The sequence below is a fragment of the Pantoea sp. Cy-640 genome, assembly GCF_011752635.1.
GTDB classification, from domain to species: domain Bacteria; phylum Pseudomonadota; class Gammaproteobacteria; order Enterobacterales; family Enterobacteriaceae; genus Pantoea; species Pantoea dispersa.
On sequence record NZ_VWXB01000001.1, the window covers coordinates 911,779 to 1,026,263 of the forward strand.

A 114,485-nucleotide genomic window follows, 5' to 3' on the forward strand; every position below is an offset into this window, starting at 1 on the left:
GATCTTACGGTGTGGGCAACGCGCCACAAAACGCCGAGTTCCTTGCCGAACTGCAGCAGGCCAGCGAGCGCGGCATTGTGGTGGTGAATCTGACGCAGTGCATGTCCGGCAAGGTCAATATGGGCGGTTACGCCACCGGCAACGCACTGGAACACGCCGGCGTGATCAGTGGTTTTGATCTGACCGTCGAGGCCACCCTGACTAAACTGCACTTTTTGTTAAGCCAGAACCTCACCAGCGCTGAAATTCGTGCCAAAATGCAGCAGAATTTACGTGGCGAACTGACCGAAGACTGATACGGAGCAAAATCCCATGAAGCGGGCATTGATAATCATCGATATTCAGAACGATTTTTGCCCCGGCGGCCCGATGGCCGTGCGTGAAGGTGACCAGACGGTTGCCGTTGCTAACCGCTATGCACGCGAATTCCGCGCGCGCGGTGAATGCGTGGTGGCGTTGCAGGACTGGCATCCGGCCAATCACGGCAGCTTTGCCTCGGTCTCTGGCGAGCCGGTGTATACCCTCGGTGAACTGAATGGCCTGGCGCAGATCTGGTGGCCGGATCACGGCGTGCAGCACTCACACGGCGCGGATTTCCATCCGGATCTCGATCGCAGTCTGATTGATGCAGTGTTCCATAAAGGCGGCGATGTGGATGTGGATAGCTACAGCGCCTTTTTCGATAACGGGCACCGCCGCAAAACCGAGCTCGACAGCTGGCTGCGCGAGCGCGGCATTACTCACCTGGTGATGCTGGGCCTGGCGACCGATTATTGCGTCAAGTACAGCGTGCTGGATGCGCTGGAACTGGGATATCACGTTGAGGTGGTGCAGGAAGGCTGCCGGGGCGTCAATCTCAATCCGGACGACAGCGAGATCGCGATCGCGCAGATGCAGGCGCAGGGTGCGGTCATTATCTGAAAATCAGGGCTGGAACTCTCCAGCCCTGCAGCCAATTAATGCAGGTTGATGCGCGTCACGTCGGACGCGATTCCCCACTCTTCCTTCAGCTGTTTTTTCGACTTCATCACCATCTCGCCGCCTTTACCGATGGTCATGTGCTGCGGTTCGTCGTTGTGCCGCGCCTGCCACAGCATCACCAGCTGCAGGCAGTTATCTTTCTGATCCTGCGTCAGCGCCACGCCGTCTGGCCACTTGCCGGTTTCCACCGCGCTGGCGAGGCGCTCGTAAACTTCCGGCGTCATCGCCGCCAGCATTGCTTCCAGTTCCTGCTTCATGCTCAGCCCTCGTGCTGATTGCCCTGCTCGTCGGTAAAGTTCAGCGACGCTGAGTTGACACAATAGCGCTCACCGGTTGGCTGCGGGCCATCCGGGAAGACGTGGCCCAGATGGGCGTCGCAGTTACCGCAGCGGATTTCGACGCGGTGCATACCGTGCGAGTCATCTTCCAGATAGCGGATAGCTTCATCGTTATACGGCTGGTAAAAGCTCGGCCAGCCGCAGCCGGAGTCATACTTGGTTTCGGAGAGAAACAGCGGTGCGTTGCAGACCAGGCAGTGATAGATACCCTCCTGCTTGTTGTGCAACAGCGCGCCGGTGAAAGGCGGTTCGGTTCCACGATGCTGAGTGACGTAGCGCTGCATTTCCGACAGCTGGGCAATTTTTGCCTCGGGTGCGGTGTCTTTAGCCATTTTGAGTTCCGGAGTGTCATTCTGTAAAAATCGTCTAGTATTCTAACAAACGAACAACATCTTCCGGGTCTTTTTTCGTGCGGATGCTTTTGTCCCGACCAGCACTGCGCAATTTTGTGATGACGATCACTCTTTGCAACAGTCATCCCTTTTTAGTCTGCATTCGGCGTAAGATAGGTGCGCAATAAGGGCGCTGCGCAAGCGTTTGCGCACCCAATTATTCCTGGCGCTGGAATTGACCTGTCGCAACAATTGACACGATTCCGCTTGACGCCTGGTAAGGTTTTTGTAATTTTACAGCCAACCTTTTATTCACTAACAAATAGCTGGTGGAATATATGACTATCAAAGTAGGTATCAACGGTTTTGGCCGTATTGGTCGCATCGTTTTCCGTGCTGCTCAGCAGCGTTCTGACATCGAAATCGTCGCGATCAACGACCTGCTCGACGCCGATTACATGGCTTACATGCTGAAGTATGACTCTACACACGGTCGTTTCGACGGCACCGTAGAAGTGAAAGATGGCGCGCTGATCGTTAACGGCAAAAAAATCCGTGTTACCGCTGAGAAAGACCCGGCTAACCTGAAATGGGACGAAGTGGGCGTTGACGTTGTTGCTGAAGCAACCGGTATCTTCCTGACCGACGAAACCGCACGTAAACACATCACTGCCGGCGCGAAGAAAGTGGTTCTGACTGGCCCGTCTAAAGATGACACCCCGATGTTCGTTCGTGGTGCCAACTTCGACAAATATGCCGGCCAGGACATCGTGTCTAACGCTTCCTGCACCACCAACTGCCTGGCGCCACTGGCTAAAGTGATCAACGACAAGTTCGGTATCGTTGAAGGTCTGATGACCACTGTTCACGCCACCACCGCCACCCAGAAAACCGTTGATGGCCCGTCTCACAAAGACTGGCGCGGCGGCCGCGGTGCAGCACAGAACATCATCCCATCTTCAACTGGCGCAGCAAAAGCAGTAGGCAAAGTTCTGCCAGAGCTGAACGGTAAACTGACCGGTATGGCGTTCCGCGTACCGACGCCAAACGTGTCTGTGGTTGACCTGACTGTTCGTCTGGAAAAACCAGCGTCTTACAAAGACATCTGTGCAGCCATCAAAGCTGCTGCTGAAGGTGACATGAAAGACGTGCTGGGCTACATCGAAGACGACGTGGTTTCTACCGACTTCAACGGCGAAACCCTGACTTCCGTGTTTGACGCGAAAGCCGGTATCGCTCTGAACGACAACTTTGTGAAACTGGTTTCCTGGTACGATAACGAAACCGGTTACTCCAACAAGGTTCTGGATCTGATTGCACTGGTTGCTGCTAAGTAAGCTAACCGGCTAAACAGACAAGGGGTGACTTCGGTCGCCCCTTTTTTTTCGATTGGATGAGAGAAGGTCTGACAATGCACAATTCGCTCTTTAACTTGCCCGTGGTGACGCAGATCACCCCTTACCTGTCGCAGCGTCAGATGGGTGAATTGCCGATTCTGGTGATCAGCCATCCGAAAGTGCGCGCCGCCATTGCCCTGCAGGGTGCGCACCTGCTGGCATGGCAGCCGGCCGGTCAGCAGCCCGCCATCTGGCTCAGCGACAAGACGCCGTTCGTCAGCGGAAAAGCCATTCGCGGCGGCGTGCCGGTCTGCTGGCCGTGGTTTGGTCCGGCAGGTGAGCCTGCGCATGGCTTTGCCCGTAATCAGCCATGGACGCTGACGGCGCATGATGAGAACGAAGATGCGGTCATGCTGACGTTCACGCTGGAAAGTAATGCACAAACGAAAAAACTGTGGCCGCACGACTTCACGCTGCTGGCGCGCTTCCGCATTGCTGAACACTGTGAGATTGAGCTGGAAGCCTGGGGCGATTATGAAGCCACTGCCGCGCTACACAGCTATTTTCAGGTGGCGGACATTGCGCAGGTTGAAGTCAGCGGGCTTGGCAACAGCTATATCGACAAGGTGCAGGACAATGCCATTAGTAGCGCAGCGGACGGTAAACAAACCTATCCCGATCGGGTTGATCGCATTCATACCGCAGCGGAAGACTGCAGCGTGATTCACGATCGCGCCGGTAAGCGCCAGATTGAAGTCTACCATCATTATCAAAGTGACGTTGTCACCTGGAATCCTGGCCCGGCACTGTCCTGCAGCATGGCCGATATGCCTAATGATGGTTATAAAACGATGGTGTGCGTGGAGACGGCGCGGATTAACAAGCCGATGAAAAGTGCCGGAGAAACCCCTGCCCGCCTCGGCGTCACGCTGAGAATCCGCAATAAGTAATGCTGAACGGCGCACTCGCGCCGTTTACACCACATCCAGCGCCAGTTTGTGCTGCGGCGGCGGAAAAGCGCTATCCAGCAGCGCCAGCTCATCGCTGGTCAGGGTGATATTCAGGGCCGCCGCATTCTCCTGCACGTGCGCCACGCTGCCCGCCTTGGGGATGGCCATTACGCCCGGCTGGCGAATCACCCAGCTCAGCAGCAATTGAGCGATGCTGATGCCCTTCTGTTGTGCAATCTGCTGCAGAGTCGCATCGTCAAACAGCGCCTGACGCAGCCGTCCGGCCTGTGCCAGCGGACAGTAAGCCATGACGGGCGTATGGTGCTGCTGACAGAGCGGCAGTAAATCGAATTCAATACCGCGCGAAGCCAGATGGTACAGCACCTGATTAGTCGCGCAGCCCATACCACCGGCTTCACTCCACAGTTCCTGCAGATCGTCGCTATCAAAATTGGAGACGCCCCAGTGGCGGATTTTGCCCTGCTGCTGCAGCGTTTGCATGGCGCGCACGGTCTCTTCCAGCGGAACATTACCGCGCCAGTGCAACAGATAAAGATCGAGATAGTCCGTCTGCAGACGGCGCAGACTGCGCTCACAGGCGTCAATCGCATCGACCTCACCGGCGTTCCACGGGTAAACTTTTGATACCAGCCAGGCTTGATCGCGCCGGCCGCGCAGCGCTGCGCCGACCACCTCTTCCGCGCCGCCTTCGGCATACATCTCAGCGGTATCGATCAGTTTCAGTCCGGCGTCCAGTCCAGCCTGCAGCGCAGCGATTTCCTGCGCCCGCTGTGCCGGATTTTCGCCCATATACCAGGTGCCCTGGCCGATAGCCGGTAACGGCGTATCGTCGTTAAACTGAATTGTCTTCATCTCACCTCCCGTTGCGCCATCACGGGGCGCAATAATGGTGCAAGGTAACAAAAACGCCTCATTATGAGGCGTTCGTGCGGTCATCAGAAGCTATAGCTGACGCCGGTCCACAGCGTAAACTGACCGTCTTTATCCACCATCGGACTGTCTTTGATTTCACTGGCGAAGCGGGTGTAACGGCCTGACAGGCTGGCGTTCCAGCTCTCGCTGATCTGATAGCTGGCGTTCATCTCGACGTAAGGCGACCAGCTGTCGTCCGGGTGATAGCGATCGATGCCGGTACGCACGCTTTCGTGACCGGAAACGCCGTAGTAATAGCGGTTTTGGTTGGCACTGTTCCACATTGCGCCAATGCCCGGTGTCAGGCTGAACGCGCCGAAATCAAAGCGGTACAGGTAGGTCAGGTCCCAAATCATGCCGTTGCTGTTATTCAGCACATCGCCCAGCAGCGCGGTACGCACAATCCCCCAGTCAGCAACGTGACGATAAGTCGCGCCGGCCATCAGCGTCATACGACGCTTGTCCAGCCCTTTCATGTCGCCCAGATCGTTATCTTTTGGGTCATACTGCTGCGGCGAGCCCAGCAGCGTTAACGACAGCTGATTCTGCGGGTCTTTCCACAGGTAATATCCGCCCTGTAGGCTGCGGAACCAAAAGTTTTCCCCCTCATAATTGATGACCGGGATCGGCAGATAACGGTCCTGGCCGCCGCGGTACGGCGACTGGGCATAAATAACCGAAGCCCCAAGTGACACGGGTTCAGCGTAAGTGCTGAACGCCGCAAAATAGCAAGGACACATCAGAGCAAGCGCTTTAAGTTTGAAATGGTTCACAATTTATTCATTCCATTAATATAACAATCACACGCAGAGTCTAACCAAATTTTGCCACTGGTTTAACTTTTAATGTTGATTTCCTTTTTATCCTGTCAGAAGCGTCTGAGACGCAGCGCACCTGTTGACGCAAGGGCGTGACGGCCTTAGCGCTTATGAGACTTTGTTATTGATATATCGCTAAATAAGGAGAAAAGACGGAGCAATTTTTCTGATTGCCTTCTACAGTAAAAGTAAGACGAGAATTTTTTGTACGAGCAGAGTAACCATAAGAATTGTGAATCCCGATAAAAAATCGTCAGGTTGGCATAAGGGTTGCTGTACTCAATAAAGAATATCTTCCGGGAGCTGCAAGAGCATCTTATTACGCTCCTTTACCTGTGCTAAAAACGAAAGGACGGGCATCGCTATGAATATATTCGATCACTATCGTCAGCGTTATGAAGCTGCCAAGGACGAAGAGTTCACACTGCAGGAATTCCTCACCATTTGTAAGCAGGATCGCAGTGCATACGCCAACGCGGCAGAACGACTATTGATGGCCATCGGTGAGCCTGTGATGGTCGATACTGCCCAGGAGCCTCGCCTTTCCCGCATCTTCTCTAACCGCGTCATCGGACGCTACCCTGCCTTTGAAGAGTTTTACGGTATGGAGGAAGCGATTGAGCAGATCGTCTCCTACCTGAAACACGCCGCGCAGGGGCTGGAGGAGAAGAAACAGATTCTGTACCTGCTCGGCCCGGTGGGCGGCGGTAAATCCTCGCTGGCCGAACGGCTTAAAGCGCTGATGCAGCGCGTGCCGATCTATGTGCTGAGTGCCGACGGTGAACGCAGCCCGGTCAATGACCATCCACTGTGCCTGTTTAATCCGCAGGAAGACGCCAATATTCTGGAAAAAGAGTACGGCGTACCGCGGCGTTACCTTGGCACCATTATGTCGCCGTGGGCGGCAAAACGGTTGCATGACTTTGGCGGCGACATCACCCGCTTCAAAGTGGTGAAAGTGTGGCCGTCGATTCTGGAACAGCTGGCTATCGCCAAAACCGAACCGGGTGATGAGAACAACCAGGATATTTCAGCGCTGGTGGGTAAAGTGGATATCCGTAAGCTGGAAAACCACGCGCAGAACGATCCGGACGCCTATGGCTATTCGGGTGCGCTGTGCCGCGCCAACCAGGGCATCATGGAATTCGTGGAGATGTTCAAAGCACCGATTAAAGTGCTGCACCCGCTGCTGACCGCCACTCAGGAAGGTAACTATAACGGGACCGAAGGGATTTCCGCCCTGCCGTTTAACGGCATCATTCTGGCGCACTCCAACGAATCAGAGTGGGTGACATTCCGTAACAACAAGAACAACGAAGCTTTCCTTGACCGTGTGTACATCGTGAAAGTGCCTTACTGCCTGCGCGTGTCCGAGGAGATCAAGATTTATGAAAAACTGCTCAACCACAGTGAGCTGACCACCGCGCCCTGCGCGCCCGGCACGCTGGAAACGCTGGCACGTTTCTCGATTCTGTCGCGCCTGAAAGAGCCGGAAAACTCCAGCATCTACTCGAAGATGCGCGTCTATGACGGTGAAAGCCTGAAAGACACCGATCCAAAAGCGAAATCGTGGCAGGAGTATCACGATTACGCCGGGGTGGATGAAGGCATGAACGGCCTGTCGACCCGCTTCGCGTTTAAGATTCTGTCACGCGTGTTTAACTTCGACCATGCCGAAGTAGCGGCTAACCCGGTGCACCTGTTTTACGTGCTGGAACAGCAGATTGAGCGCGAGCAGTTCCCGCAGGATCAGGCGGAGAAGTATCTGGAACACCTGAAAGGCTATCTGATTCCAAAATATGCGGAGTTCATTGGCAAAGAGATTCAGACCGCTTACCTCGAATCCTATTCGGAGTATGGTCAGAATATTTTTGACCGCTACGTCACTTACGCAGATTTCTGGATTCAGGATCAGGAGTACCGCGATCCGGATACCGGCCAGCTGTTCGATCGTGAATCACTCAATGCCGAGCTGGAAAAGATCGAGAAACCTGCCGGGATCAGTAACCCGAAAGATTTCCGTAACGAGATTGTCAACTTTGTGCTGCGCGCACGGGCGCAGAATAACGGACGCAATCCAAACTGGACCAGCTACGAAAAACTGCGCACGGTGATCGAGAAGAAAATGTTCTCCAACACCGAGGAGTTGCTGCCGGTGATTTCGTTCAACACCAAAACATCCACGGACGAACAGAAAAAACACGACGATTTTGTCGATCGCATGATGGAAAAAGGTTATACCCGCAAGCAGGTGCGTCTGCTGTGTGAATGGTATCTGCGCGTGCGCAAATCGTCATAATCGACAGCGGTAAGCTACGCGGCATCCACATGCCGCCTGAGGAGGCCGGACCCGTTCCGGCCTGGCTTACAGCGTAGTTTGGGGGAATTTATGGCCTATTTCATCGATCGGCGTCTTAACGGCAAGAATAAAAGTGCGGTCAACCGGCAGCGCTTTTTGCGCCGTTATAAGTCGCAAATCAAACAGTCGATCTCCGAGGCCATCAACAAGCGTTCGGTCACCGACGTGGAGAGTGGCGAATCGGTGTCGATTCCTATCGACGACATCAACGAGCCGATTTTCCATCAGGGGCGCGGCGGCAGTCGCCATCGCGTGCATCCGGGGAACGATCACTTTGTGCAAAACGACCGCATTGAGCGGCCGCAGGGGGGCGGTGGTGGCGGCAGCGGTCAGGGCAATGCCAGCCAGGACGGAGAAGGTCAGGACGAGTTCGTGTTTCAGATTTCGAAGGATGAGTACCTCGATCTGCTGTTTGAAGATTTAGCGCTGCCTAACCTGCGCAAAAATCAGCATCGCCAGCTCAATGAGTACAAAACTCACCGCGCGGGCTTCACCTCGAATGGCGTGCCGGCCAATATCAGCGTGGTGCGCTCGCTGCAAAACTCGCTGGCGCGACGAACCGCCATGACCGCAGGCAAGCGTCGCATGCTGCACGAACTGGAAACCACACTGAGCGAAGTTGAGAACAGCGAGCCGGCGCAACTGCTGGAAGAGGAGCGGCTGCGCAAGGAGATTGCGGAACTGCGGGCGCGCATTGAACGCGTGCCGTTTATCGACACCTTTGACCTGCGTTACAAGAATTTCGAGAAGCGGCCTGAACCGTCCAGTCAGGCGGTGATGTTCTGTCTGATGGACGTTTCCGGTTCAATGGACCAGGCGACCAAGGATATGGCGAAACGCTTTTATATTCTGCTTTATCTGTTCCTCAGCCGGACTTACAAAAACGTCGATGTGGTGTATATCCGTCACCATACTCAGGCGAAAGAAGTCGATGAACAGGAGTTCTTCTACTCACAGGAGACCGGCGGCACTATCGTCTCCAGCGCGCTTAAGCTGATGGATGAAGTGGTAAAAGAGCGTTATGACCCGTCGCAGTGGAATATCTATGCGGCGCAGGCCTCGGACGGCGATAACTGGGCGGATGACTCACCGTTGTGTCATGAAATTCTGGCGAAGCATATTCTGCCGGTGGTGCGCTACTACAGCTACATTGAGATTACCCGACGGGCGCACCAAACCCTGTGGCGTGAGTATGAGCATCTGCAGGCAATGTTTGATAACTTTGCCATTCAGCACATCCGCGAGCCGGAAGACATCTACCCGGTATTTCGTGAGCTTTTCCATAAACAGGTCGCTGAAGCCTGAGTTTACCAGCCGGTCACCGACCGGCTTTTTCTTTACCCCGCCCGGCTTAACCCCTCTGAAAACCCTGCTGTTTTTCTGTGCGGATTTAACCTTCTATGGGATAGCGCGCCACAGAATGAAAAAATGTGCAATTAACCGCTGACAAGCTATTGATAAGGCATTATCTTTTCACCTTGTCTGTGTGAATTGCCCGCAATTTGCTTTTTTATGCCCCGCCGCAGGAGAACGCCGTTGAATGCCAGCATGATTTACAGTTTGTTCATTATTGGTTCCGTGCTGGTCGCAGCAAGTATTCTGCTGAGCTCCTTCTCGTCGCGTCTCGGTATCCCGATTCTGGTGATCTTCCTGGCGCTGGGGATGCTGACCGGCGTGGACGGCATCGGCGGTATTGCCTTTGATAACTACCCGGTGGCCTATCTGGTGTCCAACCTGGCGCTGGCCATCATTCTGCTCGACGGCGGCATGCGCACCAAGGCCAGCTCGTTCAAGGTGGCGCTTGGTCCGGCGCTGTCGCTGGCCACCGTTGGCGTGATGATTACCGCCGGCCTCACCGGTCTGGCTGCCGCCTGGCTGTTTAAGCTCGATCTGATGCAGGGCTTCCTGATTGGCGCCATTATCGGCTCGACCGACGCCGCAGCGGTGTTTTCACTGCTGGGCGACAAAGGGCTTAACGAGCGCGTCAGTTCCACGCTGGAGATTGAATCAGGCAGCAACGATCCAATGGCGGTGTTTCTTACCATTACGCTGATCGACATGATCCAGCAGGGGCAGAGCGGCCTGAGCTGGATGTTTGTGGTGCATCTGGTGCAGCAGTTCGGCCTGGGCATTGTGCTCGGACTGGGCGGCGGCTGGGCGCTGCAGCAACTGATCAACCGCATCAGCCTGGCGCAAGGGCTCTATCCGCTGCTGGCGCTGAGCGGCGGCATCATTGTGTTTGCCCTGACCACAGTGATGGAAGGCAGCGGCATTCTGGCGGTCTATCTGTGTGGTTTCCTGCTGGGCAACAGCCCGATTCGTAACCGACACGGCATTCTGCAAACTTTCGACGGCATGGCCTGGCTGAGCCAGATTGGTATGTTTATCGTGCTCGGCCTGCTGGTGACGCCTTCTGACCTGTGGCATATCGCGCTGCCGGCGATGATTCTCTCGCTGTGGCTGATTCTGGTGGCGCGTCCGCTGTCGATTCTGGTCGGGCTGCTGCCGTTTAAAGGCTTTACCGGGCGTGAACGCATCTTTATCAGCTGGGTAGGCCTGCGCGGTGCGGTGCCGATCATCCTCGCGGTGTTCCCGATGATGGCCGGGCTGGAGAATTCCAAACTCTACTTCAACATCGCCTTCTTCGTGGTACTGGTATCTCTGATGCTGCAGGGCACGTCGCTGGGCTATGCCGCTAAACGGGCTAAGGTGGTGGTACCGCCGACCGCATCGCCCATCAGCCGCGTCGGGCTGGATATCCATCCGGAAAATCCGTGGGAGCAGTTCGTTTATCAGCTCAGCGCCGACAAATGGTGCGTCGGTGCGGCGCTGCGCGATTTGCAAATGCCGCGCGAAACGCGCATTGCCGCCCTGTTCCGCGATAATGCGCTGATGCACCCCAACGGCAATACGCGTCTGAAAGAGGGTGACGTGCTGTGCGTTATTGGCCGTGAGCGCGATTTGCCGGCGCTGGGCAAAATGTTCAGCCAGACGCCGCCGGTGGCGCTGGATCAGCGCTTCTTTGGTGACTTTATCCTTGATGCCGAGGCGCGCCTGCGCGATGTCGCGCAGATCTATGGCCTCGAGCTCGATGAAGAGACCAACGATCAGCAGTCGCTCGGCCAGTTGATTATGGGTCTGCTCGGCAGCACGCCAGTGGTGGGAGATCAGGTCGAGTGGAACCAGCTGACGTGGACGGTGGCGGAAAAAGAGGATAACCAAATCGTCAAAATCGGGGTGCGCGTGCGGGAAGAGAAGGAATAATCTGAGGCCGTATCGCTCGTAAACTGCGTGTCAGCGTCTATGATCACTATTCCACCCAGCAAACGGGAGAAGATGATGGGACACGTGGTGAAGATTGGTCGTTACGAGATCGTCGATGCAGTAATGGATGTGGAGAAGCTGGATACCGTCGGCATCCCCTGCCATACCAACCCCGGCCTGAGTTATCAGCTCGACGGCTGGGATCATGAAACCAGCGTACCGGCGTGGATTGATGGCGAACCGGTCGATCTGCAGATCGGCCACTATGACAAGCAGCAAGACCGCTGGATATTGAAAAAACCGGCCTGACATTTTCCTCACCGCCATTCACTTTGACTGGCGGTCATTCCGAAAAGTAGTCTTAAAATAGTCTGTTATTTCACGGCACCTTTTAATTTAATAATATTTTTCAAGAGATTAGGCAGTTTATACTTTAATCAAATATTGTTTTTTCAGACTCTTTCCATATTAACTCTGTCAAATAACTCCTGCATACTCTTAAACGTTGCTGCAGCTTTTCGTGACGTAAATCACGTCTCAAACGGCCCTTTCCATGCAGCGCTTATGGCAGCACTGACTCATATCTCGCTGAATATTATTTTATTTCTGCTTTCAGCGGACGACTCCTGAGCGCGTACTTGATTCTGGTCAGGCCATCTTTTACTTAAGAAAAGAGAGCAGGTTTTATGGCAAGTACATTGGTAATGAACGATGCAACCCGCTCGTGGAGCGGACTGCGTAAAAATCTCATCGCGAAAGTGGCACTCAGCTTTTCGGATTTAATTGCACTGAACCTGGCATTATTTTTATCCGCGGCCACCGTCCAGGGTATTTGGGGAGAACTGGACAGTTTTATTCCGCCGCAGCAAATTGAATACCGCTTTGTCGCACAGTTAGGCCTGTCAGTGCTGTGCACAGCCTGGTTTTGGGTGCGTATGCGCCACTACACCTACCGCAAACCGTTCTGGTTCGAGCTGAAAGAAATCGTCAAAACGCTGTTTGTGTTTTCGTTGCTGGATCTGGCGCTAATTGCCTTTTCCAAATGGGACTTCTCGCGCATGGTGTGGGTATTTAGCTGGACCTATGCCCTGCTGCTGCTGCCGCTAATGCGCGCCGGCGTGAAGCGTGCCATCAACCGCGCGGGCCAGTGGCAAAAAGAGACCATTATCATCGGCTCCGGTAAAAACGCCATGGAAGCCTACGCAGCGCTGCAGAGCGAGGAGATTCTGGGCTACAACGTGCAGGCGTTTATCTCGCTGGATGATGAGCCTCACCAGGAAAGTGTTAACGGCGTGCCGGTTATTACCTGGAAAGACATCAACTGGCAAACCATGGACCGTGACAACACGCAATTTATCGTCGCCACCGAATTTGAACAGCAGGTGGTGCGCGATAAATGGCTGAAGTTTCTGTCCAAGATGAAATGCCGCTCAATTTCGGTTATCCCTACGCTGCGCGGTGTGCCGCTGTATGGCACCGATATGTCGTTTATCTTCAGCCATGAAGTGATGATCCTGCGCGTCAGTAACAACCTGGCGAAACGCTCATCGCGTTTCCTCAAGCGCACCTTCGACGTAGTGGTTGCCTCGCTGCTGCTGCTGTTTCTTGCCCCGGTATTCGGTCTGCTGTGCTGGATGGTAAAACGCGATGGCGGGAATGCCATTTACGGCCACGAACGCGTCGGGCAGGATGGCGTGAAGTTTAAGTGCCTGAAGTTCCGTTCAATGGTGACCAACTCGCAGGAAGTGCTGCAGAATCTGCTGGCCACCAGTGCCGAAGCGCGCGCTGAGTGGGATCGTGATTTTAAACTGAAGAACGATCCGCGCATCACCAAAATCGGTGGCTTCCTGCGCAAAACCAGCCTGGATGAACTGCCCCAGCTGTGGAACGTGATTCGCGGCGAAATGAGTCTGGTGGGACCGCGTCCGGTGATTGAAGCCGAACTGGAACGCTACGCGGGCGATGTTGACTACTATCTGATGGCCAAACCGGGCATGACCGGTCTGTGGCAGGTCAGCGGGCGTAACGATATTGACTACGACACACGCGTCTATTTTGACTCCTGGTACGTGAAGAACTGGGCGTTGTGGACCGACATCGCCATTCTGTTCAAAACCGCTGGCGTGGTGCTGCGCCGCGACGGTGCTTACTGATACCCTCGACGCGATGTCTGCGCCGTGCCGGCAGACATCGCCTTTTCGTTTTAGCCCTTTCTTTTTGGTCGCAGACTCATTACCCTTCTCGCCTGTTTAACAGGACGTTACTGGTTCGTAATGCAAAAGTTTACCCTACTCCTTTTGAGCCTGGTGCTGCTGGCACCGCTGGGCATTGATCTCTACCTCCCCACGCTGCCGCAGATTGCCGACGGTCTTAACAGCCCGGTCAGTCTGATCCAGACCACCATTCCGCTGTTTTTGCTGGTGATGGGTATCGGTCAGCTGGTTACTGGTCCGCTGGTGGATAATTTTGGCCGTAAGCCGATCGCGCTGATCGGCCTCGCGCTCTACATCATCGGCAGCGCAGTGGCCGCAACCGCCACCGTCTGGCCGGTGTTCTTCCTGGCGCGCCTGATTCAGGGCTGCGCGGTATGCTGTAGCGCAGTGGTGGCATTCAGCGGCGTGCGCGATCGGCTGAGCGGCGATGCCGCGGCGCGGGCTTATGGTTTCCTCAATGGCGCGCTGAACATCGTGCCGGCGCTGGCACCGCTGCTCGGCGGTATTCTGGCGGAAGCCTATGGCTGGCGTGCGCCCTTCTGGTTCCTGTGCGGTTATGCGCTGGTAATTGGCATTATTGTAGTGGTCGCACTGCCGGAAACGCGTCCGGCGGACACGCTGCGTGTTAACGGGCTGCCACTGGCGCAGTATGCTGCCATCGCCCGGCAGCCGCGCTTTCTCGCTTTCGCCTTTGCCAACGCGGGCGCGCTCGGCATGGTGCTGACCTACGTTTCGCTGGCGCCGCACGTGTTGATGACCGAAGGTGGCCTGACGCCGCTGCAGTTCTCGTTTGCCTTTGGCGCCAACGGTTTCTGGATCATGCTGGTCAGCGCCTTTGTTAATAAAACCATTCGTAAGGCGGGCCGCCCGTTTTGTCTCGCCATGGGGTTTGTCACCATGCTGCTTGGTGCGCTGCTGCTGGTGGCGGGGATGACGCTGTTACCTGCGGACTGGCAAACCCACTGGTCGCTGTACATGATTCCGGTGGCGATCTCGGTGGCCGGCCTGGCCTTCACCGTCGGTCCGGCCACCAGTTATGCGCTGGAGCCCTATCAGCAGCAGGCGGGTGTGGCGGCAGCGCTGCAGGGATTTATTCAGATGGCGGGTGGTGCGGGCGGCAGCCTGGCGATGGTGGCGCTGCCGGTGGCAGAGAAATCAGCGTTAGCGCTGATGATGCTGGTGGGTGCAGCGCTGGCGCTGATCGCCTGGCGCTGCAGTAAGAACATGCATGGTACAGTGACGGCGCTTAACTAAGCGTGACCGGGACGCGCGGCGCGAGTGCACACATCAGCTCGTAGCCTACCGTTCCGGCGGCTTTCGCTACCTCATCAATTTTCACCTCGTTGCCCCACAGCTCCACGCGCGAACCGATACCCGCCTGCGGGCAGGGTTCGAGGTCAATCATCATCATATCCATCGAGATTGCCCCGAGCGTTTGCGTGCGGATACCGTCAACGCTGACCGGCGTACCGGTCGGCGCATGGCGCGGATAGCCGTCAGCATAGCCACAGGCCACAATACCAATACGCTGTGGCGCGGCCGCGTGGTAGCGGTAACCGTAGCCAACGCCCTCGCCGGCACCGATCTGCTGTATGCCAATAATTTCACTGCTGAGCGTCATTACCGGCTGCAGACCGGTACTGGCGATATCCTGCCAGTCGCCGCTCGGTGACGCGCCGTAGAGAATAATCCCGGGCCGCACCCAGTCAAAATGCGCCTGCGGATGCCACAGCGTGGTCGCTGAGTTAGCAAGCGAACGCGGACAGTTCAGCCCTTCCGCCGCCTGTTCGACGCGCTGCATGGGTTCCACCAGCCCCTGCGGGTTTTCCGCATCGGCAAAGTGCGCCATCAGCGTCATTTCCCCCACGTTGGGCAACGCACGCAGCTTGTGCCAGGCCGCCTGTGCCTGTTCCGGACGAAAACCGAGACGGTTCATGCCGCTGTTAATCTTCAGATAAACATCGACTGGCGCCGACAGCTGCGCCTTCGCCAGCGCCTGAATCTGCCAGTTACTGTGTACGCTGGTGGTCAGGCGATAGCGATCGATCAGCGTCAGGTCATCGGCGTGAAAGAAGCCTTCCAGCAGCAGAATCGGCTTTTTCCAGCCCTGCTCGCGCAGCAGGATCGCCTCTTCCATATTCAGCAGCGCGAAACCGTCGGTCTCCGCCAGACTCTGCCATACGCGGGCAAGGCCGTGGCCGTAGGCATTGGCCTTCACCACCGACCAGACGCGCGCGTGCGGTGCCGCCTGACGCACAATCGCCAGATTGTGGCGCAGCGCCTGTTGATTAATGGTGGCACCCGTAGGACGTGACATGTTTTTACTCTCCCTGAAGTATCAGCGCGTCGCGCTGGCATTACGCAGCGGCGATGCCGGGGCCGCAAAGCCCGGCAGATAACGCAGCACCGACAAGTCGTCGGCGGCGATGGCCGGTTTACGTCCCGAAATCAGATCGGCCAGCAACTGGCCGGAACCACAGGCCATCGTCCAGCCCAGCGTACCGTGGCCGGTGTTCAGCCAGAGATTGGTCAGCGGCGTGCGCCCAACAATTGGCGTGCCATCCGGCGTCATCGGGCGCAGTCCGGTCCAGAACGTAGCCTGTTCAACATACCCGCCTTCAGGATAGAGATCGCGGACCACCATCTCCAGCGTTTCACGTCGTGCCGGCAACAGTTTGGTGTTAAAACCAACGATTTCGGCCATGCCACCGACGCGAATGCGGTCATCGAAGCGTGTCACCGCCACTTTATAGGTCTCATCCAGAATGGTGGAGACCGGCGCGCCCTGCGGATCTTTGATCGGAATAGTCAGGGAATAGCCTTTCAGCGGATAGACCGGAATCGACACGATGTCTTTCAGCAGCGCCGTGGAGTAGGAGCCAAACGCCACGACGTAAGCATCGGCTTTGATGACCTCATCGCCGCACTTCACACCATAGATGCGATTGCCTTCGCGCAACAGCTGATCCACCGACGTGTCATATCGGAAAGTGACGCCGGCTGCGGCGGCCATCGCCGCCAGACGCTGGGTAAACAGCTGGCAGTCACCGGTTTCGTCATTCGGCAGGCGCAGGCCGCCGGTCAGCTTGTGCGCGGTACCCGCCAGCGCCGGCTCCACACTGTGCAGCTGATGCGCTTCCAGCAGCTCATAAGGCACACCCGCTTCACGCAGTACCGCGATGTCTTTGCTGGCGCTGTCAAACTGTTGCTGCGTACGGAATAGCTGCAAAGTGCCGCCCTGGCGCCCTTCATAGGCGATGCCGGTGCTACTGCGCAGTGCCTTCAGGCAGTCTCGGCTGTATTCGGCGATGCGCACCATACGGCCTTTGTTTTCCTGGTAGTGACGCATGTCGCAGTTGCGCAGCATATTCCACATCCACTCCAGCTGGAACCTGCTGCCGTCAAGTCGCACCGCCAGCGGTGCGTGTTTCTGAAACATCCACTTTACCGCCTTGAGCGGTACACCGGGCGCCGCCCAGGGTGCCGCATAGCCGGGCGAAATCTGCCCGGCATTGCCGGCACTGGTTTCCAGCGCCGCGCCGGGCTGGCGATCGATTACGGTGACGTCATGCCCCGCCTGCGCCAGATACCACGCACTGGCTACCCCTACGACACCACTACCCAGAATGACTACACGCATAAGCCCCTCATCGCGAAAAGCATAATTAACTGGTATCACCATCGGGTTTAGCATAACCCGATGGCTGAACTGATATTACATTCGACCCTTTCATTTCACATGTTTTTCACTTAACTGCACACTGAAATCATGCGCTCGCGCCAAAATCAGAGTTTTTTGTGCCTTAAAAGCGTTAACCAGCGAATTATTATGCGAAAGGCAGAGCATCTCACTTTTTTCAGGAGAAAGCGCCGCAGTCATATCGCGCGCTTATAAACAGGATTTAATGCTGCAATTTATCAACCAGATAACACATAACCTTATTAGCTACCAAAGCACGCCTATTATGATGATTTTGTACCAAAAGAATTCGATTGAGTTCCCGCATCGGATAAGCGACAGTGGACTATCATTGAAGTGTTCGCTCAGTTTTTTTGGGCTGTCTTTCTCAGGATGAAGCCTTAAACGATCGTGACAGGTGACACTCTGTTGCCTGCCGCTTGCAAAACAGAGGTGCGCTATGACGACAATGTTTGACGAGCCAACCCGCAACAGCAAACGACTCAGTGACGGTCCCGACTGGACCTTTGAACTGCTTGATGTCTACCTGGCGGAGATCGACCGCGTAGCCAAAAGCTATGGGCTCGATACCTACCCGCACCAAATCGAAGTGATCACCTCCGAGCAGATGATGGATGCCTACTCCAGCGTGGGAATGCCCATCAATTATGCCCACTGGTCGTTCGGCAAGAAGTTCATCGAAACCGAGCAGCGCTATAAACATGGCCAGCAGGGACTGGCGTATGAAATCGTCATTAACTCGAATCCCTGTATCGCTTATCTGATGGAAGAGAACACCATGACCATGCAGGCGCTGGTGATGGCGCATGCCTGCTACGGTCACAACTCTTTCTTCAAAAATAACTACCTGTTTCGCAGCTGGACCGATGCCAGCTCAATTGTCGATTACCTGCTGTTCGCGCGTAACTACATCTCTGATTGCGAAGAGCGTTATGGCGTGGAAGAGGTCGAGCGGCTGCTGGACTCCTGTCATGCGCTGATGAACTATGGCGTCGATCGCTATAAACGCCCGCAAAAGATTTCGCTGCAGGAAGAGAAAGCGCGGCAGAAAAGCCGGGAAGAGTATCTGCAGAGTCAGGTCAATACGCTATGGCGTACCCTGCCACGCAAAGAAAAAGAGTTTACTCAGGTCGAGGCGGCGCGCTATCCCTCTGAGCCGCAGGAAAACCTGCTGTACTTTATGGAAAAGAACGCGCCACTGCTGGAGTCGTGGCAGCGTGAAGTGCTGCGCATTGTGCGTAAAGTCAGCCAGTATTTTTACCCGCAGAAACAGACCCAGGTGATGAATGAAGGCTGGGCGACCTTCTGGCACTACACCATCCTGAATCACCTGTACGATGAGGGCAAAGTGTCGGAACGCTTCATGATGGAATTCCTGCACAGCCATACCAACGTGGTGTATCAGCCGCCGTATAACAGCCAGTGGTATAACGGTATCAACCCGTATGCGCTGGGCTTTGCCATGTTCCAGGACATCAAGCGCATCTGTCAGTCGCCAACTGAGGAAGATCGCTACTGGTTCCCGGACATCGCTGGCTCCGACTGGCTGAAGACGCTGCATTTCGCCATGCGCGAGTTTAAAGACGAGAGTTTTATCAGCCAGTTTCTGTCGCCGAAAGTGATGCGGGATTTCCGTCTGTTTACAGTGATGGACGACGATCGCAATAACTATCTTGAGATTGCCGCCATTCATGATGAGGCGGGATATCGTGCGATTCGTCAGCAGCTCTCAGCGCAGTACAATCTGAGCAATCTGGAGCCGAATATTCAGGTGTACAACGTTGACCTGCGCGGTGACCGTTCTCTGACGCTACGCTATGTGCCGCAGCAGCGCGCCCCGCTCGATAAGAGCCGTCGCGATGTGCTGAAGCATGTGCATCGGCTGTGGGGTTTTGATGTCAATCTGGAACAGCAGAACGAAGATGGCAGCGTGGAGCTGCTGGATCGCTGCCCGGCGCGCGGACCAGCGCTTTGAGAGGAAGATAAAACGCGCAGGGTTGCGCTGGACCTGCCGCATCGGCTGCTGCCGGGCCAGGTCCTCGCGCCGCTACGCGGTACCTGCGGCGTTTACGTTACGCCTTACGGACCGGCCGGTATCGGTCATCCTGACCGGCCCGGCCTGATTCCCGCTTCCCACGGGAATCTCCTGGCGCAACGTAAAAGCCTCAGCGCTGCGGATTGCCCTTGCATCAGCCGACGCGTCAGGTCAGTCAAAATTGTGCCCGGCTAAAACCATACCTGGCAGGGCAAACTTAGCGCTTACTGCTCAAATCATCCGGCATGCTTTTCTGCATACTGTGCCAGATTTCACCGCTGCGGCGGCCGTAGTTCCGCACGCTGTCGACGATCTGATCCTGCGTAGGTTGTTTGCCACACAGATCCGCCAGCTGACGATAAAAGTTACGCGCCAGTTCACGCGCTTCCGGATTTGAGAAGTAATGGCGGCCAACGCGGGTGTACAGCCCTTTCAGACCGTTGAGAATCAGGCCGTAAATTGGGTTGCCGGAAGCAAAGGCCAGGCCACGAAACACGCGGTAATCCAGCTCGGTATAGGCTTCAGCCTGATCTTCCTCGCTCAGCGCACTCTCCAGCACTTCACGCGCCTTATCCGGATGATGGCGCAGCGCGCGACTGATAAAGATCGACGCGATATTGGTGCGCACTGACAGCAGGTTATCAATTAACTGCGGCACACTGTCGTGGTCAAGACGGGCGAGCGTTTCGAGGATATTAAGACCAGACGTTTCCCAGAAATCATTGACGCGGGTGGGTTTACCATGCTGAATGGTCAGCCAGCCATCACGAGCCAGCCGCTGCAGCACTTCACGCAGAGTGGTGCGGGTCACGCCGATCAGTTCAGAAAGCTCACGTTCGGCAGGAAGAATCGAGCCCGGCGGAAAACGGCTGTTCCAGATGCTTTCAATTATGTACTCTTCAGCGAATCCTGCAGGGCTCTGTGCCTTAATCACCATAGCATTTATTTCTCGTTGCTTTCTTTGTCGTAATGGCACTCATCATACCAGAGGGGTCATAGCGGAAATAGCCTGCCAGCGGATTAAAAGCGCGCGCTGGCGCAAAATTCAGCCGCTGCGCAGCGAAAAAAGCTGTGGGTTACGCTGCGCTTGCATGGGCGCTTTTGATGCCGTGTGCTAAAAGCCACGATTTTTTGGCGTGAATCAGGGATAAGTCATTTTTATACATGATTTTTTCCCGCTGCCTGGCTGGCACGGGTACGCTTTTGGTTTACACTGCGATGCATTAACGGCTACGGGAAAAGCAATATGTTGCGATACTTGAATCAATGCTCACGCGGACGCGGTGCCTGGTTATTAATGGCCCTGACCGCCCTGGTTTTTGAACTGGTTGCGCTGTTCTTTCAGCACATAATGGGACTGCAACCCTGCGTAATGTGTATCTATGAGCGTTGTGCGTTGTTTGGCGTCATGGGCGCCGGCCTGGTGGGTGCAATTGCGCCTAAAACGCCGCTGCGCTGGGCGGCCATCGCCATCTGGCTCTACAGCGCTTATGAAGGGGTTCGCCTCTCTTATGAGCACACCATGATTCAGCTGCATCCCAACCCGTTTGTGACCTGCGATTTTGCTGCTCGCTTCCCGAGCTGGCTGCCGCTGGATAAATGGCTGCCGGCGGTATTTGTCGCCAGCGGTGACTGCGCCGAACGCGGATGGACTTTCCTGACCTGGAGCATGCCGCAGTGGATGATCGTGATTTTTGCCGCTTATCTGCTGGTGGGCATTCTGGTATTGATTGCGCAACCATTCAAAGCAAAACGTCGCGATCTGTTTGGTCGCTGAGTCCCAGTCAAACTAAGTCTCAGACAAAACAGGCAGCCGCGGCTGCCTGTTGCGTTATCAGCCGTTTCGATCCGGCCGGTCAATAATGTGTTCTTCCCAGTCGCGCACTTCACTCTCGCGCACCGCGATGTAGCGCACCGAAATACGCTGAGCATGCATCGCTTTCTTCGATCCGGCAATCAGCGGGTGCCACGCCGGCAGCGTTTTGCCCTCCCCTAACAGCCGGTAAGCGCAGGTGCGCGGTAGCCAGTTAAAGGTGGTGAGATTCTCGCGCGTCAGCTTGATGCAATCTTCTTCGTACTCGAAGCGACGCTCATAATTGCGGCACTGACAGGTCTTAATGTTGAGCTGATTGCAGGCGACATTGGTGAAGTAAATCTCATCGGTATCCGCATCCTGCAACTTATTCAGACAGCACTGTCCACAGCCGTCGCACAGCGATTCCCACTCTGCGTCGTTCATTTGGTCCAGGCGTTTGGTCTGCCAGAAAGGTTGGTCGGTCATGATAGCGGTCCGGGTTGAGCAACAAGACCGCACCTTATAAAGCTTCAGGTGCGGTGATGCAAGTATTACAGTACGCGGGTGCTGATACCGTGACCGGCCAGCGACACTTCCAGCTTATCGCCGGAGCGTAGCGGGCCCACGCCTTCAGGCGTGCCGGTCAGCACCACGTCACCGGCGCGCAGCGTGAAGTACTGGCTCATGTAAGCAATCAGCGGCAGAATTTTGTGGATCATATCTGCCGTAGTGCCGTGCTGGCGCACCTCGCCGTTAATGACCAGCTTCAGTTCGGCATCCTGCGGATCGACGCTGAATTCAGCCGCCGGGATAAACCCGGACAGCGGACAGGAGTTATCGAAACTCTTGGCGCGCTCCCATGGCTGACCGGCTTTCTTAAACCCGGCCTGCAGATCGCGCAGCGTTAAATCCAGCGCGACGCCATAACCGGCAATCGCTTTCGCCACGTGCTCTTCACTGGCCTGCTTCAGGGTAGCGCCAATCAGCACCGCCAGCTCCACTTCATGATGCACCTCACCAAAGCTGGCCGGGATCGACAATGGCTGCCGCAAATCGCACACCGCGGTTTCCGGTTTGATAAACACCACCGGCTCACTCGGGGTGGCGCTGCCCATCTCTTTAATATGCTTTGCATAGTTGCTGCCGACGCACACCACTTTGCTGACCGGATAATCCAACAGCGCGCCCTGCCAGTTACGATGCTGATACATGCTAATCCCCTGCTTGAGTTGTGTTAGGTGCCAGCCGCGCTGGCGAAGATGTCTCATCAGCCGCCGGAACGTGGCAGGCTGCTGAGCACTATATTAGCGGGTTTATCGCGGCGCACGTGACGGAAAGCGGCAAAAGCCGTTTCCCTGTTCATCAGGTCCGCCGCTTAAGACAACGATTATTGCCCACAATAATGGGTTAAGGTGAGCAATTAAATTAATGCCGAAGCACTGATTATATTTACAGGATATATTTTTACAGATGAATCTGAATTAAACTTTTTTACCCTGTTCAAGATGAATGTTGAGCAGACTTTCAACCGGTGGTGGGATCTGCAAATAATAACCTTGTTCGCTTAAACCCTGCTTCACTTTATTGATGTCAGCGTTGGCCAGCCTGTCGCGCTGGTCGAGGGACAGCACCATCGCCAGTTGCGGTTTACCAAAGCCACGCAGCAGTTCTTCCGGGACGCGCGAAAAATCGTCTTTTTTTTCTACATACAGATAAGTCTGGTCGCGTTGCGGGCTTCTATAGATCACACAAAACATATTTTTTACTCGAATTAACTAAGGGCGTCACTTGCCTGAATATAGCAGTAACTATAACATGCTTGCAGAACTTCGAATATTGACCCGCGGGTGTTAATGACGATTTTATCGGCGTTTACTTCAGGGTCGTAAAACAGGACTGAGTCAGGACAGATGTCGCAATCGCCAATCGAATTCAAGGGCAGCAGTTTTACCCTGTCAGTTGTTCATCTGCACCATTCGCAACCCGAGGTGATTCGTCAGGCGCTGCAGGACAAAATCGACCAGGCCCCGGCTTTTCTGCACAACGCGCCGGTGGTGCTGAACGTGTCAGCCCTGAACGGTGACATCAACTGGAAGCAGATGCAGCAGGCCGTCAGCGCCACCGGCTTACGCATTGTGGGCGTGAGCGGCTGTAAAGATGAAGCCCTGAAAAAGATGATTGCCCGCGCTGGCCTGCCGGTGCTGTCAGAGGGTAAAGAGAACCGCAAACGCGCTGATGCGCCCGCGCCGGAGCCGGAAGCGGTCGCGCCGCCGGTCAGCGAACCGGCCAGCAAAACGCGTATCATCAATACGCCAGTGCGTTCCGGTCAGCAGATTTACGCGCGCAACGCCGATTTGATCGTCACCAGCAGCGTCAGCGCCGGTGCCGAACTGGTGGCTGACGGCAACATTCATATTTACGGCATGATGCGCGGCCGCGCGCTGGCCGGTGCCAGCGGCGATCGCGACTGCCAGATTTTTTGCACCAACCTGTCAGCAGAGTTGGTCTCCATTGCCGGCGAATACTGGATCATGGACCAGATCCCGGCAGAATTCTTTGGTAAAGCTGCGCGCCTGTGCCTTAAAGAGGGCGCGCTCACCATCCAGACACTTAATTAGGCCCCTTTTCTTTCGTTAAGGAAATCAACATTTATGGCACGCATCATTGTAGTTACATCGGGTAAAGGGGGCGTTGGCAAGACCACGTCAAGCGCGGCCATCGCCACAGGGTTAGCGCAGAAAGGCAAAAAAACCGTGGTGATCGATTTCGATATCGGTCTGCGTAACCTCGATCTGATCATGGGCTGTGAGCGCCGCGTGGTGTATGACTTTGTCAACGTTATTCAGGGCGATGCGACGCTGAATCAGGCACTGATTCGCGACAAGCGCACCGAGCAGCTTTATATTCTGCCCGCCTCACAAACCCGTGATAAAGATGCCCTGACCCGCGAAGGCGTGGAAAAAGTGCTGAACGACCTGGCGGCAATGGACTTCGATTTTATCGTCTGCGACTCGCCGGCCGGTATCGAAACCGGTGCGCTGATGGCGCTGTATTTCGCGGATGAAGCAATCATTACCACCAACCCGGAAGTCTCTTCCGTGCGTGACTCAGACCGTATTCTCGGCATCATCTCGTCGAAATCGCGTCGCGCTGAAAACAGCGAAGAGCCGGTAAAAGAGCACCTGTTACTGACCCGCTATAACCCGGGACGCGTAACGCGTGGCGACATGCTGAGCATGGAAGACGTGCTGGAAATCCTGCGCATCCCTCTGGTCGGCGTGATTCCGGAAGATCAGTCGGTGCTGCGCGCGTCTAACCAGGGTGAGCCCGTGATCCTCGATGCAAACTCTGACGCCGGTAAAGCTTACGCTGATACCGTAGATCGCCTGCTTGGCGAAGAACGCCCCTTCCGCTTTATCGAAGAAGAGAAGAAGGGTTTCCTGAAACGCCTGTTCGGGGGATAACCAATGGCATTACTTGATTTCTTTTTATCCCGTAAGAAGAACACAGCCAACATAGCCAAGGAAAGGCTGCAGATTATCGTGGCCGAACGCAGAAGGGGCGACAGTGAGCCCCACTATCTGCCGCAGCTGAAGCGCGATATCCTGGAAGTGATCTGTAAATACGTGAAAATTGACCCGGACATGGTCACGGTGCAGCTGGATCAGAAAGGAGATGATATCTCCATCCTCGAGCTCAACGTGACGCTGCCGGAGACGGAAGACGTTCCTAAATGATTGTAGCGGGTTCCTGATTTTCCCCTGCGTGGTTGCGCAGGGGAAAACGTTCCGCTTACAGCGTGTGTAAAATCTCGTCGATACCGGCTTTCAACACCTCACCCCGCCAGCCTGCCAGCAGTTCCGGCGGACGCGTGGCGCTTTTCAGTCCCCAGTGCACGCTCAACACCTGGTTAATCTGGCGCCGTGATGCTAACAGCTCCTGACTGTAACCGGTCTGCTCACTCACCTGCTGCACCAGCGCTTTAATCGCTTTGAACGCCTGCTTGTAATGCGCGTGGTCAATCAGATTAGGCAACGGCGGCGGTAACGCGGACTCATCCAGCGCCTGCGCCTCTGCCACCATCGCCACCAGCGCCTTGCCGTGGAAGCGGATTTCATGACCGTTCAGGCCGAGATGATCCAGCTCGCCAAGGCTGCCGGGCATAAAGCGCGCGACTTTCCACAGGTTCTCTTCGCGCACCACAAAATTCACCGCCATGTCTTTCTGCCGGGCGAGGTTGAGACGCCACGCGGCCAGACGCTGCAGCACCGCCAGCTGGCGCGGACGCAGCTGCCACGCATTGGTGATATCGCGCCACGCCTCTTCCGGCTGCAGCACGTCAAGACGGCGCTGACACAGCGTAGCGCATTCACTCAGCGCCGCCGCCATGTTGCCTGCCGCTTCGGTTTGCGCCACCAGCTGATGGGCGATCGGCAGCAGATAAGCCACATCGGCCGCAGCGTATTGGCACTGCCGCTCGGTGAGCGGACGCGCCAGCCAGTCGGTGCGCGCTTCGCTCTTATCCAGCTCAATCTGGTTGAAATGATTGACCATCGCGGCAAAGCCCCACGACAGCGGCTGCCCGGCAAAAGCGGCCAGAATCTGCGTATCGATCATCGGCTCCGGCAGACAGCCGAAACGATGCAGGAAGACTTCGAGGTCTTCCCCGCCGGCGTGCAGGAACTTGGTCAGCTGACGATCCTGCAGCAGCGCAATAAACGGTGCCCAGTCACTGATGGTTAACGGATCGATCAGAACCAGTTGCTCGCCATCGAAGAGCTGGATCAGGCCAAGCTGCGGATAGTACGTGCGGGTGCGCACGAATTCGGTATCCAGCGCCACGGCGCGATGCTGACGGGCCTGCTGGCATACGGCGGCCAGCTGGTCATTGTGGTCGATCAGGGTGTAATTCACGTTGTCTTTCTCGCTGCGACAAACCTCGCACAGCGCTCCATGTTAAAAGCAATAAAAACGCCGGACGGTGCCGGCGTTAACCTGAGCATTCAGCGGAAGCCAGTACTACGCTTCGCGCTTCGCCTCGTCGCGCAATTCGCGACGTAAAATTTTACCGACGTTGGTCTTCGGCAGCTCATCACGAAACTCGATAATTTTCGGCACTTTATAGCCGGTGAGCTGACGGCGACAATGATCCAGAACTTCCTCTTTCGTCAGCGACGGATCTTTTTTCACGATGCACACTTTCACCGCTTCGCCGGAGAGATCGCTCGGCACGCCAATGGCCGCCGCTTCGCGCACCTTGGCGTGCTGCATCAGCACATCTTCGATTTCGTTAGGATACACGTTAAAGCCGGACACCAGAATCATGTCTTTTTTACGATCGACGATGCGGATAAACCCTTCAGCGTCCACGGTAACAATATCACCGGTGTGCAGCCAGCCATTTTTCAGCACTTCCTCGCTGGCATCCGGCCGCTGCCAGTAGCCAACCATGACCTGCGGCCCGCGAATACACAGTTCACCCGGTTCGCCCGGCGGTACGTCGTGATCTTCATCATCGACTATACGCACGTCGGTGGACGGAACCGGCAAACCGATGCTGCCGGTGTGGCAGGTAATATCATACGGATTAACCGACACCAGCGGTGAGCATTCGGTGAGTCCGTAGCCCTCCAGCAGATAGTGCCCGGTGAGTTTCTCCCAGCGCTCAGCCACCGCTTTCTGCACCGCCATGCCGCCGCCGGCAGACAGACGCAGCGTGGAGAAATCCAGCTGGTTAAAATTGGCATCGTTCAGCAGGGCGTTGAACAACGTATTAACACCGGTGATGGCGGTAAAGGGAAATTTGCTCAGCTCTTTAACGAAGCCGGGAATATCACGCGGATTGGTAATCAGCAGGTTGGTGCCGCCCAGGTCGAGGAACAGCAGACAGTTCACCGTCAGGGCAAAGATGTGATAAAGCGGCAGCGCGGTCACCACCTGCTCCTGACCGGCGCGCAGCAGTTTACCGTAGGTGGCTTTGGTCTGTTCCAGATTAGCCTGCATGTTGCCGTGGGTCAGCATGGCGCCTTTCGCCACGCCGGTGGTGCCACCAGTGTACTGCAGAAATGCCAGATCCTGATTACTGATCACAGGACGATGATAGCTCATCTGCTCGCCCTGCTGCAGCGCATGACGGAACGGTACCGCCCCTGGCAGATGGTATTTCGGTACCAGCTTTTTCACATATTTTACGACAAAGTTCACCAGCGTGGCTTTTACCGGCGCCAGCTGATCGCCCATGCGCGTCAGCATCACGTGCTTAACCGGGGTTTCCGCGACCACTTTTTCCAGCGTATGGGCGAAGTTGGAGACAATGACAATCGCACTGGCACCGCTGTCGTTAAGCTGGTGCTTCAGCTCGCGCGGCGTGTACAACGGGTTAACATTCACCACCACCATACCGGCACGCAGGACGCCAAACAGCGCCACCGGATACTGCAGCAGATTCGGCATCATCAGCGCGACGCGATCGCCCTGCTGCAAGCCTAATCCCTGTTGCAGCCAGGCCGCAAAAGCACGGCTCTGCTGCTCCAGCTGGCGGTAAGTCATTGGCTGGCCCATGTTAATGAAAGCCACCTGATCGGCATAACGTTGCGCTGCGTGTTCGAAAAGATCGACCAAAGAGGGATAACGGTCTGCGTTAATTTCCGCTGGGACATCTGGCGGATAGCGTTTCAGCCAAACCTTGTTCAAAGATTCACCCCGATATTCTTGTTGCGTAGCCATCGCCGCCTCTGCAATCAGTGTTGTTAACAATATTTTAACTGATTGTACCAGTTTGCCTGTTCCGGCATTTTCAGGTTGCGAGGCGCATCACTAAATTTCGCGCATCGGTTGCGCGCCCAATAAAAAGGCCCGTTCGCGAGCACCGCGACCGGGCCGTAAATAAAACTGTTTAGCGCTATTCGGTAAGAATGGTCTCGACCTGCGCCGGACCGCCGGTGTTCATGCCCCAGTAGGGGTTAGGGCCCCAATAGCCGGGATGGCGACGCGTCGGCCCGTACCAAATCCATGGATCGATCGGCTGCGGCGGCGTCATCACCTGCTGAGTCAGATGCCAGCGCTGATAACCGCGCACATCAATCACCACAAAGGTGTAACTGGCTTTGCCAATTTCCCCTTTCTCGGTGCCTTTGATGTTGCCCAGCACCGTGACGTACTGATTATTGACGTCGATCGGATCAACAAAGCCATGAATGTCCGCATAAATGCGGCCAATTGAGGCAGCGCCGAGGCGCGGTCGCGCGCTGTCATCCAGCGGCTGAGTAGCAATTTCCAGCCGGGTCAGGCCGTTGAGGTTGGTCACCTTCACGACTTTGCCGCCGAAGCGCGACTCCTGGCCGACATACAGCTGCGGCGCATTCATCACGCGTAATAAATCCTGCTGTGGAAGTTGAGAACTCCCTTTAATGGCATCCGGCACTGACACGCAGCCGCTGAGCAACAGCGCACAGGCTAACAGAGCGCCAGACATCCCTTTACGACTAATTGGCATAGCACTTCTCCTGTTATTTCTCCGTTAGACTGAAGGCGCAAAAATAAGTTGCGTAGGCGCCTAGCGCCCCGGCAATTTTTTCCATGCCACGTCATTGCGCAGATAAACCGGCTCAGCATTTTCCACCGCCACGCTATCGCCGCGCTGCCAGGCGCTGAGCGCCAGCGGCAGCATATCTTCTGCGGCAGGCAGCGTGACCGTGGTGGTCAGCAGTTGTGCCCCGGTCGTGCCAGCCAGCAGCTGCGGATAAGCCTGCCAGCCGGTGCCGACGGTGGCCCACTCGCCGCTCAGCTGCGCGATGCGCGCCTGTGCCGCTTCCGGCTTGAGTACGGCTTCGCTCTCAGCGCCCTGCCACTCGCCCTGCTCATCACGCTGATACTCTGCCCAATAGACTTCACCCATGCGCGCATCAATCGCCGCCAGCACGCGCGTTACCCCGGTCACACGCCAGGCGCCCTGCGCCATGGTTGCCAGCGAGGATACGCCAATCATCGGCAGATTTGCGCCCAGCGCCAGGCCCTGCGCAATGCCAATGCCGATGCGCACGCCGGTAAAACTGCCGGGCCCGCGGCCAAACGCCAGTGCGTCCAGCGCGCTCAGCGCCAGCGACTGCGCCTGCAGCAATTCCTGCACCAGCGGCAGAATACGTTGAGTATGATCGCGGGGCGCGATTTCGAAGCGGGCATCGATCTGCTGCTGATTCAGCAGCGCGGCAGAACAGGCTTCTGTCGCGGTGTCCAGGGCTAAAATTCGGGCGGACATAACAACCTCAGAGAATCAAAATGGCGCGCATCTTACCACAGCCTGGCACAAATTAGTGCTGCTCTGGCGGACGCACAAAGTCAATCGCACGCTGTAAATCGCGGGTGCGCGGTGTCGGCGGCAGGCTATTAAGGAACAGACCGCCATACGGACGCGACACCAGCCGCTGGTCACAAATCACCAGCACGCCGCGATCGTCGGTATCGCGAATCAGACGGCCCACGCCCTGCTTGAGGGTGATCACCGCGTCCGGCAGCTGCACATCGTTAAACGGATCGCCGCCGCGCAGACGGCAATCCTCCATGCGCGCCTTCAGCAGCGGATCTTCCGGCGAGGTAAACGGTAGCTTGTCGATGATCACCAGCGACAGCGCATCACCGCGCACGTCAACGCCTTCCCAGAAGCTGCTGGTGGCCACCAGCAGTGCATTGCCGGCATCAAGAAACTGTTTGAGCAGCTGGCCTTTGCTGGTTTCGCCCTGCAACAGCACCGGCAGGGTCATGGAGGCGCGGAACTCCGCCGCCAGCTCGCGCATCATTTTGTGCGAGGTGCACAGGAAGAAACAGCGCCCTTTGTTGGCTTCAATCAGCGGTTTCATCATGCGTGCCAGCTGACGCGCACCGCCAGGATAGTTGGGTTCCGGCATGTTGCGCGGCACGCACAGCAAGGCCTGCTGCGCATAATCAAACGGACTTTCAAGGATTAGGGTGCGGGCATTATCCACGCCGAGCCGGCTGGCGAAGTGGCTCATCTGTTCGTTGACCGCCAGCGTCGCTGAGGTAAACACCCACGCCGCTTTGCGTCCGTCCATCACTTCGCGGAAGCGCTCCGCGACCGACAGCGGCGTCAGCGCCAGCGTAAAGTGCCGGCTGCTGCATTCGTACCAGTAGCTGAAGCCCGGTTCATCAATCGCACGTAAACGCTTGAGCCGGGTGCGATACAGCGCGGCACGCTCGAAGGCAGCATCCAGCAGCGCGGAACGGCCCAGCGACAGTTTAATCACGTCGTAACACAGCTCGAGCGCATCATCCAGCAGCGTAAACATACGCATAATATTGATGTCGCTCAGCAGGTCACGCAGATTGCCGCGAAAACCGGGCTCGCCCAGCGTCAGGCGGAAATCCTGTGCGCACTGCGCCAGCCGGTCGGCGGATTTCTGCAGCTGCTGCACATCGCGCACCTCGGTGCGGTAGGCAAGGATAATGTCTTTGGCGAGATCCTGCAGTTGCCGGCTCGACAGCTGCTGACCAAAATACTGGCTGGCAATATCCGGCAGCTGGTGCGCTTCATCGAAGATCATCACGTCGGCTTCCGGGATCAGCTCGCCAAATCCCCCCTCTTTGACCACCAGGTCGGCGAGGAACAGGTGATGGTTCACCACCACCACATCCGCATCCATCGCTTTTTTGCGCGCCTTCACCACGAAGCAATCTTTATACAGCGGGCAATCGCTGCCGAGGCAGTTATCGTTGGTGCTGGTAACGTAAGGCCAGATCGGGCTGTCTTCCGCAACGCCGGCGCAGCTGCTGACGTCGCCATCAACGGTCTCCGAAGACCAGCTGCGCACGTTAATCAGATCGCCGAGCGCCTGCACGCTGAGATCGCCGCCAGTCTGATTTTGCTGCTCCAGCCGTTCCAGGCACAGATAGTTTGAGCGCCCTTTGAGCAGCGCGGTTTTGCCGCTGAACGCCAGGGCGCGGGCAATGGTCGGCAGATCGCGGTTGTAGAGCTGATCCTGCAACGCTTTGGAACCGGTCGATACAATGACTTTTTTCTTCGCCCGCAACGCCGGTGCCAGATACGCATAGGTTTTACCGGTGCCGGTGCCGGCCTCGACCACCAGCTCGCCTGCCTGCTGCACCGCTTCGCTCACTGCCTGCGCCATTTCGCGCTGTGCCGCGCGCGGCTTAAAGCCGGGAATCGCCTGCGCTAACGCGCCATCCGCTGCAAAATCGTCTGCCACACATCCTCACCGATTGCTCTTAAAACACCTGTAATTATGTCAGGATTCACCGCAGGCGACCACAACAGATGACAGCCGGCCATGGGATATGGCAGGCTAACGCAGCAAAAATAAAGGAGAACAGCATGACCATTACGCGTATTGATGCCGAGCACCGCATGTCCGAAGCGGTTGTACATGACCAGACCGTGTATTACACCAGCGTGCCGGAGAATCTGGATGACGATGCGGAAGCGCAAACCGCCAACGCGCTGGCGGTGATTGACCGCATCCTGACGCGCGTGGGTTCGGATAAAAGCAAAATTCTCGACGCAACCCTTTTCCTGGTAGACAAAGAGGACTTTGCCGCGATGAACCGCGCCTGGGATGCGTGGGTCTCGCCGGGTAATGCGCCGGTACGCTGCACGGTGCAGGCCGGCCTGATGAATCCGCGCTATAAAGTGGAAATTAAAATCATCGCCGCGTTATAACGCTTGCCGGGCGCTACTCGTCGTCTTCGTCCTCTTCGAAGCGCGCCCGAATCGCTTCGCCCTGATGGTTCTGGCGAATTTCCTGCGCCACCTGCGCAATCGCCTGCCCGCTGGACATGCCGCCGGCCATCAGTTCCTGAATACGTTCCACTGCCTGCTGCTGCTGTTCGTGCGATAAAGCCGGAAGACCTGAAAACATGATGCACTCCTGTAATGGGGGGACGCATTATTCCACGCTGAACAAACAGGTGCCAGCAGCAAAAAAATATGCCAGGCTACGCGCCTGCCTGCTGAACTGATTTAGCCAAACGAACGTGAAAACCCTCTCGCTACAGTATACGCCCGATACACTTTTACACCGTTTTTCCACGCTGGCGCACCGCCCGTGGGCGATGCTGCTGACCTCTGGTCACGCCGAGCACGCGGATAACCGTTTCGATATTCTCACCGCCGACCCGCGGGTGACCCTGACAACGCGCGGTGACAGCACCGCCATCGACGACGGCACCGGCATCAGCCACTCCACCGCCGATCCGCTGCAGCTGGTGCAGCAGCAGCTGGACGCGCTGGGCATCCGGCCGGCGTTTGATGCGAATCTGCCGTTCCAGGGCGGCGCGCTGGGTCTGTTTGGTTATGACCTCGGTCGCCGTTTCGAAACGCTGCCGCAGCGGGCGCAGCAGGATTTACACACGCCGGATATGGCGGTGGGCATTTATGACTGGGCGCTGATTGCCGATCACCATCGCCAGACGCTAACGCTGATTGCCCTGCACGACGCGGAGCAGCGCTGGCAGTGGCTACAGGCGCTGGCGGTGCCGCAGCCCACACCTTTTGCCCTGACCAGCGACTGGCAGGCCAATATGAGCTATGCGCAGTATGCCGCGCGTTTCCAGGCGGTGCAGGCCTACATTCAGGCGGGCGATTGCTACCAGGTTAATCTGGCGCAGCGTTTTCAGGCCAGCTATCGCGGCGATGAGTGGCAGGCGTTTTTACGTCTCAACCGCGCCAACCGCGCGCCGTTCAGCGCCTTCCTTCGTCTGCCGCACAGTACCGTGCTGAGCCTGTCGCCGGAGCGTTTTCTCTCGCTGCAGCAACAGCAGATTGAAACCCGGCCGATTAAAGGCACGCTGCCGCGCCTGGCCGATCCGCAGGCCGATCGGCTGCAGGCGGAGAAACTGGCCAGCGCCGAAAAAGATCGGGCGGAAAACCTGATGATTGTGGACCTGCTGCGTAATGATATTGGCCGCGTCGCCGAGCCAGGCAGCGTCAGCGTGCCGGAGCTGTTCGTAGTGGAGCCGTTCCCGGCGGTGCATCACCTGGTGAGCACGGTGCGGGCCAGACTGCCAGACGTGCTCTCCGCTACCGATTTGCTGCGCGCCTGTTTCCCCGGCGGCTCCATTACCGGTGCGCCCAAGATCCGCGCCATGGAGATCATCGAAGAACTCGAACCGCAGCGGCGCAATGCGTGGTGCGGCAGTATCGGCTACATCAGCCTGTGCGGACGTATGGACAGCAGCATTACCATCCGCACGCTGATTGCCGAAAACCAGCAGCTGTACTGCGCGGCGGGCGGTGGTCTGGTGGCTGACAGCGATGCTGAGGCGGAATATCAGGAGACGCTGCACAAGCTCAACCGTATTCTGCCCTGTCTGCGTGATGAGGCGTGATATGGAGCTGACGCTGGCGCAGTTTCTCAGTCGCTTTGTGCTGCAGCCGCCGCTGGCGACCGCGCACAGCGTGATCAGCGGACGCCGTGCCGCGGTGCTGGTGCCGGTAATTGATGGCGACCAGCCCGAACTGCTGCTGACCCGCCGCTCCGCGCTGCTGCGCAAACATGCCGGGCAGGTGGCGTTCCCCGGCGGCATGATGGATGCCACTGACGATTCGCTGATCGCCACCGCGCTGCGTGAAGCGCAGGAAGAAGTGGGCATCGCGCCGCAGCAGGTGCGGGTGGTCGGCGTGCTACCGCCGGTCACCAGCAGTACCGGTTTCGCCGTCACGCCCGTGGTCGGTATCATCCCGCCGAACCTGCCGCTGCGGCTTAACCCGGATGAAGTTGAAAGCGCCTTTTCCATGCCGCTCGCCGAGGCGCTGCGGCTGGGGCGCTACAGCGGACTAACGCTGCGCCGCGGTCATCGCCAGCACCAGGTGTGGCTGTCATGGTATGAGGATTATTTTATCTGGGGCATGACCGCCGGTATCCTGCGCGCGCTCGGTCAGCAGATCGCCCTGCCCTGATCCCCCGTCCCGTTTCACCCTGCCCGAAAAATTGATCCCGTTCACATCCGGGGACACGGATAACTATTTCTGTGGTTTATAATTAATTTATTTCATGCGAAAAGCTGCTCGCTGCTGCCCGCTGGCGATTACTATTAGCCGCATTAACGGCCTGCGCCGTAGAAAAGAAGATTTGTGAGGAGCGTCACCGGTGATAAGTGTTTTTGACATGTTCAAAGTGGGTATCGGCCCGTCCAGTTCGCATACCGTCGGCCCGATGAAAGCGGGCAAGCAGTTTGTTGACCTGCTGATCGAGCAGGGCAAGCTGCAGGACGTGACGCGCGTGGCGGTGGACGTCTACGGCTCACTGTCGCTCACCGGTAAAGGACACCACACCGACATTGCCATCATTATGGGTCTGGCCGGCTTTGAGCCTGCCAGCGTCGACATCGACAGCATTCCGGCGTTTATCAAAGATGTCGAAACGCGTGAGCGGCTGCTGCTGGCACAGGGCGCGCGGGAGGTCGACTTCCCGCGTGACGGCGGCATGGTCTTCCGCAGCGAAAACCTGTCGCTGCATGAAAACGGCATGACCCTGTACGCTTTTGCCGGTGATCGTCTGCTTGAGCGCAAAACCTATTACTCGATTGGCGGCGGCTTTATCGTCGACGAAGCGCACTTTGGTGAGTCAGTGCTGGATGAGGTCGCCGTACCCTACCCGTTCCATTCAGCCAAAGAGTTGCTCAGCCACTGCCGCGATACCGGCATGTCGCTTTCCGGGCTGGTGATGAAAAACGAGCTGGCGCTGCACAGCCGTGACGAGATTTACGCTTATTTTGGCAACATCTGGCAAACCATGCAGGCGTGTATCGATCGTGGCCTGAATACCGAAGGGGTGCTGCCGGGGCCGCTGCGCGTGCCGCGTCGGGCGGCGTCGCTGCGACGTCTGCTGGTCTCCTCGACCAAACACTCCAACGATCCGATGAACGTCATCGACTGGGTCAATATGTTTGCGCTGGCGGTGAATGAAGAGAATGCGGCCGGTGGTCGTGTGGTCACTGCACCGACCAACGGTGCCTGCGGTATCGTGCCGGCGGTGCTGGCGTATTACGATCACTTCATCGAAACGGTCACGCCGGATATCTTTATCCGCTACTTCCTCGCCTCGGGCGCGATTGGCGTGTTGTACAAAATGAACGCTTCGATTTCCGGTGCCGAAGTCGGCTGCCAGGGCGAAGTAGGCGTGGCCTGCTCAATGGCCGCCGCTGGCCTCGCTGAACTGCTGGGAGCCAGCCCGGAGCAGGTGTGTGTTGCCGCTGAAATCGGCATGGAACACAACCTCGGACTGACCTGCGATCCGGTCGCCGGTCAGGTACAGGTGCCGTGCATTGAGCGTAACGCCATTGCTTCGGTGAAAGCGATCAACGCCGCGCGGATGGCGCTGCGCCGCACCAGCGCGCCGCGCGTATCGCTGGATAAGGTGATCGAGACGATGTACGAGACCGGCAAAGACATGAACGCTAAATATCGTGAGACCTCGCGCGGCGGTCTGGCGATTAAGGTGCAGTGCGACTGACCGGCAACGTCGCATTTCGCTGCTGACAATTGCAGCGATCGGCCATTATTTCTGCAATGGCCTCTACCTCCGCGTTATCAAACCAGATACATTATTTTTGCGCGCGACCTCTACCGGTCGCGCGATTTTTTAGTGCCGCTTTTTTTCTCCAGCCGCGCTAAATTTGGCCGCCGCCATGCCGATAACTTTCACGTTAATTTGGTCTCATTCTTTGTCTTAGCAAGGTGGTTACTGATGCTCCTTCCCCAGCAATTTGTGGGTCAATTTCGCCGTAAGCGCCTGCTTATTGCGTTGGTGATCGCGTCGCTGGTTCTCATTCTTACGCTGACTTTTCGCTACATCGAAGAGAAGTCACGCATTGAGCAGCAGTCCCTTAACTTTGCCACCCGCGCGATTGAGCGCTTTGACCGCATGTTTTCGCCGCTGGACGTCTCCGCCAACAACACGCTGGGGCTGGTGGGTGTGCCCTGCACGCAGGTGCGCTACCCGCTGATTGAGAAGATCGCGGCGCTGCAAACCGTGCGTACCGTACTGCTGGTGCAGGACGATACCATCTACTGTTCGAGTATTTATGGCCCGCGCCACATCTCGTTCAGCCAGACCTATCCCGAGCTGGCGATCAACAACCAGCGCATGATGCTGTCCACCGACGACTACCTGCTAAAAGGTTCGCCGGTGCTGCTGCTGTGGACGCCAAAGTCGCTGGATAACCAGGACGGCCTGCTGCAGATCATCAATATTGAACTGATGACCAACTATCTGCTGGAGCCGCAGCTGCCGTGGGTGGAGCGCGCGATCTTTAACGTAGGCGGACAGAGCCTCGAATATGGTAATCCGCTGATCGAGCATACCGTGCCGTCCGATGACGAAGTGGCGTACGATCAGGCCTCACTGCGTTATCCCTACAGCATTACGCTGTACGGTCCCTCTCCGGCGCGACTGGCGCTCAACACTCTGCCGTCTCAGCTGCCGCTGGCGGTGCTGCTGAGCCTGCTGCTGGGCTATATCGTCTGGCTGGCCACCGCCAATCGCATGAGCCTGAGCTGGCAAATCAGCTATGGCATCACCGCCAACGAATTTATGGTCTACTGCCAGCCGCTGATCAATGCCCGCAGCGGCGACTGCGATGGTATCGAGCTGCTGCTGCGCTGGCACAATCCGCGCCAGGGCTGGATTGCACCGGACGTATTTATTCCGCTGGCCGAACGCCAGAACCTGATTGCACCGCTGACGCGCTTTGTGATTGCCAGAGTCGTCGCGGAGTTGCCTAATCTGCCACAGTGCCCGGCTTTCCATATCGCGATTAACGTCGCGGCCAGCCACTTCCGCGATCGCCTGATTGTTGAGGATCTACAGCGCTACTGGTGGCCCGCCAATCCCCTGCCGAAACTGGTGGTGGAGCTGACCGAGCGCGATGCGCTGCCGGTCATCGACCAGACGGTCGTGGCGCAGCTGCATGAAATTGGCGTGCGGCTGGCGATTGATGATTTCGGCACCGGCCACAGTTCGCTGGCCTATCTGAAAGACCTGAAGCCGGACGTGCTGAAAATCGATAAAATTTTTACCGCCGCGATTGGTACTGACGCGATCAACGCCACGGTAACGGATATGGTGATTTCACTGGCGCAGCGGCTGAATATCGCGCTGGTCGCGGAGGGCGTGGAAACCGCCGAGCAGGCGCATTATCTGCGCGAGCGCGGCGTGGATCATCTGCAGGGTTACTACTATGCGCGCCCGATGCCGATTGAGGACTTTCCGCAATGGCTGGTGCAGCATCAGGCGCAGCTGGGCGCCTGATGCCGGACGACATCAGGCGTCGCCCTCTTCCTCGTCATGGTGCGGCTTGTCTTTGGTGACGCGCACCAGATCGATACGGTAGTCCGTGGCTTCGATAATCTGGAAGTGCAGCGGTGGCAAATCGATAATCTCGCCCGGCAGCGGCAGCTGTCCCTTCTGCTCAATCAACAGGCCGGCCAGCGACGCGTGATCTTCATCCGGATCGACCAGCTCATGGTGGTCCAGCAGCTGCTGCAGCGAGTGCAGATCGGTACCGCCCTTCACCAGCCAGCCGTCGCCATCCGCCACAACATCCGGCGTTTCGTCTTCGTCCGGGAACTCACCGGCAATCGCTTCCAGCACGTCCAGCGGCGTAATCAGGCCCTGCACCACACCAAATTCGTTGGTGACGATGACGAAGCTCCCTTTAGCGCGACGCAATACGCCCAGCAGGTTAATCGGATCCAGCGTTTCCGGCACCACAATCGGCGGCGTGTTGGCCGCGAAGGTCGCGACATCCATACCGTGCTCCAGCGCCACCAGCAGCTCTTTCGCGCGCACCACGCCGATGATCTCATCCAGCTCGCCGCGACACACCGGGAACAGACTGTGTGGCGTATCCAGCAGCTGAATGCGGATCTCATCCAGCGGACGCGAGACGTCAACCCACGAGATATCGCCGCGCGGCGTCATGATGCTGCGAATCGAACGCTGTGACAGCGTCAGCACGCCGTTAATCATGTAACGCTCTTCGTCTTTAAACGCTTCCTGCGGCATCGCTTCCGTCAGTGACGCTTCTTCGGTATGCGCCGGCTGGTTACGCTGGCGCCCGCCCATCAGACGCAGAATCGCTTCGGCGGTACGTTCACGCATCGGACGGTGCGCCTGATGACGGATAAAGTTCCGGCGCGCAATCTGGTTGAACAGCTCAATCAGAATCGAGAAGCCAATTGCCGCGTACAGATAACCTTTCGGAATATGGAAACCAAAGCCTTCCGCCACCAGCGACAGACCAATCATCAGCAGGAAGCTCAGACACAGCACCACCACCGTTGGGTGCGCGTTGACGAAGCGGGTCAGCGGTTTTGAGGCCAGCAGCATCACGCCCATGGCAATCACCACCGCCGTCATCATCACCGGCAGATGGTTCACCATACCGACGGCGGTAATCACCGCATCCAGGGAGAACACCGCGTCCAGCACCACAATCTGCGTCACGACCGCCCAGAAGCTGGCATAGGCTTTATTACCCTGATGCTCCATGCCGCGGTTTTCCAGCCGTTCGTGCAGTTCCATGGTGGCCTTAAACAACAGGAACAAACCACCAATCAACAGAATTAAATCTCGTCCGGAAAAGCTGAAATCGCCTACGCTGAATAGGGGTCGCGTCAGCGTCACCATCCAGGAGATCAGCGACAGCAGGCCGAGGCGCATCACCAGCGCCAGCGACAAACCAATCAGGCGCGCTTTATCACGCTGTTTCGGTGGCAGCTTGTCGGCAAGAATGGCGATAAACACCAGGTTGTCGATGCCGAGCACAATCTCCAGCACGATCAGCGTCAGTAAACCCGCCCAGATTGAGGGGTCGAAGAGAAATTCCATCAATGACTCCTTGCTAAACGTAAGGGCGAACGCGAATGAGCCTGCGCCGGAAAGCGAGACGAGAGAGCGTTAACAGATGAGGCAACACCGGCAGGTGTCAGGGTGCGCGCTGAGCAGCGCGGGGAACAAGTGAAGCGACGTCGGTGACGGTCCATATAGGTGAGCTAAAGCCCGGTACTCCTGAGTAATAAACAGAAAGGTAATGTATCAGTTACATCAACAACGTCAAAAAATTTTCTTACATTTACAAATAACTGCGTCAGCGCAAGAAACTGCCATAAAAATGGCCGTTGCCGCCGGTACGCTCCGAATAGCAGAGCAACGTCACATATTTTATTTTTTCGCTCACTAAAATAAATCGCGACCTTACTGCTGTATCGCGGAATGTTTTGGGCCTTTTCCTGATGACTTTCTTCAATTTAGTCCCGGGCGATCCACAGAAAATAACAACGGTAATTCTCAATGATTCCCGGCCATGGTCGGGAACTCTCATGCGAACGGAGGTAGCAAGTGACCATTGCGCTTGTAATTGGTACACATGGCTGGGCGGCAGAACAGCTGCTTAAAACAGCAGAAATGCTGTTGGGCGAGCAGGAAAATGTCGGATGGATTGATTTCGTACCCGGCGAAAATGCAGAAACGCTAATCGAAAAATATCAGGCACAGCTCGCCCGACTCGACACGTCGAAAGGCGTGCTGTTTCTGGTGGACACCTGGGGCGGCAGCCCGTTTAACGCCGCCAGCCGCATCGTGGTGGATAAACCGGGCTATGACGTTATTGCCGGGGTCAACATTCCCATGCTGGTGGAAACCCTGATGGGGCGCGATGACGATCCATCGCTGGAAGCGCTGATCCATATCGCCGTCGAGGCCGGCCGCGAGGGGGTGAAAGCGCTCAAAACCGAATCCGCCGCGCCGGCCGCGGCCGCGCCCGCCCCGAAAGCCCCTGCCCAGCCGCAGAAGCCGCTGGCACCGGGCGAGCACATGAAAATTGGCCTGGCCCGTATCGATGACCGTCTGATCCACGGCCAGGTGGCCACGCGCTGGACCAAAGAGACCAACGTGACGCGCATTATCGTCGTCAGTGATGAAGTGGCCAACGATCACGTACGCAAAACCCTGCTGACTCAGGTGGCGCCGCCGGGCGTGACCGCCCATGTGGTGGATATCGCCAAGATGATCCGCGTGTGGAACAACCCGAAGTACGGTTCCGATCGCGTGATGCTGCTGTTTACCAATCCGACCGATGTTGAGCGCGTGGTGGAGCAAGGCGTGGATATCAAGTCGGTGAATATCGGCGGCATGGCCTTCCGTCAGGGGAAAACGCAGGTTAATAACGCGGTGTCGGTGGATGAGAAGGACATCGCTGCCTTCCGCAAGCTGAATGAGCGCGGTATCGAACTGGAAGTGCGTAAAGTCTCCAACGACCCGAAACTGAAAATGATGGACCTGATTGCGAAGGTCAATGCCTGATTCGCCTGTGCCTGCGCGCGTGGGCAAAAAGTTCTGATCTTGCTGAGGAAAAATGCAATGGAAATAACCTCGCTACAAATAGTGTTGATATTTATTGTGGCCTGTATTGCCGGGATGGGATCGATTCTCGATGAGTTCCAGTTTCACCGGCCGCTGGTGGCCTGTACCCTGATTGGTGCAGTGCTGGGTGATATGAAAACCGGCATCATCATCGGCGGTACGCTGGAGATGATCGCGCTGGGCTGGATGAACATTGGTGCGGCAGTGGCACCGGATGCGGCGCTGGCTTCTATCATCTCCACCATTCTGGTCATTGCCGGCGGTCAAAGCGTCGGTGCCGGTATTGCGCTGGCCATCCCGCTGGCCGCAGCCGGTCAGGTGCTGACCATCATCGTGCGTACCATCACTGTCGCCTTCCAGCACGCCGCGGATAAAGCTGCGGAGAAAGGCAACCTGACGGCGATTTCGTGGATCCACGTCTCTGCCCTGCTGCTGCAGGCGATGCGTATCGCTATCCCGGCGCTGATTGTGGCGGTCTCGGTCGGTACCAGCGCGGTACACAGCCTGCTGAGTTCAATTCCGGAAGTGGTCACCAATGGTCTGAACATCGCCGGCGGCATGATCGTGGTGGTCGGTTACGCGATGGTCATCAACATGATGCGTGCCGGTTACCTGATGCCGTTCTTCTATCTTGGCTTTGTCACCGCCGCGTTCACCAACTTCAACCTGGTGGCGCTGGGCGTGATTGGCGTGGTAATGGCGGTGCTGTACATCCAGCTTGCGCCAAAATACAACCGCGTTGCAGGCGCCGCCTCGGCGGGCCCGGCTAACAACGACCTCGACAACGAACTCGACTAGGAACAGGTGACATCATGGTAGATACAACCAATACTCCAAAGAAACTCACCCCCGGTGACGTGCGCGGTGTGTTCCTGCGCTCCAACCTGTTTCAGGGTTCGTGGAACTTTGAACGCATGCAGGCGCTGGGCTTCTGCTTCTCAATGGTGCCGGTGATCCGTCGCCTGTATCCGGAAAACAACGACGCGCGCAAGCAGGCGATCAAGCGTCACCTTGAGTTCTTCAACACCCATCCTTACGTGGCAGCGCCAGTGCTCGGCGTGACCATGGCCATGGAAGAGCAGCGCGCCAACGGGGCAGCGATCGATGACGGTGCCATTAACGGGATCAAAGTGGGCCTGATGGGTCCGCTGGCTGGCGTGGGCGACCCGATTTTCTGGGGGACCGTGCGTCCGGTATTCGCCGCACTGGGTGCCGGTATCGCGATGAGCGGCAGCCTGCTCGGTCCGCTGCTGTTCTTCTTCCTGTTTAACATTGCGCGCATGTTGACCCGCTATTACGGCGTGGCTTATGGCTATCGCAAAGGGGTGGATATCGTCAGCGATATGGGCGGCGGCTTCCTGCAAAAACTTACCGAGGGGGCATCGATACTCGGCCTGTTTGTCATGGGAGCGCTGGTCAACAAGTGGACGCACGTCAACGTGCCGCTGGTGGTATCCCGCATCACCGACCAGACCGGCAAAACCACGGTCACCACCGTGCAGTCGATTCTCGACCAGCTGATGCCCGGCCTGATTCCACTGCTGCTGACCTTTGGCTGTATGTGGCTGCTGCGCCGTAAAGTTAACGCGCTGTGGATCATCGTTGGCTTCTTTGCCATCGGTATCTTTGGTTACTGGATCGGCCTGCTCGGTCTGTAATCTCACCGCCGGGAGTCAGACTCCCGGCGTTTTTTGAACGGCGTGACCTGAGCGCCAACGCTGAGGTCACTTCGGTTGAGGAAGAAGCCTGTATGTCACTGACTGACGTCCTGATTGCCCTGCTGATCGCCGCTCTCGCCCTATTTGCGATTTACGACGATGTCATCCTGCCCCGCCGCAATGGACCGACCCGACTGCGCGTCACCCTGCGCCGCCGCCATAAAATCGACAGCGGCATCTTTATCGTGCTGCTACTGATTCTGCTATGGAACAACGTCAGCCATCATGGCCCGCAGCTCACCACCACTTTGCTGATGATGCTGTGCTTTATGGCTATCTGGCTGTTCTGGATCCGCAGCCCGCGGCTGCTGATGAAAAATGACGGCCTGTTTTTTGCCAGCGTGTGGATCGATTACCGGCGTATCCAGAGTATGAACCTGTCAGAGGATGGCATTCTGTTAATACAGCTGGAGCAGCGTCGCCTGCTGATTGCGGTGAAACAGCTCGACGACCTGGAGAAAATCTATCATACGCTGGTGGAGGCGCGTTAAACGCGCTGCCACAGCGTCAGGGTGAAATCTGCGTCACAGCTAAAGGTGGCGCTGGAGGCCAGCTGCTGCCACACCGCTTCACGCGCACGCCAGGCAAAGGGGGTCATCTGCAGCAGGCTCACCGCTTCCGCCCCGTTCAGCGTCATCGTGTAGTGAAGGTTTTGCTGATCGATCTGCTCAAATCCCGCATAGCTTTTCTCTTCCGCCGTATGCAGCTGCACTTCGCGATAGATCAACGCCTTAAACTGCTGCAGATGGTGCGGCCCCGGCGTCACCGTCAGCAAATAGCCGCCAGGCCTGATGACGCGGCTCAGTTCCTGCTCGTTACAGGGCGCGTAAATGCGCACGATGGCGTCCAGTGAACCATCAGCAAACGGCAGGCGCTGGCTGGAGGCGACACAAAAGTTAACCGCGCGATAGCGCTTTGCCGCCATGCGCACCGCGGCTTTGGCCACATCCAGACCGTACAGCTGGCTGTCGGGCAACGCGGCAGCCAGCGCGGCGGTGTAATAGCCTTCGCCACAGCCGATATCCAGCAGCTGCGCGGGCCGGTTCGTGAGCGGCTGAGCCAGACGTTGCGCCACCCGATCGCGCAGCGGCTGATAGTGTCCGGCATCCAGAAAGGCCCGGCGCGCCTGAAGCATCTCTGCGCTGTCGCCCGGTTCCCGTGAACCTTTGTGCTGCACCGGCAGCAGGTTGACGTACCCCTCTTTCGCCCGATCGAACTGATGACCGGACGCACAGCGATAACTGCTGGCGTGCAGGTGCAAAGCGAGGTGGCAAAGTGGGCAAATCAACGACATAGATAACTCCGGGTTAGCGATTCGCGGCGCAGTTTACCCTGATCATCCGGTTACAGAAAGGATAAAGAAAAGCCCCACTCATTGAGCAGGGCTTTTAAGATTCGATTCAGCGGTGCATGACACCGAGCCTGAGAGCGAAATCAGATAGCAGTAACGTTAACTGCTGCCGGGCCTTTCTGGCCGTCCTGAATTTCAAACTCAACTTGTTGACCTTCGGCCAGAGTTTTAAAACCGTTGCCCTGGATAGCAGAGAAGTGAACGAACACGTCTTTGCTGCCGTCTGCAGGAGTAATAAAACCAAAACCTTTAGACTCGTTGAACCACTTAACCTGACCTTTAATCTTTGCCATTTTTGCAAATTCCTTAGAGTGTTTATATTGCCCGCAGGCAGTCTTACAGAGAAACCAGAGACATTACTGAATGAGGCACTAATTTAAGGTTCGGCAAGGAAGCGGTATTCAACGTCAACGTCTTTACTCGTAACTTCTTTACTGAAGATGCCATACATAAACAGAACTGTACCTCGTTTGACCCACGATTCGTTATCACATATCCGCTAATTAATGGCAAGCCATTTTTAAACAGTGATCGACATGCCGCACATAATTGCCTGAAACCGGCAGCGAAAGGTGGATAACGTTATTGACAGCAACGCCTCGGCGTGTGCAAAAAAAGTCTATGCGTCAGTATAGTTAGCGCCAGACTCGCGTTTCGTCAAGCGCAGCGGTAAACGCTGCTTTCTCACATTTAAACCGAATAAGTTTAGGCAAAAAATATTGCATTAATATGGCACAGATAAGCTATTTCACTGGCCGTTGTGCAATGAGCGACATAACTGCGCAGCGTTCAAATCTTGTACAACAAATTCCTGACAGTACAAGTTAAAAATAGTTTTGCACCAAAATCAGGAAAATATAATCGCCGTTGCCCCAAATATAGGCAGACTGCACGCTGGCATTTATCTCATTTTTTTCTAAACACCCAACAATTAAATGTTAAAAAGCGCGGAAGCCGCTGGCATTTAACAAAAAGGGCTTAGGATAAATCTTAATCGTAATTCATCAGGCTGCGGCTCTCGCCAATTCGCCATGGGGCAAAAGGCGCATCGACCTCGCCCGCCTGCTGCAAGGCTTGCGCCAGCACCGTCGGCGGATCGTCAAGCGATTCGTCCGCCAGCTCAAATACGCCCCAGTGAATGGGAATCGCCAGCGGTCGCCCTATCTGCTGCCAGAGCTGTACCGCCTGATCCGGGTCCATGTGCTGGCCGCGCATGAACCATTTTGGTGCATAGGCACCTATCGGCAACGCAGCCAGATTAAACGGCCCCAGCCGCCGCGCGATGGCTGAGAGATTATCGCTATAGCCACTATCGCCGGAGAACCAGAAATTGAGCTGCGCATTACGCACTACCCAGCCGCACCACAGCGACCGGTTGCGATCCCAAAAGGTACGCATGCTCCAGTGGCGCGCGGGAACGGCTGTGAAGCTGATGTCGTCCAGTTGCACCTGCTGCCACCAGTCCAGTTCGGTGACGGTGCGCACGCCACGCCGGCGACACCAGTCGGCCATCCCCAGCGGCACCAGAAAGTGCGCGGCAGGAAAGCGGCGGGCGATGCGTTTCACTGTAGGCCGATCAAGGTGGTCGTAATGGTTATGCGAGATCAGCACATAATCAAGATGCGGCAGCTGCGCCACGCTGAGCGGCGCCGGGGTTTTACGCTGCGGCCCGGCAAACGGCAACGGCGAAGCGCGTGCCGACAGCGCCGGGTCGATCAAAATATAGCGCTGATTGAGACGCAGCAGCAGCGCGGCATGGCCCAGCCACCAGATACGGTCATCTTCACCGCTCAGGTCGGCCTGCTGGCACCAGCTGGCGGTGAAGGCCGCATAGCCGGACTGCGGTGGCAGCGGCAGATTCTGCTGCTTACGCTCGCGCCGCCAGCGCTGTAGATCGCCAGGCTGACGTAACTCCTCTTCCGGGTTACGAAAGCCGTGCGGCGTATGATGGGCCAGCGAAGCGTCATACCAGGGATTTTGCCAGGCCATGGCCTCTCCATTGTGTGCTTAACGTTCAGGAATCAGGCGAATAAAGTCGCGCTTATCCCCGGCATCCTGCTCATCCTGCGCTTTTTCGGCCACCGGCTGCGCCTCAGCGATACGGCGCAGCAGCGCGTTCTGTTTCTTTTGCTCTTCCAGCAGCGCTTCCAGCAGCTGAAGCTGTTCACTGGCGCGCACGCTGGCCCGGTTAACAAAAAACCAGACAATAAAGGCCACAACCACAATGATGGCCAGCACGCCATAGTTAAACAGCGGACCGGTACTGGCGGCTAATTCATTCATAACTGCATCAATCCTCAAACATCATTCAGGTACATCGCCGCTGATTCTACTCGTTGCGTGCGGAAAAGATATGGTTGCGGAGATAAAGCAGATTATCCCGCCTGCGTGCCGCTTTCAGTTATCTCTGATCGATCCGGCGAGAAAAGCGAGGCATGCTGCTACTATAGAGTTCGCAGCAATGCGGGAACAGCTGCGTTATGTAACACAAGGAGATAAAAATGAAACTACTGATTCGTGCGGTGATGGTGCTGGCTGTCTTGTGGCTGGCGATGCTGTTTACCGGCTACGGCGTGTTAACCGGCAGCAATAAAAACGCAGCCGGGCTGGGCTTACAGTGCAGCTACCTGACCGCGCGCGGCATGATTACCGCACAGTATCTGCACACCGACAGCGGCATTGTTGGCGTTACCGATTGCCCGCTGCTGAAGAAAAGCGGCGAAGTGATCGACAACTAAGTTAAGCCGCCTGCCGGGCTGCGCGTCAGCCCGGCAAGATTCAGAACGGATAGTCGTAATAACCCATTTGCTCCGACACCTTACGCGCAGCACGGTGCAGCATCGCCACATACTCTTTTTTTGCCGGTTCGGAGAAGCGCACCGTCGGAAAAGAGAGGCTCATGCCGGCAATCACCGCGCCGAAGCGATCAAACACCGGTACCGCCAGACAGCGAATCCCCGCTTCCTGCTCTTCATTATCCTCACCAAAGCCCTGTTGCCTGACCTGCTCCAGCACCGGCAGTAGCGCCTGCGCGCTGACGATAGTGTTAGCGGTGCTGCGACGAAATTCCACTTCACGCAGAATGTCGTTCACCTCCGTGCGCTCACGCCACGCCAGCAGCACTTTGCCGATGGCGGTACTGTGCAGCGGATTACGCCGGCCGATGCGTGAATACATGCGCAGGTTATACAGCGAGTCAATCTTGTGGATATAGACGATGCTGTCTTCTTCAAGCGCGCCGAGATGAATGGTCTCTTTGGTCTGGCGCGACAGTTCGCGCATCTCCACATCGGCGCTGCGAATCAAATCCACGTTCTGTAGCGCGTGCGCGCCAAGTTCAAACAGCTTGAGCGTCAGCGAATATTTTTCGCTCTCGCCCTCCTGCGCCACGTAGCCGAGCGATTTCATGGTCTGCAGAAAGCGGTAGACCGTGCTTTTCGACATCATAACCCGCTGCGAAAGCTCGGTGATGCCGTGATCGCGCTCTTCGCCCAGCGCCTGCAGAATGCCAAACACTTTCATCACCGATGAAACGGCATCCGGCTGTTTATCGTTATCGCGGCTCGCCATGCGGAACTTCCTTAACGCTTTTGCAAAAAACGCCAGTATAGAGGTTACAGCCGGACGGCGGCAACGACACATCCACTTGTAATTTTTGTCCATTGATGCGGTGATTTCAGGCAGAAAATTGATTAGCATGATGATATTCACTTACTTCACTTCTCCCTGTTTATGTCTCCTACCGTGTCTCAGGATGGATTACCCGTTCCACAGCGCTACGGCGCAATCATTACCATTGCGCTTGGCATCATGATGGCGGTGCTGGACGGCGCGATTGCCAACGTAGCGCTGCCGACCATTGCGCGTGAGCTGAACGCCAGCCCGGCGGAATCGATCTGGATCGTCAACGCCTATCAAATCGCTATCGTGATTTCGCTGCTGTCGCTGTCGTTTCTTGGCGATATGTTCGGCTACCGGCGCGTCTATCAGGTCGGGCTGGTGCTGTTTGTGTTCACCTCACTGTTCTGCGCCCTTTCCTCTTCGCTGAATATGCTCACCGTGGCCCGCGTGCTGCAGGGCTTCGGCGGTGCGGCGCTAATGAGCGTCAACACTGCGCTAATCCGTATTATTTACCCGCAGCGCTTCCTGGGACGCGGCATGGCCATCAACTCGCTGATCGTAGCCGTCTCCAGCGCCGCCGGCCCCACGGTGGCGGCCGCGATTCTCTCCATCGCCAGCTGGAAATGGCTGTTCCTGATTAACGTGCCGCTCGGTGTGGTGGCGCTGTGGCTGGCGCTGCGCTTCCTGCCGGATAACACGCAGAAAGCGAAGCAGCAGAAATTTGATGTGCCGAGCGCCATCATGAATGCGCTGTTTTTCGGCCTGCTGATTTCAGCGCTGACCGGCTTCGCGCAGGGAGAAAATGGCTGGCTGATTGCGGGTATGCTGCTGGCACTGTTGCTGATCGGCGTGGTGTTTGTGCGGCGTCAGCTGGCGATGCCGGTGCCGCTGTTGCCGGTGGATTTGCTGCGCATTCCGGTGTTTTCGTTGTCGATCGGCACCTCGATCTGTTCGTTCTGCGCACAAATGCTGGCGATGGTGTCGCTGCCGTTTTTCCTGCAAAACGTACTGGGCCGGGATGAGGTCGCGACCGGCCTGCTGCTGACGCCGTGGCCGCTGGCTACCATGGTGATGGCACCGATTGCCGGCCGCCTGATCGAGAAGTTTCATGCCGGGCTGCTGGGTGGGCTGGGGCTGGCGCTGTTTGCCGCCGGGCTGTTTCTGCTGGCGCTGCTGCCTGCACAACCCACGGATGCCGATATTATCTGGCGCATGATGCTGTGCGGTGCCGGCTTCGGGCTGTTCCAGTCACCCAACAATCACACCATCATCTCGTCGGCTCCGCGCCAGCGTAGCGGCGGTGCCAGCGGCATGCTCGGCACCGCGCGACTGGTCGGGCAAAGCACCGGCGCCGCGCTGGTGGCGCTGATGTTTAACCTGTTCAACGACAGCGGCACGCATGCCTCGCTGCTGCTGGCCGGGACCTTTGCCAGCGTGGCGGCGATCGTCAGTATGCTGCGCATGACGCAAAGCCGTCAGCCGGGAGAGTCATAAAAAAAGGGCGCCCGCAGGCGCCCTGTTCATTTTCTATGTGGCTTACTTAAGGTAGGCACCGCTACGCAGCGCTTCGATACGCTTGTCGAGCGGCGGGTGCGACATAAACAGCTCGCTCAGCGACTTACCTTTACCGTTAATACAGAACGCCATCATGCTGCTGGGTTCCTGCGGTTCGTAGCTGGTTTTCAGGCGCTGCAGCGCGGCAATCATCTTTTCACGCCCCACCAGCTTCGCAGAACCGGCGTCGGCGTGGAATTCGCGATGGCGCGAGAACCACATGGTAATGATGCTGGCGAGAATACCAAACACCAGTTCCAGCACCGTCGCCACGGCAAAATAGACCAGCGGATTACCGTTGCTGCTCTCTTCGCCGTCGCGGTTGCCGGACAGGAAGCCAGACGCCACCTGCGCAATGATACGCGAAATGAAGATCACGAAGGTGTTCACGATACCCTGAATCAGCGTCATGGTGACCATGTCACCGTTCGCGATGTGGGCGATCTCGTGCGCCAGCACCGCCTCTGCTTCGTCGCGGCTCATGTTCTGCAGCAAACCGGTGGAGACCGCTACCAGCGAGGCGTCACGGCGTGCGCCGGTGGCAAAGGCGTTGATATCGGGCGCGTGGTAAATCGCCACCTGCGGCATCGCAATGCCGACCTGCTGAGCCTGGCGGCCGACGGTTTCCATCAGCCAGCGTTCCGTCTCGTTACGGGGTTGTTCAATCACTTCACCGCCGACCGAGCGTAACGCCATCCATTTGGACATCAGCAGTGAAACAAACGCACCGCCAAAGCCAAACAGACCTGCCATAATCATCAGACCCTGAACACTGCTTGACTGGATTCCTGTCAGACTCAGAATCAGTCCGAATACCAACATCACCGCCAGGTTGGTGACCAGGAAAAGCGCAATACGCATCATAAACGTTAATCTTCCTCAGTTGTGCTCGCGCTCATGCGCGGATATACATCCTATGTCCATTGTGGCGCTTTTCAAGCGACCTTAATCTTTAAGTGCCTAAAAAGACATAACTTTACATTTGGTAATGGTAGCAGGTGCAGCCTGCCGGGCGGCGATTTGCAGGCAAAAAAAAGCACCGCCGCAGCGGTGCTGTGATTTCAGGCCGAAGGGTTACTTCGCTGCCGCCGGCGCTGGCTGATCTTTTTCCAGCTGGGCCAAATCGTTAGCGATTTTCACCGTTTCATCCAGATACGGATCCGGCTCTTTGTAGTCTTTCGGCAGATCGTCCAGGCTCTTCAGCGGCGCTTTGCCTTCCGCCTGGTAGCGCGCATTGATACGTTCCAGACGCAGCGCATCTTCTTCGTGGTTCTCTTTCTCGCGCTGGGCCAGATTGAGCGACACGATGTTACGCTTGTCCTTCATCGCGTTGAAACGCGCGATGTCTTTCATGATGTACTGGAACTCGCGATCTTTGGCGATGCGATCGGCGTGTTCTTTGGTCAGCTGCGGCACCAGCGGCGTGATATCGCCGGTTTTGGTGTAGGTCGCCGCGTTGATGCTGTCCCACGGCAGCGCGTTATCCTCAAACTTCTCGCCGGTCTCTGCCGCTTCCACACCGGTCGGCATCAGCAAGTCTGGCGTGACGCCTTTCCGCTGAGTACTGCCACCGTTGATGCGGTAGAACTTCTGAATGGTGTACTGGACTGAGCCCAGCGCTGGCCATTCCGGACGCAACATCTGATCGTAGATGCGGTTGAGTGAGCGATACTGCTGCACCGTGCCCTTACCGAAAGTCGGTTCGCCGACAATCAGCGCGCGGCCGTAATCCTGCATCGCCGCGGCAAAGATTTCCGACGCCGAGGCGCTGAAGCGATCGACCAGCACCACCAGCGGACCTTTGTAGTAAACGATGCCGTCGTTGTCGCTGTCCTCACGCACGCGACCATTATTGTCACGCACCTGCACCACCGGACCACTCGGAATAAACAGGCCGGAGAGCGATACCGCTTCGGTCAGCGCACCGCCGCCGTTGGTACGCAGATCGATGACAATGCTATCGACGTTCTGCTTCTGCAGTTTCTGCAGCTGCACTTTCACATCATCGGTCAGGCCAACGTAGAAGCCCGGGATATCCAGCACGCCGACTTTCTCTTTGCCGACGTTGTGCACGGTGCCCTTCACCGCGCGATCTTCCAGACGGATTTTCTCACGCGTCAGCGTCACGGTACGGGTTTTGGTGCCCTTGCCGGCTGGCAGGATCTCGAGGCGCACTTTGCTGCCCTTCGGCCCTTTGATTTTGGACACCACGTCATCCAGACGCCAGCCAATCACATCTTCCATTGGCTTGCCCGGCTGGCCGACGCCCACAATGCGGTCGCCCACGCTGATCGATTTGCTCTTGGCCGCCGGACCCCCGGCCACCATCGAGTTGATCACCGTGTAATCATCATCCATCTGCAGCACGGCACCGATACCTTCCAGCGACAGGCTCATTTCGGTATTGAACTGCTCGGTGTTGCGCGGTGACAGATAGTTAGTATGCGGGTCGATTTCATGCGCGAAGGCGGTCATCGCCAGCTGGAACACATCTTCGCTGTTGCTTTGTGCCAGACGACGGATGGCAAAGTTGTAGCGCTTGGTCAGCGTCTCGCGAATCTCTTTGTCATCTTTGCCGGCCAGCTTCAGGCTCAGCTCGTCATACTTCACCTTGGCATCCCACAGCGCGTTTAGCTCATCCGTGCTTTTCGGCCACGGTGCTTTGGCACGATCGATATCGATGGTGTCATTGCCGGTGAAGTTCATCGGGCGGTTCAGCACGCTGAGCGCATACTGATAGCGCTCGAAGCGGCGCTTCTGCGCCAGATTATAAAGATCGTAAAACACATCCAGCTTGCCGCTGCGCAGCTCATCACCGAGCGTGGTTTTCTTGTCGGCGAATTGTGCCACGTCCGACGCCAGCAGCACGTTATGGCTGTAATCAAGCAGATTCAGGTAGCGGTCAAAAATTTTCGCCGAAAAATCCTGATTCAGATCGAACTGACGATAGTGAGAGCGGGTGAAACGCGAAGTGACGCGTTCACTGACGGTAGGATGCTGTGCTTCTTCGTGTAACTGGGGAATCTGGTCGGCGCGGGTAATGTTGTCCGCGCCAAAGGTGGGGCCTGCCAGCAGCAGGCCCGCGATCATACCGATCTTAAAAATGCTGTTCATGCCAGGGTCGGGCCTCCGTTTCAGAACTGCAAGTGTTCTGCGCGCACAATCATTGCCAGGCCGGAAGCGAGCTGGACCCGGACGCCATCTTTGGTAATTTCCAGGATGGTAGCGTCCATTGCACTTTTGCCTGCTTTGACTTTGATATTTTGACCCGCTTGCAACGTTGAGGTGTCAGTAACGGGTTTTGCCCGCGGTGGACGCGGAGCAGCCTGGCGCTCACCGGCCGCAGCACGCGGTGCCTGTGGACGTGGCTTACGCGGTGCGTCACCCTCCGCCGCTTTACGGGCAGCAGGCTTGCGCGGACGACGCTCAGCGGTTTCTTCACCGGCTTCACGTTTTTTCGCTTTTTGCTGCTCGCGCTGCGCCTGCACGCGCGCTTTGGCTTCTTCCAGCTGCTTGCGCGCATGTTCTACGTGCTGCTCATCCAGCACGCCACAGGCGTTGCCGTCGAGATCGACACGGGTGGCACCGGCTTTAATGCCGTAAAGATAACGCCAGCTTGAGGTATAAAGGCGTAAGGCCGAACGCAGTTGCGTCTTGCTCAGGCTGTTTTCGCCCTGAACGCGCTCCACCAGATCCTGAAAGATACCGATTTTGAGCGGACGCGCTTCACCTTCGGCGCTAAAGCAGTGCGGAAAACGCTGCGCCAGAAAGGCGATGACTTCTTTACTGCTGTTCAACTTAGGTTGATTTTCCATGAAATTTCCTGATTACAACGGGTTTGCCGACCAGAGCAGGCATGAACAGGCGACATTATAATGACAACATCGCCAAATGCTATGTGATCCAGTCGATTAGCTGCGCGTCAGCTGAAGAAATTTTTCAATGTCGCTCTTCGCCAGCACTGCACAAAGCCCGTCGGTAAGGGCTACCAGCCCCGCTTCATCCTCGCTATCGAAGCGAGAATAAACCGTACTGTCGATGTCGAGAACACCGACCATCGTGCCATTCACTTTCAGAGGAATCACGATTTCCGCGTTACTGGCGGCGTCGCAGGCAATGTGCCCCGGGAAAGCGTGTACGTCTTCAACCCGCTGCACGCTATCTTCCGCAACCGCGGTGCCACACACTCCTTTACCCACCGGAATGCGGACGCAGGCGATTTTGCCCTGGAACGGACCCAGCACCAGCGTCTCCGGCTCGGTCAGCAGATAGAAGCCTGCCCAGTTAACCCCTTCCAGGCGTTCAAACAGTAGCGCACTGCAGTTGCCCAGCGCCGCCAGGAAAGAGGTTTCGCCCGCTAACAGTGCGCGGACATCGCGATTTAAATCCTCGTAAAAGGCTTTTTTGTTCATTGTTTAACCATAACTCATCACTGGCGTGACCTTGTTGTCACTCAGTTGTTAAAATAAGCACTAATAATCCAACCCCACAAGGTGAATCATTGTGTTAGTTACTATACCCTTAGCACGCTATGCTTGAGACTATTCTCGTACCATAGATTGATGCAGACAGACGTGCTCTGCTCCGCATGCCGGTAACTGTAACGAACAATGGGCCCCTTGCGTCATTTATGAAAATTCACGCCATCAGCCAGACGTTGCCCCACGCACGTTATCAGCGTTGCCCGCAATGCGATACCCTTTTTTCCTTACCGGATGTGAAATCGCATCAGTCGGCTTATTGCCCGCGCTGTCATGCCCGTATTCAGAACGGTCGCGACTGGTCAATGACGCGGCTCACCGCTATGGCCGTCACGATGATCGTACTGATGCCGTTCGCCTTCAGCCTGCCGCTGGTGGATATCCGCCTGCTTGGCATGCGCATCAACGCCAGCCTGCTGGAGGGCGTGCTGCAGATGGCGCAACAGGGCAACGTGCTGACAGCCGCCATGGTGGCGTTTTGCACGATTGGCGCGCCGGTGACGCTGGTGGCCGGCATCTGCTATTTGTGGATTGGCCACGCGCTCGGCATGAACCTGCGCCCGGTCCTGCTGATGCTGGAGAAACTCAAAGAGTGGGTCATGCTGGATATCTATCTGGTCGGCGTGGCGGTGGCATCGATTAAGGTGCAGGATTATGCCGCGCTGGAGGTCGGCTACGGGCTGGTCGCCTATATCGCGCTGACCATTATGAGCCTGCTGACGCTGATTCATCTCAACGTGGAGGAGCTGTGGGAACATTATTATCCGCAGTCGGTGCCGCACGAACCGCCCGAGCGGTGGCAGGTTTGCCTGAACTGCCACCATACCGGTATGCCCGATGAACGCGGACGCTGCACGCGCTGCCATACGCCGCTCGATTTTCGCCGCCGCCACAGCCTGCAAAAATCCTGGGCGGCGCTGATCGCCTCGATTGTGCTGCTGATCCCGGCTAACCTGCTGCCGATTTCGGTGGTATACGTCAACGGTGCGCGACGCGAAGACACCATTTTCTCCGGTATTCTCGGCCTCGCCTCTGGTAACGTGCCGGTGGCGGCAGTGGTGTTTATCGCCAGTATTCTGGTGCCGTTTACCAAGGTGTTAGTGATGCTGACGCTGTTGCTCAGCATCCATTTTAAATGTGAACAGGGTTTGAAAACCCGCATCCGTCTGCTGCGCGCCGTCACCTGGGTGGGCCGCTGGTCGATGCTGGATCTGTTCGTCATTGCTTTAACCATGTCGCTGGTCAATCGTGACCAGCTGCTGGCTTTTACCATGGGACCTGCCGCCTTCTACTTTGGCGCGGCAGTCATCCTGACCATTATGGCCGTTGAGTGGCTCGATAGCCGCCTGATCTGGGATGCACATGCAACAGGAAACGCCGACTACACCGACTAGCGCTAATCTGCGTAATAAACGCAAGATTTCGCCGTTCTGGCTTTTGCCCATTATTGCCCTGCTGATTGCCGGCTGGCTGTTATGGACCAATTATCAGGAGCGCGGCACTACCATCACCATCAACTTCCAGACCGCGGACGGCATCGTGCCGGGCCGCACGCCGATTCGCTATCAGGGCGTGGAAGTGGGCACCGTGCAGGGCATTGTGCTTAGCGATGACTACCGCAGCATTCAGATCAAAGCCAGCATCAAGAGCGACATGCGCGATGCGCTGCGGGAGAACACCCAGTTCTGGCTGGTGACGCCAAAAGCCTCGCTGGCGGGCGTGTCCGGGCTGGATGCGCTGGTGGGCGGTAACTACATCGGCATGATGCCCGGCGACGGCAAAGAGCGCGATCACTTTACCGCGCTGGATACCCAGCCGAAATACCGGGTAAACACCGGCGAACTGCTGATTCACCTGCACGCGCCCGATCTCGGCTCGCTCAACACCGGTTCGCTGGTCTATTACCGTAAAATTCCGGTTGGCCGCGTCTATGACTACAGCATCAACGGTAATACCGATGGCGTGACCATTGATGTGCTGATTGAGCGACGCTTTACCAACCTGGTGAAAAAACAGAGCCGCTTCTGGAATGTGTCGGGCGTTGACGCCGATGTCAGCCTGAGCGGCGCCAAAGTGAAGCTGGAGAGTCTGGCCGCGCTGGTGAATGGCGCGATTGCCTTTGACTCGCCGGAAAGCGGCGAACAGGCCAACAGCGATCAAAACTATCAGCTCTATTCGGATCTGGCACACAGCCAGCGCGGCGTGCTGATTTCGCTCGATCTGCCCAACGGCGACAACCTGAAAGCCGACAGCACGCCGCTGATGTATCAGGGGCTGGAAGTGGGCACCCTGACCAAACTGACGCTGCTGCCGGGCGGCAAAGTGTCCGGCGAGCTGACGATCGATCCCTCCGTCACCGGCCTGATGCGCAGCGGCACGCGGATTGAGATGCGCGCGCCGAAACTCAGCCTGACCGACACCAGCCTGAGCAGCCTGCTGACCGGCAATACGCTGGAACTGGTCCCGGGCGAAGGTGAGCCGCAGGATCACTTCAGCGTGCTGCCGGCCAGCGAAACGCTGTTGCAGAAGCCGGATGTGCTCACCGTTCAGCTCAGCGCGCCGGAAACCTACGGTATCGATGCCGGACAGCCGGTGATGCTGTATGGCGTGAAGATCGGTCAGGTCATTTCGCGCCGGCTGGATGAAAACGGCATCAGCTTTGTGGCGGCCATCAATCCGGAGCATCGCCAGCTGGTGCACGCCGACAGCAAGTTCATCGTTAACAGCCGTCTCGACGTTAAATTTGGCCTCGACGGCATGCAGGTGCTGGGCGCCAGCGCGCGCGAATGGGTCGACGGCGGTATCCGGCTGGTGCCGGGTGCGAAAGGTCAGCCGTCCAGCCGCTATCCGCTATACGCCGACTCAGAGCGCGCGGCGGAAGGCATTACCGGCGATCAGCCGCCGACCACGCTCAAACTGACCGCCAACAGTCTGCCGGATGTGCAGGCCGGATCGGTGGTGCTGTACCGCAAGTTCCAGGTCGGTGAAGTGGTGGATGTGGTGCCGCGCGCCGATGCGTTTGAGATTTCGGTCCATATCCAGCCGCAGTATCGCAAGCTGCTGACCAGCGAGAGCGTGTTCTGGGCCGAAGGCGGCGCCAAAGTCCAGCTCAACGGCAGCGGTCTGACCGTGCAGGCTTCACCGCTGAACCGCGCGCTGAAAGGCGCAATCAGCTTTGATAACCTGACGGGCGCGCAGGCGGCGAAAGGCGTTAAGCGCGTGCTCTATCCGTCAGAGACCGCCGCGCGTGCGGTCGGCAGCCAGATTACCCTGCACACCTTTGATGCCAGCAAACTGTCGGCCGGCATGCCAATCCGCTATCTCGGCATCAACGTCGGTCAGGTGGAGTCGCTGGCACTGAGCCAGGATAACAACCAGGTGGTGGCAAAAGCGGTGCTCTATCCGGAGTATGTGCAGGACTTCGCGCGCATCGGCAGTCGCTTCTCAGTCGTCTCACCGGAGATTTCGCCCGCCGGCGTCAATCACCTGGAAACGCTGCTGCAGCCGTATGTGAACGTGGACCCGGGCAAAGGCGCGCTGGCGCGCAGCTTTGAACTGCAGGAAAGCACCATTACCGACTCGCGTTACCTTAACGGCCTGAATATCTATGTGGATACCACCGAAGCAGGATCGCTGTCGATTGGCACGCCGGTGCTGTTCCGCGGTGTAGAAGTCGGCACGGTCACCGGCACTTCGCTGGGCAACATGGCCGACCGCGTACAAATCGCGCTGCGCATCAGCAAGAAGTATCAGCATCTGGTGCGTAACAATTCGGTGTTCTGGCTGGCCTCCGGTTATAACCTCGACTTTGGTCTGATTGGCGGCGTGGTGAAAACCGGCACCTTCCAGCAGTTCATTCGCGGCGGCATCCAGTTTGCCACACCACCGACGGTGCCGCTGGCACCGCAGGCCGGTGCCGACAAGCACTTCCTGCTGCAGGATGAAGCGCCAAAAGAGTGGCGCAACTGGGGCACGGCGATTCCGTCGCCAAACTGAGACAACGGGCAGCCTGCGGGCTGCCCGACTTATTTGCGTCAGGGATATTGCGCACGGCTGTACCTGAGCCGGGCTCGGCGTTACACTTCGCCCTCACTTTGTTAGTCCGGTAGATATCCGTGTCCGATCGTTTTCCTGAAGATTTTCTCGCGCTGATGCGCGCCAGCCTGGCCGACGAGGCCGAACTCGAACGCTTTCTCGCCATCAGTCAGCAGCCGCTGCGCCGCAGTCTGCGCGTCAATACCCTGAAAATCAGCGTGGCGGATTTTCTCACGCGTGTGGCGGGCTATGGCTGGCAGCTGACGCCGATTCCGTGGTGTCGGGAAGGCTTCTGGATTGCGCGTGATGACGAATCGCTGCCGCTCGGCAGCGTCGCGGAACACCTCAGCGGTCTGTTCTATATTCAGGAAGCCAGCTCAATGCTGCCGGTCAGCGCGCTGTTTGACGCCGCGCCGGATGCCCGCCAGGTGATGGACGTGGCCGCTGCGCCGGGCTCTAAAACCACGCAGATGGCCGCGCTGATGCGCAATCAGGGCGCGATCCTCGCCAACGAATACTCCGCCAGCCGGGTGAAAGTGCTGCATGCCAATATCAGCCGCTGCGGCGTCAGCAATGTGGCGCTGACCCATTTTGACGGGCGCGTCTTTGGTGCCGCGCTGCCGGAACAGTTCGACGCCATACTGCTGGATGCGCCCTGCTCCGGCGAGGGTGTGGTGCGCAAAGATGCTGACGCGCTGCGCAACTGGACGCTGGCCAGCACCGAGGCCATCGCCGCCACCCAGCGCGATTTAATTGACAGCGCTTTTCACGCGCTGCAACCGGGCGGCACGCTGATTTACTCGACCTGTACGCTTAATACTATCGAAAACCAGCAGGTGATTGCCTGGCTGCAGCAGCGCTATCCGCAGGCGCTGGAAATTGTGCCGCTCAACGATCTGTTTGCTGGCGCCGAACGCGCGCTGACGCCGGAAGGATTCCTGCACGTGTTTCCGCATATCTTCGACAGCGAAGGCTTTTTCGTCGCGCGGCTGCGCAAAACTGCCCGCGTGCCGCCATTGCCGGCGCCGACCTACAAACTCGGCAAGCTGCCCTTCTCGCCCGCCAGCCGCAAGCTGGTGGCGGAGGTGGCGCAGGCCGCGCACAAGGTGGGACTTCACTGGGATGAGAGCCTGACGTTGTGGCAGCGCGACAAAGAGCTGTGGCTGTTCCCGGCGGCACTGGAGAGCTGGCTCAGCAAAGTGCGTTTTTCGCGTATTGGTCTCAAACTGGCGGAAACCTTCCCGAAAGGCTTTCGCTGGCAGCATGAAGCGGTGGTGGCGCTGGCGCAACCGGACAGCACGCTGGCGTTCGAACTGGACGAAGCGCAGGCGGAAAGCTGGTATCGCGGTCAGGATATTCATCCCGACACGCCGCCCGCGCGCGATGAAGTGATTGTTACCCACCAGCAGCAGCCGCTGGGCCTGGCGAAACGCGTTGGAAACCGCATCAAAAACAGCTATCCGCGTGAACTGGTGCGCGACGGCCGGCTGTTCCGTTAACAACCATTACTGCAATTGCACCAGCGTCAGCCGGTTGCCAAAGACCGCGCCGGTATCTATGTAATGCTGATTAGCGGCGTTAAGCGGCTGCTCCAGCGGCGTATGGCCAAAGTAGAACGCACTGGCACCGGCGATCGGCTGCGAACGACCGCGCTGATGGCGAGCGAGCCGGTCGCGGCTCCAGACGACCTGATGCCAGTCGACATCCTGTCCCAGTGCGTAGGCACTGGCAGGATAGTCGGCATGAGCAATGACGATGACGCGCTCCTCAAATTGCAGATGTAAAATCAGCGGCAGATCGGCACAGCGCTTCAGCGCATGACGCGCGGCAATCAGCCGCGCACCGCTCAGCTGCCAGAACCAGTCCCCGCCATTCATCATCCACAGCATCGGATCGTCGCCCTGCAGCGCATCGAGCGCCATCTGCTCGTGATTACCGCGCACGCAGCGGAACCACGGTTCTTCCAGCAGTTGCAGACAGCCGAGGCTGTCCGGCCCGCGGTCGATTAAATCCCCAACCGATAGCAGCAGATCCTGTTGTCGATCAAAGCCCTGCCGCAGCAGCTGCGCATCAAGCTGCGCGCGGCAGCCGTGCAAATCACCGACCACCCAAATATTGCGCCAGTTATTTGCACGCAGCGTCTGATAAAACATGTTATCTGCCCCGGTTGACTGGAAGTTTAGTAAACCCGGCATAAAGTATAGTCCGGTGAGGGGTAGCCGCGGAGGCATCAGCGTGAGCAGTCGGAAACAGTTTGTTGGCATCCTCGTGATGATTTTTATTGGCAGCCTGCTACTACTGGAGTCGCTCGCGCGCCTGGTGCATCTGCTTTTTGTCGGCTGAGCGGTGTTTCATGCCGCGCTATACGCTTACACTCCTTTGCGTCTTATTGAAAGGAGTCTCCATGAGTCAGAATATCTACGATAACCCCGACTTTTTTGCTGGCTACGCCACCCTGCCGCGTTCGGTCAACGGACTGGACGGCGCGCCCGAGTGGCCCGCGCTGCGGGCCATGCTGCCTGAACTGCGTGACCAGCGCGTGCTGGATTTGGGCTGCGGCTAAGGCTGGTTTTGTCGTTACGCACAGCAGCAAGGCGCGCGTGAAGTTGTGGGGCTGGATGTGTCAGAAAAAATGCTGGCGCAGGCCGCGGCCATGACCGATCGGCCCGGCATCACTTACCAGCGCGCTGATCTCGAAACCCTGCAGCTCAGCAGCACTTTTGACGTGGTGTACAGTTCGCTGGCGCTGCACTATCTCAGCCATATCGACGCCCTGTTTGCCACGATCATTCATGCGTTACGTCCCGGCGGCGCGCTGGTGTTTTCATGCGACCACCCGATCTATACCGCTCCGCGTCAGCAGGAGTGGTTCATTGATGATGCCGGGCAGCGCAGCTGGCCAGTTAATCAGTATCAGCAGGAAGGGGAACGGGTCAGCAACTGGTTTGCCGCTGGCGTGAAGAAGCAGCACCGCAAGCTGGCAACGTGGATCAATGCGCTGATTGCCGCCGGTCTGGTGATTGAACGGCTGGATGAGTGGGTCCGGATGTACAGCAGGTAGCGGAGAATCCGGCGCTGGACGAGGAGCGCGAGCGTCCGATGCTGTTTTTGCTGGCGGCGCGCAGGCCGCTGTAAGGTTTTCAGCAGTGGCTGCATCCTGCAGCCCTGTGAAAATTCCCCCCGGCGCTTATCTCCGGCACTCAATCAAGGTGTTAGCTCTGTAAGGGACGGCACCTACTGTAACGCTTAAGATTATTCCGAACAAGTTAAATGATATTAACTATCATTCTCAACTATTGATCTGGCACGCTGTCTGGCTGAGTCAACGGTGCATATCACAATCACACTACTGCTATGGTCAATCTATGCCTAACGCGTGATTAAAAAGATCGCCAGCATAAAACCGACAAACAAACCGGCAAAGGTCAGCAAACCGGTGCGCGGCGTTTTGGCCTGACCGACAATCGCGCCGATAAAAATGCTCAGAATGGTGAGCGTGCCAATCATCACCCAGAGAAGGTAGTGTGTATTTGCTGCCATGCGAAATCCTGTTAAGCGGCCATCAATCAATGCGCCCTGTTATACCATTTTTCGCTGTGGCTGGCTGCTGCAAATATCCGCTGTGTTGCATTCAGCATAACAATGCATCACATGTGACAACGTCACTTGCGTATTATCTCACGCAATGTTATTGCGTTTAATGAATGCGCTAATTGAGCAAATAAAGTCCGGCAACAAGGGTACCGACGGAAATAATATGGAATAGCTCAGTCATGATAGCGACCTCAATTTAATGCCTGTACGACTCAGTCAAGAACAGCATTTGGCGTTCGTCAAATCATCACCCGCCTGCAATAAGCGCAGCCGATGGCATAAATACCAATCGATGCTTAACTGAATACGTACCCATAAGACAGGAGGAAAGCCATGAGCCAGTCTGCATTAGCCACCAACCCTGCGTTAAGCGACGACGACCTCAATGAGATGGGCATCCGTCCGGACATGCTTTTCAAAACGCAGCCCGACGATAACGGCGCAGCCGGTTACTATTTCAACGTACCGGACACCACGCCGCAGCGTGTGCTGGGGCAGAAACGCTGGTCGCTGGGCGATCGCATCGACATTCCGGCCAGCGTGTTAAATAACGATTCAGCGTAACGGCTCCCGCGATGCGCGATCCTGTGCCAGGCTTAAGTCATAGTGGAATGTTGCAATCAAGAGGGAATGATTATGATGAAAAAAACGGTACTGGCGTCACTGCTGATGGTGTTTAGTCTGGGCGCTATCGCTGAACAGGGCGGCTTCGAGGGCGGTAAAACCCCGCCGCCGCAGAAACAACAGGACGCCGGTTATAAAGGTTCTGAAGATACCGGCCAGACACATATCGAACAGATTCGGGATTTTCGTCAGGGCGGCTATGTCACGCTGGAAGGTTATATCGTTAAAAAGTTAAGCGGTGATAATTATCAGTTTCGCGACAGCACCGGCACCGTGACCATTAAGGCTGCAGCCGATACCTTCAAAGGCAAAACCTATAACGCCGAGGATCAGGTACGGGTAAGCGGCAAAGTGTATGGCCGGGGCGAAAATACCCGTGTGGATGTTGCACGTATCGAAGAACCTTAATTCTTTATCGTCCGGTCCGCCGTGGCGTGTGCGGCGGACATTATCTTTCCATTGTCAGGAAATCATCGCATGAAGAGCCTGTTTGCCAGTCTGTTAATCCTCTCCACCCTGACCGCGCTGGCTGGCTGTCAGCAACCTGAACGGCCAATTGGTCCGGACGGACGCCCTAATGTCCCTGCAGAACAACCGGTGCCCGGGGGTCCTATGAGTAAAGGACCGGTAGGCCAGCCGCAGGCCTGACCGCACAAGAACGCAGCAGTATCACTCAATAAAGAAACCGGGATCAGAGGAAAAAAACCTCCCGCAGGAGGTTTATCACCTAGATCGGTTTCTGCCCATCGTCTTCGCCGGTATCATCATCGTCATCAAGCGGCTCTTCACCAGGCACCTGCGCATCGTCAGGCAGCGGAGTGACATCATCGGGTCGTTCTGACATAAGCACCTCCATACCCCACATTGGGTAATAACTATTTTAGTTGCGTTATCCTTCAGCCTGGCGGGTTTATCACGCATCTGTGAATTAAGCGTAAGAAGTAAATTAGTTATGGGTTAACGCTTTGCTTATCGCCTGCCCTCGGCTAACGCGACAAAAAAAAGGCCACCCGAAGGTGACCAATAATAGGGTACTCGCTGCGTTAGTCATCAGGTGTGGTTATTAATTTATTTCGCCACATGAATAACACAACTGAATTAATTCGCTTCTTTCATCACATACAACGACGAGGCGATGGCAATCATAATCGACTTACAAAAAATACATTTTGCGCCGAGTGGATTTTGCCTGTTCCTGTCAAAAATGGACTGGCGATATTGAGAGCCCTGACATTGTGGGCATCTCATAGCATTAATTACTGTAATAATCAGAGACCTGTAACGTTAACAGCTGACGGACCTTTAGGGCCGTTTTCCACAGAGAATTCAACTTTCTGACCGTCATCGAGTGAACGGAAGTCAGTTCCCTGAATGGCAGAGAAATGGACGAAAACGTCTTTGCTGCCGTCTTCCGGAGAAATGAAGCCGAAACCTTTCTCAGCGTTGAACCATTTTACTGTACCGAGCATTTTATTTGACATGTTTATACCTTGATAATGAGCCATATGGCATTAGAGGCTGAACCGCAGCGACACATCAGAACCTGAGATAAAACTCAAAGAGAAAGGCACAGGAAAGGCACTAACACAGATGAGAGATACAAAACGAACTAACTAGGGACTGTCTGCTTATCAGACCGGAGATGCATTAACGCACGTCTGGCGGATAAACACAAGGGGTAATAAAATTTAATGGCCAATTAAAGGCGTAACGAAACGGTCAACGCTCCGCGTTTAAAGTTTTAAGTGGATAGAATTAGTCACTATTTTAATCTCTGAAAGCCTCAGGCATTTAAAATAATTATTTTGCTGCGGCCACGACTGCCATTTCGCCAGGTAAAGAGTAAGCCGAAAAAGAGACAAAAAAAGACCCAATACGATTCCTGTATCGGGTCCAGGGAAATGGCTCGTTGAGAGCCGTGCGCTAAAAGTTGGCATTTTTGCAGGCGAGGACGCCTTGCCTTTTAAAGGTAGACCAGCATCGGTGATTTTCCAGCCAGCGGGCTTCGCCGCCGGCAAAAGCTGCCAACTCTGTGATCGGGCTGGCACTAACGGCTGGCAGGCGCAGCGGCAAAAATGTGCGCTACGCCTGAAAATGCAGGGATTATTTACCGCACAGCTGCTGGGCGCGATCGACGATCGGCTGCAGGCTCATTTTTTGTCCCGGATGCGCTTTATCGGCCGCAAGGATGGTATCGATGGACTGCAATGTGCCCTGCCCGGCATTGCCGCGCGCCAGCGCTTTATCATTGAGCGGATACTGCAGCAGCGTACTGGGGTTGATGGCAAACAGCGCGCCATCTTTCTCGCAGGTCAGCATCACCTCTTCGCGGGTGAACGGCCATTTATCTTTGCCCATTTCAAAACGGCTGACGGTGATAATTTGCCCGGCGAACGCCTGGCTGCACAACGCCATCAATAACCCAGCTGGAATCAGTTTCTTCAGCAAAATCTCGACCTCATCTCATCTTTTAACAGATTCAGGCCGGCGAAAGCGTGGCAAACACGCTCACCAGCCCGATAACAATCAACGCCAGCAGCAGCTCGAGCTGCGTCAGACGGATAAAAAGTTTCGGTGCCCGGCTGGCGGCCAGGCGAAAACGCGGCACCAGCAGATAGCGATTAAGCAGCGCAATCAGCACCATCAGTGCCACCAGCAGCGCTTTGCTCACCAGCAACTCGCTCCACAGCGTGGCGGTCCAGTTGAACGGCGTGCCGGCAATCAGCAGGCTGTTGACTGTGCCGGTAACAATCGCCAGCGCCACGGCCAGATGACCATAGCGTGAAAAGCGCATCATGCTGCGAATGGCATCGGTGCGCCAGGCAATGTTACGCGCCTCGCGCATCAATAGCAGCAGCGGCAGCAGACCACCGGCCCAGAAAGCGGCCGCGATCAGGTGCAGCGCATGATTCCCCTGCTGCAGCAGTCCTGGCATGCCATCGCGCATCGCCGCATGGCCGACGCCCGCCAGCGCCACCAGCTGCAACAGCGCAGTAGCCAGTAACGCCTGCTGGCGCAGATTACCCCGCAGGCGCAGCGCCAGCGTGCTGAGCAGGGCAAACAGGATAACCCAGCGCCACACCGCGCCGAAGCGCGTGCCCAGCACCGCCAGCCAGACGTCGATGCTGGCGATACTGCGCCAGTCGCCGCTCATCAGCCCGGTCTGCGCCGCCAGCATCAACAGCGCACTGAGTAAACTCAGCACAGCGCTGTATCCCATCAGCCGCCGCCAGCGCTGTGCCAGCACCGGTCGGTAGCGCGCCGGTGCCAGCAGCGCGGTATAAAATGCACTGCCGGTCAGCAGCAACAGCGCCAGAAAATGCAGCGCCCGCAGGCCGATCCAGAACGCGCTAAGACTCATTACTTCACGCTGAAGCTGTAGCTACCTTTGGTTTTGTGGCCGTCCACTGACAGCACGTGCCAGTTGACCTGATACTGGCCCGACGCCAGCGGCTGGGCGATCGGCACAATCAGCTGATCGTGCTGCTGCGGATTCAGCTGGGCTTTATCCAGCGCCACCGGCTGCTGCTGCGCGTTGGTCATTTCCACGCCGCTGAATGCCGGTTCAATATCTTCGGTAAATGTCAGGGTGAGTTGCTGCGGCGCGTGCTCCACCACGGCGTTATCCGCCGGCACCGGGGCTTTCAGGTGGGCATGTGCCAGAGCCAGCGGGCTGAAGCCCAGCGTCGCGCCCGCCAGCAGTAGCGCGATAACGCGCCTGGATGCAGTTTTCATCATCACGTCTTCCCTTTTAACTGCGGCACTGCGCCGCAAATGTGGCAGCAGGATACGCCGCTGCTTTTAGGCTGTCGAGACTTGCGGTGCGATCCAATTCCCTTGATCCAGCAGGGCGAAACCATTATTTTTGCCCCTGTTTATCAGGAGAAAAGCATGAGCCAAAACCTTGCCCTGCTGTCGCAGGAAGAGAAAGACAAAGTAAACGTCGATCTCGCCGCCGCTGGCGTGGCGTTTAAAGAGCGCTACAACATGCCGGTGATCGCCGAGATGGTGGAGCGCGAGCAGCCGGAAGCGCTGCGCGACTGGTTCCGTCAGCGCCTGATGACCTATCGCCAGGCATCGCTTAGCCTCTCCCGCCTGCCCTACGAACCTAAGCAGAAATAATTTATGTTACGCGTAATCGATACGGAAACCTGTGGCCTGCAGGGCGGCGTGGTGGAAGTGGCGTCAGTGGATGTCATTGACGGCCAAATCGTCAATCCGATGAGCGATCTGATCTGCCCGGATCGGCCCATCAGTCGTCAGGCGATGGCGGTGCACCGCATCACTGAAGCCATGGTGGTAGGCAAACCGACCATCGAAGAGGCGATTGGCCGCTATCACGGTAGCCCGCACTATGTGGCGCATAACGCCAGCTTTGACCGGCGCATGCTGCCGACGATGCCGGGCGAATGGATCTGCACCATGACGCTGGCGCGCCAGCTGTGGCCGGGCATTAAATACGGTAATCAGGCGCTGCGCCACAGCCTGAAACTTGAGGTGTCGCCGCCGGATGATCTGCACGCGCACCGCGCGCTGTACGATTGCTACGTCACCGCCGCGCTGCTGATCCGCATTATGGAAACCTCCGGCTGGAGCGCCAGCGAGATGGTGAGTCGCTGCCAGCCGGCGCCGGTCAGCGACGAGGTGTTCCCGTTTGGTAAGTATCGTGGTCAGAGCATCGGCAGCATCGCGCGTAAAGATCCGGGCTATTTGCGCTGGGTGCTGGAAAACGTACGTGATTTGCGCGCGCCGCTGCGGCAGACGCTGCGCAAATACGTTAAGGACACTCAGTAATCGCTGCGCGGCGGCAGCGTGCCCTGCGCCAGGGCGATCAGGAAAGTGAACTCCTGCGCCACGCCTTCATAGGATTTATAACGTCCTGATTTGCCGCCGTGGCCGGAATCCATATCGGTGCAGAGTAACAGCAGCGCATCGTTGGTGCGCAGCTCACGCAGCTTTGCCACCCACTTCGCCGGCTCCCAGTACTGTACCTGCGAATCGTGCAGCCCGGTGGTCACCAGCAGGTGCGGATACGCCTGCGCCGTCACGTTGTCATACGGGCTGTACTGGCGGATGTAGCGATAGAATTCCGCCTGCTCCGGATTGCCCCACTCATCATATTCACCGGTGGTCAGCGGAATCGACGGATCGAGCATGGTCGTGACCACATCGACAAACGGCACCTGAGCGATCACGCCGTGAAACAGCTGCGGCGCCATATTCAGCACGCCGCCCATCAGTAAGCCTCCGGCACTGCCGCCCATGGCATACAGCTGCTGCGGGTTACCGTAACCTTTCGCCACCAGCGCTTCGGTAACATCAATGAAGTCGGTGAAGCTGTTCATTTTATGTTGCAGCCGGCCATCGTCATACCACTGCTGGCCCAGCTCGCCGCCGCCGCGCACGTGGATAATCGCGTAGATGAAACCGCGCTCCAGCAAACTGATGCGGCTGGTGCCGAAACTGGCCTCCATGCTGCTGCCATAGGCGCCGTAGCCGTACGCCAGCAGCGGATTGGCGCCGCGCTGAAAGTGTTTGCGGTGATAAACCAGTGAGACCGGCACTTCCGTGCCGTCGCGCACCGTGATCCACAGGTGTTCACTTTTGTAGTCGGCAGAGTCAAAGCCCGGCACCGGGGTTTGCTTGAGAATGCGCCGCTCGCCGGTCTCCATGTTCAGTTCGAACAGCGTAGTCGGCGTCGTCATCGACGAGTAGCCGTAGCGCAGCGTGTCACTTTCCGGCGTGGGGTTGTAGGCCAGCCAAGTGACATAGGCCGGATCGTCAAAGGCAATACCGTAGCTCTCACCGCTGGCCCAGTTAATCTGGCGCAGGGTATTTACTCCGCGCTGGCGCTCTTCGACCACCAGCCAGTTACGAAACAGCTGGAAATCTTCCATCACCACATGGTCGCGCGGCGGAATCAGGGTTTGCCAGCGATCTTCTGCGAGCCACGCGCTGCGGTACAGGCCGAAATTTTTGCCGTCGCGGTTGGAGCGAATGAAGAACTGGTGATCGTAGTGATCGATGCTGTATTCATGATCGCGCCGCCGCGGACAAAACACCTGCGGCTGTGCGTCCGGATATTCCGCGTCAATCAGCAGAATTTCACTGGTGGTTGTGCTGAACAGCGCGATCAGGATGAAGTGTTCCGAGGTAGTTTTATGCACGCTGAGGTGGAAAGACTCATCCTGCTCTTCATACACCAGCTGATCTTCCGACTGCGGATGCCCCAGTTCGTGACGCCACACCTGATAAGCCAGCAGCGTTTTCGGATGCTTGCGTACGTAGTAGAGGGTGCGTGAGTCGTTGGCCCACGCCTCGCTGGAGGACGCGTCGCGCAGCACCTCCGGATACCAGCTGCCGCTGTTGAGATTACGAAAGCGGATGCCGTACTGGCGGCGCGATAAAAAATCTTCCGCCAGCGCCATCACCTGGTTATCCGGGCTGATATCCAGCGTGCCCATGGTGTAAAAATCACTGTGTGCCGCACGCTGGTTGCCATCCAGCAGCAGTTGCCACGGCTGGTCGGCGGGTGCATCTACCGGCTGGCGGAAATAGGCCGCGTACTCATTGCCGGCTTCGTAACGGCTTTGATAGCGGTAGCCGCGTTTAACGTACGGTACCGAATGGTCCTGCGCCGGCAGCCGATCGATGATCTCTTTCAGTACCCGATCCTGCAGCGCATCCTGAGAAGCCATCATCGCTTTACCGTAGCGGTTTTCCGCCTCCAGATAAGCCAGTACCTCGGGGTTTCGCCGGTCATCATCACGCAGCCAGAAATAGTTGTCGGTGCGTGTTTCGCCGTGTAACGTCATGTGGTGGGGGATTTTTTTCGCTTGCGGCTGATTCATTACAGAGTTTCTCCCTGAAAGACGACATCCTGCAAGCGTGGCACTTCTGGCAGAGGAAGCCAAGCCGGAAACGCACGCGAAGTGTAACCGGAGGCCGCCGAAACCGCCTCCGGCGTGACTCAGGCCGCTTTTTCCGCCGCGATGTCGCGCTGAATACCGTCGCGCACGTCCTGCGGGATTTTCAGCGCATCACCGAGCGCGGAGAGGTAACTGCGTTCCATGAAATGATCGACATCGATCGCCGCACAGCTAAGGAAATAGAGCTCCAGCGCTTCCTCTTCGTTTTTCACGTCGGCGGCCAGCCACTGCGGATCGAGCGGACGGTTCATTGCCTGCTGAATCAGCGCTTCCGCCTGCGCCCCGTAACCGGCCTGATGGATATTCTGCTCGATGGCCGTGCGCTCGCGATCGTCAATGTGCCCGTCGCTTTTTGCAGCAAACACCAGCGCGGTAACCAGTCGCTCCGCGCGCTGGTCGAGCGGCGTCTGCAGCTGGCCAAACGCAGGCTCATCCTGATGGGTTTCCCGCACGCGCTGCTTGTATTTATTCCACAGCACCGCGCCTGCCGCCGCCCCGCCGCCGACCAGCAGCGCGGTGCCGCCGTATTGGGTTAACAGCTTGCGCGACGATTTGCTGGCAACCAGTAAACCCGCCAGGCCACCCAGCGCGCCGGGGGCCAGCATATCGCTCAGGCCGCCTGATTTGCCGTCACCGCCCTTCTTTGCCAGAACCGATTGAATTTGCTGCAGCCAGTTACTCATCGTTTAACTCCTGTTTAAGTTTCCGCTCACTATGCTGCCGCACGCTGTGTCAGTTAACGTCAGAGCCGGCAAAGTATGGCAAAGCCGGACGTGCGCAATGCGTGAGTACGCAAACGTTTTCGTTTATACTGCGCGCGCAATTAGACTGCTAAGGTGAAATTATGACGACTCTCGGAACCGCGCTGCGTCCTGCCGCAACGCGTGTCATGCTGTTAGGTTCAGGTGAATTGGGCAAAGAGGTGGCGCTGGAGTGTCAGCGTCTCGGGGTGGAAGTGATCGCCGTCGATCGTTATGCCGATGCCCCGGCGATGCACGTTGCGCATCGCAGCCACGTCATTAACATGCTGGACGGTGACGCACTGGCGGCGCTGATTGCGCAGGAGCAGCCCCACTTTGTGGTGCCGGAAATTGAAGCCATCGCCACCGAAAAACTGCTGGAGCTGGAAGCGCAGGGGCAAAAAGTGGTGCCGACGGCCCGTGCTGCACGTCTGACCATGAACCGCGAAGGCATTCGCCGTCTGGCGGCAGAAGAGCTGGCGTTACCGACCTCAACCTATCAGTTTGCGGATAGCAAAGCGCGTTTCGTCGCGGCCGCGCACGAGATCGGTTTTCCCTGCATCGTGAAACCGGTAATGAGCTCCTCCGGTAAAGGCCAGAGCTTCATTCGCGAAGCCAGCCAGCTGGATCACGCCTGGGATTATGCGCAGCAAGGCGGACGCGCAGGCGCGGGCCGGGTGATCGTCGAGGGCGTCGTGAAGTTCGATTTTGAAATCACCCTGCTGACCATCAGCGCGGTTGACGGCATCCACTTCTGCGCGCCAATTGGCCATCGTCAGGAAGACGGTGATTATCGTGAATCCTGGCAGCCACAGCAGATGAGCGAACTGGCCCTGCAGCGCGCGCAGGACATCGCCGCTAACGTGGTGAAAGCGCTCGGCGGTTACGGCCTGTTTGGCGTGGAGCTGTTTGTGTGCGGCGACGAGGTGGTGTTCAGCGAAGTCTCTCCGCGTCCGCACGATACCGGTATGGTGACGCTGATTTCGCAGGATCTCTCTGAGTTCGCGCTGCACGTGCGCGCCTTCCTCGGCCTGCCGATTGGCGGCATTCGCCAGTATGGACCGGCAGCGTCGGCGGTGATCCTGCCTCAGCTCGATAGCCACAACGTGCAGTTTGTGAATGTGGAAGCCGCACTTGGCGCCGGTTTGCAGCTGCGCCTGTTTGGTAAGCCGGAAATCGCGGGGCAGCGCCGTCTGGGTGTCGCGCTGGCGACCGGTGACAGCACCGATGATGCCGTGGCCCGCGCCATTGCCAGCGCCGCAGCCGTGCAGGTTCAGGGCTGATTGACCGGGTGGTGACGCAGCGCCATCACCACCTGCAAAAATTGACCGCTGCCGCGTTGCAGTTACGCGGCAGCGCTATTCGCGATCAGTGGGGTGAAGCCGCACCTGCCACTGCCTCACGCGCCAGCTGCGTAATGCGATCCCAGTCGCCGCTCTCCAGCGCATCGTTTGGCACCAGCCACGAACCGCCGATACACAGCACGCTTTTCAGCGCCAGATAGTCACGATAGTTGGCCGGTGAAATGCCGCCGGTCGGGCAAAAACGCACCTGCGGGAATGGACCACCAATCGCCGCCAGCGCTTTGACGCCACCGTTAGCCTCTGCCGGGAAGAACTTGAACTCGCGCAAACCATAATCCATGCCGACCATCAGTTCCGACACGGTGCTGATGCCTGGAATCAGCGGCACCGGACCTTCCACCGCCGCCTTGAGCAGTGGCTCAGTGAGCCCCGGGCTAATGACAAACTGCGCACCGGCGTCGGTCACTTCTTTCAGCTGCTGGGTATTGATCACCGTGCCGGCACCCACAATCGCTTCCGGAACTTCTTTGATCATTGCCCGCAGCGCATCCATCGCCACCGGCGTGCGCAGCGTCACTTCCAGCACGCGTACGCCACCTGCGACCAGCGCTTTGGCCATCGGCACCGCATGTTCCAGCTTGTTGATGACAATCACCGGCACAACCGGGCCGGTAGTCAGGATCTGTTCCGCACTCGTTTTCCAGTTCTTCATTACGTTTCCTCAGGAGAGACAGCTCAACGCGCGTTCACGCTGTCAGAAAGAGAGCCCTACCATACAAGATCGGCCGGACGGACGTCTATTGGATATCATCAATTTTTGAAACCGCGGTTCATTTTCGAATGATTGCCTGGTGCGCATCATTCCGCATCCGTCTGCAGAGTCGCCATTCATGGCGACCATGGCTAAACCCTTGCTGGCTTAAAACAAAACGCCCCTGGCAAAGAGCGCAGGGGCGTTATCATAAACTTCTCAGTCAGCGATGCAGGAGCGGTTATTCAAACTCGTTCCATGAACGGCCGTCGCGGGTGATCATCGCTACCGACGCCACCGGGCCCCAGGTGCCGGCCTGATACGGTTTGGAGGCGTCGCCATCCGCATTCCACGCTTCAATAATCGAATCGACATAGGTCCACGCCGCTTCAACTTCATCGCGGCGCACAAACAGTGCCTGAATGCCGCGCATGGTTTCCAGCAGCAGACGCTCGTAGGCATCCGCCAGATGCGACTGATTGAAGGTTTCGGAGTAGCTCAGATCCAGCTTGGTGGTCTGCAGCTTGTGCTTGTGATCGAGACCCGGCACCTTGTTGAGGATCTCAATATCCACGCCCTCATCCGGCTGCAGACGAATCGTCAGCTTGTTCTGCGGCAGCTCGGCGTAAGAGTCCTTAAACAGGTTCATTTCCGGGTTTTTGAAGTACACCACCACTTCTGAGCACTTGGTCGGCAGACGCTTACCGGTGCGCAGGTAGAAAGGCACGCCCGCCCAGCGCCAGTTATCGATATCCACGCGGATGGCGACGAAGGTTTCGGTGCTGCTCTGCTTGTTAGCTCCCTCTTCTTCCAGGTAGCCCGGCACTTTTTTGCCCTGCACAAAACCGGCAGTGTACTGACCGCGTACGGTTTTCTCGCGCACGTTGGTCTGGTCGATGCGGCGCAGCGAGCGCAGCACTTTCACCTTCTCATCACGAATCGCGTCAGCACTGAGATCGGACGGCGGCGACATGGCGATCATGGTCAGGATCTGCAACAGGTGGTTCTGGATCATGTCACGCATCTGGCCGGCTTTGTCGAAGTAACCCCAGCGGCCTTCGATACCCACCTCTTCCGCCACGGTAATCTGCACGTGGTCAATGGTGCGGTTGTCCCAGTTATTGACGAAAATCGAGTTGGCAAAACGCAGTGCCAGCAGGTTGAGCACCGTCTCTTTACCAAGATAATGGTCGATACGGAACACCTGGCTTTCATCGAAGAATTTACCGACGCTGTCGTTGATCTCCTGCGAGGTCTCCAGCGAGGTGCCGAGCGGCTTCTCCATCACCACGCGTGCCGGTTTGGCGTTGAGTTTAGCGGCGCCCAGTCCTTCACAGATGGCGCCAAAGGTGCTCGGCGGCATGGCAAAGTAGTTGATGGTGACGCGGTTTTTCTGATCCAGCATCTTGCCCAGTTTCGAGAAGTGCGAGGTGTCGTTAACGTCGAGGTTGCAGAAGTCGAGACGGCCGCTGAGTTTGTCCCACAGCGCTTCGTCAATCTTCTCCTTCATGAAGGTTTCCAGCGCTTCACGCACCACTTTGGTGTAGGCCTCTTTGTCCCACTCCGCGCGACCCACGCCAATAATGCGCGTGGTATCGTGAATCTGACCGGCTTTCTCCAGCTGATACAGTGAAGGCAACAGTTTCCGGCGTGCAAGATCGCCTTTGGCACCGAAAATCACCAGATCGCATGCCTGGGCTGTTTGTGTTACCGCCATTTTCCTCTCCTCGTTGCAGGATATACCCGGCCTGAGCGTCCTCATCCTGCCGGGTCCTTATTGTAATTTTCTTACAGCACAATGTACTTTTTTCACCGCGCCAGGACAACCCGGCTGCGGTCGGTTACAGGTGATAATCCTGCACCGCCGGGGCGCATTTAACGTGTTGCGAAGTGCGCTAACGCGCCTTTTTCTGTTTCGATGTTTGTCGGGCGAAAACCCGGCAGCGATCAAAGTATGACAAAAAAAGCGCGGTTACATTTGTCCGCCGCTGCGTACGTCAGGCTATTACACGGTATATTCCGCATAATTGGCAGCGATTTCACGCACGGGTGAACGCAAAAAAGTGATTGATGGTCATCGGGTTAACAACATGCTGGATCAAATACAGGCGCAGCTGGCCGCGCTGAGCAAATCAGAACGCAAAGTGGCAGAACAGATTCTGGCCGCGCCGCAGCAGGCGATACACTCGAGCATTGCCACGCTGGCACAGGCGGCGCAGGTCAGCGAACCGACGGTGAACCGCTTCTGTCACCGCATGGGCACACGCGGCTTTCCCGATTTCAAGCTGCAGCTGGCACAGAGTCTGGCTAAAGGACCGAGCTGGGTCAGTCGCGATGTCGAAGAAAATGACAGCGTAGAACGCTACAGCCACAAGATTTTTGATTCCGCGCTGGCGGGACTCAGCCGCGTGCGTCAGCAGCTGGATATGCAAGTGGTGGCTCAGGCTGTGCAGGCATTGTCACAGGCGCATAAAGTGGCCTTCTTTGGTCTTGGCGCCTCGGCGGTAGTGGCGCATGATGCCACCAATAAATTTCTGCGTTTCAATCTGCCGGTCATCTGGTCCGAGGATATTGTGATCCAGCGCATGAGTTGCATAAATAGTGGACCAAATGACGTGTTTGTTCTGATATCGCATACTGGCCGCACCAAAAATATGATAGAACTGGCTCGCCTGGCGCGTGTAAACGCTTCCACCGTGCTGGCTATCACCTCGCCCGGATCGCCGCTGGCAGATGAAGCCACGCTGGCGCTGACGCTGGATGTACCGGAAGATACCGACATCTATCTGCCGATGGTTTCCCGCCTGGCGCAGCTCACCGTGGTTGACGTGCTGGCAACCGGTTTTACCCTGGAGCGCGGTACCGCTTTCCGCGAGAATCTCAAACGGGTAAAAGAGGCACTAAAAGCATCGCGCCTTGAAAAGCCGGCACCGGAATCACGTGCACAGCAAAATAATTAACATCACATTCACAATGTGAGTCGAATCACAGCCCCTCGATCATATAGAATGAGTGACCATTGCGTGTCACTTGTGATCGACACGATACTTTGTCAACGGAGTCCTTCATGTCCAGACGTCTCAGAAGAACCAAGATCGTTACAACCCTCGGCCCCGCCACCGATCGCGACAACAACCTCGAAAAAATCATCGCGGCGGGCGTTAACGTTGTGCGACTCAATTTCTCCCACGGCACCCCGGAAGATCATCAACTGCGCGCCGATAAAGTGCGGCAGATTGCGGCCAAACTCGGTCGCCACGTCGCCATTCTTGGCGATCTGCAAGGCCCTAAAATTCGCGTATCAACCTTCAAAGAAGGCAAAGTTTTCCTTAATGTCGGTGACCGCTTCCTGCTGGATGCCAACCTGAGCAAAGGCGAAGGCGACAAAGAGAAAGTCGGTATCGACTATAAAGGCCTGCCGGAAGATGTGGTTCCGGGCGATATCCTGCTGCTGGACGACGGTCGTGTGCAGCTGAAGGTGCTGGAAGTTCAGGGTGTAAAAGTGTTCACCGAAGTGACTGTCGGCGGCCCGCTCTCCAACAATAAAGGCATCAACAAGCTCGGCGGCGGCCTGTCGGCTGAAGCGCTGACCGAAAAAGATAAGCTGGATATCATTACCGCGGCGAAAATTGGCGTCGACTATCTGGCGGTCTCCTTCCCGCGTAACGGCGAAGACATGAACTACGCGCGCCGTCTGGCACGCGATGCCGGCTGCGATGCCAAACTGGTGGCAAAAGTGGAGCGCGCCGAAGCGGTGGCAACGCAGGAAGCGATGGATGACATCATCCTCGCCTCCGACGTGGTGATGGTGGCGCGTGGCGATCTCGGCGTGGAAATTGGCGATCCGGAGCTGGTGGGCATTCAGAAAGCATTGATTCGTCGTGCACGTCAGCTGAATCGCACCATCATTACGGCTACCCAGATGATGGAGTCGATGATCACTAATCCAATGCCGACCCGTGCGGAAGTGATGGATGTGGCAAACGCCGTGCTGGACGGCACCGATGCGGTGATGCTGTCGGCGGAAACGGCGGCCGGTCAGTATCCGGCGGAAACCGTGTCGGCAATGGCGAAGGTGTGTCTCGGCGCGGAAAAAATTCCAAGCGTGAACGTTTCCAAACACCGCCTGGACGTGCAGTTCGACAATATCGAAGAAGCGATTGCCATGTCGGCGATGTACGCCGCTAACCATTTGCAGGGCGTGTCGGCCATCATTACCATGACCGAATCTGGCCGTACCGCACTGATGACGTCACGCATCACTTCGGGTCTGCCGATCTTCGCAATGTCACGTCATGAACGTACCCTGAACCTGACCGCGCTGTACCGTGGCGTGACGCCGGTGTTCTTTGACAGCAACAACGATGGTGTCGCCGCCGCGCACGATGCGGTTAATCTGCTGCGCGACAAAGGGTTCCTCGTCTCCGGCGATCTGGTGATTGTCACCCAGGGCGACGTGATGGCGACCACCGGCACCACCAACACCAGCCGTGTCCTGCGCGTAGACTGAGTTTTACGCACCTCCTGACAGCGGCTGTAACAACATGGACAAACGCGACTGCCTGGCAGTCGCGTTTTATTTTTCACTGACAAGGAGGCCAGATGGCCCGCTGTCAACCCATCAGTCAACTCACCGGGCGTGTGCTGCTGTTTCCGCTCGCGCTGGTGCTGTTTGAGTTCGCGACCTACATCGCCCATGACATGATTCAGCCTGGCATGCTGCTGGTCACCGCCGAGTTTAACGTCGGCCCGGAATGGGTATCCACCTCACTCACTGCCTATCTGATGGGCGGCGTGGTGCTGCAGTGGCTGCTCGGTCCGCTGTCGGATAAATATGGCCGACGTCCGGTGTTGCTGTTCGGCATTCTGTTCTTTGCCGCCGCCTGTGTTCTCACCACCTGGGTGAGCAACATCGAGCAGTTCGTTACGCTGCGTTTTATCCAGGGCATCAGCCTGTGCTTCATTGGCGCAGTAAGCTATGCCGCAGTGCAGGAGGCGTTTGACGAAGCGTTAGCTGTGCGCATGATGGCGCTGATGGCTAACGTGGCGCTGCTGGCACCGCTGGCGGGTCCGCTGGCCGGTGCCGCCTGGCTAACGGTGGGCGAATGGCGCAGCATGTTCTGGCTGTTTGCGATTTGCAGCCTGCTGGCGTTTGTGGTGCTGTGGCGCATCATGCCGGAAACCGCCGGCGATCGCAGCCACTCCATTGCGTTACCGAACCTGGCGCGCGGCTACGGACGGCTGGCACGCGATAAGCAGGTGATGTACGGCTCCTTCGCCATCGGCCTGGTGTTCATCCCGATTCTTACCTGGGTGGCGCTGTCGCCGGTGATTCTGATGCATGAAGAGGGCTTATCCCGCCTGCAGTATGCATTGCTGCAATTACCGGTGTTTCTGGCGATGATCGCCGGTAACCTGACGCTGGGTAAACTGGCGGGACGCGTGGCCATCGAGCAACCGGTAAAATTTGCCGCCTGGCCGATTCTGCTCGGCCTGAGCATCGCGCTGGTGGCGAACCTGCTCAACAGCCACAGTTACCTGCTGCTCACCGCCGGCCTTAGCCTGTATGCGTTTGGTGCCGGGATGGTCAACGCCGGGCTGTACCGGTTGACGCTCTATTCCAGCAGCGAAGGTAAAGGCAGCATCGCCGCCATGCTGGGGATGATCAGCATTCTGACGCTGGCGGCAGCGATTGAAGTGGCAAAAAGCGGTTATTTCAGCGGCGGTACGCCGTGGTTCAGCGCGATCAACTTCGTCGCCGGCGTGTTGTGGTTTGGCCTGGTGACGCTGTTCCTGCGCGAGCGCAAGCGGCGCAGTCGCCTGACAAGCGTTGAATGAGTGATGACGAACCGTGCCGGGCGGCACGGTTCAGCACGCGTTAGCTATTTACGCGGGTACAAATCCTTACGCGCGTAAGGCTCAATATCCCCTTCTTTGCGCGTCTTCAGCAGTTTGAGAATCCACGTATACTGCTCCGGATGCGGGCGCACGAAGATTTCCACCTCTTCGTTCATGCGCCGCGCCAGCGTGGTGTCATCGGCATCCAGCAAATCGTCCATCGGCGGGCGCACATAAATCTCCAGTTTGTGCGTCGCGCTGTTATACACCGGGAACAGCGGCACGACGCGCGCGCGGCATACTTTCATCAGACGCCCGACCGCCGGCAATGTCGCTTTATAGGTAGCAAAGAAATCGACAAACTCGCTGTGCTCAGCACCGTGGTCCTGATCCGGCAGATAGTAGCCGTAATACCCCTGACGCACCGAGGCGATAAACGGTTTGATGCCGTCGTTGCGCGCGTGCATGCGGCCGCCGAAACGGCGACGAACGGTGTTCCAGATATAATCCATCAGCGGATCGCTTTGATTATGGAACATCGCCGCCATCATCTGGCCTTCCGAAGCCAGCAGCATCGCCGGAATATCCACGCCCCAGCCGTGCGGCACGAGGAAAATCACGTTCTCATGATTCTCCTGCAGCGCCGTGATGATCTCGCGGCCGTGCCACTCAACGCGCTGGCGCACGCGTTCAGGATTACGCATCCCCAGCTCGGCCATCATCACCATCGCCTGCGGTGCGGTGGCAAACATACGATCAGCAATCTCTTCGCGCTGCGCTTCGCTGAGCTCCGGCAGGCAATAGTAGAGATTAATCAGCGCACGGCGGCGCGCACTTTTCGCCAGCTTGCCGGCAAACTTACCCAGCCCGCCCAGCACCGGATCGCGCACCCTGGCCGGCAGCATCGCCATACCGGCCAGCGCACCAATCGCCAGCCAGCTGCCCCAGTATTTCGGCTTTAAAAAAGAACGTTGAAAAACGGGAATAAACTCACTGTTATTTTTTTTTCGGGTTTCCATGCACTCGCCTCTGACAATGACGGCTCAATAATAGTGACGGCAGGTAATTTTGCAATCTTCACCGGCCAGATAGCAAAAAACCGACGAAGAATCCGTCGGTTTTTGCGCGTTTGCCCGGAAATTAACGTTATTTCAGCGTCAGCTGTGGCAGATAACTCTTCACCTGCGCCAGATAGGTGCTGCGATCTTTGCCGGTCAGCCCTTCCATGCGCGGCAGCTTCGCCGTCAGCGGGTTGACCGCCTGGTTGTTGATCCACACTTCATAATGCAGATGCGGTCCGGTGGAGCGACCGGTGTTACCGGAAAGCGCGATGCGATCGCCGCGTTTCACTTTCTGTCCCGGTTTCACCAGCGCTTTGCTCAGGTGCATGTAGCGGGTCATGTACTGGCGACCGTGACGGATCGCGACGTAGTTACCGGCGGCTCCGCCGTTTTTCGCGATCACCACTTCGCCATCGCCGACGGCCAGTACAGGCGTACCAATTGGCAGCGCAAAATCGACGCCTTTGTGCGGCGCAATGCGCCCGGTCACCGGATTGAGGCGGCGCGGATTGAAGTTTGACGAGACGCGGTACTGTTTCACCGTCGGGAAGCGCATGAAGCCTCGCGCAAGACCGGAGCCGTTGCGGTCGTAGAACTTGCCGTCTTCCGCGCGGAATGCGTAGTAATCTTTACCGCCGGTGCGCAGGCGCACGCCGAGCAGCTGGCTCTGCGCACTCTTGCCGTCCAGCATCTCACGCGACATCAGTACGCTAAAGTCATCGCCGGCGCGCAGTTTGCGGAAATCCATCTGCCACTGCATGGCTTTAATCACGCTGCTGGTTTCGGCGCTGGTCAGGCCGGCGCGCTGGGCGCTGGCGGCAAAACTGCCGCGCACTTCGCCTTTCAGGACGCTGTTCTGCCATTCACCCTTCTGCATCTCCTGCTGCATCTTAAAGCTGCCGTTCGGCTGACGCGCATAGGTGCGGGTTTCACGCCGATCGATCTCCCAGGTGAAGTCCTGCAGCGCGCCATCGGCATCCAGCGTCCAGCTCAGCTGCTGTCCCACGCGCAGATTACGCAAACTCTTATCGCTGCTGACCAGCGCGTTGATGTCACCGAGATCGATACCGTACTGATTAAGCGCGCTGCTCAGCGTATCGCCCGAGGAAACGGTGTAGTCATGCTGATCGGGATTGACCGGCACGTCTTTGTCGATGTCATCCGACGGGATCTCGTCTTCCGGTTCCGCCGTGGTTTGATCGATCGGTTCACTGGCTTCCGGCAGCAGCGTGCGCAGCTCGTTTTTGTCCAGCGTGATGTCTTTCACGATGGGCGCAACATCGCGGGGATGATAGACGTAAGGCCGCCAGACAGCGACGGCCAGTGTAACAACGGTGAGTGACCCCAGCATAACGCGGTGGGGGCGCGGCAAATTATTAAATGCGAGGGCGACAGAGCGGGCTATCTGCTGCACTTTTACCTATTCCTCTATGCTCCATTCAGGCAGCTCGCATACTGGCTTGACAGCTGTGAGAGGAATTTCACGTAGCTGTCTTTGGTTAAGCTGATTCCCATGCCTAACGGGTCGAGGGTGCCTTTACGCACGCTGGTTCCGCGAGACACGGCATCGATGACCGCCGGCCTGAATTGTGGTTCAGCAAAAACACAGACTGCTTTCTGCTCAACCAACTGTGTTCGTATTTGATGTAAACGCTGGGCGCCCGGCTGGATCTCAGGATTGACGGTAAAATGACCTAATGGTGATAAACCGTAATGTTTCTCAAAGTAGCTGTAAGCGTCGTGAAAAACGAAATAACCCTTGTTCCGTACCGGCGCGAGTTGTGCGCCAATCCGTTTGTCTGTGTCCGCCAATTGTGCCTCAAACTGCTGCAGGTTGGCGTCAAGTTTGGCTTTGCTTTGCGGCATAAGTTCCAATAATTTTCCGTGGATTGCAACAGCAGATTGTTTCGCAATCTCCGGCGACATCCACAGGTGCATATTAAACTCGCCGTGGTGATGATGAGTATGAGACGGGTCCTGGTTCTCAGAATTGTCTGAGTCATGGTCGTGATCGTGACCGTGCTCATGTTCGTCCTCATCTTCACCGCCGCTAATCAATAGCGGTTTTACGCCAGGCAAGGCGGCAATTTCGAGGTTTTTACTGGCCGGTAACTCCCCGGCGGACTTCGTCAGAAAGGCTTCCATTTCCGGACCGGTCCATACCACTAAGTCAGCGTTTTTAATACGTTTTACATCGGATGGCCGTAAGGCGTAATCGTGCTCTGAGGCACCGTCCGGCAGCAATACTTCAACCGGCGTAATGCCATCGGCAATGGCGGCTGCGATAAATCCGAGAGGCTTAATTGAAGCCACCACCGCAGACTGCGCGGAAAACGTGGTGGCGAGGCTTAATGTCGCCGCAGAAAGGGTAAAAGCCAGGCGCTTTTTATTGTGTAACATAATGCGTCATTCCATCGTGACCAGGTGATGGAATGTGATATTATAACATTCGAAATCCAATGCAACCCGTAAATATCATGTCGTCACTTGTTACACTCGAAAACATTTCGGTGAAGTTTGGCCAGCGCGCGGTGCTGGCAGGCATCAGCCTGTCGCTGCAGCCGGGCAAAATTCTCACCCTGCTGGGTCCCAACGGAGCCGGCAAGTCCACGCTGGTGCGCACGGTACTCGGCCTGCTCACGCCAGACAGCGGCAGCGTCCGCCGCGCGCCGGGGCTGCGTATTGGCTATGTGCCGCAAAAGCTGCACATCGATCCGACGCTGCCGATCAGCGTTGAGCGCTTTATGCGTCTGACGCGCGGCAGTCGCCGTGATGATATTTTGCCGGCGCTGAAGCGGGTTCAGGCCGGCCATCTGTTGCAGTCACCGCTGCAAAAACTGTCTGGTGGCGAAACGCAGCGCGTGCTGCTGGCGCGCGCCCTGCTCAACCAGCCGCAGCTGCTGGTACTGGACGAACCGACGCAGGGCGTGGATGTGAACGGCCAGGTGGCGCTCTACGATTTGATCGATCAACTGCGACGCGAGCTCAACTGCGGCGTGCTGATGGTGTCGCACGACCTGCATCTGGTGATGGCAAAGACCGACGAAGTGCTGTGCCTCAACCATCACATCTGCTGTTCCGGCACGCCGGAAGCCGTCTCGCAGCATCCGGAATTTATCGCCATGTTTGGTCCGCGCGGCGCACAGCAGTTGGCGATCTACCGCCATCACCATAATCACCGTCACGATTTACAGGGACGCATTGTTCTGCGCAAAGGAAACGGCCCGTCATGATTGAACTGTTATTACCCGGCTGGCTGGGCGGCGTATTGCTGGCCCTGGCGGCCGGTCCGCTCGGCTCTTTTGTCGTCTGGCGCCGCATGTCCTATTTTGGCGATACTCTCGCTCACGCCTCTCTGCTCGGCGTGGCGTTTGGTCTGCTGCTCAACGTGAATCCCTATTATGCGGTGATTCTGGTCACCGTCTGCCTGGCGCTCGGGCTGGTGTGGCTGGAGCGACGCCCGCATCTGGCGATCGACACGCTGTTAGGGATTATGGCGCACAGCGCGCTTTCGCTGGGTCTGGTGGTGGTCAGTCTGATGCAGGGCGTGCGCGTTGATTTAATGGCCTACCTGTTTGGCGATTTGCTGGCGATCACCCCGGATGATTTGTCGCTGATGGCGGGCGGCGTAGCAATCGTGCTGGTGGTGATGGCGTGGCAATGGCGTTCGCTGCTGTCGATGACCATCAGTCCGGAGCTGGCGCAGGTAGACGGCGTAAACATTCAGCGTACCCGCCTGATGCTGATGCTGGTAACCGCGCTGACCATTGGTGTGGCGATGAAATTTGTTGGCGCGCTGATCATTACTTCACTGCTGATCATTCCGGCCGCCACGGCACGACGCTTCTCGCGTTCGCCAGAACAGATGGCCGGCTTTGCGGTGCTCATCGGCATCATTGCCGTCACCGGTGGCCTGACCTTATCTGCCAGCTACGACACCCCGGCCGGTCCGTCGGTGGTGCTGTGTGCTGCGGTACTGTTCATTATCAGCATGGCAAAAAAACCGGCGGCGTGACGCCGGTTACTCTTCGCGGCTGATGCCGAAATGCTTATAGGCGTGCTGCGTGGCCATCCGGCCGCGCGGTGTGCGCTGAATAAAGCCCTGCTGGATCAGGAAGGGTTCGATAACGTCCTCAATGGTTTCACGCTCCTCACCAATCGCCGCCGCCAGATTATCCAGCCCCACCGGACCGCCCATGAACTTGTCGATGATCGCCAGCAGCAGCTTGCGGTCCATATAGTCGAAGCCCTGATTGTCCACATTGAGCATATCCAGCGCGCTGGCGGCCACTTCGCCGCTCATGTTGCCGCTGGCGCGCACTTCGGCGAAGTCACGTACACGGCGCAGCAGGCGGTTGGCGATACGCGGCGTACCGCGCGCGCGACGCGCCACTTCCAGCGCGCCCTCTTCGCTCAGCGTCAGCCCCAGGCAGGCGGCGCTGCGTCCGACGATGTGCTGCAGATCCGGCACATTGTAGAACTCCAGACGCTGCACAATCCCAAAGCGATCGCGCAGCGGTGAGGTGAGCGAGCCTGCGCGGGTGGTGGCACCAATCAGGGTAAACGGCGGCAAATCCAGTTTGATCGAGCGCGCTGCGGGTCCGTCGCCGATCATGATATCCAGCTGATAATCTTCCATCGCCGGATACAGCACCTCTTCCACTACCGGCGACAGGCGATGAATTTCATCGATAAACAAGACGTCGTGCGGTTCAAGGTTGGTGAGCATCGCTGCCAGGTCACCGGCCTTTTCCAGCACCGGACCGGACGTGGTGCGCAGATTGACGCCCATCTCATTAGCTACGATGTTGGCCAGCGTGGTTTTACCCAGCCCGGGCGGACCAAAGATCAGCAGGTGGTCCAGCGCATCGCCGCGCAGTTTGGCGGCCTGGATGAAAATCTCCATCTGCTCGCGCACCTGCGGCTGCCCGACATATTCCGTCAGCAGTTTGGGGCGAATAGCGCGGTCAAGGCTCTCTTCCTCAGTGAAAGAACTGCCCGAGACCAGGCGGTCGGCTTCAATCATGCATTACCTCAAATAGCAGCGCGCAGGGCTTCGCGAATCAGGGTTTCACAATCCGCTTCTGGTTTGCCAACCTTGCTGACCATACGGCTGGCTTCCTGCGGTTTATAACCCAGCGCTACCAGCGCCGCAACTGCTTCAGCCTCGGCGTCGTTGTTATCCTGCTGAGCCGACGGTGTGGTCAGGGTAAACGCCGAGTCGCCGCCAAACAGGTCGCCGTGCATGCCTTTGAAGCGATCTTTCATCTCAACCACCAGACGCTCAGCGGTTTTCTTGCCCACGCCCGGCAGCTTCACCAGCGAGGCGATCTCTTCGCGCTCCACCGCCGTGACAAACTGCTGCGCTGACATGCCGGAAAGAATCGCCAGCGCCAGTTTGGGCCCGACGCCGTTGACTTTGATCAGCTCACGGAACAGCGCCCGCTCCTGCTTACTGTTAAACCCGAAGAGCAGCTGCGCATCTTCCCGCACCACAAACTGGGTGAAGATAATAGCTTCCTGGTTGATGTCTGGCAGCTCGTAAAAGCAGGTCATTGGCAGGTGCACTTCGTAACCCACACCGTGCGCCTCAATCAGCACCAGCGGCGGCTGTTTTTCCAGAATAATGCCTCGTAAACGACCAATCACCTGAGCAATTCCTTAGTGTATGTGTAAGCGTCTGAATCATCGGCCTCCTGCCACACCGCGCTCAACCGCGCGCCTGCTGGAGGTAAAATGTCGGCTATGTATATCATAAAAAAGGCTGGATGCATATCCAGCCTATTGAATGGCCACGCTTTTGCTAACCGGATCGCAAACGTCCGCGCGTCAGCACCAGTTTGCTGTCGCTCATGCGCGCCGCATTCTGGCTGACGTGGCAATGGGTGATGGCGATGGCCAGCGCATCGGCGGCATCCGCCTGCGGATTGGCCGGCAGTTTGAGCAGCGTGCGCACCATGTGCTGCACCTGGCTTTTTTCCGCGCTACCGATGCCGGTTACCGTCTGCTTCACCTGACGGGCCGCATACTCAAACACCGGCAGCTCAAGATTGACTGCTGCGACAATTGCCGCGCCACGCGCCTGCCCCAGCTTGAGCGCCGAATCCGCGTTCTTCGCCATAAACACCTGCTCAATGGCGAAGTAATCCGGCGCGAACTGGGTGATGATTTCGCTGACGCCAGCGTAAATCAGTTTGAGGCGGGAAGGCAGATCGGTGACGTTAGTGCGGATACAGCCGCTGCCCAGATAGCTGAGCTGGCGGCCGGTCTGGCGGATGACACCGTAGCCGGTGACGCGCGAGCCGGGGTCAATCCCGAGTATTATCGCCATAGCGCGTCTCCGTATTGCAGGATTTTGCGTAACGCCATTACAGCGTTTCCGCTACCTCATCAGAAATTTCACCGTTATGGTAAACTTCCTGCACATCATCACAATCTTCCAGCATGTCGATCAGACGCAGCAGTTTAGGTGCCGTCTCGGCATCCAGTTCCGCTTTGGTTGATGGAATCATCGACACTTCAGCACTGTCGGCTTTCAGACCGGTGGCTTCCAGTGCATCGCGCACGCTGCCCAGCTCTTCCCACGCGGTAAAGACGTCAATCGCGCCATCGTCATAGCTCACGACGTCCTCTGCACCCGCTTCCAGCGCCGCTTCCATCACGGCATCTTCGTCCTGGCCTGGCGCGAAGGAGATCACGCCTTTCTTGCTGAACAGGTAAGAGACCGAACCGTCGGTGCCGAGGTTACCGCCGGTTTTGCTGAAGGCGTGACGCACTTCGCCCACGGTACGGTTACGGTTATCGCTCAGACACTCCACCATGACCGCAGAGCCGCCCGGACCGTAACCTTCATAGATGATGGTTTCCATGTTGCTGTCATCTTCACCGCCGACGCCGCGCGCGATAGCACGGTTCATGGTGTCACGCGTCATGTTGTTGGACAGGGCTTTGTCCATCGCTGCGCGCAGACGCGGGTTGGAGCCGGCATCGCCACCGCCCAGCTTGGCCGCTGTGACCAGCTCGCGAATGATTTTGGTGAAGATTTTACCGCGCTTAGCGTCCTGAGCCGCTTTGCGGTGCTTTGTATTCGCCCATTTACTATGTCCTGCCATCTTACATATTCTCCGATCTTTAACAGGGTGCAGGCTATCTTGCTGGCAATCTTGTTCCCCGGCAGTGCGCGCAATCCTCACGTACTCATGTACGCTCCGGTTGCTATGCGTTAGCGGTGAACAACCTTGCTGCGCCGATGACGCCTGACTGTTCTATTTTAGCGGTGCAAATCTTTCGACTTACACCGTATGTCTGTAATTTAACGATAAAACCACCGGAAAAACGCGCGGTGGCGGGCATTCAGATAAATTCGTCGATTGCCTGACGATTACTCCACGAGCGGGTTAATGCGGCGGCGGCGGCCGGTGTCAGCCACTGTGCGGCGAGGTGCTCGCTCAGCAGTGGCTGGCGTTCAGCGGGCAGCGCCAGCCGGAACCAGTGTTCCCGGTTATGCGTAATGCCCGGCGCATAGCGATGGCGATAGTGCGGAAAGATCTCAAACTCAATCTGTTTGTGGCAATCTTCCAGCACCAGCCCCTCTGCGGCGATATCAATCGCCAGCTCTTCAGCCACTTCGCGCTGCGCCGTTTGCGCCGGCGTTTCGCCCGGCTCCAGGCTGCCGGTAACCGACTGCCAGAAGCTGGGGTCATCGCGCCGCTGCAGCATTAACACCCGGCCGGTATCTTGCGCAAAAATCACCACCAGCACCGATACCGGGTGTTTATAGCCCATTATTTCGTCTCTGGAGTGACTTTCTTCGGCGCGATCTGGATACCGAGGTCCGCCAGCGCCGCCGGGTTAGCTTCGCTTGGCGCTTCGGTCATCAGACAGGCCGCCGCGGTGGTTTTCGGGAACGCAATCACATCGCGGATATTGTCGGTGCCGGTCAGCAGCATGGTCAGACGGTCAAGACCGAATGCCAGACCTGCATGCGGCGGGGTACCGAACTTCAGCGCATCCAGCAGGAAGCCAAACTTCTCACGCTGCTCTTCTTCGCTGATGCCCAGAATGCTAAACACCGTCTGCTGCATATTGCCGCTGTGGATACGCACCGAACCGCCGCCCACTTCATAACCGTTGATCACCATATCGTAGGCGTTAGCCACCGCCTGCGTCGGATCGGCCGCCAGCTGTTCCGCCGTCAGCGCTTTTGGCGAGGTAAACGGATGGTGCATCGCCGCCAGGCCGCCCTCGTCGTCCTCTTCGAACATCGGGAAGTCAACAACCCACAGCGGAGCCCAGGCTTTATCATTGGTGATTTGCAGGTCACGGCCCACTTTCAGGCGCAGTGCACCCAGTGCATCCGCCACCACTTTGGCACGGTCGGCGCCGAAGAAGATCAGGTCGCCGTCCTGCGCGTCGGTACGCTGCAGAATAGCTTCAACGATCTCCGGTGTCAGGAATTTGGCCACCGGGCTCTGCACGCCGTCGAAACCGCTGGCGCGCGCATTGATCTTCATCCACGCCAGACCTTTGGCACCGTAAATGCCAACAAAGCTGCCGTATTCGTCGATTTGCTTACGCGTCAGCGCGGCACCGCCCGGCACGCGCAGCGCCGCGACGCGACCTTTCGGGTCGTTTGCCGGGCCGGCGAACACCTGGAATTCGACGTTTTTCAGCAGGTCAGCAACGTCTACCAGCTCCATTGGGTTACGCAGGTCTGGCTTATCGGAGCCGTAACGGTTCATCGCTTCGGCGAAGGTCATCTGCGGGAAGTCACCGAGGTCGACGCCTTTGATGTCCAGCCACAGTTCACGGATCATCTGCTCCATCACGCTGCGCACCTGCTCGGCGCTCATGAACGAGGTTTCCACGTCGATCTGGGTGAACTCCGGCTGACGGTCTGCGCGCAGGTCTTCATCACGGAAGCATTTGACGATCTGATAGTAGCGATCAAAACCAGACATCATCAGCAGCTGTTTGAACAGCTGCGGTGACTGTGGCAGCGCGTAGAATTTACCTTTGTGCACCCGGCTCGGCACCAGGTAGTCACGCGCGCCTTCCGGCGTGGCTTTGGTCAGCATCGGGGTTTCGATGTCGAGGAAGCCTTCACCGTCCATAAAGCGGCGCACGAAGCTGGTAATTCTGGCACGGGTTTTCAGACGCTGCGCCATTTCCGGACGACGCAGGTCGAGGTAGCGATAGGTCAGACGCGCTTCTTCGCTGTTGGTCTGGTTAGAATCCAGCGGCAGCGGTTCTGCGCGGTTGATAATGTTCAGCTCATGGGCAAACACTTCGATGTCACCGGTGGCCATGTCGCTGTTGCGGTTTTTCTCTTCACGCGCACGCACAGTACCGGTGATCTGGATACAGAATTCATTACGCAGTTCAGACGCCAGCTGGAAAGCCTGCTGATGATCGGCATCGAAAAACACCTGCGCGATGCCTTCGCGGTCACGCATATCGATAAAAATCAGGCTGCCGAGATCGCGACGGCGATTGACCCAGCCGCAGAGTGTAACTTGCTGACCCACATGAGACAGATTGAGCTGTCCGCAATATTCTGTACGCATAACGTATCCTTTTAACTTCGCCGCTGCTGCCAGACAGCATCAGGCCGCGTAACCTTCTGAGATGCTGCCGCAAAAAAGGCGGCTATTATAATGGAAAATGGCAGGCAGGATAAGCAGATCCCGCGCAAAGCGGACAAATCGTCAGCGTTTGCTGCGCGATCGGTTCCTGCTCGTGGCAAAACCGGGTAACGTACGGCGCATTTTCCGCGCCACAGCAGGCAGGAGCAGTTTTGACACTTCGTATTGGATTACCACAATGGCAGCACGCCAACTGGAAAGTATTGGGTATCGAAACCCTGGCGGATTACGCCCGGCTGTTCGGCTGCGTCGAAGGCAACACCACGCTTTACGCGCTGCCCAAACCGGAAGTGGTGCAGCGCTGGTATGACATGACTGACGACGCCTTTCGCTTCTGCTTTAAATTTCCTGACACCATCAGCCACAAAGCGGCGCTGAAGAACTGCGATGAGCTGGTGAATGAATTTCTGCGCCTGCTGGATCCGCTCAGCCAGCGCATCGGTCAGTACTGGCTGCAGCTGCCCGCCGTCTTTTCACCGGCGCAGCTGACAGATTTATGGGCATTTCTCGATCGCCTGCCGCGCAGTTTTCACTATGGCGTTGAAGTGCGCCATGCGGCCTTTTTTGCCAAAGGCGAGGCCGAGCGCGCGCTGAATCGCGGCCTGCATCAGCGCGGGGTTAATCGGGTGATTCTCGACAGCCGTCCGGTGCACGCCTCTGCCTCGCTCAGCCCGGCCGCCGTGCATGCGCGCGCGCAAAAGCCGCGCGTGCCGACGCACGCGGTGCGCACTGCCGGACGGCCGATGGTGCGCTTTATCGGCAGCGACAGCGTGGAGGAGAGCCTGCCACTGTTTGATGTCTGGCAGCAAAAACTGGCGGACTGGCAGCACGACAGCGACCCGCTGCTGTTCATCCACACGCCGGATATGGGCGCGGTGTTTCCGCTGCTGCAGGCGCTGTGGCCGCAGCTGCAACAGCTGGAGCCGACGCTGCGCCCGCTGCCCGTCTGGCCACAGCAATCCAGCCTGTTCTAAACGCAGGGAAACGGGTGCAGCCTGCGGCAGTTTCTGCCAGAATAGCGCCCTTTCCGTTTTCTCTCCGGATAATTCATTATGTCTGACCGCGATACGCTATTCTCCGCGCCCATCGATAAACTGGGCGACTGGACCTTTGACGAGCGCGTGGCTGAAGTCTTTCCCGATATGATTCAGCGCTCGGTGCCGGGTTACTCCAACATCATTTCGATGATTGGAATGCTGGCAGAACGCTTTGTGCAGCCCAACAGCCAGGTTTACGATCTCGGCTGCTCGCTGGGCGCGGCCACGCTGGCGGTGCGCCGCAATATTCAGGCACCGGGTTGCCAGATTATTGCCGTCGATAATTCGCCGGCGATGGTGGAACGCTGCCGCCGTCACATCGACGCCTTCCGCGCCGCTACGCCGGTGCAGGTGCTGGAAGCGGATATCCGCGATGTCCACATCGAAAACGCCTCACTGGTGGTGCTCAACTTTACCCTGCAGTTCCTTGAGCCGGACGCGCGCCTGACGCTGCTGCAGAAAATCGCCGCCGGCCTCAATCCGGGCGGTGCGCTGGTGCTGTCGGAAAAGTTCAGCTTTGAAGATGCCGACGTCGGCGAACTGCTGTTCAACATGCACCACGACTTTAAGCGCGCCAACGGCTACAGCGAGCTGGAGATCAGCCAGAAGCGCAGCATGCTGGAGAACGTGATGCTGACGGACAGCGTGGAAACGCATAAAGCCCGTCTGAAAAGCGCTGGCTTTGCCCACGCCGAGCTGTGGTTCCAGTGCTTTAACTTTGGCTCACTGGTGGCGTTGAAATGATTGATTTTGGCCGTTTTTATCAGCAAATCGCCACCGGACCGCTCGCCAGCTGGCTGGAAGTGTTGCCGGCGCAGGTCGCCGCCTGGCAGCGTGAAAACCTGCATGGACATTTTCGCAACTGGGAGAAGTCGGTCGACAATCTGCCGCTGCTGGTGCCGCAGCAGCTCGATCTGCTACACAGCGTCAGCGCGCAGCATGACGCGTTAACCGATCGCCAGCGCGCCGGCATCGAAAAGCTGCTGCGTAACCTGATGCCGTGGCGCAAAGGGCCGTTTTCGCTCTACGGCTGCGACATCGACACCGAATGGCGCTCCGACTGGAAGTGGGACCGCGTGCTGCCGCATATCTCTTCGCTGGCCGGTCGAACCGTGCTGGATGTGGGCTGCGGCAGCGGTTATCACATGTGGCGCATGATTGGTGCCGGCGCGCAGCTGGTGGTCGGTATCGATCCGATGCAGCTGTTCCTGTGCCAGTTCGAAGCGGTGCGTAAGCTGCTGGGTGACGATCGCCGTGCGCATCTGCTGCCACTGGGCATTGAGCAGCTGCCGGCGCTGCAGGCGTTCGACACCGTGTTCTCCATGGGCGTGCTCTATCACCGGCGTTCGCCGCTCGACCATCTGCTGCAGCTGAAAAATCAGCTGGTCAGCGACGGTGAACTGGTGCTGGAGACGCTGGTAATTGAAGGCGATGAAAACGCGGTGCTGGTACCGGGTGAACGCTATGCGCAGATGCGCAACGTTTACTTTATTCCGTCTGCGGCGGCGCTGAAAAACTGGCTGGAGAAGTGCGGTTTTGTTGATGTGCGCATCGCCGATTACGCCATCACCTCGGTGGAAGAGCAGCGTCGCACCGACTGGATGACCAGCGAATCGCTGGCGGAGTTCCTCGATCCGCACGACAGCAGCAAAACGACCGAAGGCTATCCCGCCCCGCTGCGTGCCGTGCTGGTGGCGCGTAAACCGTAATGCTTAACGCCGCGACAGCGCCAGCTTCGCGGCGAAACCAATAAACACGCAGCCGGTGAGGCGATCCATCACTTTTAACACTGCCGGACGGCGCAGATGATCAGCAAAGTACTGGCTGCCGCTAATCAATACCGCGTTCCACACTAAGCCAATCACCATGTGGGTGAGCGCCATCAGCGTGCACCACAGCGCCACCGAACCGCCGGCCGGGATAAACTGTGGCAGAAAAGTGACGTAAAAGACCCCGACTTTGGGATTGAGCAGGTTACCGGTCAGGCCACGCGCCAAGCAGGTCAGATAGCGCTCTTCCCTCTTTTGCCCCTGCTGCCCGCTGGCCACCGTGCTGCGCGGGTTAAGCAGCAGTCTGACGCCGAGATACAGCAGGTACACGGCACCGATGCCTTTCAGCAGGTTATAAGCCATTTCCGAAGCCAGCAGCAGCGCGCCTAAGCCCAGCCCGACCGCCACGCCCCACACCAGACAGCCGAGCGTAACGCCCAATGCCGTCGCCGAGGCACGCTGCCAGCCCTGCGCAGCCGCCGAACGCAGCACCAGCGCGGTATCGAAGCCGGGCGTCAGCGTAAGCAGGGTAATGGCGAAAAGGAATGAAATAATCAGTGTCATGATGGGCTCCCGGGTTGTGCACAGAACAGCATACGCGACGGCGCATCAATTGTCCGTCGCCGGACGATCCCAGTACTGATATTTGTAGGCCGAACTCAGATGCCGCTCGATGGTGCCTTTGGCAAACACTTCGGTCTCATGCAAATAGCTCAGCGTGCAATTGCCCACCTCGTCCCACAACTGGCACTCATCCACCGAGCGCAAAGTGCTGACCGGCGTGGTCGAGGTGCCGTGCAGCCGCAGTTCGCGCCACTGATTATCGTAGCTGTAGGTCTCTTTGCTGCGCGCGCTGGTAGATGCCACCACCCGCCCCTGCGGATTCCAGCGCCAGGTATTCTCGCCGTTAGCCAGCGCATCGCTGCCGCGCGCGATACTTTTTTCCAGCCGGAAGTGTTTATCGTAGCGGTAAGTGGTATCGGTAAAGCCCTCTTTTCCCATGCTGGTAAATTTATCCGAGGCGCTGATGATGTTGCCGTGTTGCCCCATCTGCCAGCTGATGGTGCCCTGCCGGTTATCCACCACTTCCTCTTTGCCCGCGCGGGTCACTTTAACCAGATAAGCATAGTCAGCCACCCAGCCGCGCTGCACGCGCGCGATATGCTGCTCCATGCTCAGCACCACGTTGCCTTCGCTTTTGTCATAGGTGATGTCAGCCACCATCAGATCGCCACACTGGTCAAACTGCCCGAGCACGCGCTTCTGCGAGTTGACGTCTTTACCAAACTCCCCGGCCACCACCTGGCGCACCGCGCCTTTGGCGTCGCCACCCAGCATAATCCAGTTGTTGCTGCTGGTGATGTTTTTGCTCAGCGGCGGGCAGGTGCTGCTGGCGGCCAGCGCCGCGCCGGCAACGGGGAACAGCAGAATCACAACAGCGTAAGGGAGGGATTTCATCAGCGTTATCCGCGCGTTAAGCCAAAGAGTAATCAAAGCATCTTTTTCACCAATGCGCTATTCATGGCGAAGCGGCAGACAAAAAGAACCCCAGCAAGGAACTGGGGTTTGGTACTTGCAAACATCACGTCAGGTTTTCGGCGTGCTGCGCGGCAAAATTGGTACGGGTCAGGCGACCCGGTCAACGCTCATCTGCATCATACTCTTCATGGCTTCGACGACATCGCCATCGACACAGGAGCGGCTGAATTCATCGGTTTCCGCTTCAGAACACATCGAGACACCGGCTTTACGGTAGCGCATCGGTGACGCGACGGCGCGGCTGGCGGAGCTGTGGACTTCCTGCAATCCGCTGTCGAGGAACTTTTGCAGATTGCTGAGGCGCACGCCTGCCCCTGCCATAATAATTGGACCGGTGCTGTGTTCATTTAGTTCCCGTAATAATGCAATTCCGGTTTCAGCGCTCTGCTGCTGACCGGAAGTCAGAATGCGGGCGATCCCTAAATCAGACAGCACCTCCAGCGAACGCTTCGGGCTGTGACACAAATCAAAGGCGCGATGGAAGGTCACCGCCATGCCGTCGCACAGCGCCATAATCTGCTGCATGCGTACCGTGTCGACGTGCGCATCTTCGTCCAGCATGCCAATCACCAGGCCAGGAAAACCCAGCTCGCGAATGCGCGCCACGTCCGATTTCATCACCTCAAATTCGCGTGCGGTGTAACAAAAATCGCCGCCGCGCGGCCGCACGATCGGGTGGACCGGAATGGTCAGTTCACGCTGTGCGGCTTCCAGCATACCCGCCGAAGGTGTCAGTCCGCCTTCACGCGGAGCACTGCACAGCTCCACGCGATCGGCACCGGACGCCTGCGCAGTCATTGCGCAGTCGATGCCATAGCAACAAATTTCCAGTTTCGTCATACATTGCTCCTTTTCATGACTGCTGGCTCGGGAGGAGTGCATCAGTTAGTCTGCTCATTCAGACAGTTTACGTGGAAAGCGCACTATGGCATTCGATTTTGATCAAGGGATAGACCGTCGTCACAGCGATAGTTTGAAATGGCACAAATATGGTGATCGCGATGTGCTGCCTTTGTGGGTTGCCGACACCGATTTTCGCTCGCCGCCGTGCATCATTGAGGCCATTAAACAGCGTGCCGACCACGGTGTTTTCGGCTACGGCGCGACGCCGCACGGCTTGATTGATATCACTATTTCCCGCTTAGCCCAGCGCTATGGCTGGCAGATTGAGCCGGAATGGATTGTGTTGCTGCCGGGCGTGGTGAGCGGCCTGAATTTATCGGTCCGGGCATTTACCGAGTCGTCGCAAAGCACCGTGGCACCGACGCCGATTTATCCGCCGTTTCGCGCGGCGGCGCGGCTGGCGCAGCGCGCTCAGATCAATCTGCCATTGCAATTGCAGCAGGATCGCTGGGTGATGCAGCTGGATGACAGCCAGATGCAGGGCAACGAGCGCCTGCTCATGCTATGCAATCCGCAGAATCCGGGCGGCACCGTCTACCGCCGTGATGAGCTGGAGGCGCAGCTGGCCTTTGCCCAACGCCACAATCTGCTGGTGTGCTCCGATGAAATCCATTGTGACCTGCTGTTAACGCCTGGCGTACAGCACATTCCGTTTGCCTCGCTGAGCGAAGACGCCGCCCAGCGCAGCATTACCCTGATTTCGCCATCTAAAACCTTCAACATCGCCGGGCTGGGTGCGTCCATGGCCATTATCCCTCATCCCGAACTGCGGAAACGCTTTAAGCAGGTGCGTGAAGGCATCGTACCGGGTGTGGATATTCTGGCGCTGGTGGCGGCGGAAGCCGCATGGCGCGACGGTGATGCGTGGCTGGCGGACCAGCTGGCTTACCTGCGCGCCAATCGTGACTGGCTGGTGCAGCAGGTAAATGCGCTGCCGGAACTCAGCATGGTCGCGCCAGAGGCCAGCTACCTCGGCTGGATTGACGCCAGCCAGCTGGATGTCGCCAGCCCGGCGCTGTATTTCGAAAAACACGGTCTCGGTTTCTCGCCGGGCCGTGATTTCGGCGACGATCGCTTCGTGCGCTTCAACTTTGGCTGCACGCGCGCCACCCTGCAGCAGGCGGTATCGCGCCTGCAGCAGGCGGTGGCAGCGCGGCGCTAAGCCTGTTCGCTGGCAACGATCTCCTCCAGCCGCCACGGATGAAACTTAATGGTGGTTTGCCCGTCCGTCACCGCTAAGGTCGGATTGGGCAGACGTTCCTTTTCGCCCTGCGGCGTGCTGGTTTTAAACGCGATTCCCGGCTGCGTCAGCGCCTCATCTGCCAGCAACGCCATCGCACGCATGCCCAGCGTTTCAGGCTCGCCACGCAACACAATTTCCACATGCTCCCAGCCTTCATGGCGATACAGCTTCTCACCGGGCCACGGCAGCTCGATCACCTCCACCTGCCAGCCCGCGATGCGCAGCGGCTGATGCAGCTTAAACAGGCAGATCGGCCGTCCATTAATCATCGCTTCGGAAAACTGATCGCCGATTTGCAGTAACCCGGCTTTCCAGCGTTCTGCCGTGGCGAACTGGTGACAGCGCACCGCTACGTGGTCCGCCTCATGCTGCGTGAGGTCAAGACCGAGGCGTGCCGCAAAGTCTTGCAAAGCCTGTTCAAATCGGGACAGGTCTTGTTTTAAGTCACTCAGTTCTGAAGGAAAATCCAGATTCATACGTTAAATACCTCAAACTCAGTTCAGATCTTTTAATTAATGAAAAAACAGGGCTGCCGCAGCTTTCGCTTGACAAAATGCTCGGATTCATCCGATTTCACGCCAAAAACCTTCAAAAACCGCATAAATCGCCCCTCTCTTTCGGATTAATCGCGTAATCAGGTCCACACGTTACTTTATAAAAGTGCCTTAACCAACTGTTATTATTAACAATAATTAATACAATGAGATAACTCTTATTTACCTGTCAATCAATTGCAGTAGCTGACCCTTTCTTATAAATTTGGGTTTCACAACTACAAGGAATGGCCCTATGTCTATGCTCATTGTTGTCGCGGTCCTGATAGCCTTGATGGGATTTGCAATTTCCCGCCACTGGAAGGTGCGTGAAGACAAAAGCGTTAAAAATCCCCGTCGCCACCCGCGCCGCCGTTAACCGGCGCGCGGGCCTGCGTCCACCGGCAGCCGTAACCGATTGCTGACGCACCCCAACATTTCACGTATACTTCCCCTCTTATTTTTTCCGTCCCGACACGCACGCGGGATGACGACATCGGCTCGCCCTCAGCTGGCGGGCCTTTTCAGCATATGAAGGTAACGCGGTGAATATTCAGGCTCTTCTTTCCGATAAAGTCAGTCAGGCGATGGTGGCGGCAGGCGCACCGGCCGATTGCGAACCGCAGGTTCGTCAGTCTGCAAAAGTGCAGTTCGGCGATTACCAGGCGAACGGTATCATGGCCGTGGCGAAAAAGCTCGGTCAGGTGCCGCGCCAGCTGGCTGAACAGGTAGTTCAGCATCTGGATCTGGCTGGCATCGCCAGCAAAGTCGACATCGCCGGTCCCGGCTTTATCAACATCTTCCTCGACCGCCAGTGGCTGGCACAGCAGGCCGCGCAGGCGCTGCAGCTGCCACGCCTGGGCGTCAGCGAAGTGACACCTCAGACTATCGTAATTGACTACTCGGCGCCCAACGTGGCGAAAGAGATGCACGTCGGTCACGTGCGATCCACCATCATCGGTGATGCCGCGGTGCGCACCCAGGAGTTCCTCGGTCATCACGTCATCCGCGCTAACCACGTCGGTGACTGGGGCACACAGTTTGGCATGCTGATCGCCTATCTGGAGAAGCAGCAGAACGAGCACCATGAAGATATCGCGCTGGCTGATCTGGAAGCCTTCTACCGCGAAGCGAAACGCACCTATGACGAAGACGAAGCCTTCGCCGAGCGCGCACGCGGTTACGTGGTGAAACTGCAGGGTGGCGACGAATATTGCCGCGCCATGTGGAAGAAGCTGGTGGATATCACCATGAGTCAGAACCAGCAGGTGTATGACCGCCTTAACGTCACCCTGACGCGTAAGGATGTGATGGGTGAAAGCCTGTATAACGACATGCTGCCGGGCATCGTTGCCGATCTGCGCGAAAAAGGGCTGGCGGTGACCAGCGAAGGCGCCACCGTGGTCTTCCTTGATGAGTTTAAAAACAAGGAAGGTGAACCGATGGGCGTGATCATCCAGAAGAAGGATGGCGGCTATCTCTACACCACCACCGATATCGCCTGCGCAAAATATCGCTATGAAACGCTGCATGCCGATCGCGTGCTGTACTACATCGATTCCCGCCAGCATCAGCATCTGCAGCAGGCGTGGACCATCGTGCGCAAAGCGGGCTATGTGCCGGAGTCAGTGCCGCTGGAGCACCATGCGTTCGGCATGATGCTGGGCAAAGATGGCCGTCCGTTCAAGACGCGCAGCGGTGGCACCATCAAACTCTCCGATCTGCTGGATGAAGCCGTTGAGCGCGCCCATGCGCTGGTCAGCGAGAAGAATCCGGAGATGAGCGCGACAGAGCTGAAAGAGCTGGCGGAAGTGGTCGGCATTGGCGCGGTGAAATACGCCGACCTGTCGAAAAGCCGCACCACCGATTACATCTTCGACTGGGACAACATGCTGGCGTTTGAAGGCAACACCGCGCCGTACATGCAGTATGCCTACACGCGTGTGCTCTCGGTATTCCGCAAAGCGGGCATTGAGGCGGACAGCCTGCACGGTGATATCAGCCTGACTGACGAGCGCGAAGCGCTGCTGGCGACCCGTCTGCTGCAGTTTGAAGAGACCATCACCCAGGTCGCGCGCGACGGCACGCCGCACGTGATGTGTGCTTATCTGTACGATCTGGCCGGTCTGTTCTCGGGCTTCTATGAGCACTGCCCGATTCTCTCCGCCGAAGAGGAAAACGTGCGCAACAGCCGTCTGCAGCTGGCTGCGCTGACGGCGAAAACCCTGAAGCAGGGGCTGGATACGCTGGGCATCAAAACCGTCGAGCGAATGTAAGCCTAAAAAAACCCGCTGCGGCGGGTTTTTTATTGGCTATTTGCTATTGGTAATTGACCATCACTTCACTGCTCACCACCCGCAGGCCGGGCGGCAACGCGCCCTGCCCCTGAAATCCGAAAGCCAGATGCAGCGTTTCATCGGCTGCTACGTTGGCGAGGCCGCGCGTGCTGCCACTGGCGCCGTCCAGCTCCACGCAGCGCTGAATGGCGCACAGCCGCACCACCAGACCTGATGGCGCCGGTCGGCTCAGCGTGTAGCGCCAGTTCACCACCGAAATAGTCCCTGCAGCCGCCGAGGGCGCTTTAAGCGCCGGCGACAGCAGCCAGTTGCCGCGCACGCCGAGGCTTGGGCCGCTGGCGCTGGCCTGCCACGCACCGCTGGCGGCTTTGCCTGTTAGCGGCAGCGCCAGCAGCGCCACCAGCAGCCATGAGAGCGTCACGCCGCGCATTATTTGCCGCCTATGGTAGCAGTCATGCGGATCTGCCGGTTATCGGTCAGCTCCATATTGGACAGCACCACCAGCTGCGGCAGGTTACGGCGCAGGAAGCGCGCCAGCAGCGCCCGCAGCGGATGGTTAACCAGCAGCACCGGCGGCGCACCAGTCATCTCCTGCTGCTGCAGCGCGGCCTGCGCCTGCATCAGCAGCCGATCGGCAAGACCCGGTTCCAGACCGCCACCGCCCTGCAGCGCCTGCAGCAGCAGACGTTCCAGTGTGGCATCCAGTCCAATCACCTGCACTTCGCCGTTGCCCGGGAACCACTGCTGGGTAATCGCACGGCCCAGCGCGACGCGTACCACGCTGGTCAGTTCCTGCGGATCGTTCTGCACCGGCGCATGTTCGGCCAGCGTTTCGATAATGGTGCGCATGTCGCGGATCGAGACGCGTTCGGTCAGCAGATTTTGCAGCACTTTGTGCAGTGTGGTCAGGGTAATCACGCCCGGCACCAGATCTTCCGTCAGCTTTGGCATCTCCTGGGTGACGCGGTCCAGCAGCTGCTGCGCTTCCTGACGCCCAAACAGCTCGCTGGCGTACTGGCCGATCAGGTGATTAAGGTGGGTAGCCACCACGGTACTGGCTTCCACTACGGTGTAGCCCTGAATCTGTGCCTGCTCTTTCAGCGCGCTGTCGATCCAGATGGCCGCGAGGCCAAACGCCGGGTCCACCGTCGCTTCACCCGGCAGCGTGCCCGCCGCCGTGCCCGGGTTGATCGCCATCCAGCGTCCCGGATACGCATCGCCGCTGCCAATCTCAACGCCCTTCATCAGGATGCGATAGCGCGCCGGCGGCAGCTCCATGTTGTCACGAATGTGCACCACCGGTGGCAGGAAGCCCACCTCCTGCGCCACTTTTTTACGGATACTGCGGATACGCCCGAGCAGCTCGCCGTTTTGCAGATGATCGACCATCGGAATCAGGCGATAGCCCACTTCCATGCCGAGCGAATCTTCCAGCTGGACGTCGGTCCACGAGGCTTCGACCGTGGCCGGCGTCTCCTGCGTTTTCACCACGCTGGAGGCTTCACTTTGCTTCTTCGGCTGCATTTCGCGGCCGCGCAGCCACCAGGCCAGGCCGAGCAGCGCCGCGGTGAACAGCAGGAACACAAAGTTCGGCATGCCGGGCACCAGGCCCAGCAGGCCAATCACGCCGGCGCTCAGCATCAGCACGCGCGGATTGTTAAACAGCTGGCCCACCATCTGTTCGCCGACGTCCTGATCGGTGCTGACGCGGGTAACGATGACACCGGCAGCGGTAGAGATCACCAGCGCCGGGATCTGCGCCACCAGGCCGTCACCGATGGTCAGCAGCGTATAGGTTTCCCCGGCGTGACCGAGATCCATACCGTGCTGCACCACGCCCACCAGCAGGCCGCCGATCACGTTGATCACCATGATCAGGATGCCGGCGATGGCGTCGCCGCGCACAAACTTACTGGCACCGTCCATCGAGCCGTAGAAGTCCGCTTCCTGGGTCACCTCGGTGCGCCGGCGTTTGGCTTCGTCTTCACCAATCAGGCCAGCGTTCAAATCGGCATCGATCGCCATCTGCTTGCCGGGCATACCATCCAGCACGAAACGCGCGCCCACTTCGGCGATACGTCCGGCACCTTTGGTGATGACCATGAAGTTGATGATCACGAGGATGATGAACACCACGATACCAATGGCGAAATTACCGCCGACGAGGAAGTGACCAAAGGCTTCAACCACGCGCCCGGCGGCATCAGCCCCCGTATGCCCTTCCAGCAGGATGATACGCGTTGAGGCGACGTTCAGCGCCAGACGCAGCAGCGTTGAGAACAGCAAAATGGTCGGGAAGGCAGCGAATTCCAGCGTGCGCTGGGTGAACATTGCCACCAGCAGCACCATGATGGACAGCGCAATGTTGAAGGTAAACAGCAGGTCAAGGATGAACGCCGGCAGCGGCAATACCATCATCGACAGGATCAGCATGATCAGCACCGGACCAGCCAGCACCTGCCATTGCGTGTCTTTAAAATTGCCCGGTAAACGCAGCTTTTCGGCCAGATTAGCCATGGTTGGTGTTCTCTCCTGCAAAGTCCATCTCTGCCGGGACCGGCAGATGTTTTGGTTTGTTTGGAATCAGGCCGCCTTCGCGCTTCCAGCGTCGCAGCTGCCAGACCCACGCCAGCACTTCTGCCACGGCGGCATAGAGCGCGCCGGGAATAAACTGGCCAATTTCCGTATGACGATAGAGCGCACGCGCCAGCGGCGGCGCTTCCAGAATCGGTACGCGGTGCTCTTTAGCGATTTCCCGGATGCGCAGGGCAATGTCACCGGCGCCTTTGGCAATCACTTTCGGCGCACTCATCTTGCCTTCCTGATACTGCAGCGCCACCGAGTAGTGCGTCGGGTTAGTCACGATGACGTCCGCCTTCGGTACGTCGGCCATCATGCGGCGGCGGGCGGCGGCACGCATCGCCTGGCGGATACGCCCTTTAACGTGCGGATCGCCCTCGTTCTGCTTGTGTTCATCGCGAATTTCCTGGCGCGTCATGCGCAGCTTTTTGAAGTAGCTGTAGAGCTGCCAGAACACATCAAAGCCAACCATCGGGATCAGACCCAGCATCACCAGCGCACAGCTGATGGCGGTCATCGACAGGCCATGCTGCAGCGCATTCACCGGTGATTCGCTCATCAGGCGCAGCATCTCCTGCCAGTGACTCCACAGATACCAGCCAGCCACCAGCGCCACCAGCACCGCTTTGAGGATCGCCTTCACCAGTTCCGCCCATGTCTGACCGGAGAACATGCGCGCAATGCCCGGTAACGGGTTGAGCTTTTTGAAATCGAATTTGATGGATTTTCCGCTGATGTTGATTCCGCCCAGAATCATCGGCGCGGCGATGGCAACGATCACCAGCCCGGCCATCAGCGGCAGCAGCGCGATCACCGCCTGCATCACCAGGTTGCCGATGTGCGAGACGATAATTTTATCGTCGTTGACCATGCCGTGGTCAAAGCGGAAGCCGGTGGCCACCATGCTGGCCAGCCGTTGCGCCATATTGTGGCCGCCCAGCCAGATGATCAGCAGCCCGGCCAGCAGCATCAGTACCGAAGTCAGCTCGCGCGAACGCGGAATCTGCCCCTCCTGCCGTGCTTTCTCAAGTCGGTGGGGGGTGGGCGATTCTGTTTTGTCCTCGTTGCTCTCTTCAGCCACGACATACCTCAGCTGGCAGGAATTCTGAGCATAGAATGCCAAAACCCTTCGGGTCTAAAGCGCGGATTAAGCGAGAAAAAGATGGGTTTATTTAGCCATAAGTGAAATCAGGACCTGCGCTAACCTGGTGCGGGCCAATCATCAGCGAACGCTTACGCGACCTTTGCTGCGCAATACGGGTTAAGTGGTGGAGCAAGCAAAAGCCGTGCCGGACTGGCTGGGTTACAGACGCGGCTGCGCCCGGAAATTCCGAAAATCATAAAATTGTTTCGCCGCGCAATCTTTTTTTATCTGAAAAAATAGATAAATCTTATTTACCAATTCCCTTAAGCACCATCAGGGGGCAAATGTCGCGCCGCACGCCAGCCGCGCTTGCTTACGCAAATAAATTAATGCAGCTTATCTATCGTCCCAGCCAGAACGATCGCGGCGTGCCGTTAAGGCGTTTTTTCGCCCGGTAGCACGGGATTTGCCGCGGTGCAATGGTTTGAATTCTCAAAAGTCTTAGGTAGACTTAAGTCAGCACTATCTTTCTGTAATTTGACTGTTTTTTAGTGGCCTTCTCACTGCATAATCTGCCCGCCCGCTGAGTGCGTGCCGGATACAACTCTGCAGCGATACTGATGAAAATTTGAGGATCATGGTGAATAAGAGTCTCTTGCTAACGCTGCTGGCGGCTTTAACGCTGGCGGGATGTAAAGCGCCTCCACCGCCCGTGACGGATGACACCCTGGTCACCAGCGAAGTGAACGGCGTAAAACTGGTTCATCGTCATGCAGTGGCAGCACCCGGTGAATTTACCCCGGTGAATGAGAGCTTTCGCGCGCTGTATGCCGCCTCTGTGATGACCCTGCCGGATTACGGCGGCAAAGTGGTGCGTTATCTGGATAACGCCCAAACCTTTGAGGTGCTGGGTCGCGTCGAGCATAACTGGCTGGCGATTGCAGAAGAACCCAGCGGGCAGCTGATAGGCTACGTGCCCCCCAAAGCTGGCGTGGAGAGTAGCCGCTATGACGCCACGCTGCGCAGCGACCGGCCGCGTCCCCGTCGTACTAAACAGGTCTGCGTGGCCGTGGGCGGCGCCAGTAAAGCATGCCGCACCAATGATACCGCGACCTGGATCTTAGACTGATGATGCAATCCGGCGCATATTGCCCGCAGCACACCGCTGCTTTGCGGGCTAACCGTTCCGTTATTGCCAGGATAATCGAGATTTAATGACTCAGGACTCCCTTGCCCGCGATGGCATTGTCGCGGGCAACGATAACCTTTTGCTGAATGCCGCAGCACCGATTCTGAATACCGTCGTGCGTATACGGCAGGCGGCGACGCACGACGATCCCGCCGGCCTGCGTCAGCTGCTGATTGAGGAGATCCGCCAGTTCGAGCAACGCTGCAAGCAGGCGGGTTTGCCGTTTGAGATGATCATCGGTGCACGCTACTGCCTGTGTAGTGTGCTGGACGAAGCGGCGGCGCAAACCCCCTGGGGCACGCGCGGCGTCTGGTCCGGCAATGGCATGCTGGTGACCTTTCATAACGAAAGCTGGGGCGGCGAAAAAGTATTCCAGCTGCTGTCGCGCGTGTCGCAAAGCCCGCAGCAGCATTTATGGCTGCTGGAAGTGATTCACTACTGCCTGCTGCTGGGCTACGAAGGGCGCTATCGCGGCAGCGACAGCGGACGCGCACAGTGTGAAGGCATCCGTAAACGGCTGGCGCAGCTGATTGCGGAAACCCGCCCGGCACCACCACCGCGCACGCCGCTGGTGGAAGTGCATCCGCTGGTCAGCACCCTGACGCGGCCGATGGTGCCACTGTGGGCCTGCGTCACGCTGGCTACGCTGATTGCCTGTCTGATCTACAGCGGGCTCAACTGGCGGCTGGGCAATGCGGCCGAACCGCTGCTGCGTGCCATCTACCAAACCCCGCTGCCGCAAATCATGCCGGGGCGCCGCCCTACCTCACCGCAGGCGCTGCTCGATCTGCATCAGCGTCTTAACGACGTGATTGCCGCAGGCCAGCTGGAAGTGAGCGACGGTGCCTTTGGCAGCAAAGTGATCATCCCTGCGGACAAGCTGTTTGCGCCGGACGGTACGGTGGTAAACCAGGTTGGCCGCGCGCTGCTGGCGCACGTGGCCAGCGCGATGAAGACGGTAAAAGGCACGGTGCTGGTATCGGTCTATACCGATAATCGTCCGGTGGATGGTCGGTTCGCCTCCAGCTATGAATTCTCCTTCGCCCGCGCCCGTGCCGTCACGCAGCTGCTGAATACGCAGCTGGCGGACGGTCACAGCGTTAAAGCCGAAGGCCGCGGCGACAGCAATCCGCTCTTACCCAATGACAGCAATGAAAACCGCGCCCGCAATCGCCGGGTGGAGATCACCCTGTTTGCGGCACCGGAAACCCTCGGCAATCATCAGGGAGGCCAGTGATGCGCGCATCACTCCAACATCTGTTAACCCATCGCCTGCTGTGGGGCCTGATTGGCGTCACGGCACTGAGCTGCGTGCTGTGGATGCTCGGTCCGCTGTGGAGCTGGGGCGATACCCGTCCACTGGAGCCGGTATTCCCGCGCCAGCTGGCGGTCGGTGTGCTCTATTTCTGCTGGGTGCTGTTCCAGTTTATTCCCGCCATCTGGCGCGGCTGGTTTAACAGCAAACTGCTCAATCGCCTGCAGGAGATGAGCCACGAAGAAGCGTCCGATCGCCAGGCGACCGAGACGCTGCTGACCCAGCGCTTCAGTGAAGCGGCGCTGCGGCTGAAACGCACCCAGTTTGGTCGCCGGCATCAGAAAAGCTGGCTGGCGCGTTTTCAGAGTCACTATCTGTATCAGCTGCCGTGGTACGTGATGATCGGCGCGCCCGGTGCCGGTAAAACCACCGCGCTGCTGAATGCTGGCCTGGAGTTTCCGTTAACTGACAGCCTCGGCAAAGAGGCGGTACGCGGCGTCGGCGGCACGCGTCACTGCGACTGGTGGTTCACCGACCGCGCAGTTTTAATCGACACCGCGGGTCGTTACGCACTGCAGGAGAGCCAGCGCGCGCGCGACGGCGCCGAGTGGCATAACTTCATTAAATTGCTAAAGCGCTACCGCACGCGCCAGCCGATCAACGGCGTGATCATGACCATCAGCGTGGCCGACCTGCTGACCGATTCCGCCGAGGCACGTCACGCCCAGGCCAGCGCGCTGCGCAGCCGCATGGTCGAGCTGCATCAGCAAACCGGCATTCACTTCCCGGTGTATGTGATGGTCACCAAAACCGACCTGCTGAAAGGGTTTATGAGCTTTTACGGCAACCTGAGCAAGCCGCAGCGCGATGCCATCTGGGGCTTCACCTTCCCGTGGGAACCGGGCAAACCGCACAAAGATGACTGGCACCGCAGCTTTAGCGAGCGCTTTCAGCAGCTGGAGCAGCGTCTGCAGCAGCAGCTGGCCGACGTAATGGCCGGTGAGCGCGATCTCACCCAGCGCGCCGACAGCTTCCTGTTCCCGCAGGAGTTCAGTTCACTGCGTCCGTTACTCAACGAATATCTCGACGTGGTGTTTTCCCGCCATCAGGATGAGATTGCCTGGTCGGCGCGCGGCCTGTTCTTTACCAGCGGTACCCAGGAAGGCCTGCCGTTTGACCGCATTATGGGCGAACTCAACCGCAAGCTACAGCTGCCACACACCGGCGAGTCGAGCCTTGCCGCGTGGGACAGCGTTAACCGCAGTAATCCGATTCCAGGTACCAAAGGCCAGAGCTTCTTTATTCGCGACCTGTTAAGTGACCTGGTGTTCCGCGAAAGCGGCCTCGCTGGCAGCAACCGTCACTGGGAGTATCGTAACCGGCTGCTGCACTGGATCGGTTACGGCGCGCTCACCGGCGCGCTGGTGCTGCTCTCCGGTTTATGGCTCACCAGCTACGTGCAGAATCAGCGTTATCTCGATCAGGTCGCGGCGCGCATCGGGCCGATTACCGCGCAAAGTCAGCAGGTTATTCATCAGCCAGCCGATAATATTTTTGATCTGCTACCCTTCTTAAATAACCTGGTGAAACTGCCGCTGTCGGCGCATTTTTCTCTCGACAATCCACCGCTTACCATGCGCGCTGGACTGTATCGCGGTAATCAGGTGAGCGATGCCGCATGGGTACTCTATCAAAATGCGCTTAAGTCCTTACTGCTGCCGCGCGTGGCCCAGCAAATTACTAACCTGCTGCGTGACGATCCCGGCACCGACAATGACTACAGCCGCAATGCGCTGCGCGCGTATCAGATGCTGTATCAGCCGCGTAACTATGACGGCGAATTTCTGCGCGGCTGGCTGATGCAAAATCTGCAGCGCACGCTGCCGGACAATGTCAGCGCGCGCGATCTGCAGCAGCTTGACTGGCACCTTAGCCAGCTGCTCGATCAGCAGATTCAGTCTTCGCCTTATGCGCGCGACAATGCGCTGATGATGCGTAAGCTTGCGGAAAATCTGAAAAATGCCGGTCAAAATGGCCGTATGCTGGCGGTTGCGCCACACACCGTATCGCAGCGATTGACCGGACACAGTGAGTAATGGTGAGGTAACCATGGCGAGTTACACCGCGCCGGGCTGGTATGGCAAATTACCGGCCACCGGTGATTTTCTGCGCCAGCGGCTCAGTGAAGCCACGGTGACGCCGTGGAGCCACTGGTTTCAACAAGGCTTAATCCACTGGCATCAGCAGGAAGAGGCCAGCACGCAACAGTTTTTACGCGCGCCGGTATGGAATTTTGTCCTGCCGCTATCGCCGCTGCGCCAGCAGGTGCAGCTGGGCTGTCTGCTGCCCTCGTGCGATCGCGTCGGCCGTGCGTGGCCGCTGCTGGCGCTCCACAGCATTCCGCTCAGCGCGTGGCATGCTTCACAGCTGGCGATCTCCGGCGACTGGTATCAGGAACTCGGCGCGCTGCTGTGGCAGGCGGTGCGCGATCGCCACAGCCCGGACGCGCTGGAGAGGCAGATTCAGCAGCTGGCTCCGCTGCTGCTGCCGGATAAGCAGCGCAGCGACATCATGGATGTGATTGGTTTTGACGATTTGCCCTGCACCCTGAGCTGGCGTGAAGTGGCCGACCGTTTTGATCCCCAACAGCACATTAGCTACTGGTGGAGTAATCGCAGTGACGGCTTTGCCCACGCCACGCATAAACACAGTGGCCCGCTCACTGCGCAACTTTTTTCGTTATTGTTTAACCCGGCGGCGGGTGCCCAGCCGGGACGTAATGGCCTCTATCCACCGATGTTTGAGTAGGCCAGTGCGCTTGCCTTGTTAACGGGATGACTCATGCAATTTACCATTGTGCAGTGCAATACGGATGTGCCCGCCAAAACCGTCGCGTTTAGCCCGCCCGGCGGGACCATCGGCCGCAGCCAGGATAACGACCTGGTGCTGCCCGACGAATCGCGCGCCATCTCGCGCCTGCAGGCGCTGGTGCACCTGTCGCCAGACGGCGAGTGCCGCCTGACCAACCAGGGCAGCGTCACTTCGGTGGTGCTGAACGGCGTGGCGCTGCAGCGCGGCTCGCAGGTGCGGCTGCGCCACGGCGATACGCTGCAGATTGGCGAATATGGTCTGGAAGTGCGCGACCCGGCGTGTCAGAACGCACCGCAGGATGATCCGCTGGTGTTTTTTGCTGACAGCGCCGCCGATCCGCTGGGTATGCAGCAGGACGAAAGCGTGCCGGAACCGGAAGTCCTGCCGCAGAGTGACAGTCCGCGTCACGAACGCCGTCCGGACGCGCGCCTGGCGATCGATCCGCAAAGCGATGCGCCCGTGATGCCAGCCGTGCTGGCAGGCGCCGATCAGGACAAACTGATCGCCGCGCTGCTGGAAGGCATGGGCCTGAATAATGGTCACCAGACGCCGATCACCGAAGAGCAGATGCGCGTCACTGGCCGCATGCTCAGCCTGTTTTCGCAGGGTACGGTTGCCCTGCTCTCTTCGCGCTCCATCCTCAAGCGCGGCGTGAAAGCCGACATGACGATGATCCTTAACGAAGCCAACAACCCGTTTAAAATTCTGCCTTCCGGCAAAACCGTGCTGATGCAGATGTACCAGAGCCAGATGCCTGGCTTTATGCCACCGGAAGCAGCGGTGCGCGATGCGCTGGTGGATTTACAGGCGCATCAGCTGGGGATGATTGCCGGCATTCGCGCCATCATTGCCGCGATGCTGCAGTCGTTTAATCCGCAGCGTCTGGAAGAGGAAGCGCGCAAAGACGGCGTGCTGCCTAAGATGCCGTTCAGCGGCGGACGTAAAGCGGCGCTGTGGGACTATTTTCTCCGTCACTATCAGCGCACCGCGGGCGAGATTGAAGATGACTTCCACACCCTGTTTGGTGAAGCCTTTCTGCATGCCTACGACATGGAAGTGAATCAGTACAAAGATTCCCAGACGCGGACTGAAGACGCATGAAGATGAAGTTTGCCAGCCGCTGCCAGCAGGGTATGCGTGACGAAAACCAGGATCGCACTGGTGCCGAAGTCGATGAACAGAAAGCCTGTTTTCTGGTATGCGACGGCGTGGCCGGTCTGCCCGGCGGCGATTATGCGGCCCAGCTGGTGCGCGATACCCTGCTGACGCAGCTGCAGCAAAACGACACGTTCACGCCGGAGAGTACACGCGCGGCGATAGAAAAGTGTCAGCAAACGCTGGTCAGTGCCCAGGGGAACAATCCGAATTTTTCGCGCATGAGCACGACCCTTGCCGCCCTGTTTATTGACCGCACAACGCAGCGCGCATGGTGGGCGCACGCCGGTGATAGCCGGGTTTATCACTTCCGCCACGGGGTGCTGCATCAGGTGACGCGTGACCACAGTCTGGCGCAGCAGCTGCGCGAAGCCGGCTATGAAAATACCGGCATTAACAGTAATTTACTTTATAATGCGCTGGGTATTGAACCGGCCCGACCGGCCACCTTCAGCGAGGTGATTGAGCTGACCGATGGTGACGCATTTCTGGTCTGTACCGACGGCTTCTGGCTCAACCTCACCACCGACGAAATGGAACAGGCACTGCGCATGGTAAACGCCTGCGAAGAGTGGCTGGCATTGATGGAACAGGCCGTAAACCGCAGTGTTAAAAGCGACAATCTCAGCGCTCTGGCAATCTGGATTGGCGAACCGCAGGACGCGACGCTGCTTTATTCCCAGGCTGATGCGGCACGTTTTCTGCCGTCACGTTATTGATTGCAAGGATCATTATGAAACTGTGGTTGCCGGGCGTTGCCGCCCTGTTACTGGCCCTGAATGCGCAGGCGGAAGATTACCGGGTGGTCTACTCGCCCAGCCTGTCGCTGGAAGTCTATATCGATAACGTTGCCAGTAATGCGCCCGACGACTGGTGTAAAGAGACGCTGCCGCTGCGCATCGTGTCCGGTAAAAGCAGCGACACCAGCATTCTTACCAGCTTCCTGCCGCGCGTCGGTACGCTGCTGGCGAACCAGTGCGGCCTGCTGGATGAGATCCCCTGGCAGATGACCAGCAAAGAGGGCAGCGTGCTGGCTAACGGTAGCGCGGCAAAACTGCAGAACTGGCGGCCGATCATCCTTAACGACGCGACCGCCAGCGCCAGCGCCAATACCGCGGCGCCGCTGGATTTATCGCGTCCGGCCGACAGCACGCCGCTGCAGCACTTCGCCCTGCCCGGCGGCTGCCATTTCCGTACCTGGTGGGATGAAAACGGCGGCTCGCTGTTTATTCCTGAGAACCCGCAGCAGCATTGCTCAACCGAGGGCTGGCTGGAAGGTCCGGCGGCGATGACGCTGCTGAGTGACGGCAAAACGCGCAGCCAGACGGTGACGTTCCTGCAGGGTTATCCCATCGCCGATCTCACGCTGACCCGCACGCCGCTGGAGGTGGTAGCGGTGAACAAACAGCGCATGATTGTCACGCGGCCCGATGCCAGCGATAGCTGGCTGGTGCTGCCGTTTGATGCTCAGCAGCACGTCTGGCGCTTCAGCGGTACGCTGCTGATTAAAATGGATAAAAACACCGGCACGGATAGCGAAGCGGTGAAATCGCGGGTTGATAGCTTACGCGGCATCTGGTCGCCGCAGTTTATGCCACAGCAAAAAGTGACTGTGTTACTGATTGACACCCTGCACGCCGATCTGGCCGATCCGGCAATTGGTGCCTGGCGTAACATTAATTAATTAGCGGTTGTTGCCTGCCGTCACCGGCGTGACGGGGCGCTACAGGACGTGTTCAGAGAGCTCACTATGTCGGCAAACGAAAATCATACCCCCAATGCCCTGCCTGCGGGCTACCGGTTTAACGAGTTTGAAATCAAGGAAGTGATTGGCGGCGGCGGCTTTGGCATTGTCTACCGCGCCTGGGATCATCAGCTGGAACGCACCATCGCCATCAAAGAGTACATGCCGGTGTCACTGGCGGTACGCGGTGCGGATCTGGCGCTGGAACTGCGCGGCGAGCGCTTCCAGAAACTGTTTAATGCCGGACGCAACAGCTTTATTCAGGAGGCAAGGCTGCTGGCGCGCTTCAATCATCCCGGTCTGCTGCACGTCCTGCGTTTCTGGGAAGAGAACGGCACGGCTTACATGGGCACGCTCTACTACAGCGGCATGACGCTGAAAGAGTGGCAGCTCACCAGCCCGGACAGCATTGACGAAGCGTGGATTCGCCGTCTGTTACCGCCGCTGTTTGGTGCCATCAACACCATTCACACCGCCGGTTACCTGCATCGTGATATTTCGCTCGATAACATTCAGATTCAGGAAAATCAGCTGCCGGTGCTGCTCGACTTTGGCTCGGCGCGCAAAGAGATTGGCAACCTGTCGGATGAAACCGAGATCATGCTCAAGCCGGGCTTCGCGCCAATTGAGCAGTACAGCGAAGAGGGAGAAGTCGAACAGGGCCCCTGGACCGATATCTACGCGCTGGGCGCGGTGTTGCATACGCTGATCACCGGCCACGCGCCGCCGGTCAGCGTGGTGCGCTGCATTGAAGATAACTACCAGCCGCTGGTGGAGCGCAAGCCTGAGGGGTATTCGCTGCCGCTGCTGCACGCGATCGACTGCGCGCTGGCGATGAAGCCGGAAGACCGGCCACAGAGTATTGATGCTTTTGCCCGGCTGATCGATCTGCCGGTGAGCGATGTCGAAGCGCTGGTGACGACCTTCCCGGTGGAGAGCCAGTCCGCGCCGGAGCCGGTAGCGGCCGTGCCGGAACCGCAGGTAATGGCGGTTAATCATGCTGCCGCCGCGATTGAACCGGTAACGCCGCGCAATGTGCGCCGTTTGTCGCCTGCCCTGCTCGCTGCCGCTGCCGTGGCGTTGCTTGCCGTGGTGGTCGTAGTGTGGAAAGCCAATCGCCCGAGCGACGCACCGCCGGTGGCGGCAAGCAGCGCCCCGGCGGTGACCCCATCAGCGAGCAGCGCACCCGCCAGCAGCGCACCAACCATGGCGACGGTTTATCTACAGTTGCAGGCAGGGGAAAATATCGTGCTGAACGGCGAAGCGAAGGATGTGAAACCCGCCAGCAGCGGTTTCGCCTCGCTGAATCTGGCGGCAGGCAGCTATCGTATTGAAGTGCATCACGGCAGCCAGGTGCGCAGCCAGATGCTGACGATTAACCAGCCGGGCACCTGGCTGATTAATCCGGGTAATTGAGGTTAGCCGCGCGCGGCGCTCTGCTGCAGCGCGCGCACTTCGGCCGCCAGGCGCGTTAACGCCTCTTCCTGCATGCCGCGTTTGCCCAGCTCCTGTTCCAGCGAGAACAGATACTGCGCGTTGCTGCCGAGCGGGCCGCTGGCCTGAGCGATCAGCGGAGCAATGGTGCTGCGGCAGGAGTCGGCTTCATACAGCGGATGACGCGGATCCATGATAAACACCAGCGCCGTAACCGTGCGGCCATCCTCCAGCGTCAGTTCACACCAGGTGGGCAGATAGCAGCCGGTGATCATTTCCCGTTTCCACAGCAGCTCAAGCTCTTCATGCAGGCGCGCTTCCGGCAAGCGAAACGCCAGACCACTGGTAGAACCGCCCTCTTTCAGCGCCAGCATCCGTCCTGGTGCGGCAACGGTGCCGCGTCCGGCGGTCAGCCGCAGGCAAAAAGCACGGTGCCAGCCCTCAAGCCGTCCGGTCGCCACCTCTTCCGCTTCAAAGACCGGGTTCCACATCAGGGAACCGTAGCCGAAGATCCACACCGGGCTTTTATCGGGACGACAGGCAAGCGTGGCGCAGAGCGACGCGGCGCGCTTCTCACAGCTCCACAGCAGCGCTTCGTCAATATCACCAAATGAAGTTTTGCAATCCGCTTTTAGTAAGAATTCCCGGGTTAACACTGCGATCTCCTCTACTGCGCTGACCTTCCTGTCGTTATGGCTCCCTGAATCTGCGATTTTACAGGCGGCGCCCGCGGCGTCGACTTAAGACAAGACAGTAATGCATTTGCCATAAACGTTTCAAGATTGACCCCGATCACAAAGGGGAAATTATCTGTAAATAGCATCGGCTGCCTGGCAGGATTCTTGAACGAAGCGCGGAGAAGTGTGAAGCGGGCCGCAGTGGCCCGCGCGGAAGCTAGTGTTTAGGATGCCACTTGTCGTCCTCGCCTTTGGCGTACTCTTTTTTGACCGCCGCCCAGGCGACTTTATGTGCCACCTGCTCGCGCGATTCATCACCGCGACGATCGTCTTCATCTTTATACTGATCCCAGGCGCTGTTAAACGCCTTTTGGTAGATGGTTTGCGCATGGCCCGGCAGCACGTGGCGCACGCTGTCCGGCAGTTCCCGGTTCGATGAATAAGGCATAGTTCCTCCTGTTTCAGGTTCCCTGTATAAGTCTGGAAGAGAACGGCAAAAAAGCAAACCTGCTATTTCATACTTCTGCCAGCAAAAAAGGCGGGTAGTGAGGATAAGGCCAGATCATTCGGTTCTGTTCTTCCTCCTTTCACGCAGGATAGATGAGAAATACGCACTATTAACCTGCTGATGAAAAGGCTTAATTCGCTGATTAACGCGAATTTCGCTACGTTCAGATAAAAAGGACAAAAAGTAAAAACGCGTAAAAAATCTGCGTGAGCAGTGGCGAAAAGTTACACTGCGCTTCGTCAGATGAGTCACTATATTTATCAGGCAGCAATTGCCTGTTTTTTTGTTCTTTTTGCCGAAGAGGATGGCGCATGGCTGGACATGAGAAGACCCGACACAGCGAATATTCGCTGATTTTCCCGATTCTGGCGCTGGCGGTGCTGAGCTTTTTTGGCGGCCAGACAGCGCTTCTGCCGGTGATCGGCATCAATTTGCTGGCGCTGGTGGCGATTTTAAGCAGCGCCTTCAGCGTAGTACGTCACGCCGACGTTCTGGCGCACCGGTTAGGTGAACCTTACGGCTCGCTGATCCTCAGCCTGTCAGTGGTAATTCTGGAAGTGAGCCTGATTTCGGCGCTGATGGCGACCGGCGATGCAGCGCCCGCGCTGATGCGCGATACGCTCTACTCCATCATCATGATCGTTACCGCCGGACTGGTGGGCTGTGCCCTGCTGCTTGGCGGGCGTAAATTTGCCACCCAGTACGTTAACCTGGCCGGCGTGAAGCAGTACATGATCGCCATTTTCCCGCTGGCGATTCTGGTGCTGGTGTTTCCCAATGCCCTGCCCGGCGGCAATTTCACCACCGCGCAGGCGCTGATTATTGCGGCGATCTCTGCGGCGATGTACGGCGTGTTCCTGCTGATTCAGACCAAAACCCACCAGAGCCTGTTTGTTTACGAGCATGAAGACGAGAGCGATGATGGCGACCCGCATCACGGCAAACCTTCCGCGCACAGCTCGCTGTGGCACACCGCGTGGCTGATTGTGCATCTGATTGCGGTGATTAGCGTGACCAAGATGAACGCCAACTCGCTGGAAATGCTGCTCACTGAAATGAACGCGCCGGAGCAGTTTACCGGTTTCCTCGTCGCGCTGCTGATTCTGTCGCCTGAGGGTCTGGGCGCAATCAAGGCGGTGCTGATGAATCAGGTGCAGCGCGCGATGAACCTGTTTTTCGGTTCGGTGCTGGCCACCATTTCATTGACGGTGCCGACGGTGACCATTATTGCCACCCTGACCGGTCAGCAGTTGATTTTCGGCCTTGAGCCGCCGCATATGGTGGTGATGAGCGCGGTGCTGATTCTGTGCCACATCTCGTTCTCCACTGGCCGCACCAACGTGCTCAACGGCGCAGCGCATCTGGCCCTGTTTGCCGGTTATCTGCTGACGATTATGCTGTGACGCTGAACTGAGTATAGGGGTGATACGGTCGCCATAAATGGCGACCCTACAGCGCAGGATGCGCATTCATGCGCACCAGGTGAATCGGTCGCCATGAACGGCGACCGTACAATGTAAGGTGCGCATTCAGGTACAAACCGGCCACATGGGTAACACTTTAGACCGGGCACATGGGTAACAGTTATAAACGGCATAGCAGAGGAGACTCACTATGCCCTGGACTGAGACTGTTACCATGCAACGCCTTGAATTCATCCTCGCCTGCCAGGCAGGCGGGGAATCCATGACGCAGCTGTGTCACCGCCACGGCATCAGCCGCAAAACCGGCTACAAGTGGCTCAGCCGCTTTAACCCCGGCGAGCTCTCCTCGCTTGAAAATCTCTCCCGCGCCCGCCATCTCCAGCCCGATAAAATCGCCCCCGACATCGCCGCGCGCCTTGTTCAGTTCCGCCAGCAGCACCCCGACTGGGGGCCAAAAAAAATCCGCCACTGGTTCCTCAGCAACGGCGCTGACTTCATCGTGCCCGCCGCTAGCACCATCGGCGACCTGCTGAAGGCGGCGGGAATGGTGCAGCCGCGGACGCCGCGTAAGCGAACGCCGGGCAACCTGCGCAGTCTCACGACGCCCGTGAGGAACAACCACGTCTGGAGCGCTGATTTTAAAGGGCGCTTCCGCCTGAAAGACGGCAGCTGGTGCCGCCCCTTCACGCTTACCGATAACCACAGCCGCTACCTGCTGTCCTGCGAGCCGGGCACGTCGGAGACCACGGTGTTCGTGCGCGGCTGCATGGAAAGGGCCTTCCTGGAAGGCGGGCTGCCCGACGTTATCCGCACCGACAACGGCTCGCCCTTCGTTGCGCCGGGCATCCTCGCGCTGACGCAGCTGAGCGTGTGGCTGATAAAGCTGGGGATACAGCCGGAAAGAACCGCGCCGGGCTGTCCGGGGCAGAACGCCCGCCACGAGCGGATGCACCGGTCGCTGAAGGTCGCCATGAGCCATCACGACGTCTTTGGTTCGCTGCCGGAGCAGCAGGCGTGGTGCCGCGGATGGCGGAACGAGTTCAATCAGGAAAAGCCGCATGAGGCGCACGGGCAGCAGCCGCCCGCGAAAATATGGACGCCTTCACCGCGGAGATGGGACGGAAAAGTGCCGGAGGTGGGCTATCCGGAGGGGGCGAAGCTGTACAAAGTCGGCGAAAAAGGCGACCTGAGGCTGAACGGGCGAACCTTCCTGAGCGCGGCGTTACGGGGCGAGTACGTGCGGTTCCTGGAAGTGGACGACGGCATTGACGTCATCCTCTTCGACAGGCTCATCCTTGCGTATTATGACCGGGCAGAAAAGCGTATTATCCGGATCGACTGACCACAAAAAGTGTTACCTGTGTGCCCGGTCTGATCTGTTACCCATGTGCCCGGTCGTACCTTCATGCGCACCTGGATAAAGATATCTTTACGGCTTAATAACAGCCATTAGCACATCTGGCCCTGCCAGCTATTTGCTAAAAATTAAGCCTTAAATCGAATAGTTTATTGCTAATTTTCTGTTTACCCGCAGAAGTTAAAATGTTGA

At 57.7% G+C, this 114,485-nt stretch carries 111 protein-coding genes and 1 pseudogene (1 of these 112 running past the window's edge); 56 read left to right on the forward strand and 56 right to left on the reverse strand.

Features of this window, described 5'->3' with window-relative positions:
- Positions 1-296, forward strand: the final stretch of a protein-coding gene (gene ansA / locus F3J36_RS04550; protein WP_058757717.1) for an asparaginase. 718 nt of this gene lie to the left of the window's left edge; 296 of the gene's 1,014 nt are visible here — the last part of the coding sequence; the start codon falls outside the window, past its left edge; the stop codon is at positions 294-296.
- A 16-nt stretch (positions 297-312) separates the two neighbouring features.
- Positions 313-921: a bifunctional nicotinamidase/pyrazinamidase gene (pncA, locus tag F3J36_RS04555; protein ID WP_058757718.1), complete on the forward strand. Its 609-nt coding sequence runs from the start codon at positions 313-315 to the stop codon at positions 919-921.
- A 35-nt stretch (positions 922-956) separates the two neighbouring features.
- On the opposite strand, the gene F3J36_RS04560 is transcribed toward pncA, so the two are convergent.
- Positions 957-1,238: a YeaC family protein gene (locus tag F3J36_RS04560; protein WP_166719016.1), complete on the reverse strand. Its 282-nt coding sequence runs from the start codon at positions 1,236-1,238 to the stop codon at positions 957-959.
- 2 nt (positions 1,239-1,240) lie between these two features.
- Positions 1,241-1,651, reverse strand: coding sequence for a peptide-methionine (R)-S-oxide reductase MsrB (gene msrB, locus F3J36_RS04565; protein WP_021510062.1), 411 nt, complete (start codon positions 1,649-1,651; stop codon positions 1,241-1,243).
- Positions 1,652-1,989: 338 nt separating this feature from the next.
- Between msrB and gapA the strand changes: the two genes are divergently transcribed.
- Both gapA and F3J36_RS04575 read left to right on the forward strand, forming a co-directional pair.
- Positions 1,990-2,988, forward strand: coding sequence for a glyceraldehyde-3-phosphate dehydrogenase (gene gapA, locus F3J36_RS04570; RefSeq protein WP_021510061.1), 999 nt, complete (start codon positions 1,990-1,992; stop codon positions 2,986-2,988).
- 74 nt (positions 2,989-3,062) lie between these two features.
- Positions 3,063-3,938, forward strand: a complete 876-nt coding sequence (locus F3J36_RS04575) for a D-hexose-6-phosphate mutarotase (protein ID WP_166719017.1) — start codon at positions 3,063-3,065, stop codon at positions 3,936-3,938.
- A 24-nt stretch (positions 3,939-3,962) separates the two neighbouring features.
- Here F3J36_RS04575 and F3J36_RS04580 read toward each other — a convergent pair whose 3' ends face one another.
- Positions 3,963-4,811, reverse strand: a complete 849-nt coding sequence (locus tag F3J36_RS04580) for an aldo/keto reductase (RefSeq protein WP_166719018.1) — start codon at positions 4,809-4,811, stop codon at positions 3,963-3,965.
- 83 nt (positions 4,812-4,894) lie between these two features.
- Positions 4,895-5,644: a MipA/OmpV family protein gene (locus F3J36_RS04585; protein ID WP_166719019.1), complete on the reverse strand. Its 750-nt coding sequence runs from the start codon at positions 5,642-5,644 to the stop codon at positions 4,895-4,897.
- Between the two features lie 409 nt (positions 5,645-6,053).
- On the opposite strand from F3J36_RS04585, the gene yeaG reads away from it, so the two are divergent.
- The 6 genes from yeaG (at position 6,054) to F3J36_RS04615 (ending at position 14,779) form a co-directional block, all read left to right on the forward strand.
- Positions 6,054-7,988, forward strand: coding sequence for a protein kinase YeaG (yeaG, locus tag F3J36_RS04590; RefSeq protein ID WP_021510057.1), 1,935 nt, complete (start codon positions 6,054-6,056; stop codon positions 7,986-7,988).
- Between the two features lie 90 nt (positions 7,989-8,078).
- Positions 8,079-9,353: a YeaH/YhbH family protein gene (locus tag F3J36_RS04595; RefSeq protein ID WP_166719020.1), complete on the forward strand. Its 1,275-nt coding sequence runs from the start codon at positions 8,079-8,081 to the stop codon at positions 9,351-9,353.
- A 231-nt stretch (positions 9,354-9,584) separates the two neighbouring features.
- A complete protein-coding gene (locus tag F3J36_RS04600; RefSeq protein WP_021510055.1) occupies positions 9,585-11,312 on the forward strand; it encodes a potassium/proton antiporter in 1,728 nt (575 codons plus the stop codon).
- A 75-nt stretch (positions 11,313-11,387) separates the two neighbouring features.
- Positions 11,388-11,621, forward strand: coding sequence for a DUF1480 family protein (locus F3J36_RS04605; RefSeq protein WP_166719131.1), 234 nt, complete (start codon positions 11,388-11,390; stop codon positions 11,619-11,621).
- 377 nt (positions 11,622-11,998) lie between these two features.
- On the forward strand, positions 11,999-13,465 hold the full coding sequence (wbaP, locus tag F3J36_RS04610; RefSeq protein WP_058757724.1) for an undecaprenyl-phosphate galactose phosphotransferase WbaP: 1,467 nt from the start codon (positions 11,999-12,001) through the stop codon (positions 13,463-13,465).
- Between the two features lie 120 nt (positions 13,466-13,585).
- Entirely contained in the window at positions 13,586-14,779 is a 1,194-nt protein-coding gene (locus F3J36_RS04615; RefSeq protein ID WP_166719021.1) for a multidrug effflux MFS transporter, read from the forward strand.
- Here F3J36_RS04615 and dadX read toward each other — a convergent pair.
- Both dadX and F3J36_RS04625 read right to left on the reverse strand, forming a co-directional pair.
- On the reverse strand, positions 14,772-15,842 hold the full coding sequence (dadX, locus tag F3J36_RS04620; RefSeq protein ID WP_166719022.1) for a catabolic alanine racemase DadX: 1,071 nt from the start codon (positions 15,840-15,842) through the stop codon (positions 14,772-14,774). The two genes, F3J36_RS04615 and dadX, sit on opposite strands and share 8 nt — an antisense overlap.
- Positions 15,843-15,863: 21 nt before the next feature.
- Positions 15,864-17,165: a D-amino acid dehydrogenase gene (locus tag F3J36_RS04625; RefSeq protein WP_088517977.1), complete on the reverse strand. Its 1,302-nt coding sequence runs from the start codon at positions 17,163-17,165 to the stop codon at positions 15,864-15,866.
- 499 nt (positions 17,166-17,664) lie between these two features.
- Between F3J36_RS04625 and F3J36_RS04630 the strand changes: the two genes are divergently transcribed.
- Positions 17,665-19,200, forward strand: a complete 1,536-nt coding sequence (locus tag F3J36_RS04630) for a SpoVR family protein (RefSeq protein WP_031280208.1) — start codon at positions 17,665-17,667, stop codon at positions 19,198-19,200.
- Between the two features lie 277 nt (positions 19,201-19,477).
- On the opposite strand, the gene fadR is transcribed toward F3J36_RS04630, so the two are convergent.
- Entirely contained in the window at positions 19,478-20,197 is a 720-nt protein-coding gene (gene fadR, locus F3J36_RS04635; RefSeq protein WP_058757728.1) for a fatty acid metabolism transcriptional regulator FadR, read from the reverse strand.
- A gap of 309 nt (positions 20,198-20,506) precedes the next feature.
- On the opposite strand from fadR, the gene dsbB reads away from it, so the two are divergent.
- Positions 20,507-21,037 (forward strand): disulfide bond formation protein DsbB, encoded by a 531-nt coding sequence (dsbB, locus tag F3J36_RS04640; protein ID WP_166719023.1) that lies wholly within the window; start codon positions 20,507-20,509, stop codon positions 21,035-21,037.
- A 57-nt stretch (positions 21,038-21,094) separates the two neighbouring features.
- On the opposite strand, the gene F3J36_RS04645 is transcribed toward dsbB, so the two are convergent.
- The 3 genes from F3J36_RS04645 to F3J36_RS04655 form a co-directional block, all read right to left on the reverse strand.
- Entirely contained in the window at positions 21,095-21,541 is a 447-nt protein-coding gene (locus F3J36_RS04645; RefSeq protein ID WP_021510046.1) for a YcgN family cysteine cluster protein, read from the reverse strand.
- Positions 21,542-21,606: 65 nt separating this feature from the next.
- The gene (locus tag F3J36_RS04650; RefSeq protein WP_021510045.1) at positions 21,607-22,266 is read right to left on the reverse strand and encodes a fumarylacetoacetate hydrolase family protein; all 660 of its coding nucleotides are present in this window, start codon (positions 22,264-22,266) and stop codon (positions 21,607-21,609) included.
- Positions 22,267-22,536: 270 nt separating this feature from the next.
- Positions 22,537-22,812: a YcgL domain-containing protein gene (locus F3J36_RS04655; protein WP_021510044.1), complete on the reverse strand. Its 276-nt coding sequence runs from the start codon at positions 22,810-22,812 to the stop codon at positions 22,537-22,539.
- Positions 22,813-22,965: 153 nt separating this feature from the next.
- On the opposite strand from F3J36_RS04655, the gene minC reads away from it, so the two are divergent.
- The 3 genes from minC to minE are packed head-to-tail and all read left to right on the forward strand — an operon-like array spanning position 22,966 to position 24,792.
- Positions 22,966-23,673, forward strand: a complete 708-nt coding sequence (gene minC / locus F3J36_RS04660; protein WP_021510043.1) for a septum site-determining protein MinC — start codon at positions 22,966-22,968, stop codon at positions 23,671-23,673.
- Between the two features lie 33 nt (positions 23,674-23,706).
- Positions 23,707-24,519 (forward strand): septum site-determining protein MinD, encoded by an 813-nt coding sequence (gene minD / locus F3J36_RS04665; protein ID WP_021510042.1) that lies wholly within the window; start codon positions 23,707-23,709, stop codon positions 24,517-24,519.
- Positions 24,520-24,522: 3 nt separating this feature from the next.
- The gene (gene minE, locus F3J36_RS04670) at positions 24,523-24,792 is read left to right on the forward strand and encodes a cell division topological specificity factor MinE (protein ID WP_010616394.1); all 270 of its coding nucleotides are present in this window, start codon (positions 24,523-24,525) and stop codon (positions 24,790-24,792) included.
- Between the two features lie 55 nt (positions 24,793-24,847).
- Here the strand turns inward: minE and rnd are convergent, their stop codons facing one another.
- The 5 genes from rnd to F3J36_RS04695 form a co-directional block, all read right to left on the reverse strand.
- The gene (gene rnd / locus F3J36_RS04675) at positions 24,848-25,969 is read right to left on the reverse strand and encodes a ribonuclease D (protein ID WP_166719024.1); all 1,122 of its coding nucleotides are present in this window, start codon (positions 25,967-25,969) and stop codon (positions 24,848-24,850) included.
- Between the two features lie 105 nt (positions 25,970-26,074).
- Positions 26,075-27,748 (reverse strand): long-chain-fatty-acid--CoA ligase FadD, encoded by a 1,674-nt coding sequence (gene fadD / locus F3J36_RS04680; protein ID WP_166719025.1) that lies wholly within the window; start codon positions 27,746-27,748, stop codon positions 26,075-26,077.
- A 208-nt stretch (positions 27,749-27,956) separates the two neighbouring features.
- Positions 27,957-28,550: a Slp family lipoprotein gene (locus F3J36_RS04685; RefSeq protein WP_132462409.1), complete on the reverse strand. Its 594-nt coding sequence runs from the start codon at positions 28,548-28,550 to the stop codon at positions 27,957-27,959.
- A 60-nt stretch (positions 28,551-28,610) separates the two neighbouring features.
- A complete protein-coding gene (gene tsaB / locus F3J36_RS04690; RefSeq protein ID WP_166719026.1) occupies positions 28,611-29,312 on the reverse strand; it encodes a tRNA (adenosine(37)-N6)-threonylcarbamoyltransferase complex dimerization subunit type 1 TsaB in 702 nt (233 codons plus the stop codon).
- A gap of 52 nt (positions 29,313-29,364) precedes the next feature.
- The gene (locus F3J36_RS04695; protein WP_166719027.1) at positions 29,365-31,275 is read right to left on the reverse strand and encodes an ATP-dependent DNA helicase; all 1,911 of its coding nucleotides are present in this window, start codon (positions 31,273-31,275) and stop codon (positions 29,365-29,367) included.
- A gap of 125 nt (positions 31,276-31,400) precedes the next feature.
- Here F3J36_RS04695 and F3J36_RS04700 point away from each other — a divergent pair, with 125 nt between their 5' ends.
- Positions 31,401-31,745, forward strand: a complete 345-nt coding sequence (locus F3J36_RS04700) for a RidA family protein (protein WP_021510036.1) — start codon at positions 31,401-31,403, stop codon at positions 31,743-31,745.
- 13 nt (positions 31,746-31,758) lie between these two features.
- On the opposite strand, the gene F3J36_RS04705 is transcribed toward F3J36_RS04700, so the two are convergent.
- A complete protein-coding gene (locus F3J36_RS04705) occupies positions 31,759-31,944 on the reverse strand; it encodes a YoaH family protein (RefSeq protein ID WP_021510035.1) in 186 nt (61 codons plus the stop codon).
- A gap of 115 nt (positions 31,945-32,059) precedes the next feature.
- Between F3J36_RS04705 and pabB the strand changes: the two genes are divergently transcribed.
- The 4 genes from pabB (at position 32,060) to F3J36_RS04725 (ending at position 37,335) form a co-directional block, all read left to right on the forward strand.
- The gene (pabB, locus tag F3J36_RS04710; RefSeq protein WP_166719028.1) at positions 32,060-33,412 is read left to right on the forward strand and encodes an aminodeoxychorismate synthase component 1; all 1,353 of its coding nucleotides are present in this window, start codon (positions 32,060-32,062) and stop codon (positions 33,410-33,412) included.
- 1 nt (position 33,413) lies between these two features.
- Positions 33,414-33,983, forward strand: a complete 570-nt coding sequence (locus F3J36_RS04715) for a CoA pyrophosphatase (protein WP_166719029.1) — start codon at positions 33,414-33,416, stop codon at positions 33,981-33,983.
- 190 nt (positions 33,984-34,173) lie between these two features.
- The gene (locus F3J36_RS04720; RefSeq protein WP_166719030.1) at positions 34,174-35,538 is read left to right on the forward strand and encodes an L-serine ammonia-lyase; all 1,365 of its coding nucleotides are present in this window, start codon (positions 34,174-34,176) and stop codon (positions 35,536-35,538) included.
- Positions 35,539-35,772: 234 nt separating this feature from the next.
- Complete coding sequence (locus F3J36_RS04725) at positions 35,773-37,335, forward strand: EAL domain-containing protein (RefSeq protein ID WP_166719031.1); 1,563 nt, start codon at positions 35,773-35,775, stop codon at positions 37,333-37,335.
- 12 nt (positions 37,336-37,347) lie between these two features.
- Here F3J36_RS04725 and F3J36_RS04730 read toward each other — a convergent pair whose 3' ends face one another.
- Positions 37,348-38,916 carry a TerC family protein gene (locus F3J36_RS04730; RefSeq protein WP_021510030.1) on the reverse strand — a complete coding sequence of 523 codons (1,569 nt, stop codon included), beginning with the start codon at positions 38,914-38,916 and terminating at the stop codon, positions 37,348-37,350.
- A gap of 510 nt (positions 38,917-39,426) precedes the next feature.
- On the opposite strand from F3J36_RS04730, the gene manX reads away from it, so the two are divergent.
- The 4 genes from manX (at position 39,427) to F3J36_RS04750 (ending at position 42,658) form a co-directional block, all read left to right on the forward strand.
- The gene (manX, locus tag F3J36_RS04735; protein ID WP_166719032.1) at positions 39,427-40,389 is read left to right on the forward strand and encodes a PTS mannose transporter subunit IIAB; all 963 of its coding nucleotides are present in this window, start codon (positions 39,427-39,429) and stop codon (positions 40,387-40,389) included.
- Between the two features lie 57 nt (positions 40,390-40,446).
- Positions 40,447-41,247 (forward strand): PTS mannose/fructose/sorbose transporter subunit IIC, encoded by an 801-nt coding sequence (locus tag F3J36_RS04740; protein ID WP_031280203.1) that lies wholly within the window; start codon positions 40,447-40,449, stop codon positions 41,245-41,247.
- A gap of 14 nt (positions 41,248-41,261) precedes the next feature.
- A complete protein-coding gene (locus tag F3J36_RS04745; RefSeq protein ID WP_166719033.1) occupies positions 41,262-42,107 on the forward strand; it encodes a PTS mannose transporter subunit IID in 846 nt (281 codons plus the stop codon).
- Between the two features lie 92 nt (positions 42,108-42,199).
- Positions 42,200-42,658 carry a DUF986 family protein gene (locus F3J36_RS04750; RefSeq protein ID WP_166719034.1) on the forward strand — a complete coding sequence of 153 codons (459 nt, stop codon included), beginning with the start codon at positions 42,200-42,202 and terminating at the stop codon, positions 42,656-42,658.
- Here F3J36_RS04750 and rlmA read toward each other — a convergent pair.
- The 5 genes from rlmA to F3J36_RS04775 all read right to left on the reverse strand — a co-directional run bounded on the left by rlmA (position 42,655) and on the right by F3J36_RS04775 (position 45,801).
- Positions 42,655-43,461, reverse strand: coding sequence for a 23S rRNA (guanine(745)-N(1))-methyltransferase (gene rlmA, locus F3J36_RS04755; RefSeq protein ID WP_166719035.1), 807 nt, complete (start codon positions 43,459-43,461; stop codon positions 42,655-42,657). The two genes, F3J36_RS04750 and rlmA, sit on opposite strands and share 4 nt — an antisense overlap.
- Positions 43,462-43,601: 140 nt before the next feature.
- The gene (gene cspE / locus F3J36_RS04760; RefSeq protein WP_021510024.1) at positions 43,602-43,811 is read right to left on the reverse strand and encodes a transcription antiterminator/RNA stability regulator CspE; all 210 of its coding nucleotides are present in this window, start codon (positions 43,809-43,811) and stop codon (positions 43,602-43,604) included.
- An 83-nt stretch (positions 43,812-43,894) separates the two neighbouring features.
- On the reverse strand, positions 43,895-43,969 hold the full coding sequence (locus tag F3J36_RS04765; RefSeq protein WP_110866451.1) for a DUF2627 domain-containing protein: 75 nt from the start codon (positions 43,967-43,969) through the stop codon (positions 43,895-43,897).
- 539 nt (positions 43,970-44,508) lie between these two features.
- On the reverse strand, positions 44,509-45,507 hold the full coding sequence (locus tag F3J36_RS04770; RefSeq protein WP_166719036.1) for an MBL fold metallo-hydrolase: 999 nt from the start codon (positions 45,505-45,507) through the stop codon (positions 44,509-44,511).
- An 18-nt stretch (positions 45,508-45,525) separates the two neighbouring features.
- Positions 45,526-45,801 carry a YebO family protein gene (locus F3J36_RS04775; protein WP_166719037.1) on the reverse strand — a complete coding sequence of 92 codons (276 nt, stop codon included), beginning with the start codon at positions 45,799-45,801 and terminating at the stop codon, positions 45,526-45,528.
- Between the two features lie 218 nt (positions 45,802-46,019).
- On the opposite strand from F3J36_RS04775, the gene F3J36_RS04780 reads away from it, so the two are divergent.
- Positions 46,020-46,256, forward strand: a complete 237-nt coding sequence (locus F3J36_RS04780) for a YobH family protein (protein ID WP_088516956.1) — start codon at positions 46,020-46,022, stop codon at positions 46,254-46,256.
- A gap of 40 nt (positions 46,257-46,296) precedes the next feature.
- On the opposite strand, the gene kdgR is transcribed toward F3J36_RS04780, so the two are convergent.
- On the reverse strand, positions 46,297-47,088 hold the full coding sequence (gene kdgR / locus F3J36_RS04785) for a DNA-binding transcriptional regulator KdgR (RefSeq protein WP_166719038.1): 792 nt from the start codon (positions 47,086-47,088) through the stop codon (positions 46,297-46,299).
- 162 nt (positions 47,089-47,250) lie between these two features.
- Here kdgR and F3J36_RS04790 point away from each other — a divergent pair, with 162 nt between their 5' ends.
- Positions 47,251-48,633 (forward strand): MFS transporter, encoded by a 1,383-nt coding sequence (locus F3J36_RS04790; RefSeq protein ID WP_166719039.1) that lies wholly within the window; start codon positions 47,251-47,253, stop codon positions 48,631-48,633.
- Positions 48,634-48,675: 42 nt separating this feature from the next.
- On the opposite strand, the gene htpX is transcribed toward F3J36_RS04790, so the two are convergent.
- The 4 genes from htpX to F3J36_RS04810 form a co-directional block, all read right to left on the reverse strand.
- Positions 48,676-49,557: a protease HtpX gene (gene htpX, locus F3J36_RS04795; protein ID WP_021510018.1), complete on the reverse strand. Its 882-nt coding sequence runs from the start codon at positions 49,555-49,557 to the stop codon at positions 48,676-48,678.
- A 210-nt stretch (positions 49,558-49,767) separates the two neighbouring features.
- Entirely contained in the window at positions 49,768-51,807 is a 2,040-nt protein-coding gene (gene prc / locus F3J36_RS04800) for a carboxy terminal-processing peptidase (RefSeq protein WP_021510017.1), read from the reverse strand.
- Positions 51,808-51,827: 20 nt separating this feature from the next.
- A complete protein-coding gene (proQ, locus tag F3J36_RS04805) occupies positions 51,828-52,508 on the reverse strand; it encodes an RNA chaperone ProQ (protein WP_010616374.1) in 681 nt (226 codons plus the stop codon).
- Positions 52,509-52,604: 96 nt separating this feature from the next.
- Positions 52,605-53,105 carry a GAF domain-containing protein gene (locus tag F3J36_RS04810; RefSeq protein ID WP_166719040.1) on the reverse strand — a complete coding sequence of 167 codons (501 nt, stop codon included), beginning with the start codon at positions 53,103-53,105 and terminating at the stop codon, positions 52,605-52,607.
- Positions 53,106-53,323: 218 nt separating this feature from the next.
- Between F3J36_RS04810 and yebS the strand changes: the two genes are divergently transcribed.
- The 3 genes from yebS (at position 53,324) to rsmF (ending at position 58,708) form a co-directional block, all read left to right on the forward strand.
- A complete protein-coding gene (gene yebS, locus F3J36_RS04815; protein WP_058771236.1) occupies positions 53,324-54,568 on the forward strand; it encodes a membrane integrity lipid transport subunit YebS in 1,245 nt (414 codons plus the stop codon).
- A complete protein-coding gene (locus F3J36_RS04820) occupies positions 54,537-57,170 on the forward strand; it encodes a PqiB family protein (RefSeq protein ID WP_166719041.1) in 2,634 nt (877 codons plus the stop codon). Before yebS ends, F3J36_RS04820 begins: the two co-directional genes overlap by 32 nt.
- Positions 57,171-57,283: 113 nt before the next feature.
- On the forward strand, positions 57,284-58,708 hold the full coding sequence (rsmF, locus tag F3J36_RS04825; protein ID WP_166719132.1) for a 16S rRNA (cytosine(1407)-C(5))-methyltransferase RsmF: 1,425 nt from the start codon (positions 57,284-57,286) through the stop codon (positions 58,706-58,708).
- 6 nt (positions 58,709-58,714) lie between these two features.
- On the opposite strand, the gene F3J36_RS04830 is transcribed toward rsmF, so the two are convergent.
- The gene (locus tag F3J36_RS04830; RefSeq protein WP_058757749.1) at positions 58,715-59,362 is read right to left on the reverse strand and encodes a metallophosphoesterase; all 648 of its coding nucleotides are present in this window, start codon (positions 59,360-59,362) and stop codon (positions 58,715-58,717) included.
- A gap of 251 nt (positions 59,363-59,613) precedes the next feature.
- On the opposite strand from F3J36_RS04830, the pseudogene F3J36_RS04835 reads away from it, so the two are divergent.
- A pseudogene (locus F3J36_RS04835) lies at positions 59,614-60,344 on the forward strand (trans-aconitate 2-methyltransferase).
- 234 nt (positions 60,345-60,578) lie between these two features.
- Here F3J36_RS04835 and F3J36_RS04840 read toward each other — a convergent pair.
- A complete protein-coding gene (locus F3J36_RS04840; protein ID WP_165899336.1) occupies positions 60,579-60,749 on the reverse strand; it encodes a hypothetical protein in 171 nt (56 codons plus the stop codon).
- 387 nt (positions 60,750-61,136) lie between these two features.
- Here F3J36_RS04840 and F3J36_RS04845 point away from each other — a divergent pair, with 387 nt between their 5' ends.
- The 3 genes from F3J36_RS04845 to F3J36_RS04855 all read left to right on the forward strand — a co-directional run bounded on the left by F3J36_RS04845 (position 61,137) and on the right by F3J36_RS04855 (position 62,075).
- Positions 61,137-61,367, forward strand: a complete 231-nt coding sequence (locus F3J36_RS04845; protein ID WP_166719042.1) for a hypothetical protein — start codon at positions 61,137-61,139, stop codon at positions 61,365-61,367.
- A gap of 75 nt (positions 61,368-61,442) precedes the next feature.
- Positions 61,443-61,835 carry a YgiW/YdeI family stress tolerance OB fold protein gene (locus F3J36_RS04850; RefSeq protein ID WP_058757753.1) on the forward strand — a complete coding sequence of 131 codons (393 nt, stop codon included), beginning with the start codon at positions 61,443-61,445 and terminating at the stop codon, positions 61,833-61,835.
- Positions 61,836-61,904: 69 nt separating this feature from the next.
- Complete coding sequence (locus tag F3J36_RS04855; RefSeq protein WP_058774586.1) at positions 61,905-62,075, forward strand: hypothetical protein; 171 nt, start codon at positions 61,905-61,907, stop codon at positions 62,073-62,075.
- A 450-nt stretch (positions 62,076-62,525) separates the two neighbouring features.
- On the opposite strand, the gene F3J36_RS24125 is transcribed toward F3J36_RS04855, so the two are convergent.
- From F3J36_RS24125 to yobA, 5 genes are all read right to left on the reverse strand, one after another.
- Positions 62,526-62,675: a hypothetical protein gene (locus tag F3J36_RS24125; protein WP_230857119.1), complete on the reverse strand. Its 150-nt coding sequence runs from the start codon at positions 62,673-62,675 to the stop codon at positions 62,526-62,528.
- A gap of 20 nt (positions 62,676-62,695) precedes the next feature.
- Positions 62,696-62,908 (reverse strand): cold shock domain-containing protein, encoded by a 213-nt coding sequence (locus tag F3J36_RS04860; RefSeq protein WP_021510003.1) that lies wholly within the window; start codon positions 62,906-62,908, stop codon positions 62,696-62,698.
- 622 nt (positions 62,909-63,530) lie between these two features.
- Positions 63,531-63,878, reverse strand: a complete 348-nt coding sequence (locus F3J36_RS04865; protein WP_059009741.1) for a YebY family protein — start codon at positions 63,876-63,878, stop codon at positions 63,531-63,533.
- Positions 63,879-63,906: 28 nt separating this feature from the next.
- Complete coding sequence (gene copD / locus F3J36_RS04870; protein WP_166719043.1) at positions 63,907-64,788, reverse strand: copper homeostasis membrane protein CopD; 882 nt, start codon at positions 64,786-64,788, stop codon at positions 63,907-63,909.
- Positions 64,788-65,165 (reverse strand): CopC domain-containing protein YobA, encoded by a 378-nt coding sequence (gene yobA / locus F3J36_RS04875; RefSeq protein ID WP_166719044.1) that lies wholly within the window; start codon positions 65,163-65,165, stop codon positions 64,788-64,790. Before yobA ends, copD begins: the two co-directional genes overlap by 1 nt.
- Positions 65,166-65,318: 153 nt before the next feature.
- Between yobA and F3J36_RS04880 the strand changes: the two genes are divergently transcribed.
- Positions 65,319-65,549, forward strand: coding sequence for a DNA polymerase III subunit theta (locus F3J36_RS04880; protein ID WP_132462384.1), 231 nt, complete (start codon positions 65,319-65,321; stop codon positions 65,547-65,549).
- A gap of 3 nt (positions 65,550-65,552) precedes the next feature.
- A complete protein-coding gene (exoX, locus tag F3J36_RS04885; protein WP_021509985.1) occupies positions 65,553-66,221 on the forward strand; it encodes an exodeoxyribonuclease X in 669 nt (222 codons plus the stop codon).
- On the opposite strand, the gene F3J36_RS04890 is transcribed toward exoX, so the two are convergent.
- Together F3J36_RS04890 and F3J36_RS04895 are read right to left on the reverse strand one after the other, a co-directional pair.
- Positions 66,215-68,278, reverse strand: coding sequence for a prolyl oligopeptidase family serine peptidase (locus F3J36_RS04890; protein WP_166719045.1), 2,064 nt, complete (start codon positions 68,276-68,278; stop codon positions 66,215-66,217). The two genes, exoX and F3J36_RS04890, sit on opposite strands and share 7 nt — an antisense overlap.
- 119 nt (positions 68,279-68,397) lie before the next feature.
- On the reverse strand, positions 68,398-69,039 hold the full coding sequence (locus F3J36_RS04895) for a tellurite resistance TerB family protein (RefSeq protein WP_166719046.1): 642 nt from the start codon (positions 69,037-69,039) through the stop codon (positions 68,398-68,400).
- Between the two features lie 161 nt (positions 69,040-69,200).
- Here F3J36_RS04895 and purT point away from each other — a divergent pair, with 161 nt between their 5' ends.
- A complete protein-coding gene (gene purT, locus F3J36_RS04900; protein WP_031280195.1) occupies positions 69,201-70,379 on the forward strand; it encodes a formate-dependent phosphoribosylglycinamide formyltransferase in 1,179 nt (392 codons plus the stop codon).
- Between the two features lie 85 nt (positions 70,380-70,464).
- Here the strand turns inward: purT and F3J36_RS04905 are convergent, their stop codons facing one another.
- Together F3J36_RS04905 and zwf are read right to left on the reverse strand one after the other, a co-directional pair.
- Complete coding sequence (locus tag F3J36_RS04905) at positions 70,465-71,112, reverse strand: bifunctional 4-hydroxy-2-oxoglutarate aldolase/2-dehydro-3-deoxy-phosphogluconate aldolase (protein ID WP_166719047.1); 648 nt, start codon at positions 71,110-71,112, stop codon at positions 70,465-70,467.
- A 280-nt stretch (positions 71,113-71,392) separates the two neighbouring features.
- Entirely contained in the window at positions 71,393-72,868 is a 1,476-nt protein-coding gene (gene zwf / locus F3J36_RS04910; protein WP_021509979.1) for a glucose-6-phosphate dehydrogenase, read from the reverse strand.
- Positions 72,869-73,241: 373 nt separating this feature from the next.
- On the opposite strand from zwf, the gene F3J36_RS04915 reads away from it, so the two are divergent.
- From F3J36_RS04915 to F3J36_RS04925, 3 genes are all read left to right on the forward strand, one after another.
- Positions 73,242-74,111, forward strand: a complete 870-nt coding sequence (locus tag F3J36_RS04915) for a MurR/RpiR family transcriptional regulator (protein ID WP_166719048.1) — start codon at positions 73,242-73,244, stop codon at positions 74,109-74,111.
- A gap of 107 nt (positions 74,112-74,218) precedes the next feature.
- Positions 74,219-75,661 carry a pyruvate kinase gene (gene pyk / locus F3J36_RS04920; protein ID WP_166719049.1) on the forward strand — a complete coding sequence of 481 codons (1,443 nt, stop codon included), beginning with the start codon at positions 74,219-74,221 and terminating at the stop codon, positions 75,659-75,661.
- Positions 75,662-75,753: 92 nt separating this feature from the next.
- Positions 75,754-76,989 carry an MFS transporter gene (locus F3J36_RS04925; protein ID WP_166719050.1) on the forward strand — a complete coding sequence of 412 codons (1,236 nt, stop codon included), beginning with the start codon at positions 75,754-75,756 and terminating at the stop codon, positions 76,987-76,989.
- A 44-nt stretch (positions 76,990-77,033) separates the two neighbouring features.
- Here F3J36_RS04925 and lpxM read toward each other — a convergent pair whose 3' ends face one another.
- The 3 genes from lpxM to znuA all read right to left on the reverse strand — a co-directional run bounded on the left by lpxM (position 77,034) and on the right by znuA (position 80,450).
- Positions 77,034-78,008: a lauroyl-Kdo(2)-lipid IV(A) myristoyltransferase gene (lpxM, locus tag F3J36_RS04930; protein ID WP_058757512.1), complete on the reverse strand. Its 975-nt coding sequence runs from the start codon at positions 78,006-78,008 to the stop codon at positions 77,034-77,036.
- 127 nt (positions 78,009-78,135) lie between these two features.
- Complete coding sequence (mepM, locus tag F3J36_RS04935; protein ID WP_031280193.1) at positions 78,136-79,464, reverse strand: murein DD-endopeptidase MepM; 1,329 nt, start codon at positions 79,462-79,464, stop codon at positions 78,136-78,138.
- A gap of 14 nt (positions 79,465-79,478) precedes the next feature.
- A complete protein-coding gene (gene znuA, locus F3J36_RS04940; protein WP_058757511.1) occupies positions 79,479-80,450 on the reverse strand; it encodes a zinc ABC transporter substrate-binding protein ZnuA in 972 nt (323 codons plus the stop codon).
- Positions 80,451-80,527: 77 nt separating this feature from the next.
- Here znuA and znuC point away from each other — a divergent pair, with 77 nt between their 5' ends.
- Positions 80,528-81,283 (forward strand): zinc ABC transporter ATP-binding protein ZnuC, encoded by a 756-nt coding sequence (znuC, locus tag F3J36_RS04945; RefSeq protein WP_058774752.1) that lies wholly within the window; start codon positions 80,528-80,530, stop codon positions 81,281-81,283.
- Entirely contained in the window at positions 81,280-82,065 is a 786-nt protein-coding gene (znuB, locus tag F3J36_RS04950; RefSeq protein WP_166719051.1) for a zinc ABC transporter permease subunit ZnuB, read from the forward strand. Before znuC ends, znuB begins: the two co-directional genes overlap by 4 nt.
- Before the next feature lie 6 nt (positions 82,066-82,071).
- Here the strand turns inward: znuB and ruvB are convergent, their stop codons facing one another.
- The 6 genes from ruvB to aspS all read right to left on the reverse strand — a co-directional run bounded on the left by ruvB (position 82,072) and on the right by aspS (position 87,616).
- A complete protein-coding gene (ruvB, locus tag F3J36_RS04955) occupies positions 82,072-83,076 on the reverse strand; it encodes a Holliday junction branch migration DNA helicase RuvB (RefSeq protein ID WP_021509970.1) in 1,005 nt (334 codons plus the stop codon).
- Positions 83,077-83,084: 8 nt separating this feature from the next.
- Complete coding sequence (gene ruvA, locus F3J36_RS04960; protein WP_166719052.1) at positions 83,085-83,699, reverse strand: Holliday junction branch migration protein RuvA; 615 nt, start codon at positions 83,697-83,699, stop codon at positions 83,085-83,087.
- A gap of 154 nt (positions 83,700-83,853) precedes the next feature.
- Positions 83,854-84,381 (reverse strand): crossover junction endodeoxyribonuclease RuvC, encoded by a 528-nt coding sequence (gene ruvC, locus F3J36_RS04965; protein ID WP_166719053.1) that lies wholly within the window; start codon positions 84,379-84,381, stop codon positions 83,854-83,856.
- Positions 84,382-84,418: 37 nt separating this feature from the next.
- Positions 84,419-85,162, reverse strand: a complete 744-nt coding sequence (locus F3J36_RS04970) for a YebC/PmpR family DNA-binding transcriptional regulator (RefSeq protein ID WP_021509967.1) — start codon at positions 85,160-85,162, stop codon at positions 84,419-84,421.
- A 241-nt stretch (positions 85,163-85,403) separates the two neighbouring features.
- Complete coding sequence (gene nudB, locus F3J36_RS04975; protein ID WP_058771222.1) at positions 85,404-85,835, reverse strand: dihydroneopterin triphosphate diphosphatase; 432 nt, start codon at positions 85,833-85,835, stop codon at positions 85,404-85,406.
- Positions 85,835-87,616, reverse strand: coding sequence for an aspartate--tRNA ligase (gene aspS / locus F3J36_RS04980; protein ID WP_150360578.1), 1,782 nt, complete (start codon positions 87,614-87,616; stop codon positions 85,835-85,837). The genes nudB and aspS overlap by 1 nt, the downstream gene beginning before the upstream one ends.
- 230 nt (positions 87,617-87,846) lie before the next feature.
- On the opposite strand from aspS, the gene F3J36_RS04985 reads away from it, so the two are divergent.
- From F3J36_RS04985 to cmoB, 3 genes are all read left to right on the forward strand, one after another.
- The gene (locus tag F3J36_RS04985) at positions 87,847-88,668 is read left to right on the forward strand and encodes a DUF72 domain-containing protein (protein WP_166719054.1); all 822 of its coding nucleotides are present in this window, start codon (positions 87,847-87,849) and stop codon (positions 88,666-88,668) included.
- 78 nt (positions 88,669-88,746) lie between these two features.
- Positions 88,747-89,475 carry a carboxy-S-adenosyl-L-methionine synthase CmoA gene (gene cmoA / locus F3J36_RS04990; protein WP_021509963.1) on the forward strand — a complete coding sequence of 243 codons (729 nt, stop codon included), beginning with the start codon at positions 88,747-88,749 and terminating at the stop codon, positions 89,473-89,475.
- On the forward strand, positions 89,472-90,440 hold the full coding sequence (gene cmoB, locus F3J36_RS04995) for a tRNA 5-methoxyuridine(34)/uridine 5-oxyacetic acid(34) synthase CmoB (RefSeq protein ID WP_166719055.1): 969 nt from the start codon (positions 89,472-89,474) through the stop codon (positions 90,438-90,440). Before cmoA ends, cmoB begins: the two co-directional genes overlap by 4 nt.
- Positions 90,441-90,443: 3 nt before the next feature.
- On the opposite strand, the gene F3J36_RS05000 is transcribed toward cmoB, so the two are convergent.
- From F3J36_RS05000 to cutC, 3 genes are all read right to left on the reverse strand, one after another.
- Positions 90,444-91,064, reverse strand: coding sequence for a LysE family translocator (locus F3J36_RS05000; RefSeq protein ID WP_166719056.1), 621 nt, complete (start codon positions 91,062-91,064; stop codon positions 90,444-90,446).
- A gap of 45 nt (positions 91,065-91,109) precedes the next feature.
- Entirely contained in the window at positions 91,110-91,958 is an 849-nt protein-coding gene (locus F3J36_RS05005; RefSeq protein WP_166719057.1) for a hypothetical protein, read from the reverse strand.
- A 168-nt stretch (positions 91,959-92,126) separates the two neighbouring features.
- Entirely contained in the window at positions 92,127-92,879 is a 753-nt protein-coding gene (gene cutC, locus F3J36_RS05010) for a copper homeostasis protein CutC (protein ID WP_166719058.1), read from the reverse strand.
- An 85-nt stretch (positions 92,880-92,964) separates the two neighbouring features.
- Between cutC and F3J36_RS05015 the strand changes: the two genes are divergently transcribed.
- Positions 92,965-94,104: a MalY/PatB family protein gene (locus F3J36_RS05015; protein WP_166719059.1), complete on the forward strand. Its 1,140-nt coding sequence runs from the start codon at positions 92,965-92,967 to the stop codon at positions 94,102-94,104.
- On the opposite strand, the gene F3J36_RS05020 is transcribed toward F3J36_RS05015, so the two are convergent.
- Positions 94,101-94,661: a VOC family protein gene (locus tag F3J36_RS05020; RefSeq protein WP_166719060.1), complete on the reverse strand. Its 561-nt coding sequence runs from the start codon at positions 94,659-94,661 to the stop codon at positions 94,101-94,103. The genes F3J36_RS05015 and F3J36_RS05020 overlap by 4 nt on opposite strands.
- 313 nt (positions 94,662-94,974) lie before the next feature.
- Between F3J36_RS05020 and F3J36_RS24300 the strand changes: the two genes are divergently transcribed.
- On the forward strand, positions 94,975-95,097 hold the full coding sequence (locus F3J36_RS24300) for a hypothetical protein (RefSeq protein ID WP_007889544.1): 123 nt from the start codon (positions 94,975-94,977) through the stop codon (positions 95,095-95,097).
- A gap of 166 nt (positions 95,098-95,263) precedes the next feature.
- A complete protein-coding gene (argS, locus tag F3J36_RS05025) occupies positions 95,264-96,994 on the forward strand; it encodes an arginine--tRNA ligase (RefSeq protein ID WP_166719061.1) in 1,731 nt (576 codons plus the stop codon).
- 43 nt (positions 96,995-97,037) lie between these two features.
- Here argS and F3J36_RS05030 read toward each other — a convergent pair whose 3' ends face one another.
- The 3 genes from F3J36_RS05030 to flhB are packed head-to-tail and all read right to left on the reverse strand — an operon-like array spanning position 97,038 to position 100,676.
- Entirely contained in the window at positions 97,038-97,445 is a 408-nt protein-coding gene (locus F3J36_RS05030) for a flagellar protein FlhE (RefSeq protein ID WP_166719062.1), read from the reverse strand.
- Complete coding sequence (gene flhA / locus F3J36_RS05035; RefSeq protein WP_021509954.1) at positions 97,445-99,532, reverse strand: flagellar biosynthesis protein FlhA; 2,088 nt, start codon at positions 99,530-99,532, stop codon at positions 97,445-97,447. The genes F3J36_RS05030 and flhA overlap by 1 nt, the downstream gene beginning before the upstream one ends.
- Positions 99,525-100,676, reverse strand: coding sequence for a flagellar biosynthesis protein FlhB (gene flhB / locus F3J36_RS05040; protein ID WP_021509953.1), 1,152 nt, complete (start codon positions 100,674-100,676; stop codon positions 99,525-99,527). Before flhB ends, flhA begins: the two co-directional genes overlap by 8 nt.
- A gap of 640 nt (positions 100,677-101,316) precedes the next feature.
- Between flhB and F3J36_RS05045 the strand changes: the two genes are divergently transcribed.
- The 7 genes from F3J36_RS05045 (at position 101,317) to F3J36_RS05080 (ending at position 110,309) form a co-directional block, all read left to right on the forward strand.
- Positions 101,317-101,808, forward strand: coding sequence for a hypothetical protein (locus F3J36_RS05045; protein WP_021509952.1), 492 nt, complete (start codon positions 101,317-101,319; stop codon positions 101,806-101,808).
- An 85-nt stretch (positions 101,809-101,893) separates the two neighbouring features.
- Positions 101,894-103,105: a type IVB secretion system protein IcmH/DotU gene (gene icmH, locus F3J36_RS05050; protein ID WP_166719063.1), complete on the forward strand. Its 1,212-nt coding sequence runs from the start codon at positions 101,894-101,896 to the stop codon at positions 103,103-103,105.
- Entirely contained in the window at positions 103,105-105,219 is a 2,115-nt protein-coding gene (tssM, locus tag F3J36_RS05055) for a type VI secretion system membrane subunit TssM (protein ID WP_166719064.1), read from the forward strand. Before icmH ends, tssM begins: the two co-directional genes overlap by 1 nt.
- Before the next feature lie 13 nt (positions 105,220-105,232).
- The gene (gene tagF / locus F3J36_RS05060) at positions 105,233-105,931 is read left to right on the forward strand and encodes a type VI secretion system-associated protein TagF (RefSeq protein WP_166719065.1); all 699 of its coding nucleotides are present in this window, start codon (positions 105,233-105,235) and stop codon (positions 105,929-105,931) included.
- Positions 105,932-105,964: 33 nt separating this feature from the next.
- The gene (tagH, locus tag F3J36_RS05065; protein ID WP_166719066.1) at positions 105,965-107,095 is read left to right on the forward strand and encodes a type VI secretion system-associated FHA domain protein TagH; all 1,131 of its coding nucleotides are present in this window, start codon (positions 105,965-105,967) and stop codon (positions 107,093-107,095) included.
- Complete coding sequence (locus F3J36_RS05070; RefSeq protein WP_058757495.1) at positions 107,092-107,868, forward strand: PP2C family serine/threonine-protein phosphatase; 777 nt, start codon at positions 107,092-107,094, stop codon at positions 107,866-107,868. Before tagH ends, F3J36_RS05070 begins: the two co-directional genes overlap by 4 nt.
- 1,031 nt (positions 107,869-108,899) lie before the next feature.
- Entirely contained in the window at positions 108,900-110,309 is a 1,410-nt protein-coding gene (locus F3J36_RS05080) for a serine/threonine-protein kinase (RefSeq protein WP_166719067.1), read from the forward strand.
- A 2-nt stretch (positions 110,310-110,311) separates the two neighbouring features.
- Here the strand turns inward: F3J36_RS05080 and F3J36_RS05085 are convergent, their stop codons facing one another.
- Together F3J36_RS05085 and chaB are read right to left on the reverse strand one after the other, a co-directional pair.
- Positions 110,312-110,983 carry a gamma-glutamylcyclotransferase gene (locus F3J36_RS05085; RefSeq protein WP_166719068.1) on the reverse strand — a complete coding sequence of 224 codons (672 nt, stop codon included), beginning with the start codon at positions 110,981-110,983 and terminating at the stop codon, positions 110,312-110,314.
- A 238-nt stretch (positions 110,984-111,221) separates the two neighbouring features.
- Entirely contained in the window at positions 111,222-111,452 is a 231-nt protein-coding gene (gene chaB, locus F3J36_RS05090; protein ID WP_021313035.1) for a putative cation transport regulator ChaB, read from the reverse strand.
- A gap of 371 nt (positions 111,453-111,823) precedes the next feature.
- On the opposite strand from chaB, the gene chaA reads away from it, so the two are divergent.
- A complete protein-coding gene (gene chaA, locus F3J36_RS05095; RefSeq protein WP_021508693.1) occupies positions 111,824-112,915 on the forward strand; it encodes a sodium-potassium/proton antiporter ChaA in 1,092 nt (363 codons plus the stop codon).
- A gap of 235 nt (positions 112,916-113,150) precedes the next feature.
- Positions 113,151-114,278, forward strand: coding sequence for a DDE-type integrase/transposase/recombinase (locus F3J36_RS05100; RefSeq protein ID WP_247653126.1), 1,128 nt, complete (start codon positions 113,151-113,153; stop codon positions 114,276-114,278).
- Positions 114,279-114,485 lie beyond the last annotated feature (207 nt).

Bases quoted from the DNA above. Each gene is read 5' to 3' on its own strand.
- pncA (WP_058757718.1), top strand. From the start codon at position 313: ATGAAGCGGGCATTGATAATCATCGATATTCAGAACGATTTTTGCCCC.
- F3J36_RS04560 (WP_166719016.1), bottom strand. From the start codon at position 1,238: ATGAAGCAGGAACTGGAAGCAATGCTGGCGGCGATGACGCCGGAAGTT.
- msrB (WP_021510062.1), bottom strand. From the start codon at position 1,651: ATGGCTAAAGACACCGCACCCGAGGCAAAAATTGCCCAGCTGTCGGAA.
- gapA (WP_021510061.1), top strand. From the start codon at position 1,990: ATGACTATCAAAGTAGGTATCAACGGTTTTGGCCGTATTGGTCGCATC.
- F3J36_RS04575 (WP_166719017.1), top strand. From the start codon at position 3,063: ATGCACAATTCGCTCTTTAACTTGCCCGTGGTGACGCAGATCACCCCT.
- F3J36_RS04580 (WP_166719018.1), bottom strand. From the start codon at position 4,811: ATGAAGACAATTCAGTTTAACGACGATACGCCGTTACCGGCTATCGGC.
- yeaG (WP_021510057.1), top strand. From the start codon at position 6,054: ATGAATATATTCGATCACTATCGTCAGCGTTATGAAGCTGCCAAGGAC.
- F3J36_RS04595 (WP_166719020.1), top strand. From the start codon at position 8,079: ATGGCCTATTTCATCGATCGGCGTCTTAACGGCAAGAATAAAAGTGCG.
- F3J36_RS04605 (WP_166719131.1), top strand. From the start codon at position 11,388: ATGGGACACGTGGTGAAGATTGGTCGTTACGAGATCGTCGATGCAGTA.
- wbaP (WP_058757724.1), top strand. From the start codon at position 11,999: ATGGCAAGTACATTGGTAATGAACGATGCAACCCGCTCGTGGAGCGGA.
- F3J36_RS04615 (WP_166719021.1), top strand. From the start codon at position 13,586: ATGCAAAAGTTTACCCTACTCCTTTTGAGCCTGGTGCTGCTGGCACCG.
- dadX (WP_166719022.1), bottom strand. From the start codon at position 15,842: ATGTCACGTCCTACGGGTGCCACCATTAATCAACAGGCGCTGCGCCAC.
- F3J36_RS04625 (WP_088517977.1), bottom strand. From the start codon at position 17,165: ATGCGTGTAGTCATTCTGGGTAGTGGTGTCGTAGGGGTAGCCAGTGCG.
- F3J36_RS04630 (WP_031280208.1), top strand. From the start codon at position 17,665: ATGACGACAATGTTTGACGAGCCAACCCGCAACAGCAAACGACTCAGT.
- fadR (WP_058757728.1), bottom strand. From the start codon at position 20,197: ATGGTGATTAAGGCACAGAGCCCTGCAGGATTCGCTGAAGAGTACATA.
- dsbB (WP_166719023.1), top strand. From the start codon at position 20,507: ATGTTGCGATACTTGAATCAATGCTCACGCGGACGCGGTGCCTGGTTA.
- F3J36_RS04645 (WP_021510046.1), bottom strand. From the start codon at position 21,541: ATGACCGACCAACCTTTCTGGCAGACCAAACGCCTGGACCAAATGAAC.
- F3J36_RS04650 (WP_021510045.1), bottom strand. From the start codon at position 22,266: ATGTATCAGCATCGTAACTGGCAGGGCGCGCTGTTGGATTATCCGGTC.
- F3J36_RS04655 (WP_021510044.1), bottom strand. From the start codon at position 22,812: ATGTTTTGTGTGATCTATAGAAGCCCGCAACGCGACCAGACTTATCTG.
- minC (WP_021510043.1), top strand. From the start codon at position 22,966: ATGTCGCAATCGCCAATCGAATTCAAGGGCAGCAGTTTTACCCTGTCA.
- minD (WP_021510042.1), top strand. From the start codon at position 23,707: ATGGCACGCATCATTGTAGTTACATCGGGTAAAGGGGGCGTTGGCAAG.
- minE (WP_010616394.1), top strand. From the start codon at position 24,523: ATGGCATTACTTGATTTCTTTTTATCCCGTAAGAAGAACACAGCCAAC.
- F3J36_RS04685 (WP_132462409.1), bottom strand. From the start codon at position 28,550: ATGCCAATTAGTCGTAAAGGGATGTCTGGCGCTCTGTTAGCCTGTGCG.
- tsaB (WP_166719026.1), bottom strand. From the start codon at position 29,312: ATGTCCGCCCGAATTTTAGCCCTGGACACCGCGACAGAAGCCTGTTCT.
- F3J36_RS04700 (WP_021510036.1), top strand. From the start codon at position 31,401: ATGACCATTACGCGTATTGATGCCGAGCACCGCATGTCCGAAGCGGTT.
- F3J36_RS04705 (WP_021510035.1), bottom strand. From the start codon at position 31,944: ATGTTTTCAGGTCTTCCGGCTTTATCGCACGAACAGCAGCAGCAGGCA.
- F3J36_RS04715 (WP_166719029.1), top strand. From the start codon at position 33,414: ATGGAGCTGACGCTGGCGCAGTTTCTCAGTCGCTTTGTGCTGCAGCCG.
- F3J36_RS04725 (WP_166719031.1), top strand. From the start codon at position 35,773: ATGCTCCTTCCCCAGCAATTTGTGGGTCAATTTCGCCGTAAGCGCCTG.
- F3J36_RS04730 (WP_021510030.1), bottom strand. From the start codon at position 38,916: ATGGAATTTCTCTTCGACCCCTCAATCTGGGCGGGTTTACTGACGCTG.
- F3J36_RS04740 (WP_031280203.1), top strand. From the start codon at position 40,447: ATGGAAATAACCTCGCTACAAATAGTGTTGATATTTATTGTGGCCTGT.
- F3J36_RS04745 (WP_166719033.1), top strand. From the start codon at position 41,262: ATGGTAGATACAACCAATACTCCAAAGAAACTCACCCCCGGTGACGTG.
- F3J36_RS04750 (WP_166719034.1), top strand. From the start codon at position 42,200: ATGTCACTGACTGACGTCCTGATTGCCCTGCTGATCGCCGCTCTCGCC.
- rlmA (WP_166719035.1), bottom strand. From the start codon at position 43,461: ATGTCGTTGATTTGCCCACTTTGCCACCTCGCTTTGCACCTGCACGCC.
- cspE (WP_021510024.1), bottom strand. From the start codon at position 43,811: ATGGCAAAGATTAAAGGTCAGGTTAAGTGGTTCAACGAGTCTAAAGGT.
- F3J36_RS04770 (WP_166719036.1), bottom strand. From the start codon at position 45,507: ATGGCCTGGCAAAATCCCTGGTATGACGCTTCGCTGGCCCATCATACG.
- F3J36_RS04775 (WP_166719037.1), bottom strand. From the start codon at position 45,801: ATGAATGAATTAGCCGCCAGTACCGGTCCGCTGTTTAACTATGGCGTG.
- F3J36_RS04780 (WP_088516956.1), top strand. From the start codon at position 46,020: ATGAAACTACTGATTCGTGCGGTGATGGTGCTGGCTGTCTTGTGGCTG.
- kdgR (WP_166719038.1), bottom strand. From the start codon at position 47,088: ATGGCGAGCCGCGATAACGATAAACAGCCGGATGCCGTTTCATCGGTG.
- F3J36_RS04790 (WP_166719039.1), top strand. From the start codon at position 47,251: ATGTCTCCTACCGTGTCTCAGGATGGATTACCCGTTCCACAGCGCTAC.
- htpX (WP_021510018.1), bottom strand. From the start codon at position 49,557: ATGATGCGTATTGCGCTTTTCCTGGTCACCAACCTGGCGGTGATGTTG.
- prc (WP_021510017.1), bottom strand. From the start codon at position 51,807: ATGAACAGCATTTTTAAGATCGGTATGATCGCGGGCCTGCTGCTGGCA.
- proQ (WP_010616374.1), bottom strand. From the start codon at position 52,508: ATGGAAAATCAACCTAAGTTGAACAGCAGTAAAGAAGTCATCGCCTTT.
- F3J36_RS04810 (WP_166719040.1), bottom strand. From the start codon at position 53,105: ATGAACAAAAAAGCCTTTTACGAGGATTTAAATCGCGATGTCCGCGCA.
- yebS (WP_058771236.1), top strand. From the start codon at position 53,324: ATGAAAATTCACGCCATCAGCCAGACGTTGCCCCACGCACGTTATCAG.
- F3J36_RS04820 (WP_166719041.1), top strand. From the start codon at position 54,537: ATGCAACAGGAAACGCCGACTACACCGACTAGCGCTAATCTGCGTAAT.
- F3J36_RS04830 (WP_058757749.1), bottom strand. From the start codon at position 59,362: ATGTTTTATCAGACGCTGCGTGCAAATAACTGGCGCAATATTTGGGTG.
- F3J36_RS04840 (WP_165899336.1), bottom strand. From the start codon at position 60,749: ATGGCAGCAAATACACACTACCTTCTCTGGGTGATGATTGGCACGCTC.
- F3J36_RS04845 (WP_166719042.1), top strand. From the start codon at position 61,137: ATGAGCCAGTCTGCATTAGCCACCAACCCTGCGTTAAGCGACGACGAC.
- F3J36_RS04850 (WP_058757753.1), top strand. From the start codon at position 61,443: ATGAAAAAAACGGTACTGGCGTCACTGCTGATGGTGTTTAGTCTGGGC.
- F3J36_RS04855 (WP_058774586.1), top strand. From the start codon at position 61,905: ATGAAGAGCCTGTTTGCCAGTCTGTTAATCCTCTCCACCCTGACCGCG.
- F3J36_RS24125 (WP_230857119.1), bottom strand. From the start codon at position 62,675: ATGAGATGCCCACAATGTCAGGGCTCTCAATATCGCCAGTCCATTTTT.
- F3J36_RS04860 (WP_021510003.1), bottom strand. From the start codon at position 62,908: ATGTCAAATAAAATGCTCGGTACAGTAAAATGGTTCAACGCTGAGAAA.
- copD (WP_166719043.1), bottom strand. From the start codon at position 64,788: ATGAGTCTTAGCGCGTTCTGGATCGGCCTGCGGGCGCTGCATTTTCTG.
- yobA (WP_166719044.1), bottom strand. From the start codon at position 65,165: ATGATGAAAACTGCATCCAGGCGCGTTATCGCGCTACTGCTGGCGGGC.
- F3J36_RS04880 (WP_132462384.1), top strand. From the start codon at position 65,319: ATGAGCCAAAACCTTGCCCTGCTGTCGCAGGAAGAGAAAGACAAAGTA.
- exoX (WP_021509985.1), top strand. From the start codon at position 65,553: ATGTTACGCGTAATCGATACGGAAACCTGTGGCCTGCAGGGCGGCGTG.
- F3J36_RS04890 (WP_166719045.1), bottom strand. From the start codon at position 68,278: ATGAATCAGCCGCAAGCGAAAAAAATCCCCCACCACATGACGTTACAC.
- F3J36_RS04895 (WP_166719046.1), bottom strand. From the start codon at position 69,039: ATGAGTAACTGGCTGCAGCAAATTCAATCGGTTCTGGCAAAGAAGGGC.
- purT (WP_031280195.1), top strand. From the start codon at position 69,201: ATGACGACTCTCGGAACCGCGCTGCGTCCTGCCGCAACGCGTGTCATG.
- F3J36_RS04905 (WP_166719047.1), bottom strand. From the start codon at position 71,112: ATGAAGAACTGGAAAACGAGTGCGGAACAGATCCTGACTACCGGCCCG.
- zwf (WP_021509979.1), bottom strand. From the start codon at position 72,868: ATGGCGGTAACACAAACAGCCCAGGCATGCGATCTGGTGATTTTCGGT.
- F3J36_RS04915 (WP_166719048.1), top strand. From the start codon at position 73,242: ATGCTGGATCAAATACAGGCGCAGCTGGCCGCGCTGAGCAAATCAGAA.
- pyk (WP_166719049.1), top strand. From the start codon at position 74,219: ATGTCCAGACGTCTCAGAAGAACCAAGATCGTTACAACCCTCGGCCCC.
- F3J36_RS04925 (WP_166719050.1), top strand. From the start codon at position 75,754: ATGGCCCGCTGTCAACCCATCAGTCAACTCACCGGGCGTGTGCTGCTG.
- lpxM (WP_058757512.1), bottom strand. From the start codon at position 78,008: ATGGAAACCCGAAAAAAAAATAACAGTGAGTTTATTCCCGTTTTTCAA.
- znuA (WP_058757511.1), bottom strand. From the start codon at position 80,450: ATGTTACACAATAAAAAGCGCCTGGCTTTTACCCTTTCTGCGGCGACA.
- znuC (WP_058774752.1), top strand. From the start codon at position 80,528: ATGTCGTCACTTGTTACACTCGAAAACATTTCGGTGAAGTTTGGCCAG.
- znuB (WP_166719051.1), top strand. From the start codon at position 81,280: ATGATTGAACTGTTATTACCCGGCTGGCTGGGCGGCGTATTGCTGGCC.
- ruvB (WP_021509970.1), bottom strand. From the start codon at position 83,076: ATGATTGAAGCCGACCGCCTGGTCTCGGGCAGTTCTTTCACTGAGGAA.
- ruvC (WP_166719053.1), bottom strand. From the start codon at position 84,381: ATGGCGATAATACTCGGGATTGACCCCGGCTCGCGCGTCACCGGCTAC.
- F3J36_RS04970 (WP_021509967.1), bottom strand. From the start codon at position 85,162: ATGGCAGGACATAGTAAATGGGCGAATACAAAGCACCGCAAAGCGGCT.
- nudB (WP_058771222.1), bottom strand. From the start codon at position 85,835: ATGGGCTATAAACACCCGGTATCGGTGCTGGTGGTGATTTTTGCGCAA.
- aspS (WP_150360578.1), bottom strand. From the start codon at position 87,616: ATGCGTACAGAATATTGCGGACAGCTCAATCTGTCTCATGTGGGTCAG.
- cmoA (WP_021509963.1), top strand. From the start codon at position 88,747: ATGTCTGACCGCGATACGCTATTCTCCGCGCCCATCGATAAACTGGGC.
- cmoB (WP_166719055.1), top strand. From the start codon at position 89,472: ATGATTGATTTTGGCCGTTTTTATCAGCAAATCGCCACCGGACCGCTC.
- F3J36_RS05000 (WP_166719056.1), bottom strand. From the start codon at position 91,064: ATGACACTGATTATTTCATTCCTTTTCGCCATTACCCTGCTTACGCTG.
- F3J36_RS05005 (WP_166719057.1), bottom strand. From the start codon at position 91,958: ATGAAATCCCTCCCTTACGCTGTTGTGATTCTGCTGTTCCCCGTTGCC.
- cutC (WP_166719058.1), bottom strand. From the start codon at position 92,879: ATGACGAAACTGGAAATTTGTTGCTATGGCATCGACTGCGCAATGACT.
- F3J36_RS05015 (WP_166719059.1), top strand. From the start codon at position 92,965: ATGGCATTCGATTTTGATCAAGGGATAGACCGTCGTCACAGCGATAGT.
- F3J36_RS05020 (WP_166719060.1), bottom strand. From the start codon at position 94,661: ATGAATCTGGATTTTCCTTCAGAACTGAGTGACTTAAAACAAGACCTG.
- F3J36_RS24300 (WP_007889544.1), top strand. From the start codon at position 94,975: ATGTCTATGCTCATTGTTGTCGCGGTCCTGATAGCCTTGATGGGATTT.
- F3J36_RS05030 (WP_166719062.1), bottom strand. From the start codon at position 97,445: ATGCGCGGCGTGACGCTCTCATGGCTGCTGGTGGCGCTGCTGGCGCTG.
- flhA (WP_021509954.1), bottom strand. From the start codon at position 99,532: ATGGCTAATCTGGCCGAAAAGCTGCGTTTACCGGGCAATTTTAAAGAC.
- F3J36_RS05045 (WP_021509952.1), top strand. From the start codon at position 101,317: ATGGTGAATAAGAGTCTCTTGCTAACGCTGCTGGCGGCTTTAACGCTG.
- icmH (WP_166719063.1), top strand. From the start codon at position 101,894: ATGACTCAGGACTCCCTTGCCCGCGATGGCATTGTCGCGGGCAACGAT.
- tssM (WP_166719064.1), top strand. From the start codon at position 103,105: ATGCGCGCATCACTCCAACATCTGTTAACCCATCGCCTGCTGTGGGGC.
- tagF (WP_166719065.1), top strand. From the start codon at position 105,233: ATGGCGAGTTACACCGCGCCGGGCTGGTATGGCAAATTACCGGCCACC.
- tagH (WP_166719066.1), top strand. From the start codon at position 105,965: ATGCAATTTACCATTGTGCAGTGCAATACGGATGTGCCCGCCAAAACC.
- F3J36_RS05070 (WP_058757495.1), top strand. From the start codon at position 107,092: ATGAAGATGAAGTTTGCCAGCCGCTGCCAGCAGGGTATGCGTGACGAA.
- F3J36_RS05080 (WP_166719067.1), top strand. From the start codon at position 108,900: ATGTCGGCAAACGAAAATCATACCCCCAATGCCCTGCCTGCGGGCTAC.
- chaB (WP_021313035.1), bottom strand. From the start codon at position 111,452: ATGCCTTATTCATCGAACCGGGAACTGCCGGACAGCGTGCGCCACGTG.
- chaA (WP_021508693.1), top strand. From the start codon at position 111,824: ATGGCTGGACATGAGAAGACCCGACACAGCGAATATTCGCTGATTTTC.
- F3J36_RS05100 (WP_247653126.1), top strand. From the start codon at position 113,151: ATGCAACGCCTTGAATTCATCCTCGCCTGCCAGGCAGGCGGGGAATCC.